We start from the raw sequence: 115,343 nt of genomic DNA on the forward strand, positions 1-115,343 counted from the left end.
TTTGATCGTATCCCTTGAACGAGCATTACTTGCCACTAAAACAAGACGTAACAAGGAAGCTCAAATCGTGGTGGGAATAATCAATATAGATGATTTCAGAAGAGTCGCAGATAATTTTCCCACTGAACATGAAGTACAGAAACTGAAACTTGACCTCCACCGATTATTGTTGGATTATGTAAAACTTTTAGACGGACATTTAACCAGTTTGGGAGGAGGAGAATACCTTTTCTTCACTACCAGAGGAATATTTGAAAGGGAGACAAGAGGATATAAATTTTTGCCGATTTTAAATGATGCTCATAAATCACTTGGTGTTTCATTAAGCTTGGGCATCGGTTTCGGAAGGACGGCAACGGACGCTGGAAATCATGCTCGAATCGCTTTGAGGCAATCAAAAGATTTCGGAGGCAAGACGTGTTTCATTGTAAGAGAAGATAGAAGTGTGATAGGCCCTGTCGAAATGGCTAACCCGATGATCTATGACCTTTCAATTACAGACCACAAGCTTCTTGAGGAATCTGAAAAGGCTGGAATGTCAGCTGCTTACATGAGTAAACTCATGGCGCAGGTGTCTCGTTATAAAAAAACGAACTATACTGCGCAGGAGCTGTCATCTATTCTTGGGATCACCATCAGAAGCACCCACCGAATTCTTGCCCAATGGATCGATGCGGGATTGGTGGACGTAGTCGGTGAAGAAAAAATCACTTCACGCGGGAGACCGAGACAAATCTATAAACTTACTTTCGTTGCTGCACAACTTGATAAAATACAAGAAAGAGTGGAATAATTATAATTCCACTCTGAATCTGTTTATTTTTTGAGTATCGATCGAACAGCCGATACCATGTAAATTATTATTCAACAAAACATTACCTTCATCAATGGTCGGTCCTTCACCGACAGGATCATCTTCCAAGAACATTGGACCATTCAAATCGACAGGTCGATCGATTCCTAGATAATTGAATAAATGTGCACTCGCAGTAAGACCCAGGGTAGACTCTGTCAAACCACCGCCAAGTAAATCCAAATTTGCTTCCCTGGCTATTTCACCACATAATTTGGCTCCTGAAAGGCCGCCCATTTTTGTTATCTTTATGACAGCCGTATCACAAGCTTCAAGGCGAATCGCCTGGATAAGGTCTCCAGCAGTCCAAATACTCTCGTCCAGGGCGATCGGTACATACGTCTTTCTTCTTAATTCTGCATGTCCCAAAAGATCATTTGCTTTTAAAGGCTGTTCGAAAACATCTACCCCTAGCTTTTCGAGGCCCTTAGAAACCTTTACTGCTTCAGAAAGGGTATAGCCCTGGTTTGCATCAACACGAAAGAATAGATCAGGTGCCGCTTCCTTCACCGCTTCAACCATTCCCAGATCCTCACCTGCACTGAATCCAATCTTCAAATCAATTCCTTGATAACCATTTTCAAAGGCATAATTGGCTTTTTGGACCGCTTCCTGTATATTTCTGGTACTTATTAAATAAGAAAGGCCTATAGACCGCTTCGGTTTCGAAAACCATAGTTCGGATATCGTTTTTTTCTGATGCTTCCCTATTAAATCATGAAGAGCTGTATCGATACCGGCTTTTGCAATAGGTTGGCCAATTGTTAACCCGTTTTTGATTTCACTATTCATCAACTTGTGTACGTTCTTTATATCTTCTGCGTTTTGTCCAAGCAAAATAGGTTTAAAGTAATGGTTGATTGTTGATACTACCGATTCAATTGTTTCATAACTCCACCGATTACTCGGTCGCGCCTCTCCCCAGCCCTGGCTCCTATCATCCGTTGTGATTTTTATATAAACATGCGGAGCACCTTTCTGTTGATCTCCAACCGACCCTCCCGATATCGTAAAGTTTTGTTTCATTGGTAGATTTAAAGGGAATGCTTCTATTTCTGTAATTTTCATTTAAAACTCCTTTCCAACTTATCTTAGGAAGGTGTTCTTTAAAAGTAATGAAGTTTTATTGTGTTAGCAGATCAGGATTGTACCGCAATAGATTTCCGATCAAAACCATTCCGTAGGTAGATCCAAATGTATCTCGTGGTCGGTTTAATAGCTGGACGGATATATCCCTGATCTCTTTATCGAACTGGCTAAGAGTTACCCACTCAGAAATTAACACAGAATAATTTTTGCTACCGCTTCCATCAACGAACATACTAACTCGTGGGTCGGAATAATCACCCTGCCAAATAAGCTCTTTAAAAGTTGAAGTGAATTTCATCATATCTTCTTCAGTAAAAACTGTCCCTATCTGATATAAATCTACTGCTAGACCAAGCTCAATATTTGCGTGACTAATATCTTCACTTTTGTATCTAAAGTATCCAAAATCCCATTGTTGCCCTGAATTATCCCAATAATTCCAAACAAAAGCATCACCGTTATCCGTTTCTTTTATGTGTAAACTACTTTTTAAGAAGTTTCCCATTCTTTGAATCTTATCTAAATAAGCTTCATTTTTAGTTATTCTATAAAGATTTACAAGTGTTCTGCCTGCTGCAGCATATTGATTGTGAGGAATTGTAATCCCTTTTGACGGTTCATTAAATGGGAAATACTCATTAATTTGGGTCATTCTCGCAGTATCATCAAAGGGAAACTTAAAAACTCCCATTTCAATTCCATTATGCTCCCATTCTGCCCAATGTTGTTCCCATTTCGGAACGAAATTTTTTTCCAATATTTTTAGATATTCTTTTGCTTTTTTGGTGTATTCTTTACTTAGGGTCTTATCTTGATAAACAATATCTATAAATTCGGAAATAGCAGTTAATGCCATCCCTTCATGAACGATATATTCACCATACTGCTTCAAGGAAAGATCGTCGTAATATGTTGCCGCATCCGGGTCATTAGTATCATCATTCGTTAAGTAAATACGTAATTGTAGTCCTGCTATATCAGGGGTTTTAAAGTCTACAGAGTAAGATTGCCACTCATTATTCGTAAAAGAAAATTCCTTAATAGGTTTACCTGTATCCTGGCGTACAATCATAATTTTCCCAAGATCATCAGAATGCTTATTTTTTGCTCTAAACTTAAAGTTATATTGTTTTCCTGGTGTATAGTTCGGAATGATTGTATAGGCTGATACAAAGTTTTCCCCTTCTGAATTTTGAACTAAAGTACTGTATGTTCCACTTGCTTTATCTTCATCCGTTCTATACACAGACCCTTTTCCGCCATACCAGGGATAAGGATACCAACCGTCAGTCATGTATGCACCATTGCTGTCTTTATAATAAATACTATCTTTTTCCATATTTCCATTCATAATTTGATCGATACTATAAACGGAAGTCCACCAACTCTCAAAACCATCGCCTTGGAAATCCTCTAATTGAGCAAACATACCATCAACGTCTTCCACAAATCTTTCTAAATACTCTTCATTTTTCGTTGCCCTATAAACACCCAGGTACCCTTTTAATACATATGATTCATCCCATCCATATACATTTGACGGAGTATATCCCAGCCTAGGTATGGGCCCGACATGCCCAGCTCCATCATATGCCTGACTTTGATCAGCGTCATAATCATTAAACCTTTTTAACCAATCGGTATCCGTTCCTTCTGCAGAATTTGAAAAAGTAGAAGTAAAAACAAGCATCAATATAATCATGGCTGCTACAGACCATTTTTTCATCTTTTTCCCTCCTAAGAACATATTATTTAAAGAACAGTATAAAAATTCTGACAATAAAAGACAAGGTCTTTAATAGGACCAAAAATTCAATCAAATCCCTTGGACTAAGACCTCGGACCTAAATTTTTTTAAATAAATTAAAGACGATTAAAAGACTTGTCTTTTATAAAACGAGTTAGGTATTATATTCCTGAATGATAAATTTTGGAATTTTCAGATAAATGAGGGTGGGTCTAGTAATTTTTAAAACGATCTCTGTTATTATTCATTGTTGATTTTTACGAAATTCACTACCATTCCAAGGGCGATCAGCAAACCTCCTCGCTCGTTCCTCGCTATGATCGCTTTTCCCGCAGGAGTGTCCCGAATTTTCGCTCATAAAATTTTCTATACGTAATCAACAACATAATTAAACAGTGCCAAACGATAAAAGGAGGATATCGATTTGAAAAAGATTGGATTATTATTGTTAATAAGTTCGTTGGCTTTGGGGATGTTTGCTTCAATACCATCCAAGCAAGTGGATGCCTCGACTGACTCTATTGAACCTGGGGAAATGCTTGCAGATTATGCAGGTACAATCCGGGAATCAGAACCAAGAGCCGATGGAATTCACCATGTTGATACGCCAGCAATGATTGAAAAATTAAAAGAACTTAATGTGAACACGTATTATTATTTGATCTGGCATGAAGAGACGGACTGGGATGATTTAAGGTTTGAATTTCTTCCGGCTGCAAAAGAAGCGGGAATCGATGTAGTCGTTTACCTAGTCCCCCCTTCTGAATCGACAGGAGAAAGGAAATCTTATCCCTATACGACCGATTATATCGCTTGGTCAGAAGCTATCGCGAACCTTTCTCTGGAATATTCGAATTTAATTGGTTGGGCCATTGATGATTTTAACCATAACCTCAATACATACACTCCGGAATATATGGCCCAAATGAAAGAAACCTCAGAAGCAATTAACCCCGAGTTGTTTTTCACACCTCAAATGTATACGCAATCTCTTTCAGAATCCTTTCTTGAAACACGGGGCGATTATATAGATGGGGTCATACTCGCCTTCAGGGATGGGATATATCGCAACACCCAGGTGTATGAGACTGCACAACAACAAATTGATGATGCATATGCAATGCTCAATGAATACGATCTGCCACTTTACTGGATGATCTATGCTTCCCAGCTATCAAGGACTCCAGCGAACCCATCAGCTCATTATGTAAGAGAAGTGGTTCAAATTGCTTTGGAGAACATGCAGCAGGGGAAGATAAATGGGATCATCACCTATGTACTGAAAAAGAATTTCGACCCGGAACCGACAGATGATAAGGCCTACAATGATGAAGGATATCTGAACTTCTTCATCGGTTTAGGGGTACCTAGTTCTGCTGGTTATTATACAGAGGCAACACAGGAAGTCAGGGTCGATAGAAAATCAGAGGATTATTCTTTGACCTTTCAAACGATGGACCATGGCCCGAATGTCCATGGCTACCACAAAAAACAAATCCTCATTGATGGAGAAGTAGTATGGGAGCAAGATACTGCTGAAATGGTCCCTGACTTGGTCTGGGATTCTATACATGTCGATCTTACTCCGTACATGTCTGGTAAATCTAAAGTTGATTTGACTTTCCGTTTTTATGAAAATAACGGAGTAAGTAACTACTGGACCTATGCTGGATTCGACGCGTTAGAGCCGACAGGTTTCACAATCGAGAATGGTAATTTTGCAGACAGTTCCAATTGGGAATTTTCATCAAACACAGGTGCCATCAAAGGAGAAATACTCCACTATGATGAACAAAGAAGCTTGGCGGCTTATCATCATACAAAAGTATCTTATACAACCTACAAACTCTTTGTATCTATTTATAATGCTGACTTTGATGAAGAAATCAAGCAGACGCTGCTTTCAAAAGCAGAAAAAATCATGACAGATTACTTCAGTGAACAAAATGAAAAAGCAAGGCAGGGACTGAATAGTTTAGAATTGCAAATAGAATCACAGAAAGGAAAGAAAATTCCTGTTGAGCTTGCAGACAAGTGGACAGCCATGATTCATGAACTTAAGCAACTTTATTAATAAAAAAGCTTAAAATCAATCCCCTCTGTTTATTCGAGGGGATTGTTATTACTTATAATTATTAAGGGAGAAGATAAAATGGCATTAAAAATTGTTATAGTCGGCGCTGGAAGTGCTATTTTTGGTTTAAATTGTATAAAAGATGCCTTTTTGACCAAGGAACTTTGGGGAAGCGAACTAGTTCTGGTGGATATTGATAAACCAGCTCTAAAAAGAATAGGAGAGGTTGCTGAAAAAATAAATAGAGAAATAAATGCCGGTTATAAAATTTCAACTGCAATTAAACTAAATGATGCCCTTCCTAATGCTGATTTTGTAATTACATCTATCGCAGTTAATCGTATAGAGTTATGGAAAAAGGATTTTGAAATCCCTAAAAAACATGGAATCAATCATGTATTGGGAGAGAACGCTGGTCCTGGGGCATTATTCCATTCAATGAGGAATATCCCAATAATGATCGATATTTGTAGAGAAATGGAAAAGTATTGTCCTGAAGCATACTTGTTGAATTATACAAATCCAGAAAGCAGACTTTGTTTGGCTATTAATAAATACACAAATATTAAAGTGATTGGACTCTGTCATCAGATCCATGCTGGTATAAAAATTGTAGCCAAAATATTTAGTAGAGATCCCAATACCATAAATGTAAAAGCATGGGGTCTAAATCATTTTAGTTGGATAGTTGAAATGACAGATAAATATACTGGTGAGAATTTATATCCCCTTTTTCGGCAAAAAGAAAGTGACTTCAATCCATCTTTTGAAAAACTCTCTCGTTACGTTTTTCATAAATTTGGTCTATTCCCAACTTCCGGTGATGGGCATCTTGGTGAATTTTTTCCATATGCACATGAATTTATGTCGACAAAAGGATATGATTTTTTGAAATATGAAAAAAGAAAACATCTTGGTTTAAACTATCTTGAAAATATTCTCAAAGGATCGGTACCAATTGACTCTGATCTATTATCTCCTTCTGGAGAAAAAGCTTTTGATATTATTAAAGGGATTACATTTAACACAAACGAAAACATTGTATCGGCAAATATTCTAAACGATGGGTATATTAGTAATCTTCCTAAGGATTCGGTAGTGGAGGTCCCTGTGGTTGTAAACAAAAAAGGCATACAAGGTATAAAATTGGGTGAATTACCTCAAGGGATCGCTGCTTTATGCCAGGCACAGATCAACGTTCAAAAGCTTGCTGTAGAAACAGGATATACAGGGGATGCCAATTTAGCTCTCCAAGCATTGTTAATTGATCCAAATGTTCCATCAGCTAACGCAGCGGAAGAAATTTTCAAGGAATTAATGCAAATTAACAAAGCTTATTTACCACAATTCAAACAATATTATCTTAATAATATTTGATTAATGAAAAGGGGTGTAGTTTTGTCTAGAATATTCTATTATGTGCCTCATCAAGATGACGAATTACTTTCATTTGGTGTAAGTGTGGTTCACAATCTCTTTCTTGGAAAAGAAGTTCATATTGTGTTATGTACAGATGGCGGCTCAAGCAAGATAAAAAATGAGTTGCAAATGGAAGACCAAGAGTTTATAACAGCAAGGAATTGTGAATTTAAATGGTCTGTAGGTTGCTTGGGAGTCCCTAGAGGTCAGATTCATTTTCGCCAACAGTATAAAGATGGAGATCTAGCAATTGAAGATGCAAAAATAATAATTAGTGAGTTTGCTACTTCATACCCTAATAGTTCACATTATACTTTTAACTATAACGACCTTCATCCTGACCATGCCAATCTAGGAAATGCATTAAGAATTTTACATCAAGAGAAGAAAATAAAAGATATTCGATATTACATAAAAACAAATTGTTTTCAGAAATCTGTAGGAATTGAAGAATATCCTCAAAAAGAATATCTACCTTTTTTACAAGCAGCTAATCACGCATATCGAGCATATATTCCAAAAAGAGGATTAAACGCAATTGGTTATCATTCAGTACCAGAAACATTTGAGCAGCAGTTGAAGAATCCACGGAATAAATACCATACTGTGTAAACATAATGTATTAAAATTCCTATTTAGAGATATGTGTTTATGTAAGATATTGTCTTTTCAATATGAGAAGGTGTTCCCGGGGCATCGTGTCCTGAAAAAGGATAAATTTCAAGGCTTTTTTCAGATGTAATATGATTATATACACCAAAAATCGGCTTTGGGGGACAAATAAGGTCTTTAAATGCAACTGAAACACGTATTTTACTCTTAATATTTGAGGCATGATTAAGAATATCGAAATAGCTCAGATTGGTAAGGACTTTCTCGATATGCTCTGGATGAAGTTTCATGAATTTTTCTACTTCAACAAGTGATCCTTCCATTTTTTGCTTTATCGTCAGTTCAATGTCACACATATTGGGCACATCTGCTACCACTAGAGCCGGTCGCGAATCCAATGCTGCTACCGCCATTGCTATACCACCTCCTAAACTTGAACCCATTAAGCAAACAGAGTTTGGATCGATTTCACCTTGGGTCATAATGAAATCAACTGCACGTTTACAATCCAGCCAAACTTTATAGTAATAGTATTCTTCTTTTTCCAACAAGCCTTGAGTAGCCCAGCTCCCCATATTACCATATGAATACGTACTATCATCACCTGTTTCTCCCATCCCGCGGCAATCGACTGCAAATATTGCATAACCCTGGATCAGCCAGGCCATATATTGAGAAATTGATCCCTTATTACCTCCATAACCATGGTAAAAAATTATACATTTTAATTTTTCCTTGGTATCAACTGGTTTAATATAATAAGCTTTTATAGGGGTTCCATATGCTCCTTGATAGGTCACACGCTCTGCCTTGACTTGCTTGATTGGATATATGATTTCTTCTATATGTGGTTTTAATGGAATCATGTTAGATTTGGATAGCGCATTATCCCAGAAGCTATTAAAGTCTTCCCTTTTTGTCAATTCAGGATGATAACTTTCATATTCTTTTATAAGTGCGGCTATTTCCCTCATTTTTCCACCCTTTTTCCTATCTACTTTGTGATTGTTTTAAAACTAGCAATCATATCTAAATTTGTCAAAAGATTATTGAAATTAATTTCGGTTATCTTTCATTTAAACCTATAAATTTGAACCTCTCGCCACTTAACGACCTTACGGTCTGTTTGAATTTGGAGATTCCTAAGAGCACCAGTGCAACCACCGGTTCTTAATTAGGCTATCCCCGCAGTTCCTGCGGTTAATCGTAATGCTTCATTACGAATATTGATACTTGCATTCATGTCTCGATCGTGATGTTCGCCGCAAGAAGGGCAATCCCATTTACGCAATCCGAGATTTTTAACATCTTTGTTTTTGTATCCGCATTTTGAACATAGTTGACTAGAGGGAAAATTTTTTGCGACAATGACTACTTGTTTGCCATACCACTTCGCTTTGTATTCAAGCATCATACGGAATTTCGACCAACTAACCTCACTGATAGATTTGGCTAAATGGTGGTTTTTCAATAGATTCCTTACTTGTAAATCTTCTATACCGATGATGTCGTGGTTTTTGACAATACCGGTCGAGATTTTATGCAAGTCATCCATTCTTGCATTGGTAATTTTCTCATGCAGTCGTGCAACCTTTATCCGTTGCTTATGCCAGTTGGAAGAACCCTTTTTACGCCTTGAAAGCGTACGTTGTGCTTTGGCTAATTTCTTTTCAAGTTTGCGAAAATAGTTGTGATTCTTATGTATTGTTCCATCAGACAAAATCGCAAAGTCCTTGAGGCCAACATCGATCCCTAAAGCTGAACCGGTTTTAGGTAACGCTTCAACCTCTGTTTCAACAAGGATGGATACAAAATATTTTCCGGTTGGATGACGTCGAACCGTGACATTCAGGATACGACCTTCAACCTCACGACTTTTGGCAAACCTGACTAAGCCAAGTTTAGGCAACTTGATTTTGTTGCCTACAATCGCAATATTGCCGTTCGTGTGCTTTGTTGTGTAGGATTGTACATTATTCTTTTTAGACTTAAATCGTGGTGCTTTGTTTTGTTTCTTGAAGAATCGAGTATACGAATCAGCAAGATTTTTAAGTGAGGATTGTATAGCAATGCTGTCAACTTCTTTTAACCAAACCAATTTTTTCTTAGAAAATAGACGGTCTTGATACAAGCGATGCCCCATCAGTTTTCCCTCCATTATAAATGGCTGATATGGTAATCGTTGCGTTTCAAAGCCCTTGTCCCACTTGGGTTTCTTCTTGGTGCCTGGCACCGCCAGTGACATCTTTCCTAACTTTCTTCTTCGTGTTTTGTGTTGATACTTTTTTGGCGAGGGCTTGCAGGATCAAGACGATGATGATAAGCAATACCGACATGGCTGCAGCGGTATAGTACTCTCCCCTGAGTATATTTTGGAAGATCGCTAGACTCATAGGTGCCCATTGAGCTGGTGCCATCAAGACCGATATACTCGTCTCCTTGATGACAGTTACAAACACGAGGATCGAACCGGCTGCGATTCCCGGCAGCATCAAAGGCCCAATGACAGTGATCGCTGCCGTCAAAGGCGTAGCACCCAGATTGACCGCTGCTTCCTCTATATCTTTCTTGATCGACCGCATCGTCCCCATCGTTGAACGGATCATATAAGGTAGCCTTCTTATACTGTACGCAATGATCAGGATCAGTGCTGTACCTGTGAGTTGTAATGGTGCGGTATTGAAGGTCTGGATCAAAGCAATGCCGAAAGCAATTCCTGGTACGACCAGTGGAAGTGATGTCAAGAAATCCAATTTCGCAGCATTTTGGCGGACGACAAAATAAGATACGAAAGTTGCAATCACGACACTCAGTATAAGTGCACCGGTGGCCAGAATGATACTGTTCGAAATGTTTTCGAAAGATGAGGTGAATACCGTTTGATAATGCCTCAATGTATAGCCTCTAGGTAATGGAGATGCGCCCCATGTTGTCGCAAAAGATTGCAGGACAACTGAAAGGACAGCAAATAATGGTACCAAAACGACCAATCCCGAATAAGCAGCTAGTAATCTTGTTACGAGCTTATTATCGTTCAGTTTTTGTTTCTTCGGTTTTCCTGAAACAGAGCCGTAGTCCTTCCCCTTGATCAACAAATTCTGAAGCCAGAAGAAAAACGCAGCAACTAATACCATGATGACGGTTAAAATAGCGGCACCTGCCCAGTTGAAAAATCCTGCGATTTCACGATAAGCTTCAACGACGATCAGGTTGAGATCCTTTGGAGCAAGGATGATCGGCGTCCCAAAATCGGAAAAACTGACTGTAAAAATCAAAAGTGCACTTGATATCATTCCTGGAAGAGCAAGCGGGAATGTAACGAAGAGTAACGTCACCCAGCTTTTGGCCCCCATATTTTGTGAAGCTTCTTCAAGCGTCACATCACTGATCTTGAATGCTGCTACCATTGGCCATAATGCATAAGGAAAGAAAAAGAACACCTGGACAAGGACGATCCCAGTCATCGTATAAGGATTGATGAAGCTGCCTTCGAATCCGATTGCCTGATACAATTGGGTAAACCATCCCGTCCGGCCGAACATGAGAATAAAAGCATAGGCTGAAATGAACGTAGGGATGATCAAAGGAATTGTACAGAGAGCAGAAATCGTCTTTTTAAAAGGCATGGTCGTTCTAGCAATCCCATAGGCAATAGGGATACACATTAAAATGACTAGCAACGACACAAGCAATGCTAAACCAAGACTGTTTTTCAATGCATCAAGGTAACCGGACCGGGCAATGATTTCCGAATAATATTCAAGGGAGCTCCCTTTGAATTTTTCTATGTTCGTATTCAATGTATCCAGGTTTGTCAAAGAACCGAGCAAGTTGATCGGCTGGCCCGTAAAACTGACGAGGAAGACCGATAATAACGGAATGATCAAAAACAATAAGAAGAAGGCTGAAATGATCCACTTTAATACGGATAGACCATTAAAGTTTCTCATATCAACAGCACCCTCTCCGGTTCGATTGTCAGATGGACCTTATGGCCAGGAGAAAGGATGCTGTCCCCGGATTTATAGGTCGTATCCACAATGATTTGATGAGTACCGACCTGGATATCATATCTGACCACCGCTCCTAAATATGTAGAAAACATGATATTGCCTTCAAGGATATTTTTTGAAGGATCGATTTCATGTTCCTGAATGATCGAGATATTTTCGGGGCGGATCACCACTTCGACCTCTTCTTTTTTCGGTTTTGAAATCGAACGTATTTGAGAACCATTGAACTGTACCGTACAATAGCCGTCTTCGCGGATCACTACCTTCCCTTTCAGGATATTCGAACTTCCAACGAAGTCAGCGATGAAACTGGTATCCGGATTGCTATACAAGTCAGTAGGCGTTCCTATCTGTTTCACTTTCCCATCGCTCATGACAGCAACACGATCAGCCATGCTCATCGCTTCTTCCTGATCATGGGTGACGAAGATAGTGGTGATACCTAAATCCTGTTGGATCCTTCGTATCGTATTCCTCATCGAATGACGAAGTTTCTGATCCAGGTTGGATAAGGGCTCATCCATCAACAATACAGCTGGTTCCATGATCAGCGCCCTTGCGAGAGCGACACGTTGCTGCTGACCGCCTGATAGTTCACTTGTCAGCCGGTCGGAAAGATGATCGAGTTCCACATATTCGAGTGTTTCCCATACTTTCTGTTCGATATCTTTCGGGTATTTGGAAAGCCTTCTGCTTAATAATCTCGCGTATGTAGAAAGCTTCCCGGTAAGTCCGCTTTCTTTCAGCTTTTTGATATTTAGACTGTATGCTACATTTTCAAAAACGTTATAGTGCGGGAACAGTGCGTAACTTTGAAACACCATTCCACAGTTCCTTTGGTTCGGCGGAGCATTGTTGACCATGTTATCTCCGATTTTGATCGTACCGGACGTCGGGTTTTCAAAACCCGCAATACACCTCATCGTAGTGGTCTTACCGCAACCTGATGGGCCCAGGAGGGCAAAGAATTCACCCTCCTTGATTTCCAAATTGACATCGCTTAGTGCTTCTACATCTTCAAATTTCTTGACCAAATTTTCAATCGTTACTGAGCCCAAGAAAACTCCTCCTTAAACCTACTTGATTTTACTTTTCCATTCATTACGTATCCGGTCATAATTTTCAACAACCCAATCTATATCGAGATCGATCGCGTTACTTTTGATATTTTCAACATTCAAAGGTGTTTTCGACTCTACATTCGGATTGATCGGGATATGGTACCAGTCCGCTAGAATTTGTTGTCCTTCCTCAGAAAGCAAGAAGTTGATGAAATCTTTCCCGCCTTCCGGGTTAGGGCCACCTTCTACTAAAGAAACCGGGTTGACGAGGATCGGTGTTTTTTCAGGAACAATGAAATCGACCGTTTCACCTTTAGCTTGTTGTTCATAAGCCATAAAATCAAACCCTACTCCGATAGCTGCTTCCCCTTTAGCTACACTTTGTGTCGGGCCTGATCCTGAGTCCGGAATGGAGTTTGCCTGGTCAGACAACTTTTGAAAAAACTCCCATCCTTTGTCTTCACCTTGCAGCATCATTTGCGAAAGAACCATCAAGGTAGCTGTACCGGAAGCTGCTGGATTGGAGAATTGGATTTTCCCTTCCCATTTAGGGTCCAATAGCTCTTCCCACGTTTTTGGAGCTTCTTCCTCAGAAACCAGATCAGTATTATAAACAAATCCTAAAACGAAAATTTCTGCTCCTGTATAATAATCATCCTGATGCTTTATTTTGATTCCGTTCTCAACCGTTTCCCATTCTTCAGCCAATTCTGGAGTGAAAGGCGCAATGATTCCCTTTTCAACCGCTGCTTCGAAAGGAAGGATTCCGCCTCCGCCATACCATACGTCAGCCTGAGGATTATCTTTTTCAGCCATCATGCGGTTTACAAGAACATTGGTCCCTGCATATTGCACGTTCACTGTTGCGCCATCTTTCGCCTTTTCATAGGCTTCCGCTATTTCTTTTGTCATATCTGGCGTTTCTGGAGAATAAAAGTTGATCGTACCTGGACCGTCTCCTCCGCTGCTGCTTGAGGAACAAGCTGTAGCAACCATCAAACTTGTAAGCGCAACCAAAATCATTAATAATGAAAAAGCTCTTTTCATTTATGATGCCTCCCTTTTAATAATCTAATAGAATGACAATGCACAAAAAAAGAAGAAGACCATCAAACAATACCCAGACCATCCTATGGTTCCAGGTTATACTTGATGAGCTTCTTCTCCTAATCTCTGCTCAAAGTGTATTCTATTATTTTACATTATACCAAAATAAAAGTATTTATCAATTCAATTGTCATAATTTTTTAAATAATATTTGGAGTCTGATAATAACAGGTCTTTAGTCTGATTTTTTGGTGGTTTGAAATTAAGTCGATCATCGATTGGTAAAGGGATTTTATATCAATAAAATATTTTTTCCGTTAATTAGGAAAATCTGTCGATTGAAAGAGTCAGAAAGTTTTGTATAATTTAGGATGAATTTAATAATATTGGGAAGAGACGTTGAGAAGACCCCCTAACAGAATCCTTTGGAATGAAGGGTTTTTGATAGTGGTGTCTTCTTTTTCTTTTGCCTGAAATCTCCTAATCAATCCACCCCTGCTTCCCCCACCTTACATGTTATGGAAAATTAAATATTTTGTAAAAATACGGTTTATTTTCCCGATTTTAACTACAAAACTGGTAGATTTCGAATGTGACTATATTTTAAGAAGGAGGTGAGAAAAGCACAGGTTGTCCATTGATTTTAATTTAAAAGGAGGCGTCATAATGAAAGGCAAGTTGAGAACGATCAGTAGTATTGTAGCTTCATCCACTCTCGCTTTTAGCTTATTCGTTTCTGGTCCACAGGGGAACATCAAGGCCGCGGAAGAGAATTTGGAATTGGTCAATGAATCCTTTGATGAGGTGTCTGATGGGTCACTTCCCGAGCATTGGAATTTGATCGAAGGGAATGCCGAAGTTCAGGATGGAAAACTCGTTTTACGTTCGCCTGCGACTTCAAGCCCATCTAGAGTGGGTGTTCCGATTGTAGAGGAACATGGGGACTACATGTTTGAAGCGGACATAACTTTCGTTTCTGCAGTGGAAAATACACGCTGGGCTTCTTTAATGTACCGTATACAGAATGATGATTATCCTTACTATCAGTTTGCCGTCAGAAGAGGGACAAGTGCTTTGAACGGCTTGGAGTTCGCAACGAGAAACGAAAACAATCGCTGGGCTGTTTCTGAAACGAATTTCTACCGTGAAAATTTTGAATACGATAAAAGCTATCACTTGAAAGTGATCGTAAGCGGAAATCGTGTGCAACAGTACGTGAATGGAGAGTTGGTCATAGAAAGTGCCGGCGCCACTCAATGGTCCAATGGAGATGTAGGTTTCCAGGCAAGCGGGTCTACGGTTCAATTCGATAACGTCCGAGTCACTACATATGATGAAGAATTGCCTCCGATTGAAAATTCGAATGCCTTTCTTCCAGAAGAAGCCGAAACCAATATCATCAATCCGCCAACCATTATTTCTGGACCAGACACTACCGGTGATGCAAGCAAAGCCGCTTCATCCCTGTTAGAAGTTGAGCGTGGTCAGGATGGCTTGCTTGAAGCGAATGGTGAGCCTTTGAGTGATCAGTTACGTTTGATCAGGAACGAAAAAATACCAGTTTTACATGTAGAAGAGGAAGATCTGGAAGCACAGATCGTACAAGGCCTTGATGAAACGCAGACGACAGATGTCCTCGTCGTCTCAAGCAACCCGGATATCGTTGAAGCTGTCAAAGAACTTAATCCGAAAATTCGCGGCGGACTTGTCTATGACGGCGAGTCATTGAACAAGAATGACCTGGAAGCGTTGCCGTTCCAAGTCCATTCAAGCAAAAGTAAAGTCGTTTTGATTCCACAAAAACTCCTCTCTCAGGAAATCGTCTATTACTTGCACAACCGGATGGTTTCGGTATGGGGGATCGGCGCGGATTCTTTAGCTTCAACCCATGAACTTATCCATATGGGAGTCGACGGGATTGTGACAAATAACCCAGAGCATTCAGCAGAAGCTTTCAGCCAATACCCAGAGAATACAATTGTCCAGCGTCCGATTGTCGCCGCACATCGAGGTGTTCCATCCTTGGCACCGGAAAACACGATGGCCGGGTACCGGTTAGCTTATGACCTCGAAGCAGATATGATCGAGACGGACCTTCACAGGACGAAAGACGGTCATCTCATCATCATGCACGATTATACGGTCGACCGAACCACTGACGGTACTGGAGCTGTGAAGGATATGACTCTGGAAGAAATCAAAAAGCTTGATGCAGGGATTAAATACGGTGAGGAATTTGCAGGAGAACCAGTTCCGACTTTCAAGGAGTTCCTTCAAGAGTTCAAAGGAAAAGATGTAGTCCTTTTGGTCGAGTTGAAAGCCTATGATCTCGAAGAACAGGTCATTGAAGAAATCAAGGAAGAGGGTATGATGAATCAGGTCGTCATCCAAAACTTTGATATGGAAAGCATGAAGACTTTTAACAAGCTTGAACCAACGTTAGCCACAGGTTACCTGTTCTCAGCAGGGACACCAACAAGCTATCAGGATAAGCTGGACAATGCCAAAAAAATGGTCGACTACGGGACCACCTGGAATGTGAACCTTAATGCAAGTTACCGTACGGTCTATGAAGAGTTCATCACGTATATGAGACAAAGAGGAATGTTGAGTATGCACTGGACATTCCGTGATGAGGATCCATTTGCAGATAAATTGAGAGAAGGCTTGATCGGACCGATCACTGATTATATGCAATGGCTGACCCATTCTCCAATCAATCTCGAAACACCGATCCAAAAAGTCAATCTTAAAGTTGGCAAATCAAGAAACATCCAGGCAAAAGGATTCTTAAGTTACAGAAGTGGTGAAACTGAAAATATCGAAACTGAACTTTATGCAATGAACAATGACGGTGTAGTTAAAATCGAAGGCAATAACGTAGAAGCATTATCACCAGGAACAGCACAAGTATTCGTAAAGCATACCTTCACCATGTTAGATCAAGAATGGAACCTCGTCTCAGAACCAATTGAAGTAAACGTCAAAGAATAAAAGCAAAGAAGTGCCAGGCTCCGAATCGGTGCCTGGCACTTTTTATGAACCTAGATGTACCAAGGGTTTTGAAAGTGTACCTGGCACCGGTTAAAAACCCTTGTGTAGCAACGCTTTGAATTTGGTGCCTGGCACCGATGAAAGTATTAGATCCTCAACTGGTAGACTTTGCGGGGGCGTCGCGGCCAACTTGTTCTTCGCCTTTGATGGTAGCCAGCTTCAGGCGTTCGAACTCGGACAGGATCCTTCTTGCGTTTCGGGCGGTGCTGTTAAGCCATTGTGCAATTTCATTTGCGGCTAAGGTTAAACATCTTATACATATTTATGCTGTTAATAAAGAGTTCTGGTAAGTCTTCTTTACTTCCTATCTTTTCTTGTTTCTTGCCGTATATCTCTAATTCAACTGTGTATAGCCTTTGACCCCCAACTGCCTCATTTTTGGACAGAGTTTGGGTGTAGTGAACTTGTCAATTCCTTAATGCTCACTTCGTTCCGCTTACCATTAACAAGCCCAAAAACTGCTAAAATCCATACGGTAGTGAAATATTAATGATTGAATAACTGGGTGATGAAAAAACAACTAATTAATTAATTGTAGGCGCTATATCCTGTTGTATTTTACGAATTAATACACCCTTTTACATGGAAACTAATTCTTTTTCCAATGCTTTCTCAACAGCTACATACTTGTAACCAAGATCTTTAGCGACGGCTTCATATGTGATTTTACCATTTGCTGTGTTTACTCCAAGTTTTAAAGACTCATTTTCAGAGATTGCCTTGTACACACCTTTATTTGCAAGTTGTAATGCATAAGGAATAGTTACATTTGTTAGTGCTATGGTAGAAGTTCTTGGAACCGCTCCAGGCATGTTTGCAACTGCGTAATGAACGACACCGAATTTTAAATATGTCGGGCTATCATGTGTCGTAAAATGATCGATAGTCTCAATGACTCCGCCTTGGTCTATCGCCACGTCAACGATGACAGAACCTGGTTTCATTGTTTTGACCATTTTTTCAGTTACAAGTTTTGGAGCTTTTGCACCGGGAATTAATACTGCACCGACTAAAAGATCTGCTTCTGCACTTGCTTCTGCAATGTTGAATGGGTTTGATACCAAGGTTTTAATTTGGTTGCCAAAAATATCGTCTAATTGACGTAGCCGTTCCGCACTTAAGTCGATAATCGTTACGTCAGCACCTAAACCGATCGCCATTTTAGCTGCGTTCGTTCCAACGATTCCACCGCCGATTATCGTAACTTTACCGCGTTCTACACCAGGAACGCCTGCCAAAAGGATCCCCTGTCCACCGTTTGTTTTTTGTAGGAATTGTGCACCAATTTGTGTTGCCATACGACCGGCAACTTCACTCATTGGTGTAAGAAGTGGTAGAGTACGGCCCGCTACAACAGTTTCATAGGCGATTGCTAGAACACCACTTTCTTTTAAAGCTTGTGCTAATGAGGGCTCTGCTGCCAAATGCAAATAAGTGAATAGAATAAGGCCTTTACGGAAATAGCCATACTCACTTGCAAGAGGCTCTTTTACCTTCATTATCATCTCAGATTGTGACCAAACATCTTCCGCACTTTCAACAACTTCTGCACCGGTACTTACGTATTCTTCATTTGTAAAACCACTCCCAACACCAGCATCCCTCTCTACGAATACTTTATGGCCGAGTTTTACAAATGAAACGACTCCAGCAGGTGTAAGAGCGACCCGGTTTTCATTATTTTTTATTTCTTTCGGTACTCCAATAATCATGACCCATTCTCCTATACATTTTAAATTATTCTAAATTCACCCAAACACTTTTCACTTCGGTATATCCTTCTAGTGCATAAGAACCCATGTCTCTACCAAATCCAGATTGCTTGTAACCGCCAAATGGAGAGGCAGGATTTAGCGCGTCATAACAATTGATCCAAACACTACCGGATTTTAATTTATTTGCAACGTTGTGAGCCGTTTTCACATTCTCCGTCCAGACCCCTGCACCTAATCCGTATACCGAGTTATTAGCGCGCTCAATTACCTCGTCTACCGTATCATAAGCCATAACGACAACAACTGGTCCAAATATTTCTTCTTTTGCAATCGTCATTTGTTCGTTGACATCGACAAATATGGTTGGCTCAATAAAGAAACCAATATCTGATTTTCCTCCACCGGTTACTACCTTTGCTCCCTCTTTTATGCCTGTGTTAATATATTCAAACACGCGATCTTGCTGTTTTTTAGACACAAGTGGTCCCATTCCTGTATCTATCTCCAACCCATTTCCGAGCTTTACATTTTGGGCAAGTGAAACCATGCCATTAACCACTTCATCAAAATGGTCTTTATGAACGTAAACTCTCGAACCGGCACTGCAGACTTCCCCTTGATTAAACATAATGCCGTTGAACACACCAGGAATCGCTTTTGAAAGGTCTGCATCTGGGAGGATAATATTAGGAGACTTTCCGCCAAGTTCAAGTGTCAAACGTTTCATAGTATCAGAGGCTTTTTTCATTATTTGTTTCCCAATAGCAGTGGAGCCGGTAAACGAAATTTTGTTTACATCTGGGTGTTCCACAATCGCATTACCAGCCGCTCTTCCATATCCTGGAACAATATTAACTACACCAGGAGGAAAACCTGCTTTTTCAACAAGTTCTGCAAAATAAAGAGCGGATAACGGAGTCTGTTCAGCTGGCTTTAAAACAACAGTGCATCCGGCAGCGATTGCTGGAGCAACTTTCCATGAAACCATATTAATAGGGAAGTTCCAAGGGATGATTTGTCCAACTACTCCAACTGGTTCGTGACGTGTATAGTTTAAGAAAGGTCCTGAAACAGGAATGGTTTGCCCCATATTCTTCGTTGCCCACCCAGCAAAATAACGAAACTGTTCGATTGTATCAGGTAAATCAACGACCCGTACCTCATTTATGGGCTTACCATTATTTAGAGTATCTAACTGGGCTAGCTCCTCTTTATGTTCTTCTATAAGATCGGCTAGTTTATAAATCAATCTTGCTCTTTCTGCAGTGCTCATTTTTGACCATGGTCCCTCTTCAAAAGCCTTTTTCGCCGCCTTTACTGCCAGATCAATATCTTGTTCTTCCGCTTCATAGACGCTGGCTAATACGTCTCCTGTTGCGGGATTATAAGTATCAAATGTTTTAGATGAAACGGATTCTACCAACTCTCCGTTTATATACAGTTTTTTGGTTCCCTTTAGAAACTTACTGACTTTACTGGTTATTTCAAGCAATTGGTTTGCCATTAAAATCCCTCCAAGTTTAAAAGCAAACATGTCAGAGCTCCAGCTAAAAATTTACGAAGTTCTCTGACATGTTGTTATTCCTGTATTTACTTCACTGTTTTTTCAAATGCAGTAACCGCATCGTCAATAATATTGATCATTTCTTGAATTTCTTCTTTATTGATGATAAGCGGTGGAGCAATAGCAACAATATCTTTGCCTTTTTCAAAGTCAGCCGCTCGTAAAATTAATTTACGTTTGAAGCACTCGTCTACGACAAACGATGCAGGCTTGACTAACTCTGCAAATGGTACATCTGCATCACGGTCTTGCTGAAGTTCAAATCCGGCGAGTAAGCCCACTGCTCTGGTTTTTGTAAAATAACGGTGTTTATCCGTTAAATACTCAAAGCCTTTTTTCAATTCTTTTTCCATGTTGTTAACGTTATCAAGAATATTGTCTCGTTCGAGAATTTCAATCGTCTTTAGTCCAACGGCACAAGCAGTCGGATGTCCGCTATATGTAAACCCGTGACCTAAAATTTGGTCATACTGAACGATTGTATCTCTGATTTGTTTATTTATTAGAACTCCACCTAGTTGGGCATACCCGCTTGTAATTCCTTTTGCAACACACATGATATCTGGTGTAATATCCCAGTTATCTACACCGAACATTTTTCCAGTACGTCCAAATCCACAAATGACTTCATCAGAAATCATAAGAATATCATTTTCTTCACAGAGAGCTTTTACTGCTTTTAAATAACCGTCTGGTGAAACATGAACTCCTCCTGCACCTTGGATTGGTTCAAGGATGATGGCGGCGATGGTTTCTGCCCCCTCTTTCTCGATTACATCCCGAATACATCCTTCATAGTTAGGGTCATCCTTATCGCCCAACTCACAATTTGTTAAATGAGACTTTGCTCTTACCATGTCTTGATCCCTTGAGCCTGCAAAGCTATGGAAAGCATCAATGCCTGTGGCTGTTCCGGCTGAAACTGTTGCACCGTGGTAGCTACGGCTAATCGAAACAATCTTTTTCTTTGTTGGACGCCCCTTTAAATTCCAATAGAAACGTGCCAATTTAAAGGCTGTATCATTTGATTCTGAGCCACCAGAAGTAAAGAAAATCGCACTTAAATTCCCAGGCGCGGTAGAAACTACTTTTTCTGCCAAGCGTACAGCTTTTTCATTGGAGTATCCGTAAAATGAAGAACTGTAAGCAAGGGTAGACATTTGGTCATAGGAAGCTTGGGCAAGTTCCTTGTTTCCATGTCCTAAATTGACGTTCCAAAGCATAGAAGCACCGTCAATATACGTATCACCCTTAATGTCTGTTACACGGATCCCATTTCCATTATTGAAAATAATTTTCGGACCGTTTTCTATGAACGCTTTAGGTACAGTTGTTGGATGCAAGTAATGCAACTTGTCCACTTCAATTAGATTTTCAATCCGTGATAATGTTTGAGCACGTACCATGTTTCCATACCTCCTAATTTAATTAATTGCAACAGACGAAACATTCTGCACAGTGGAACTTCTGATAAAAGGAATACTTAAAGAAATATTCCTTATATAGAAAGTACGAAATATTTTGACTTTTGTCAATAAAAATAATACTAGTTTTTTCATTCTTTTTAACAATTAGTTATTCAATACATAACATATTTCATAAAAAATCTTGTGCTTAGGGGACTTTTGATTAGCCTTAAGTAAATATTTTTCATGGAAAGTCAATAACACAACAAAGATTTTCCTTGACAAAAGTATTTAAAAGATAAGATTTAACCGCTAATTTTTTCTTTGGATTGAGGGGATTCATAGTCTGTTTCATCAAGGAGATTTTCTATTGGAGTTGTTTCAAATAATTTCTTTTTCATAATAAACTTTATCCAACATATAGAATAAACCACGGTTAATGCTAAAAATAAAAAAGTATATTTGTAAATTTCAGCTTTAATGACCGGATCCGGGAAAATGTTGACCATAACGTAAAGCATACCTAAAATTCCTATGATTTGAAATGTGTATCCAAAAGGTGATTTAAACCCTCTTTTTGCATTTGGGAATCTTAATCGTAATATAATAACATTTAAATGGGCTACAACATAAGCAAGCATCCAGCATATACATCCAGCTAAAATAAAGATTGTTAAGGTGGAACTGTTTGTGATACCGATTAGTAAGAAAGCTACGAAGAGCACACACAAGAATAGGATTGCTGCCCAAGGAGTTCCCCAACGATTAAGCTTCCCAAACACCTTGGGCATTTGCCCTTCAAGAGCCATTGCATAAAGCATCCGCGCTATTGAACTGATTAAGGTGTTTAACGTACTTGAGGTTGCAAGGATGGTAACGATCCCCATCCAAATCAGACCTTTTTCACCTAAAATTGCTTTTGCTGTATCGACGTGAGGTGAGGATGATCCTGCTAATTGATCTAATGGCGCGTGCTTGATAGAAGCATACCCGAACAACATATCTGCAACAAAAATGATTACCAAACCTAAAATCATGGACAACGGAATGTAGATTTTAGGCTTTTTTATTTCTTCTGCCAACGGCGTTACAAATTCAACTCCTACAAAAAGCCAAAATGCAAGTGCGGTTAAACTTAATACACCCCAGCCCATAGGGTTAAACTCTATTGGATTTGATACTGGTTCTCCTGCACCGACCCCTGTTAATCCGATAATTCCAAGAATTACTGTAGATGCAATTAGAAGAGTTGTGAGTACCATTTGTGTCCAGCTAAATATTTGTATTCCAAACAAGTTCGCAATACCAAGAAGAGTCACAACAATTATAGCTATGACAATGGGGTTTGCCCCGACAGAAAATACCTCATTAAATACAATTCCTGATATGGCGGCTTCTGCACTGCCCGCAAATAAAGTAACGAGCACATAACCAGTAATTACCGCCACCATCCCAACAAATGGTCCCATAGCAGGAAGTGTATAGTGGTTCAATCCCCCAGCCCGAGGAACCATTCCTGAGAGTTCTGCAAAAGAAAACGCGACACAAACATTCAGAAATAGTGCAAACACCATAGCAATAACAAACCCTTTACCACCATTACCAAATCCTTGTCCTAAAGACACCATTGCACTTGAGCTAACTACAATACCGACAGCCGTCGCAACCGCTCCCCATAGCCCTAAAGATCTTACTAATTGTTTAGCCAATGCATCAAGTCCTCCTCTTAAAAAAATTTATTTACAGTTAAAACTATGAAACTTTAAAACTCTTCACTTTCATTGAAACCACCCTCAATCAGTTGGTCTATCAGCTATATATACCTCTTATATTTCATGAAGCTTATTCATCCCCCGATGAACTTCAATGGATATTTACCCCATTAAACTGGCCTTACTTGCTCGTTCATAAACTACCTCTCCATCAACAATTGTTAGTTTTACCTCTGTGTTTAAAATCTCTTCCGGATCGATATTAAATAAATTTTGATTAAGAACAACGATATCTGCCAATTTTCCCACTTCAAGTGTTCCCAGTTCTGCTTCTCTAAAATTACCGTAAGCACCACCAAGTGTGTATGCCCTTAAGGTGTCTGCTAAGGATACCTTCTCTTCCGGAAACCATCCCCCTTTCGGCTCCCCATCATTATGTAATCTAGTAACGGCCCGATACACCCCATACATCGGATTTAAACTAACTACAGGATAATCACTCCCGAAAGCCAAATATGCACCATGGTCCATCAATGTTTTAATAGGCCAATAAGGAGCTCGTTCTGGTCCTAATCGGGAAGGATAAGTGTTTTCCGCAAATGTTTTAAATAAAGCGATATGGTCCGGTTGCATGGAGGCAATAACTCCAAGTTCGGAAAACCTGTCTAAATCATCCGTGGTTACGGTTTCGACATGTTCAATCGTGTGTCTTGAATCCCTTGATCCGTTTCTTTTCTTTGCTAGATCGTAACTATCTAAGGCTAGACGAATTGCTCCGTCCCCACAAGCATGAAGCCTAACCCTAAACCCTGCTTTATCTGCATCTGTGATCCACTTCTTTACAACATCCGGTGGAATTAATGTATCCCCATTTGTCTTAGGATTATCATAGTAAGTACCATGCAAATAAGCTGTGTATGTTGCAGGCACACCATCTAAAAATTGTTTCAAACCAGAAAACTTCAATTTTCCAGACTTGTATTTATCACGTAATTGTTTTACATAATCTAAATCCCCATTTAATGCAGATAAAAAGTCTATCCTCACAGTTAAAGTTCCCTGTTTTTCAAATTCCTCATAATTCTCTAAATACCCTATATCAAATCCAGGAAGATAAAGCATATCACCAACAGATGTTACTCCATATTTAGCTGCTTTTTCTAAAAATCCTTGGAACATACACGCATGTTGCTCCAACGGAATATTTAACGCTGATTTCGCTAATCTAATTGCCGTCTCATCTAGTACACCCGTTGGATTACCATCTTCATCCTTTATAATTTTTCCGTATGGTGGGTCTGGTGTCTCATGAGTAATTCCTAATACTTCAAGCCCCTTACTGTTCAACCAAACACCATGTAAGTCTGAATTCAATAAACAAACTGGTTGATTTGGGTACACTTCATCTAAGGAAGAACGATGGGGCAATTCCGGCCTTTCCCAAAACACATGATGCCAGTTAAATCCTAAGATCCATTGATTTTTATCACATTCACCATTGCCTTTTTCTTCGTAAAAGTTTTTTAGTAGCTCAACAGCTTCCTGTTCCGAGGTAGCATTGCTTAAGTTTGCAAAATGCTCAGTTAAACATCCCACTGTCAAATGGATGTGAAAGTCATTGAAACCAGCCATAATGAGTTCATCCTTAAAGTCATATCTTTTTGTCTCACTGTTTATAAATGATGCGACCTCTGCTTCGGAGCCAATAGCAACAATTTTATTTTCTTTAATTGCAATCATCGCTTTTTTTGGTTTATCTTCTACGCCGGTAAAGACAGTGTTACTTGAAAGTACAATATCAGCTATTATCTGCATTCAATCCCGCCTTCTAAATTAATTTAGTAATAATTACTAACATTGATTCTAAGCCATCATTATCGCTTACATTGATTTACTATCAAATTCTACCTGGATTTCCTCCTTCATTAAGTAATAATACAGGATACCTGGAACGACTAAGGCTACAATCCAAGCAAGGTCAATTCCATTAAGTCCCTTTGCAATTGGGCCTTGATAAATTGTAGTATTCAGGAACGGAATTTCACAGACGACTGCGATTAGGTATGAAATAAGTGCCTTCCAATTATACTTGCCATATTCTCCATTGCGATCGAATAAAGCATTAATATTGTAATTTCCATGACGTAAAAGGAAAAAGTCAACTAGGTTGATAGTTGTCCATGGGAACAGAGTATAGGAAAGCAACAATATTAAATTTAAGAAATTGGTCATGAAGTTCGCACTTCCAAATACGGCAAGAGCTGTCGATATTACTGAACAGATAAGGAGTAATACAAACCTTGTTTGAATTGTTGATTTTAATTTCACAAAAGTCTCCAAAACTGTAGTAATGGACATAAACGCACCGTAAAGATTTAGCACATTTGCACCCATAGATCCTAAAATGATCGCGGTGAAAATAATGATCGCCCAGCCAGAACCGACAAGGTTAGCGAGGCTAAGACTAGCATTATTTAAAAATTGTGGAAGTGTTACTGTAAGAATGGCACCTAAAGTCATCATCCAAGTTGTACTAAGTACCGAGCCACCATAAGTATAAATAAACGTTTTGCGCGAATCAGTATCTTGTGGAAGGTATCGTGAATAATCTGCTATATAGGGTGCGTAAGTCAATTGCCAGGTTGCACTAACCCCTACAACTAGTAGAAAGGCAGAAAGTTCAAATTGACTTGGTGACCAGCTACCTTCAGGAAAATCAAGCTGAAATGCTACAACAGTTACAAAAATGAATATGATTCCTAACAAAATCGTTAAATAACGTTGCACTTTGTGAATCAAATCATGTCCGTAAAAAGCAATTACAAGTGATATAACACTGAGGATTACAACCCCCCATTCAATAGAAATAGAAGTTTCAGAACTAAGAGCCTGCGCAGCGAGCACTGCATTACTTGCACCATACCCTACATACATAATTATCACGAGTACAAGAGGTAGTACGGCACCTATTACACCAAATTGTGCTCGGCTTTGAATCATTTGCGGTACTCCTAGTCTTGGGCCTTGGACAGAATGTGTAGCCATGAAAAATCCACCGACAAGATTACCTAGAAGAATTCCTATTAAACTCCAAAATAAATTTAGCCCGGCTTGAACACCCAATCCCCCAGTAACAACGGTTAAAAGTAACAAATTCACTGCAAACCACATTGGGAATAAACTACGTGGATTTCCATGCCTTTCATCTTCCGGAATAAACTCAATAAAACGTCTCTCAGCTCGCATAATTTCCTCCATTAATTAACAGATTTTAAACTTATCCTGCAACTAATACACTTTTAGACATACTTACTATTGGAAGCGGTTTCAATTTAGATTAATCACCTCGTAGACTTCGACAGTTGGGCTTAGACCATAGTTAGGTAGACCGGATTACTGAAGGAAACTATTGATTTGTTGGTCCTTCATTGGGTCTTTTTAAGCTTATTCTTGAAGAAACTCGACTAAATACTGCAAAACTACAGCCAAGTCGAGTTCTTTGATTTCATGTTGGTTATTATGTGTTTATGGCATTTAGCGTTTTTTACTCATCCCCTTTTACCCCATAGGAAGGAGCAAAGTCAGGAGTAACCGCCCTTACTTTATAATCATTAGCCTGGGGTGCATAGATTTCCCAAAGCTTCTTTAAATCCTCTAAAGGATGATCACTATAATCCACACGCAAATCAGCGTAGGCAAAAGGATCATCTGTATGTATCAGAAGTGCGATTGAATGCTCTTGATCCAACTCCCCACCCATTTCAAATCCTTTTTCCATTGCCCTAATTAATCTCTCAGTCAAAGGTTCTCCCTCCGTTTGTAAAAAAGTCCGCCCCATTGCTTCCGGGATAGAAGAATCACTAAGAAGATTACCGATACTCACAACATTTTTGTCATGAAATTCTCCATGTACACCTAAAGCCTGATTCCCAGTGAATGATGCAGAATTACCTTTACCATCTATAACAGCTATTTGCCTGTACTCTGGAAACGGAGAGGTTTCTTTCATTGAACGAATAGCTGATTGGGCATCATAACCGTTTTCCAATACAGAAAATCCAATATCCGCTAATCTAGGATCCGTTACATTTTGTGTTAATATAGCACCTACTCCTGTTTTAACCCATGGACACCTTGCCCCAACTGATGGACTGCTTGATGTAACGATTACTCCTAGTGCACCAGTTAAAGAACAACGGCCTGCTACTGAAAATGTACTTGTTATTTTCAACTTAAATCCCCCATCTGAAAAAATTTAATGAATATAGTCAATCCATTTAATGAAAATAGTATTTACTTTATCAAAATACCGCTTTATTCTTTACGAGCCTTCATTCACTAATTACTGCCTCTACATCAATCTCCATAAGCATCTCCGGCATCGCAAAGCCGTTAACAATCAATCCTGTACTGCAAGGATAGACATCCTTAAAATGTTTAGCTATAACCGGATATACTTTGCTTCGATCTTCCCGGTTTAATAAATAAACTGTTATTTTACAAATATCTTTGATTGTTCCCCCGGCCTCTTCAATTAGTTGCCTTACACAAGTACATGCCATTTCAGCCTGCTCCACTACATCTCCAATCCCATGGAAGTTCCCATCTAGATCAAAAAGGCATTTTGATCAACTAGAAGAATCGTTGTTCCCAGTTGATGCAATTCCGTTATTTTTTCATATACTTCGTACACTAGTTTAGGAGATAACCCCATAGATGGTTCATCAAGTAATAATCCTGGCCTTTATATCCACGATAGGTTTAAAGGAGGGATGCTCCGCTACATTCTTGACCTTTTCCCCATCTATGTAGACTTCTCTCCCATCATTCAGCGACTCGCGATATTGTTGACCCGTCATTAATGCAATTTGTTTTCCTCCCCTTTAAAATCGGCGTCCAGATTAAATATTTTCCCGTTTGCATTATCCTTTCGTCATGTAATATCCAGAAATTCAAATGCACTTCAATAAACGGAATTTGTCTCAATTTATTCCCTTAATAACAAAATAACAAATTGACAAATTGATGTCAATTAAATTTTCGAAAAATTCTATACATTTTAGGTTCCTAATATAGAAGATTTCTCTTTATGTATTTTGTAGGCTCCCTTGATACTTTATACTCAGGATTTATCACTTGAACCTTAGTCATAATCAGAGTACTCTACTGTTTTTACCATTTGGCGAAATAAAAACACAAAAATTTCCTTCATTCGTTTCTGATGATAGTACCTCTTCAACAATAAAGGATGTTTTTATAATTCTAGATGGATAACTTTGAATAAATCCAAATTCAAGGTTCTTTATCTATTTAGACTACGAATGTTGGGATTTTATTAATTAACTTATTTTATTGTATATAACACAAACATAAATGACTTAATCCCTATTTAAAAGTTCTGAACCAGCAATTCCTGGTTCAGTCATTTCATAAATATTCAAAATCGTGTCCAATTCCTCATCTGTCAAGACATTAAATTGAAGACATAATTCACGGACTGATTTCCCACTTGTCATTGCTTCCCTTGCAATCCTTGCCGCTACCTCGTAACCAATATGGGGATTTACCGCGGTAATGATTCCGACGCTCTTTTCTACATTTCTTCGAAGAGAAACTACATTTGCTTCGATACCAGACAGGCATTTGTCCGTAAAGACACGGAAACCATTGTTCATTATACTAATGGATTGTAGTAGATTATATACCAATACAGGTTCCATTACATTTAACTCCAGTTGACCCGCCTCAGAAGCAAGGCAAATGGTATGGTCATTACCAATAACTTGGAAGGCAATTTGATTAATCAGTTCAGCCATAACAGGATTTACCTTTCCAGGCATGATGGATGACCCTGGCTGTCGTGCAGGGAGTGTGATCTCTGATAGACCTGCCTTTGGACCAGAAGCCATCAACCGCAAATCATTCGCAATTTTTGACATATTTATCATACAAACTTTTAACGCGGAAGAAACTTCTGTATAAACATCCGTATTTTGAGTGGCATCTACAAGATGCTTTGCATGTACCAATGGAAATCCACTGATCTCAGCCAGATGTTTGACGACCCGATCCATATAGATTAAATCAGCATTCAATCCTGTTCCAACAGCCGTTGCACCCATATTGATTTCATTTAGGGTTAGACTTGATCGTCTGATTCGTCCCATATCCCGTTTTAGAACATGTGCATACGCCTCAAATTCTTGGCCTAATCGAATTGGGATTGCATCCTGAAGGTGCGTGCGCCCCATCTTAATTACTTTTTGAAACTGATTTGCTTTTTCCTTGAATATACCGTGCATATCCTTCATCGTATCTTGCAAATCTCTAATTAATTTGAGTGTGGCAATATGGATTGCCGTAGGGAATACATCATTGGTAGATTGGGACATATTCACATGGCTATTTGGGCTCAAATGAAAATAGCTACCTTTTTGGAAACCGAGTAATTCAAGGCTGCGGTTTGCAATTACTTCGTTTATATTCATATTGATAGAAGTACCTGCCCCACCTTGAATCGGATCCACAATGAACTGGTCATGCCACCTTCCAGCTATGATTTCATCAGCAACCTGACATATTACCTTGCCATGACCACTATATAATTGTTTTGTTTCCATATTGGCTAAAGCGGCTGCTTTTTTAACCATCGCCAAAGCTCTGATTAAATCACCATGGATTCGGTTTCCTGTAATAGGGAAATTTTCGACTGCACGTAATGTCTGGATACCGTAATATACATCCTTTTCTACTTTTTTCTCACCTAAAAAGTCTTTTTCCACACGAAACTTTTCTTTGATCAACCTGAACCCACCTTCTATTTTTAAATCTATATATACGATCCCATCCTATTCGGGAGATAGTTATGAAAAAAGAGACTGATTACTCATGAGCAACAGGCTTTTATCTGAAATTAAAGTAGTTTAAAAGATTATTATATTTTTCACGAAGAATATTTAGTCTAGAAAGTGTCGATCCAAATTGATAATCCCCTTTAAAATAAGGTTTCCCGCTTTTTCAATATCTATAGGATGGCTATACTCCTCCGGACAATGACTTTTACCACCAATACTTTTGACGAACACCATTGCTGCCCTCGTGATACTTGCCATATGGGCTGCATCATGTACGGCCATACTAGGTAATGTTAGACATGGTTCATTCATTTCAGAAGCAGTGCTTTGAAGAATGTTTACGATCCCTTTATCAAATACAACTGGCTTTTGATCGAGCAAAACCTCTTGTATGAATTCTATTTGTCTTCTATCGGCAATTTCTTGCCAAACTTCCTGAATCCTATTAACCGCATGTTCTAATTTTTCTTCTTTCTTTCCTCTTACTTCAAATATAAACTTAACCTGGCCAGGGATAATATTTGCTGCATTCGGAAAAACCTCTACTTTACCGACAGTACCTACGACATCGTCCTTAAATTGTTTACAATACCTTTCTACTTCAAGGACCATTTCAGCCGCAGCAGTAAAAGCATCTTTTCTATGATCCATCATCGTTGTACCGGAGTGATTCGATTCTCCAGTAACTTTAACAATACTTCGATAAGTGCCAACAACTGTATCAATGACCGCCATGGAGATATCACGGTCTTCTAATCGTTGTCCCTGCTCGATATGGAGTTCGATGAAAGCCTTCTTATCACGTCTCATATCTTCCATAATCGGAAATTGTGCAAGTCCGCCCCCGACTTTCTCCAATTCCTCACTAAGAAGGATTCCTTCTGAATTGCGGGCTTCTTTCAACATTTCTGCATTTAATCGACCAACAAAACTACGGCTTCCAAACGTGGATAAATTAAAATCGTTGGACTCCTCTGCCGTGAATGAAATAATCTCAAGATCATGGTCAAGTGTAACATTTGACTCCATTAACGTTTTTACAATCTCTTTTGCCATAAGGACGCCTAGTGGGCCATCGAATTTACCACCATTGGGTACGGAATCCAAATGAGATCCGATTACTATACTGCCTTCCTTATTTCCTTTTCTATAATGCCTTCCCCATATATTACCTGCTCCATCAATCGTTACTCTTAAACCCATTTCCTCTAATTCGTTAATGAATAATTTTCGAACCGAATGATCAGCCTCTGAAAAACTAGGTCTGGTCACACCGCCATGTTGATTTTTCCCATATTCAGCATACTTCTCTATATCAGTTAACAATCGATCAAGATTTATTTTCAATACTTACAACCTCACTTCCAACTATTCAATCCATTTTTCCTCTTCATCTCTTAAAATTAGGAGCAACAATCCAATATTGTTGCTCCTCCTGTTAGTGATTCGACCTTAAAAATACATAAATTTACCAATTAATTATCGGTGATAACGGCTTCTACATCTATCTCCACTAGCATTTCAGGGAGTGCGAGTCCGTTCACAACAAGACCCGTACTAACTGGGTAAACCCCTTTGAAATGTTTTGCGATTACACCATAGACTTCACTTCGGTAATTTCGGTCTGTGACATAGGTGGTGAGTTTGCAGACGTCTTTTAACTGGCCGCCTGCTTCTTCAAGGAGCTGCTTTATACAACGACATGCATTTTCTGTTTGCTCAATTACGTCATTTTCACCATGAAACTTCCCATCCAAATCGAATCCTGTTTGCCCCCTCATAAATATCCGGTTCCCAGCACGAACGACCATCGAAAATTCATTTGAGATATGATGCGACTCTTTTCCCATATTAGCCGGGTAAAATTTTTTCGTTTCAAATTTGCGATACCTTTTTATTCCCATTTTATTCTCCTTTTAAATCAATTTATATGATCACAGTTTTACAATGAAATAGAGTTCAGGTCCCCAAGTAAATTCTGTGCTAAAGAATGGTTTCCTTGCTTTTGTAATACACGTATACGGGTAGAAGATATCAATTCACCTTGCTCACATTTCAAAGGCTTTAAAATGCCCACTTTAAAATCCCTTCTTAATTCCTTGATGGACCCCTTTCTATCTTTACCAAATTGAAAATTAGGACCTTCCCAAATTTCAACCGGGTTTATTTTCTTCAGCTCTTGCATGAACACAGGCACTTCTTGTTTGGCATACAATTCGTTAAATGAAGCAACAATCACATGATCAGCACCAATCATCTTAAGACGGTTAAGCTTTTCTTCGAGAGAAGTGATCATTTGACATTTTTTATAAAAAACTTTCGGAGGTGGATCAAATGTATATACAACAAAAGGGACACCGAGTTTCTTTGCGCGTTCTTTAGTTTTTAAAAGTAAAGTTTGGTGACCTCTATGGACACCATCAAAGGCACCAATTGTTAGTACTGATGCCGGAAGCTTCAATGTACCGGGTGAATAAACTTGCAATGAAAAAAACTCCTTTCTTATTACCCTACAGGAACTGGTTTAGTTAATTTCAACCCAGCAGCCTTTCGTACCAAGTCACGCTGTGCCTCCAAATCAAAGTTATTGAACACCGCCATTTGTTGAGCGAACGGCGGGCTTTGTGCGAACAATTCAAACGTTGTCCGGTGGCCCGCATAAGAAGAATTCAGTAAGTCCCTTGCGAAATAAAGTAGTTTTCCACGGTCGTCTGGGGTCCACTCTCCCACTGAATAATACCGGTCGAAATATTCCTTTAATTCTGGATCGGCCATCGTTTTGGAGTCAGGCGTCACAGCCAATTGGCCGCCGACCAGTTCCCTTGTCAAATGAGCCATCGCTGGAAAATTCGATAAGGCAAACACACGTCCGGTATAAAGAAGGGATTGATTCGGCATCATCAATCCGCCAGGGCTTCTCTCAGCTTCGGCAACCGCTGCAGTTAAATGGGCATTGATTCCCTCACGGTAATTGATGAGTTGCGAGACTTTTTCCTTGACGGCTTGAAGCTGGGTTAAACCGGTTTGTTCGACATTTAATAAAGCGGTCCCCAGTAAATAATCTGCTCTGCGTAACATTCGAAGCGTGTAGTTAAAGGCTGAATAACGATGCAGGGTGGAACGGATGTAAGCTGCGGATTCTAAGGAGCGATGGAAAAGAACATTTTCCCATGGGATCAACACATGGTCAAAAACGAGTAAGGTATCAATCTCTTCGAATTTCGTCGCAATCGGGTAATCGTCTTCATCACGGTCCGTACCGAGGGAGGTACGGCAAATATGCTTCAGCCCAGGTAAGCCCATATCACAAATGAATCCGCAAGCGAAAGGAGCCATTTTTTCCGACCCGGCATTCCAGTCCAAAATCGTAGGTTTGACAAAGGCTTGGTGGGCATATGCAGCCGCTGTTTCAAATTTTGCTCCTTGGATGACAATCCCTTTATCGTTCTCTTCTACGACATGAAGCAATGTGCCACCGTCTTTTCCGCTGAATAATTTGCTTCTGTCTCCTTTTGGATCCGTATTCGCGGACACATGGAACAAATCTTCCCTTGCGACACGATCGATATGATACTTGATATTTTTTGCATAGGACGGATCTATTTCATTCAACTTATCCTGTGCGTCATAGAGGGACCACATTTCTCCGATGGTTTCATCGCCTACCCGATAGACGACGCCACCAAGTTCGTCGAGGACCGTTTCCACATGGTTGCGGATGGCAGCCAGATCCTCTTTTTCTTCTGGTATTTTATACGCTCTGGACACAATCTCTCCATCTGTTAATCTTGTAGTCAAAGTATCCTTGAACTCCGGTTCTTGGGCCATGTCATACATCCTGGCCTTTATATCCACGATAGGTTTAAAGGAGGGATGCTCTGCTACATTCTTGACCTTTTCCCCATCTATGTAGACTTCTCTCCCATCATTCAGCGACTCGCGATATTGTTGACCCGTCATTAATGCCATTTGTTTTCCTCCATTCTTTATTTACAATTTAATAAGATTGCATCATCAGCTTTTTCACATTTCCGTAAAATAGCCAAATTTCCCCCTATAGTAAACTAAAGGATCACCATCGCTAGCACGGGCATCTTGTACCTCTGCTAGAAAAACAGAATGGGTTCCACCAGTAACTTCTTCAACCACTCGGCATTCGATGGTGGCAAGTGCCTGATTCAGTTCGGGGTTCCCAAGCTCACCATAAGTAAAGTTAACACCACTGAACTTATCCGTATTTGCCCTTGCAAATTGTAATCCCAACTCTTTTTGTTGTTCACTTAGAATATTTACCGTAAATGTTTCAGTTTCCGAAATTGCATGGCATGTACCAGTACTTTTATTAACACACACTAGCAACATTGGCGGATCAAGTGAAACGGAACTAACCGCACTAGCCGTGATTCCGAAATTGACATCCTTATTTCTCACAGTAATGATGGATACACCACTAGCAAAATGACCGATAACATTCCGAAATACTTCGGAATCAACTAAGGAATTTTTCTCCTTTGACATATTCGTACTCATTCATGGTCCTCCTTTTAGAAAACATTTATGGAATAATTCTCAATGTATTCCTTAAATAAAATATACAAACAAACAAAAGTGATGTCAACATAAATTTCTAAAAATTTATAATATTTTTCTGTACGAATATGGAAAAACAACTTATACCTAGACTTTAAGAATTGTTATAATTAATATACAAATGGTAGCTATAACATAAATTGCCCCTTTTACCTTATAGAACATTGAATTCTGTAGAGGGATTTAGGGATTTAAAAATAATCATTTATTGGGGTGAAAATCTTGAAAACAAAAGCAGGTATCATCGGTCCAATTGACTCTGTCAATCTTATATCTGAAATAGCGCATGAATATATTGAAAAACTGCAAATCGTTCCATTTATATATGAAAATCCTGAGGAAGCAACTGGAATCATTCAAAAAAATCAAAATGGTGTAGATCTTTGGATCCTCGCAGGTCCAGCACTTTTCAATTCAGTAAAAGAGAGTGGCACGACCCAGCCCTATTTCTTACTCACAATGGATGGTGCAAGCCTAACAAAGACTATGGTAGAAATAGGCTGCACCGATAAAAAAAGCTTTGAACGTGTTAGTATCGATATGTTGAAAGAAAGAGATGTTTATGAGACCTATCGTGATTTAGGGATTTCCACCAAAGAAGTGCATGTACATGAATATACAAATGAAACTCCCCTGGAAGACCTTCTATCTTTTCATCAAAAACTTTTCAAAGAAGGGAAAGTGGAGATTTGTATTACTTGTCTACGGTCAATACATGATCGGCTCCGTGCACACAACATTCCAGCGTATTGGGTTACACCTACACGAAGTAACATACGGGAGACCTTGTCAACGGCTCTTCAACAATGGGAAACCATGCATTTTAAACAATCTCAGATAACCGCCATTATCCTAAAAGTCCAAGGGATGGAACTGAGGGATAATTACAACTCATATGATCTTCATCGATCAAATTTACAAATTCAATCTGCCATGTTGAATTTTTCCGAATCCATTTCTGGATCCTTTGTAAACATTGGAACTGGAATATTTGTTGTTTTTTCAACGAGAGGTTCTCTGAAGGAAACAGAGAACACAATAAATACCCTTTTAGAAAAAATTGCTGTAATTACTGATTTACCATCTAATATTGGAATTGGGTACGGAGATACTGCCCTCGCAGCAGAAGATAATGCACGTCTTGCATTAAACCATGCACAAAATTTTGATTCGTTTAGTGCTTTTCTTGTTGATGATCGTGGAATGATTGAGGGGCCTTTAAAAGATCAAGAGTCAATTTCTTTCGGTTATCGAACAGAAAATAAGGAAGTAAGCCAAAAACTTAAAAATAGTGGAATTACAATAACAACATTTAATAAAGTCCTGTCTATCCAAAAAAGAGTGGGAAATGGTTCAATTACAGCAGCCAATATTGCGGAATGGCTTAAAATGACACCGAGGAACGCACGGCGTATACTTAACGGTTTAGTTGAACAAGGTATCGCAGAAATTATAGGAGAAGAAGCACCCACAACTAAGGGAAGACCAAGGAAAATATATCGAGTAAAAAATGAACTAAAGTGAACTTGTTGGTTGTTACCCCGTATATCAGAAAATGAGAATCTAAAAGTATTATTCGTCTGAGTGGTTACAAGTGAAGGATAAAAACGAAATTTATAAAGCAGGCAGCAGCCTGCTTTTATATATTTATACACAAAAAGGAGAGTTAAAAAGATTATTCGCACTAAAATTAAGAGGTTTTTTCGCTAACTCGGGCACTTCATTAGTCAAGGTGTAATATCGGAAAGTCAATTCCAATTAATCAAGCGGAAGATCATATCTTCGGGCTATAAGTAAAGTGACAATAAAGTTCTTTAATTTTAAAGCCCCAAACACATATTAACCAATGTCTTGGATCCGGCATATGTATAAGGAACCTGACTAGAGAAAATCCATTGATCGACCGAACCCGGTTCTTATGAATGATCTCATCCACTTGCTCGATATTCGTATATGGGAACGGCAATAAAGTTATAGCCGCAAACAGTTCTGCCGAACTCAAAATATGTTTGACTGAATCTTCAGGTCCAATGACCCCTAAACGTATTTCCAATAAACTCACCTTTCCAATCCAACAACAATAATTAACCCAATTATATCAAACCCACGAACGCATGTTTAAGTTAGTAAACATTGTACCGAATGAGATCCTTTCGGGCACAAGGGAAGGGCTGAATTTAGATACCAGGTACAGTTAGCAACGATTTACCAACATCCCCATTCCCTTATTGGTACGACATTTTCTGCGGTTGTTCAATCAATCGTTTGATTAAGGGCTACTACATGAGGAGTTGTAAATTTAAGATGGACACAAGATTTAATAAATTAGCACATAGAATGGATCGGCTTGAAGAGGACAACAAGATATTCATGAACAATTAGAGTTATTAGTCGAAGAACATTGGAAAAACAAAACTGATATTCGGAAGCTCAAGAAAACAATACGATTTGCACAAGACTAATCTATCATTCTTAAAGCTACATCACTGCTAGGGTTATGCAGATTTATTTATCTGTTTTCTCCCCCAAATACAATTCTCCAACTCCATGCTTTAATCTCTTGAACCTCCTAAAAAACTTCAACCTTTCTTCAATTAGTTTATTTAAAAATTCATAGACGACAATTTTTTCGTTGATTCAATCAAATGTTTGTTTAACCATGAAAAAGAACTGGTATTAACGGATTTCTTCATTAAATTAAATGTTTGATTAAAACAGACAAGTACCAGGTACCATTTGAAACCCCTTGTGCCGCAACGCTCTGGAATCGGTGTCAGGCACTATTGAAATCCCTTGAGCCGGAACACTTTGGAATCGTACCTGGACCGAGGTTTTACTGAAATAGTACCGAGATAGTTAGGCTCCCCAAAAACGCTCTACGATTTTTAGTTGTTGGAGTTGGCGTTTATGTTGTGTGAGCAGGCTGACGAGTACATAGCCTACAAATGAAAACACCACTGGCAATACGACGGTATGCATACCAAACAGGTTCGGGGCTGTCAGATGGATGATCATGTAAGAGCAGACACCTATTAGCATCGAGGCGAATGCTCCGTAGGCATTGCCTTTCTTCCAATACAATCCGAGTATGATCGGCCAGATGAATGCTGCTTCCAACCCTCCGAAGGCGAATAGGTTCAACCAGATCAAGAAATCTGGCGGATTAATCGCCATTAGGAACACCAGGATCCCGATGACTGCCGTAATACTTATGCTCAGCGTTTTCACCTGGCGCTGTGACGCTGTCGGTTTTACATAGTTCACATAAACGTCCTTGATCACAGCTGAACTGACAAGCAACAGCAACGAATCCACCGTGGACATGACGGCTGCCATCGGTGCTGCAAGAACAATCCCGGCAAGCCAGCCAGGCAGGACTTCCAACGCTACGAGCGGCATGACTTTGTCCCCGACTTCAATGCCTGGCACGACGACCCGTGCAAAGACACCGATCAGGTGCATTCCGAGCATAATGAATCCGACCACGAGCGTCCCGATGATCATCGCTTTGTGCATTGCTTTCGAATCGCGGTAAGACATCGCCCGGACAGCGACTTGCGGTAATCCGATGACCCCTACCCCAACCAAAATCCAAAAAGATGAAACGAACAATGGAGTCAGAGATCCATCGGCTCCGAATGGTGACACGAGGGCTGGATTTTCAACGGCTAGTTCCGCCATGATGTTGGAGATTCCACCGCCCGCTACAATCGTTCCGACCAACAGAAGCAAGGTCCCGATGAACATGACGATTCCCTGGAGACTATCCGTAATCGCAACCGCCCGGAAACCACCGATCACGACGTAAACAAGCACCGAACTCGCAAAAATGAACAATGAAGCTGTGTAGGAAAGCCCTGTGAATGACTCGATCAGACGGCCTCCTCCTACCCACTGGGCTGCCATCGCGCTGAACAAGAAAACGACGATGCTGGCTGCGGAAAGCAGTACGACCCACTTACTCTGGTATCTTTCTTTTAAAAAGTCGATCAGTGTGACTGCGTTGATTTTTCGAGCGACAATCGCGAACTTTTTCCCTAATACCGCTAAAGTAAAATACCCGGTCACAAGCTGGGTCATCGCAAGCAGAACCCATCCGAGGCCGAGGTTATACGCAACCCCAGGCCCTCCGATAAAACTGCTTGCGCTTCCAAAGGTGGCAACCATCGTCAACGCTAAAATGAACCCATTCAATTGGCGGCTTCCTAAAAAGTACTCCTGCAGAAAATCAGGGGCTTTTCGTATGTATTTGGATGAGTAGGTCCCGATCAAGAAAACGATCGCAAGAAAACCAAAGAGAGGTATGATGACATCCCAGTTCATTCGACGTCCTCCTCTCTGTCCTCAAAAGGCACCTCGATGAAAAATAGTCTCACCATGACAAAAACGATCAGTGAAAAAAGTATGAAGCCGAGGATGCAGCTGTAAAAAAACCATGCTGGGAATCCAAATATATATGTATATTCTGCGACAGGCTTCTTCCCTAAACCATAAGCAAATGCGAACCACCAGATGAAGTTGAAAATCGCCAGGATGACTCCCATCAAGGCTTCACGGTTAGCGATTTTAAAACGTAAATCTTCTCGGTTACGAGTATGTTCATCCCCCATTATTATCCCTCAAATCTATCAGACTAAGCTTTTGCTCCCTATTTTACCAGAATGGTTTCTTTGACTCGACTATTTCTTATTCTCACTTCGCTAATTATGAATCCTTTCCTCCATTGTAAAAATTATGTTTTGATAGATTTGTGGTTGCTGTATAATCGAGATAGATTGGAAAATTTCCAGAGTTAAGAGGGGTCAAAATGTTGAAAAAAATCATCTGGGGCTTTGTCATTGTTTTGGGAATTGTTTTAGCCGGAATCGGTGGCTATGCTTATTATTTGTATGACTCGGTAAAGGATACGGCTGATGCAATTCATGAGCCGATTGATCCAGACCGTGAAAAGAACTTGCCTAAGCCTAAAGTAGCTAAAAATGATAGAGAACCGATTTCGATTCTGATGTTAGGTGTCGATGAACGGGAAAATGATAAGGGCAGATCGGATACGATGATCGTTATCACGGTGAATCCTCATGATGATTCCATGATCATGTTCAATATTCCACGTGACACAAGGACGGAAATCATCGGTAAAGGGTTTGACGATAAAATCAACCATGCCTATGCGTTTGGTGGTACAAAAATGGCCGTCGAAACAGTGGAGAACTTTTTGGATATACCGATTGATTACTATTTCAAAGTAAATATGGAATCGTTCCAGGATATCGTCAATGCTGTTGATGGTGTGACTGTACAGAATGATCTTGCTTTCAATTATAGTGGTTACGAGTTTCCAGAGGGTGAAATTGAGTTAGAAAACGGCAAGGAGGCCCTTGCATTTGTCCAAATGAGAAAGAAGGATCCTAGAGGGGACCGTGGACGTAATGATCGTCAACGCCAGATCATCCAGGGGGTCATAGATAAGGGAGCTCGCGTTTCTTCCATCACGAAGTTTGATAATGTTCTTGATGTGATCGGTGGCAGTGTAAAAACGAACATGACGTTTGATGAGATGAAAGATATTCAAGCGAATTATAAAGATGCCAGGAAGAAACTTCAAACCTTTGAGGTCAAAGCTACTGAAACGTATATCAATGACATTTTCTACTACCTTGTCTCTGAACAAGAACGCAATGAAATCAGCAAAAAGCTGAAAGAACACCTCGAAATCGAAACCCAATCTGCTTCTGAAGATGAAGACGGAAACGCGGCATAACAGCTCGATATATTCGGGGAAGATCATTAGACAAGTAAAACATATATAAACTGAAAGTGCACCGAAACCACTGGATTCACACCCAGTGGTTTTTTATTTGCCTGGTACATTTTCAAACCCTTTGGGGCTCAAGGGATTGAGATGGGTGCCAGGCACCGTCCGGAGACCCTTGGTACCGTTGACTTCTTAATCGGTGCTTGGCACCCGAGCTTTTATTCAAGGTTAATCTCTACTGAATTGAGGGTATTAGGGTTGTATATTGCTTACAGTTCGGTTTCGATTTTATGGGGGAATCTATGGTGAAGAAAGCGATGATCATTGTGAATCCTTCGTCCGGGAAGGAAGAGGCTGGGAAGAATGTGTCCAAGGTTGAGGATGTTTTGCGCAAGAAGGATTATGATGTCATCATCAAGCTTACGGAAAAAGAGCTGGATGCGATGGAATTTGCACGTACATCTTGTGTAGAAGCATTCGATGTCGTGGTGTCCATGGGAGGCGACGGGACCCTGAACGAAACGGTGAACGGTCTCGCCGATCAGGAGCATTGTCCGAACTTCGGCATCATTCCGATGGGGACAGTGAACGATTTTGCCCGTGCGCTTCATATCCCGCTCGATTTTGATGAAGCAATCACTTTAATTGAAAAAGGAGAAACCCGCCCTGTCGATATCGGAAAAGTGAACGATCGGTATTTTATGAATATCATTGCTGCCGGTGCTATTGCAGAAGCCACTTATGAAGTGTCGCCCAAACAAAAAACGATGCTCGGCCCCCTTGCCTACATGATTGAAGGCCTGAAAACACTTACTGCGAAAAGAGCTTACGACATTGAGTTGAAGCATGATCAGGGCACTTGGAAAGGGAATGCCCTCCTTGTCCTGGCAGCGTTGACGAACTCCGTCGGCGGTTTTGAAAAAATTGCGCCCGATGCTGAAGTCGACGATGGAAAGCTGAAATGTCTGGTCATCCATGATGTCTCCTTGCCAAGATTCATCAAGCTAGGGACTGAACTTTTACAAGGCGAACATATCCATGATGACAAAGTTGAATACATCACTACTTCAACGCTTAAAATTTCATCTTCTGAAAAACTGCATTCTAATATCGACGGAGAAGAAGGCGATCTACTCCCCCTTAAAATCGAAATGCTGCCGAAGCATCTTGATATATACGTCCCTTGAAAAACAGACCCCATCAGCTTGAACTGGTGAGGTCTGTTTTTTGGTTTTTAATAGGTTGTCATTCTCAAAAATTTCTGGATTGTATAAACGCCACGCTGTAACGGGGTCAGCTTGGTTTTATTTTTTTCATAATCAACAGTATAGGTTCCACCTTTGTTGTTCCAAATCCGATGAAAGTACTGCTCGACTTCCCTCATAAGTTCTGAATCAGGTCGTCCTTTGATTTGTAGATCAGACTCTAGATTGAATGCTTCCAGGTTTCTTTTTGTGTAGTTGGCAGAGCCTGCGATGATCGTTGCTTCTTCTTCATCTTTAATATACATCATTTTCGTATGATACTGTTCCATTCCCGTATTGTACCATCGGACTTCAATTTTAACCTTTGAATCCTCTAATAGTTCCTCTGCGACAGGGATGTTCGGTAGACCCGCTTTCTTATTCCCGAAGGCATTTTTATTCGGGTCGAGCACCATTTTGACATCGACGCCGCGTTCAGCAGCTTTTATAAGCGGATTGATGACAGAGCGATCAGCAATATAAAACATCCCCAGGAGGATCTCGTCTCCTTCATTCGTTTCATTGATCGCTTCGACGATTTGTTTATGGGTTTTTCCTTCGGTATAGTATTGAATTTGATATTGCCCCGAATTTTTACCTTTTTCACGATCATAATCAGGCAGGTCAATACCTGGTTCTGACATGTTGACTACTGCTTGCTCTGCGTTGATGATCTCTTGAATGATCGGACCACCAAATTCAAAAGCAACATTCCCATGATAAGCGGATGCATCGTGCGGATTGCCCGATGTGATGAGTGCCGTTTTATCCGTCGCGACCACTTTACGGTGATTCGCCTTTACATTTAAAAGTTTCAAGTAGGATCTTGCAGTCATGTCCGGGGCTGTGCTGGCGAAAGGATTCCGGATCCAGCCTTCTCCTTTTTGCCCGAACCATTGGAAAAACATCCGCCAAACTCCAGAGTACAAAGGTGTAGAGTCCCGAAGCCTTTCCAAATCTGTGTAGACCACTTCCACTCCGTTTCCCTCGAGTTCAGAGAGGAGTTTAGATTGATAAGACCGGTATCCTGTATTGACCTCATCAGATATAAAAACTACTTTGATGGCAGGGTTCTCCTGTTTCTTTTTGATGATTGTGTTCGCCAGGTTTTCACTTATCGGCGGGAAAGATTGTTCAGGCTCGTAGTAACCGTTGAATAAAAACATATCGAGGACGATGAACTTATCCGCATCCATGATAATTTCATTGATCCGGTCAAAAATCTTCAGTTCATGCACGGTTTTATCCCCTTTTTTGTAAGTCAAATCGTGATAGAACTTGATTTCATGAACCTTATATACATCACTCTGATAAGCAATCCCTTCAGGAAGCGATTTATATGTGTGATAAATCATCGTAGCTATGTAAATCAAAAGAAGGACACTAATCAGGGTCCAAAACATCGCCTTCCTCCCCAAATGCAACTTTTTCAATGACTCTTCCTCCGTATCCTACTGCAATTTATTCTAGGCTTTTAAAACCATTCCGCACCTATACATTCCCCAAACAAGTGTCGATGAATCGCGGTGCTAGGCACTGATTGGGAGTCCTTGGTACTATTAGCTTCTTAATCGGTGCCTGGTACAGACAAAGTAAAGTAAGCAGAAAAACGCCAGGACTTTGTTGTCCTGGCGTTTTTCTTTTAATTTAAAATGTTTCTAAAATCCCATCAATTGCGTCGATTAGCTCTTCTACAAATGTTTTGTCAATGTGTTTTCCGCTTTTGCGTTCGACATGATCTTGAAGTGATTCCAGTTTTTCAGCTTGTACATTTTCATTTTTCGTGTGTTGTGCGCTGTTGATTTTTGCTTGTACAGAACGGTAAATGCCGTAGTTACTGAAGTGCCCTTCCTCATATCCTTCATCGACCATTTCATCCAATTCATCAAGCGTGATCGCTTCCTCACCAATCACAACCGTAAAGACCTGTGCTTCTTCCCTATTGAAGTTTTTATCGACTGAACGGATTTCCACTACATGAGTACCTTCTTCAGACAAGGTGAAGCTTCCATCTTCAACGGTTACCCATTCCCCCTCATTTACACGGTACTCTGTCCTCAATACTCCGATTCCATCGTTATCAGTCGCTTCAACCGTAAATATTACGTCTTCCTCGTTCGTTGTATCTTCTCCAACATTTCCATCTACTGTTACTGTCGTTGTCGGTGCGAAGTAGTCGTTGCTGATCCTTGCATCCGGATACATTTCGATCGGTTCTTCAAAGCTTTGGATATAGTTGATTGTTGCATCCAAATCGTTCGGTCCTTGATTTGGATTCTCACCAAGCTCGTCCAATCGATAGTCATCCGTTCCATGCGGATACATGTAATTATTCACGACCACGGTATAGGTCGCATCTGGGTCGATTGGTGTTCCATCCGGTAAATACAGTCCCATGACTTCCCAGGTCTCCTCATTCCAGGTATACCTGAAGCCTGCAATGCTGACATCTGGCCCATAGTTCGAGAATTGTGCGTTTAGGACTTGGCGGAGATCATCACCTGTCAGATCAATCTGGACAAGTGTGTTCCCGAACGGCTGGATGTTGTAAAGCTCGCCCCAGGTGATTTCCCCTGCATCGAGGTCATCACGGATTCCACCGCCATTCATCAAGGCAAAATCAGAGCCCATGTCAGCACGCATGCCTTCTGCGATCAAGTTGCCGAGCGCATTATCACCGACGAGTCCTTTGCTCGCATATCCGCCTTCCAGATCGATCGCCGCTTCACCCACGACTTCGCGAAGCTTCGGTCCGACCAGCTCATCATAGTAATCTAGCAGTTCTGTGATGACTGGGTCTGGTTCCATACCATTTTGTACGACGTCTACGATTTCAGCGGATTTCCGTACAATGTCGTTTGTCACTGGATCGATTTCCAAATCGACGTCAGCAAATGCTTTACCGTAGTCCCAAGCTTGAACGATCAGCTTGTTATCGACAACCGCATTCAATTTTACATGGTTATGAGCCGCAAAAATGACGTCAACTGCATCATTGATGTTTTGTGCCAGTTCAGAAACTTCGCCTGTTGCAGTGTCTCCGCTCTGGTTGCCCGGTTCATGTGCAAGAACGACAATCGCCTCGACACCCTGCTCCTGAAGTTCAGGAACAAAACGGTTCACCGCTTCTGCTTCATCTGTAAAATTGACATTCTGTATGCCATCAGGGATAACCATACTCGGTGTTTCTGTTGTAACGATTCCAATGAAACCGATTTTCGTCCCACCGATGTCAAGGACGGTATATGGATCTAATACCAGATCCCCGGAATCTTTATACTCAACGTTCGCTGCCACCATCGGAAAATCAATGCCATCATAGTTTTCCGTGCCATCAGGATGGTTACCACCATCAATCAGACGGAGCATTTCATCGACACCTTCGTCGAATTCATGGTTTCCTACTGTTCCGACGTCAAAGCCCATTTCTTCCATCATGTGGACGGTCGGCTCATCTTGAAGCAGCGCAGAGACTGGAGAACTTGCCCCGACCATATCTCCTGAATGGACGATCAATGTGTTCGGATTCGTTGTTTCCCTTTCTTTCAAATAAGCAGAAAGGTAATCCATTCGCCCATATTGAAGGCCATCGTACGTCCCTGTCACATCGATTTTACCGTGCAAATCGTTGACACCAAGTAACTGGACCTGTATGTTATCTTCAGAACCTCCATCATCTGCCGCCGTATAACCTGCATCGATCGCATCTTGCTCTTCAAAGAAAAAGACGCGGTTTTGAACAGGGTTATCTTCCCATTTTTCGGGTACTACATATTCTTTTGTAAAATAATCCCCGACAAATTTATCTGGACCGCCGCGAAGGTTAAAGCGGAACTCATACGGCAGCTCTTCGATCGGGTTATCCGGATCCCACATGCCGCGGCCGTTTTCAATCGCTTCTTCAGCAGCACTGCTGTAAGCCTCGAAATGCTCCATGTTTGGATAGATGAAATATGGCACGGCCCGTCCTAAGCGGACCATTTCCTTATTGATGTCCATATCTCCTTTGTGGACATGGGCGAGTAAACGCCCGTAATTATCAAGCGGCTCTTCGCCTACTTCGAGTGTGATTTCGGTTCCAACTGGCAGCAAGCGTTGAAGTTCTGCAGTCGCTGCTTCTGCATGCTCACCTTGCGACTGACCCTCATAGTTCGTTTCCGGCGTATCAATTGAAAGCATACGAACATTGGACGCCCCAAGCACTGGGTCATTTATGCGTACCGTGTCACCATCCACTACTCGCTCAACTGTCGCTTCATACGTTTCTTCCGGTTGTGGTGCCGGAGGTTGGTCTTCTAGTAATCTAAGATCTTCTGATTTTGTCGGTAAAAGTTGGTAGTCATCATATTGGCCTACAACAGCCGTAACGTTATACCATTTGCCTTCTTCAAGCTCGGTGACCTCGATGTCTGTTGCTCCTTCGATACGGAGGAACACACCTTGCATCGTGTCATCGATGAATGAAATGTTATAGCCGCCGCCAGCTGGACTAGAAGGAATCGATTGTATGTATCCTGTGACGTTGACAAGGGATCCTTCCAGCGGTTCAGCTTCGTTATTATATAGAGTGGAGAGCTCAGTCGGCTGAGGCTCGGGTAGATCGTTATCTTCTGATAGAATCTCAATGGATTGAGGCTCAATTTCAGTCAACCCTCGATAAGAAGTGATTTCTCCTGTAACTTGAATCTCTTGACCTATGTTCAAGTCTGCTAGATTTTCATTGAAAGAAAAAACGTTGATGCCTGCGGTGTCATCTTGTATGTAAGCTGATAGATTACTAGCTGTAAAATCCGCAGTCACAACACCTTCTACTGTCACTGTCTGGCCATTCTGGGTCTTGGCTTCTGAAATCGGAATGGTCGTTTCTGCTTGGACAACGCCCATAGGCAGCAATGTGACAAGCATAGCAATCAAAGCTATTAAGGTCGTCCATTTCCGAGTAACCTGGTGATACATGTAAAGACCTCCTAAAATTGAATTTTCTTCCCTTTATTTCTAACTCTACTAGATTTTGTTTAATGTTTAATGGATTTATTGTAAAATATAAATAAATCGTTCCAGTTTACCATGATGCAGTCTGACAACCGCAATTATTGCCCTATTTTTACAAGAATAGCTGAATAGGCCTATTAAACTATTTTTCTATTTACAATGATTCGACATTAATGTAAAATTATTACTTCACTCACGATTGAATAATGTCTGACCTTGGAGGATTTTGATGAAAACTACTAAAACAATGCAGACTAAAGATAATGAAGAAGTCTATTCTATGCAGAAGTTAATGTACGAGTATAGTAGAAGGCTAAAAAACTACTCAGATCCAACCATCGTTAAGATAAGCCAGGAGCTTGACGAAAAACTCAATATCATACAAAAGGCAAAAGTACAGAACTGATTTTTGGTTTTTGTAGGATAATACATAACTTTTAGTAACCACCGTCTTAAAAAGCGGTGGTTTTCTTTATGTAGGGGTGGGCTGTACCGGTTAATGGTGCCTGGTACACTTTCAAACCCCTTGTGGGAGAAGGCTTTCAGATCGGTGCCAGGCACCATTTCAAATCTCTACGGTCCCAAGGGGTTTGTTTTGGTACCTGGCACCGGGATGTTTAATAAAATTGGGCAAGTTCTCCTAGTTACTTTCATAGACTGAGAGTAGACAAGGGGGAATGCAGCTTGGAAAACATAACGATCATTGTCATTGGGATTATTGGGTTCATCACCCTTTTTGGAATCATCGGCAACATCCAAGCACGTATAAAATTGGCCGATTGGCTGAAGGAGCTCAGGCAGATTGATGTAGCTACTGTTCAGGCTGGCCGGGGGTCGAGGTGGATGAATGATGCGATTGAGGACTACCGGAACTTTCATCTCTCCGGGGTTTCAAATGTAAACAGTCCAGTCCTCGTTGAAAAGCATTTGATGCAGCAGCCAATCCGGGTTCTCGGCATTTTCCGTGTCCCGACAGGCAACATCATCCGCTTGTTGCATGGTTTGCCCTCCCTCGCGATCATCGTCGGGGTTCTCGGAACATTCGTAGGTCTGACGATTGCTATCATGGCGATGCAGGATACACTTGTCAGCATCGGGAACCAACCTGGTGAAGGCAATCTGTCCGTTTCAGCGATCGTCGCTGCGATTTCAGAACCGTTCAGAGGGATGAGCATCGCTTTCGTCACCAGTATCGCCGGAATCGGCAGCTCACTTCTTCTCTCTTTCGTGCAATCCGGTTTCCTGACTGGCGGCACGTCCCTCAGCTACTTGCAGGACCGGGTTTTAGCAGAGGCAGAAGGTGTCCTCGACCACGTCGTACAAGAACAGCTGCAAAATGAAAAACCAAAAGATTCCCTTGAGCGTCTGCTGGATCGCCTCGTATCGAAGGTCCAGGAAAGCTTCCAGGAAAGTATCGGCGATTTTAGTGAAAAAATGGTCGGTTTCACGTCCGGTCTTGAGGATGCGATGGAGGATGTCAAAGGAATTTTAACCGCACAAAGGGATCATACGGAGCAGTTCAAACAAAGCACCGATGTCCTCGTCATGTTCGGAGACCGTTTTTCAGAAACGATCACGAAGCTTGAATCTGTCCAGCATTCAGTTGATAAAAGTCTTGCAAAGCTCAACGATCATGTCTCTGGCTTTGAAAAGCAATACAAACGGACGAGTGAACAGCTTGAGCAAGGACAAAAGCGTATGGAACATGTGATGAAACACTCCGATCGCATGATTGAAGAATCTCAAAAGAAAGCCGAAGAACTCGGACGTTCCCTCGTCGCTGGCGTGGAATCCGTCCTTTCCCGATATGAAACGAAGCAGGAAGACTTCGAACGGAAAATGGCACAGCAAAACGACGAATGGTTTTACAGGTATCAGGATAAAACCGAGCAATACGGCAGGGCTTCAGAGTCCTTCGCCGGCTCAGTTCAACACCTTGAAAAAGCCTGGTATGGCACGATCGAAACATTCAAGCGTGATTTCATCGACCAGCTCGGCTATATGTTTGACCGTGAACGACAAGCGAGACAAGAACCTGGACGGGATCAGGAGATGCGCGAACTCATCAGGGCACTTGACTCCGTTTATCAAAACTTGTCGCGGGAATTCAAACAGACACATCAATATTTCGGCGATGTCTACCATGTGTTACAGCGCTTGCTGGATGCGACCGTCCAAACACAAAACACACGCTATGAACGGGATTATGAGCCACGTCGGATTACTGTGCATGACACAACCCACCGGTGATGCCGATGCGAAAAAGAAGATGGCGTAACGAAGAGGAAGGAACGAAGAGCTATTTCTGGCCGTCCTTCACAGACATGATGGCGATGATGGTCCTTGTCATGCTGTTCATCGCGATCATCGCTTACATCCAGAGTATCTATAACGCTTATGAGCAGACTGAAGTAAGGCATGAGCTCGCAAAGGTGGCCGATGTTAAAAAACATATTTCTGATCTGATTGAAAAACGGCTTGAGGAGAACGTCGGGAAGGATAAGATCGTCCGCGGTCCGAACAACACGATCGCGGTTGAAGGTAACATTTTATTTGATACCGGTAGTGCTGAAATCAGTCCGCAAGGGAAAAAGGTGTTGGCACAGCTTTCCGACGCCCTGGTCCAAATCATTGATGAGCAGGAGTTGAGCCGCTACCTCTACATCATTCTGATCGAGGGGCATACCGATTCAGTTCCTTATGACAACTGGACTCTTTCTACTGAACGTGCCGTTGCGGTCGTCAAGTACATGGCCGAAGTCAATCCGAAGTTCAAAGAGCAAAAATACGCCCAATACATTGCGGCGACTGGCTATTCGGAATATAAGCCGATAGCAGAAGGAAGTTCAGACAAATCCCTTCAGAAGAACCGGCGGATTTCGTTCCAGATCATTTTAGACGATGAAAAATGGCAGAATAAACTTAAAGGGATCATCAACGAATATTAGCTGAGGACTGTACTAAAAAATCAGCTTGATTTCTGGAATTATGAGCCGATTTCGGAATTTATAAGCCGATCCCTTTAATAAATGCGTATTTTGTATTTTAAAAGGAGTCCTGCAAGATAACTGGCAGAACTCCTTCTTTTTCTTAAATATACAACAAAAAAATGCAAATCATCCCAGCCACTAAAACACATCATTCGGGCGGAGGCATACTATAGTCCGCTTTCAATTTCCGACAACCGTACGTGTTTTATTCGGTTACGAGGATATCCTCGAAGACTTTCTCCACTTTCGGCGTGACGTAATGACTGCCATTGCGTTTTTTAACGTCTTCGATCATCATCGAGATGAGAAGAGAAGGGTTTTCGGTGTTCCAGGCGACGAACCAGCCGTTTTCTGTCCCTTCTTTATCATCCTTCGATTTTTTCAATTCAGCCGTACCTGTTTTGCCTGCAATTTTTACGTTGGCAAGCTTCACATCATTTGCTGTACCATTCGGACTTTCAACCACTTGCACGAGATCATTCACAATCGTGTTCGCTGTTTCCTCACTGATCACATTCTCTTTCCAGGTTTGCGATTTTTCTTCATCCGTAAAAAGAATCGGCTTGACCATCGTCCCTTTTGTAACAAACGGCGTGTATGTCAGCCCTAAATGAAGAGTGCTCATTTCTACCTGTCCCTGGCCGTATCCACTATCAGCAAGCTGACCTTCACTCGAGAACCCTCCATTAATGATTTGTGAGGACTCGATACCAAGCGGGAATGGTATTTTTTCATCAAAACCGAACTTCTTGGACTCTTGTAAAAACGCATCCCCACCAATATCTAACATCGCCATCGCAAAATAGATATTATCCGATCGGACAAGTGCATCCTGTAAATTGACTTGCGTGTCCGGACTTGGGACACGAGTGATGTAATGATTCCCGCCCCAAGAATCCTTTTGCCAACGGTTGTTTGCCGGGATCTTCTTTTCCGAAGCAGGATCGATTGCATCTGTTTCAAGTCCAATTGCAGCAGTGATCGGCTTGAAAGTGGATCCTGGTGCGTACGTATTGCTGAAACGATTCCTCAACGGTACAGAAGGGTCATTTGCAAGCCTATTGTACTTTTCACCAGTTACCCCTAAATTCGGGTCATAAGAAGGTGTACTGACAAGTGCTAAGACTTCCCCGGTGGTCGGGTTAAGCGCAGCTGCTGAACCTTCGTCCTTCCGCATTTGATGGAAAAGCGATGACTGGACAACTGAATCAATCGTCAGTGTATAATCTTTCCCGTCAACGGGTTCGTTTTTAGCAAGGATATCCTTTGTTGTTCCATCTGTATCCTTGTTGACGATTTCACCACCGAGCTGACCTCTCAATTCTTTTTCAAGTGCTCGTTCGAGGCCTGTTTTACCGATGATGTCTTGAGCCGTGTATCCCTCGTCTTTCTTTTTCTCCAACTCATCAGCATTAACAGCGCCGACATAGCCTGTCAAATGTGCCGCGGCCGCTTTCAATGGGTAGACCCGTGCTTTTTTCTCTTGTAATTTAGTCCCATTAAGCGGTCGGATCGCTTCAATCTTCTCTCGGTCATCGTTCGCCAACACCTCTAGAGGGACAAAGGAATCTGGTTGGACCCAGGATTGGTTTAAAGCTTTCTCAATTTCCTCAACCGGAACATCGATCAATTTCGATAGCTTTTCTTTTACCTCTTCTTCATCTTCTTTCAGCCAAGATGGTACAAGACCGACCTCTTGAACTACACCATTGATCGCAAGTCCCTCACCATTTACATCAAAAATTTCACCGCGTTCAGGCTTGATCGTTGTGGCTGAAATGGTATCCCCTTCTTCCATGCCAGCGAAGATCATCGATGGACTCCAGTTGATTGCCCATTTCTCACTGTCTTCACCTTTTTCATAGACGAGTTCTGCTTGATAGGAAGTCTCAAGCGGACCAGCGAGCGTATCCATTTTTACCGTATAATCGAACGTCGGCTTATCCTCTTCATCGTATTTCTGCTCTTCCCCCGGTAATTTATATGTAGCTTTCAAATTACTCATATTGATACCTTCATAAATGTTCGTATACCGTTCAACAAATTTCTCTTCTGTAATCTGCTTTTTCGATTCTTCTGATAAAAGGCTGTACATTTTGGCATAGTCCTGTTTTTCCCATGCCTTCATGTAGCTTTCAAACGTCGTTTCAGGCTTCGGTTTGTCAGAGCAACCGACGAGGCTGAAAACGAGACAAATTAGAATGAATATTGATTTCCGCAAGTCTGATCCCCCCTAAACTTTGACTCACTTCTTCTATATTACCATTATCTTCTTTATTTTTCTTATTTAATGATTCTCTTTGAAAAAACAAAAAAGACCCCTGAAAGAGAGTCCTGCAAAACGAATACAGTAACTGGAAAAAGCGCCCTTCGGGGCGTTTTTTGATATGATGAAAGAAAAATGCAAAGGAATTGGATAAATGTTAAAAGATCAATATCAAGAAACTCTTTCCTTTCATGCCGAGTTGTACAATTTAATACCAGAAGATCACCTATTAAAGAAAATCGATAAGGTGGTTGATTTTTCATTTATATATGACCTTACGAAGGAATCATATTGTATGTATTACGGACGACCAGCGACTGAACCAGAGTTACTACTTCGAATTCTTCTCATCCAGACCTTATATGATTTATCCGATGATCAAGTCATTCAAGATGCCAATTTACATTTAGCTTATAAGTGGTTTTTACGATTGAATCCCGAAAGTTCTTTACCCCATCCTACACAATTAAGTCGATTTCGAAACCATCGATTAGGAGCTAATCGTGTAGAGGAAGTATTGGAAGAACTCGTCAAGCAGTGCCAGGAAAAAGGGATCATCCAATCGAAAGCACTCATTTTAGATTCTACACATGCCCAAGCAAACGCAAGTAAGCGTTCGCCTCTACAAGTGCTAACAAAAGCAGCTTCAAGGCTCTCCAGAGCCGTTAAAAAACAACATACCAAACTACATAAAAAATTACCTAAAGCTCCAAAGCTTAATGATATTCCAGAGGAAGAACAAGCTAAAGAAATGCTTCGGTATTTAGCCCATTTAGGTGAACAAATCGAACAGGCTCTTCCAGATGCGGAAGGCGCGATAAAGGATAAGCTGGAGACCGCAAAGAGAATTGTCGAAGACGAAAGGCTTCTTTCGAAGAAAGGGATTCTGTCAGCAGTAGACCCGGATGCGCGTTTTGGATGGAAGTCTACTACAAAATCCTTTTATGGTTATAAGAATCATCTTGCGATGACCGAAGAAGAAATTATTACGGGTGTTCAGGTCACTCCAGGAAATGTAGATGACGGTAAGCAATTAAAAGAATTAGTGAACCAATCTAAAGCTGGTGGAATGGAAGTTAACGAAATTCTCGCTGATACGGCTTACTCATCTAAGCATAATTTATCCTACTTACAACAAAATTTAATCACAGCATCCATCCCACTCAATCCATCTGTTTATGGAGCACGAGAAGAGGACAACTTTCAATATGATAAAGAAAGAGATCAAGTGATTTGTCCAGCAGGACACCATAGTATTCGAAAAGCTCGAACGGGTAAAAAAGATACTGGAACAAACCAAATGAACACTTTTTATTTTGACGTTGATATATGTAAAGAATGTCCGTTAAAAGAAGGGTGTTATAAAGAGGGGAAAAAATCAAAAACATACTCCATTCGGATCATTTCTGAAGAACATCAACAACAAATGAAGTACTTAGACTCGGAAGAGTATCAAGAACGGAAAAAGGTACGTCCATCTATAGAGCATAAGAATGCGGAATTAAAAAGATTCCATGGGTTAACCAGGGCGAAATACCGTGGTTTATTAGGTATGAAAATACAAACCTATCTCTCGGTGTTCGCTGTAAACATTAAAAGAATGACAAAATTATTACCACAAAATGAGCTGGGAAATGTGTAATATCAGCCCATACTTCTTGAAACATGTAAAAATCCACCAGAAAGTTAAGATCAACTTTTCTAACTGGTGGATTTTTCTCTATTAAAGATTTTTTCGCCCTATTTTGCAGGACTCTCTGAAAAAGAGTCTTTTTGTTGATGTTATTTATTTGTTCTGCATGCGCGGTACCGGAATGATATACTGTACAAATGATAATTTTCGGATTGCCTGGACGATTCCAATTGAGAGCAGCATCACGAGTATATACATAATCGGTAATCCTCTGGTCGCCCATGCGGTGTGTGGTAAAACTTGATTCAAAAACAACAATACTAAGGGATGGACGAGATAGATCCCCATCGATAGTGTTCCGATCAATTTTAAAGGACCATAAAGGATTCGTCTGCTCTGGATGACCGGGAACAGTCCGATGACAGCTATACTTAATAAAGGAATATTAATCAAATTCGTCATCCGATTTGAAGGAATCGAACCCATTATTTGATATTCATAAATGGCTAATACATATACCATTGCTATTAAAATTAGTAATTTAGCCTGGCTGGTCACAAGCTTTGTTATTGAACGCCAATAATATGCTAAGAACCCACCGAATATGAAATAAAAAATCCATGTAAAAATGAAAACACGGTTATTCAAAAGAGCTCCTAAGCCTTCTTGAACGGATATGAAATTCGATAGATTTATAAAAAATGCACTTACTATAAATGAGACAATCAAAGCTATCATCCATGATAACTTTGTTCTAATTGCTTGTAACATTGGAAAGACGAAATAAAATTGGATAACGATAACCATGAAATACAAATGGTAAAAAGAAGCTCCCATTAAGAAAGATTCTATAAAATCTTGTCCAGATGGCAAGGTTGCATTCAACACGATTACTTTGATCAGAAGATAAAAAACACTCCAAACCACAAATGGCATTATGATTTTTGTGAATCGGGATTTTAAAAACCTTTGAAAATCAAATCCTTTTGCTTTTACTTGATGGAATAATAAAAACCCACTGATCAAGGCAAATGTTGGTGTGCCAAAGCGCCCTAGCTGATTCAATGCAAAAGTCAGCCAATTGAAGGTCTGGCCATGTTGATTATAATAGCTTGCACTAAGGTGTACAAGAACCACACCAATACAAGCAAATGCCCGTAAAAAATGAATCTCTTCAAAAAATTTTCCTTTAGGTTTCTCAAGTGTTTTCTCCACTAGTAAAACCTCCCCCCTAACGTCATTACATTTATCAGTTCGCCGATAATGGGGGGAAAGTGACTATAGTTTCATTTACAATTTATGTAAAAAGTTAGGTTGACACTAATCTTCCTCATTTGTAAAGATTAAGTTGCAGGATTTTTACGTCATGGGACGAAATGGCTTTTATTAGAGAGAAAAGAGGCTTAAAACACCAATGGATCAATTGTGGAAATATGTGCCCGGGGTAATGTGGGATTACGAAAGTATCCCGGACAATGTTGAGTATGTGGAACGGCCGGAGCTAATGATGTATAGGACGAAAGGCTCTTCAAGTATTTTATCCAACAAAGTTGTAAAAGTAAAAGTAGAATCTGTGGAAGAATTCTTGGCATTATCCAGGGAAATCGAGCACTTTTATGATGAGAATCCTTTCTCCTGGTGGGTTGGACCTGATTCAGCACCTGAGGATCTGGTTTTGAAAGTTCAGTCGTTGGGGCTTGAATATGAGGACACTTATTATGGGCTCGTCAAAGTAGTTGACCGATGGGAAAAAGTTGAGATGCCGTATGCGGTGGGAAGTGTAGTTGATGAACAGGATGTCAGGCATTTTGTAGATGTAGCCGCAAAAATCTGGGGATATGATGACGCGACAAAAGAAACGTTGGTCCGGCAAAGGCTTGAATACTTGAGGGATCCTAAATGCAGGGGCGGTTTTTTGATTGTCATGGATGGCACACGTGCAGTGGGATATGCCGGATATCGGTTCAGCACGGATGGCGAGGCTATGTATCTTGCAGGGACCGGAGTTTTAGCTGAGTACCGGAAGCAAGGCATTTACCATGCTCTTTTATCAAAACGAATGGAGCTTGCGAGTTCATACGGAAGTAACTGGCTCGTCACTCAAGCTCGGAAAGGCACTTCAGAACCGATTTTACGAAAGTTGGGGTTTGAAGATTCAGGGAAATATGAAGTGTTTAAAAGAAGCTGAAATTTGGGTCGTATGCTCCAGTTTCTCTTGGCTGGTTTCAGGGTATTAAAAAGTAGATTTAGGAATCGAAAGGAGATCATTATGGGATCTAAACTCGAAGGGATCGCTGGATGGTTGATTTTGATTGTCGCAGGTCTTTTATTAGTCCCGATCATTCGCCTCTATGCTCTTTATCAGAGTTACGTAACCGTTTATGATACGCCGGCATGGAGTTTGTTGACTGAACCAGGTAACGGGATGTATCACGCATGGTTTGCCCCCACTTTTTTTATCGGCGCAGCTGTTGATTATGTAATCATAATCTTATCATTGATCGCATTGTGGCTATTGTTCCAAAGAAGCCCGTCGTTTCCGAAGTTTATGATTTACTTTCTGGTCGGTGTGACCATTTATTCACTCGCCGATGGTTTCGTGACGAACTGGATTTTCAGCTCACTCCCTATCTCGGAAGAAATGCTTGCTTACATTAAAAATCAATCCTACAGACAACAAATCGGTTCGTTGATTTCATGCTTGATCTGGGTCCCATACTTATTAAAATCCAAACGAGTCAAAGTAACATTCCTAAAACAGACAAGCATACGCCCACCCCTATCCGGCAATGGAATATCAGTATAAAAAATATTTGTACCAGGTACTTTTTAGAGCCCTTGGCACTGTTGAGGTTGTAATTAGTGCCTGCCACCGTAACAAAGAAAGAGACCTCCGCTGAGTGCGTGGAGGTCTCCTTAGGGTAGCCGATGTTAGTTTCTGCCGTTTCCGTTCCCATTTCCATTACCGTTACCTTTGCCATTGCCTTTTCCATTTTCTTTACCGTTGCCTTTGTTTCCGCGTTCATTGCCTTGCTTATCGTTTTTACGATTTTTATCACCGTCACGATCTTGCATGGCTTTTCCTCGGTCTTCGTTGGCTTTTTCACGCTTTTCTTGAGCTTTTCCGGCCTTTTCTTCCGCTTTTGCAAGTCGTTTTTCTGCTTTTTCTTCAGCTTTTTCTGCTTTTTTATGTTGTTCCTCAATTTCAGTGTTAGTTTCTTCAGTTCCTTCAGTTTCTTCTCCTTCAGGAGCCTCGGTTTCTTCTTTAGCTTCTTCTTCTTGAACGAGGTCTTCACTATTTTTTTCTTCTAGCTTGGCAATCTTATCATCTAGTTTTACAAAGGCTCTCTGAACATTTCTCATTAAGGCATCTTGAGCATTAGGGTTTGGTACATTTATGAGCGCTCCGAGTAATGCATCGATGTTTTGTGATAATTTTACCTGAAGCTCGTCTTCTTCAGAACTGTCTTCATCCCCAGTTCCTTCTTCAGTAGTTCCCTCGTTTTCTGTACCTTCTTCATCTTCAGTAGATTCTTCACCAGTTTCTTCTGAAGACTCTACTTCTTCAGATTTCTCCATTGCAGCTTCTTGAGCTTTCAAGGCTTCCTCAAGCGTCTCTTGAGCCAATTCATCTTCACCTGCAGCAAAAAGTGCATTTGCCTCAGCGATACGAGTAGCTGCGATATCCGCTAAAATTTTTGCCTCTTCATACTCAGCAAAAGTAACAGCTAGACGAACATTCTCGACCATCTTTTTAACAAAATAGAAAAAGTACCCTGGTAATAAGGATGGTTCCTCTACTTCTTCAGTAGGTTCCTCTTCTAATATTTCTTCATTAGTAGACTCTTCTTCAGTACCATCTTCTGAAGATTCCTCTTCGGTACTTTCTTCAGTATTTTCTTTAGTTGTATTCTCTTCTTCGTTTGTAGTTTCTTGCTCTGTAGATGTTTCATCGGACACATCTACCGTTGGTGTAGCTTCATCCGTGTTTGCAAACGCACCAGGTGAAGCTCCAAATAGTAAAAGTGAAGCTGCGCTGATCGTTGCGATCCATTTTTTTAGCATGTCTTTCATTCCCCTCTGTCCTTTATTCATAAAAAAAAAGCAGATTGCCAAGGCTGTAAGAAGCTTTCAACCCAGGAATATGCCATAGGACCCTCTTGGGGTACCAATATATGTATGTGTTACTGGTCCTAGGCAACTGGCTGACATAGGTAAAACCGTTAGTCCCTTTAGCTTTGCGTCACTACCTTTCGATAGCTTTGCCTTTATCCACTTTTCATTACTTGTAGGATACAAGAATTCGACAAGATTTTCCAAGTAAAATATACCCGTTTTTCCAGATGATTTATAGTACTTTTATATCACATAACACAGTTAATCGGTGATTCTTTTATGTTTAGGATTTATAGACTAGTCTTAAAGGCCTGAATCATTATGTTAACGCTTTCATTACTGAAAGATTCAGGAATTAATTTGAGTAGTCGAATCTTACTTTGTAATCCTATGCGAAGCCTATACTGGAGATAAAAAGGACGAGTAAGGACTCGTCCAACACCATATTACCGGCTCAGCAATTTTTGAACGTCTTCTTCCATATTTTCGGGGTTGGTTTTAGGGGCGTACCTATTGATTACTCTACCCTCTTGATCGACGAGAAACTTGGTGAAGTTCCATTTTACCTGATTAGAAAGCAAACCAGGTGCTTCCTTTACCAGGTGTTTGAATAGAGGATGGGCATCTTTGCCTTTGACATCCACTTTACTGAACATGGGAAAGCTTACCCCATAATTGACTTGACAGAACTCTTGAATGTCTTGTTCTGATCCGGGTTCCTGATTCATGAATTGGTTGCTGGGAAAGCCCAGTACTTCGAAACCCTGGTCCTTATAAGTATCGTACAGTTTCTGCAACCCCTCATACTGGGGGGTGAAACCGCATTTGCTTGCCGTATTGACAATCATCAGCACTTTCCCTTTATAATCCGCTAATTTCTTATCTTCTCCTGTAATCGTCTTGGCCGAAAAATCATGAACACTACTCATAGAACCGCCTCCTTTTAATTTAAAAATTAGCAATCCCCAACATATAAGTCAAAAGTATCTTTTAAAATATAAAAAGCCAGCCTTATGGATATTGATTTATCCTCTTTATAATGCTCGGTGCCAGGTACCGATTCAGACCCCTTGGGAATACTGACTTCCTGATCGGTGCCTGGTACTTCTCACAAACCCAGTTGCAGCAAGGGGTAAACTGTCGTGCCTGGTACAGCATCCATTGTACAGCATTCAAAAACAAAAAAATAGAGCTGCATTGGGCAGCTCATAAATGAGGGTAGGGAGGTAGGACAGTGTGCCTACGGTTTCAGTTTAAAATCAAGAACCGTTTTCAGAAGATTCGCCTTCACCACTTTCTTCAGTGTTCGTTTCTTCTTCGGTTGGTTCTCCATTAGTTGGTTCTTCATTAGTTGGTTCCCCATTAGTTGGTTCCGTTGGTTCTTCTTCCGTTCCGTTACATGCTGTTATTAACATAATTGCGAATAATGCAGAGCCAAGTTTAGCGAGAAAGCTTTTTTTCACGGTAACCACTCCTTGTATCGCAAGTTTTTTTGCTGGCTGTGTACCAGCTACTTACAATATAGAGCATTTTCCGTTAAAATTGGGTAATTTTACTGAATGCATAAACATTCCTAACGATTTTAACACCGCACTAACATTCACTTAACAATCATCTTCGTAAAATGGCTCTGACCGGGCTGGCATCGGATTCAGTTAGCGGCAATGGCAATGCGATCAGTTCATAGACGCCTTCCTCGACATCATCCAGAATGACACTTTCAAGGATATGAATGTCGTTGTTTAGTAAACCATGATGTGCAGCCAAATCCTTTGAATCTACCTGGTCGACGGAAGGAACATCCACTCCAATCAGACGGATGCCTTTTTCTTTTAAAAATGGCGCAAGTTCTTCTGAAAGGTAGGTGATCGATTCCGGAAACTTACTTCGGTCTGTCCAGGATCCGGTTTTTATAAGCAATCGCTCTACTTTACTTAAATCATAACATTCCAGATCCTCAGGTTTTATCGAATCACGGTCTTCTAGATGGACGACGAGTGTATCGCCAACGTAAAGCTCCGGCTGGAGATCCAGCATCTTTTTACCATCATTGTCAAAATGAAACGGTGCATCTACATGTGTTCCTGTATGGGTACTCAACGTCAGACTTCCGACGTTCACGGATCCAGTCTCTTCTTTCGTCCAGTTCAATTTAAAAGAAAAGGGAGTATCGCCAGGCCATGTTGGCACTCCCTCCTTCAGCGGTTGAGAAATGTCCCAAATTTTCATCAGCAAATCTCCCCTTATAATAGCTATCTATTCTTTCTTTTCACCTAACGCGAACATGATTTCAGCTTCACAAGCGACCTCACCATCGACGGTTGCAACAGCCTGTCCTTTCCCCATCGAACCACGGACTCGCGTCAATTCCACTTCAAGGCGTAATTGATCTCCCGGGCGTACTTGTCTTTTAAAACGGCATTTGTCGATACCTGCAAAAAAGGCCAGACGTCCACGATTTTCTTCTTTTTTTAGAAGGGCAACCGCTCCCACCTGAGCAAGTGCCTCTACGATCAAAACACCCGGCATGACAGGATATTCAGGGAAATGTCCATTGAAAAAGTCTTCATTTGCGGTCACATTTTTAATCCCGGTTGCATGTTTACCTTCTTCAACTTCAAGAATTTTGTCCACTAGTAAAACCGGGTGACGGTGTGGAATGATTTCCTTGATTTCATCGATGTTCAACATATGTAAATCCTCCTATGTATTGCTTTCTTTTTTCCTATCATAGCACAAAACAGCTTTGAAAAATAAATCCTGGCTAAAGGAAGGATTCCAGGGATTTTTCCAGCTCATCGCCTGTTATGGATGCAGTTGGATCGTTTTCTACGAATTTCTGGTACTCGATATTTTGGGGATAGGGAAAATAAGAGAGCACGGGATAAGGATTTACGTTGGGGAGTCTGTGGAAATCAACATATGTCCGGTAGCTGCTCCATTCATACGCGCTTGGTGTTGTTGCTAGATCGGCATTCACTGGGTTGAAGTGGATGTATTTGCTGACGTCCATTTGATAGTTCGGCGAATCGATCAGTTTAGCACCATAACGTCCTTGGAAAACATGGCCGACGAATTCATATTTCTTATTGAAATAGAGCGCATAACGATGATGGATCTTTCTTATGATTTGATCGGGTGCTGAAAAGTGGGTTTTTAATTGAAGGTGGATGTGATTGGTCATCAGGCAGTAGGAGTAGAGGTCGAAGGTGAATTCTGATCGGGCTTCGCCGAGAATTTTCATGTACTTCAGGCGGTCTTGATTGTCGTAAAAGAGAGGGGTCTTGCGATTTCCACGCGAGGTGATATGATACTCCGCTCCGGGATACCATACCCTTAGCTTTCGAGGCATAACGTCACTCCTTAAAAGAATTTGTTCAGTTTGATTTATCAGCTAGTGAATGGGGATTATTTCTTATAGGTGTCGAAAATAGAGGAAACTTACCATCATTATACCGCTAAATAGATAAATTTGGTAAATGATATTTATCAGTTTCCGACTGATCGTTTGCGAATCACACTCTGAGGTTGTTTATGAGCCGATTTCAGAATTTATGAGCCGATTTCAGAATTTATTGCGTATTTTGAGTACTGAGTTATTCCACAAATTTTACATGAAATTCAAAAGCCCTTTGGAGGGTAAACCTCCTAAAGGGCTTCCATGCAAGGTTCTTATTCAGATTTCATTCATGCGTCTTTTTTGACAATATCGACGATGTGCTGCCATGTGTCTTTTTTGAAGACGTCCATCATTTCTCCGTCTCCGACTACTCCATACCCTACAGCTAGTCCTCCCGCAAGGCAAAGCGCGAACAAGAGAACAACAATGATCAACCGTAGCCAGATCGGCACAATGCGTTCCTGAAGCTTATCTGACCGTACTCTCTGTTGTTTACGCTCTTCCTGTGAAGAAGGCGAGCTTTCCTCGTTCTTCTTCAAGTATTTTCTTATTAATTTATTTTTACTCGTCTTAAATGCTTCTCTTAAAGAAGATCGTTCATTTTTGGCTTCTGTATTTTTTTGAATCATGTTAACTCCCCATTAATCCTGCTTAACGAATGGTATTCACTAGTCCCATCATCTGATCAGCCATCGTTACGGCTCTGGCATTCACCTGGTAGGAACGTTGTGTAGTTAAAAGTTCTGTCATTTCCTGAGCGACATTGACATTGGATTGCTCCAACGCACCTTGCTGGATCAAGTCTTTCATTTGCTCCACTAGTGCAACAGCTTGTCCAACCGGCGTATCAGGACCAAGTCTAAAACGGTTTTCTCCATACGCCTCTAATAGCTGAGGCCGTACAATTTCGGCCAAAGCCAATCGGCAAGCATTTACAACCGTCCGATCCGGCATCGTGACTCCAATCGTCCCATTTCCATTGATCGAAATCGATTCAAATCCTGCCGGTATCTCAATCGGACCGTTTTCACCCATCACACGATCCCCATTCGCAGCAGTAAGTTGTAATTGATCAGGGTTTCCTTCTACTGGATTCAAGTAAAAAGACCCTTCCCTTGTATATTCAATGATTTCGACATTATTTTCAAGTGTTTTCGAAATTTGAAACATAACGTTCGGATTTAATAAGGCAACATCCAGGGTTCTACCCGTTTCGAGAACACTGCCTTGCTCTAATCGAAGGACGGTCCCAGAAACTCGTGATCCACTTCCAAGACGAATTCCATCCGGTGTCAAACGGCCCATCTCAGCTCTCTGGTTCGGCTGGTTGTTTATCTCTTGGACTAGTAAATCAGAAAATTGTACATTGCGTCTCTTAAATCCATATGTATTACTATTCGAAAGGTTATTTGAAATCGTGTCTAACTGCCGTTGCAGCTGTCCTATCGATACAGAAGCCGTAATCATCGATCGATTCATCATTCTACCTCCTGAAATCCATCCTATTGAAGCGAGTCTTTTAAAATTCAGATCAACCTAGTCTACCAATTTCATTCGATGCTTTTTCCATCGTCCGGTCGTAAGCTTGTAAAACCTTCTGATTGGCTTCGAATGTTCGATAAGCATTCATCATTTCTACCATCGTCTGTTCAACATCCACGTTGGAGCGTTCGACAAATCCTTGTTTCAACTGATAGGAAACTTCAGGATTCCCTTCTGCAGGGATGATTGTATCTTCATTCCCAACTACAAAAAGTCCGTTCCCCGCTTTTTCAAGTAGGTTCGGATTTTCTACAAGCGCGACATTCACTTGTACGCCGAGCTCTGGAATCATCCCATTGGAATCCATCGTAAAATCAGATCCTTCTACTTGAATCCGGTTCCCATTCGTATCTAGTACGAAGCCACCGGTACTCGTTACGAGATTTCCATTCGTGTCTAGTGAAAAATTCCCGTTACGTGTTAATTGTGTGGCGCCCTCTTCATTTTCAACTGTAAAAAACAAAGCGCTCTCGGTGCCGGTTTCTTCATCAATCGGAACAGCCCCTTGAAGAAGAGCAACATCGAGATTGTGTCCAGTCTCTTGGAGGTAAAGTTCGGCATCGTCTCTTGCATATATACTGCTGTCGCAAGCGTACCGACCTGCTTGCTGGCAGGAATAGAATTCCCTGCGAGATTCGTTTCTCCAAGACGACTCAACAGCAATTGCGGAAATGCTCGAACGATGCCTGATCCGCTTTAAAGCCGGGCGTATTCGCATTTGATAGATTATTCGTCAACAGATCTTGACGTCTTTGCTGAGAAATCATTCCGGAAGCCGCTGTGTAAAAACCTCGAAACATGATGCTCTCCTCCTTTATTTTTATGTAAAAATAACTTGGCCAAGTGTCTGTATGAAGCTTGTCCTTTTAAAAACTAGTAAAAGACGATTGCTAGTTGTGTTTAATAGATTCAGTCGCTCTTTCAAGACGTTTTTTGCTTCGGTAACTTGTCGATATGTTCAAGCATCAAACCAGTTCCACGTGCTACGCATGTCATCGGATCATCTGCTATGTGGACCGGAACCTTCAATTCTTCGGCAAAAAGTTGATCGATTCCGTGTAACAGAGCTCCCCCGCCAGTAAGGATGATACCGCGGTCGATGATATCAGCTGAAAGTTCAGGAGGTGTTTTTTCCAAAACGCTTTTCGCAGCCATCAAAATAGAATGGACAGATTCGTTCAATGCTTCCTCAATTTCTGAAGATCGGATCGTGATGTTACGTGGCAAACCGCTTACCATGTCACGACCACGAATCTCCATTTCTTCATCACGAGCTCCTGGAAAGACCGTCGCTACCTGTATCTTGATACTTTCGGATGTTCGTTCACCGATCAAAAGCTTGTACTTCTGTTTTATGTATTGAAGAATGTCCTGGTCGAGCTTGTCCCCCGCCATTTTAATCGAAGAGGCGGTGACGATATCGCCCATGGATAGAACGGCAACATCTGTTGTTCCACCGCCTATGTCAACGACCATGTTCCCGTATGGTTGAAAAATATCCATACCAGCACCAATTGCGGCAACCTTCGGCTCTTCTTCAAGGAATACGTGTTTCGCTCCACTCTTTTGAGCTGCTTCACGGATTGCTTTTTGTTCAACGGTCGTAATATTCGTTGGAGTACAGATTAAGATCCTTGGCTTGCCTATCAGCCCCCTCACGTTAATCTTATCCAAGAAATATTTCAGCATCGCTTCAGTCATTTCGAAATCCGCGATCACCCCATCTTTTAACGGTCTAGTCGCAACGATATTTCCAGGAGTTCGCCCAACCATTCTGCGAGCTGCTTCACCCACCTCTAACACACGATCGTGGTGGATATCAATAGCAACGACTGATGGCTCGTCGAGGACAATCCCCCGTCCCTTGACATAAATGAGCACGTTAGCGGTACCCAAATCAATGCCTACATCTCTAGAAAACATGCGGTAAATCCTCCCTAATCCAGAATGGTTCTATTGGTTGTATGATTTGTTAAATTTATGTAGTTCATCCATTTTATAAGTTTACCATAGTTTTGTGTAGAATAGGGACAAAATTTGTCAAAAAATAGTACATAATCACTACCCAAAAATTAATTGACTACCTTTTCAGTCGATTTTTTGTATTTTTCCCGAGTAGCTTCTCCACCACGGAGATGTCGTACTGATTTATGGTACTCCAATATCTCTTTGACACTGTTGGCCAGCTCCGGGTTGATTTCAGGTAATCGTTCAGTTAAATCTTTGTGGACAGTACTTTTCGAAACACCGAATTCCTTCGCTATCATTCGAACGGTTTTTCTTGTCTCCACGATATACCTGCCTATCTTGATGGTTCGTTCTTTGATGTAATCGTGCACACCACTCGCCTCCCTAAATTGGATGTAAGAGGTGCGAAATGAGACTTCAATATCTAGGCTGCGAAATGTTAAATTGTCATCTTCCCCCTATGAACAAAATGACTGCTAAGCTCGCACGCAGCTTTACTTAGACTTCTCATCGCGGTCCCCTAAAGTTCGTTTTGTAATATTTTATTATTAGTCATGTGGTTATATACCTAAAAGTCAAGTGGGACAAGGGAATTTGTTTACTTTTTCTTGAAATGGCCTTTCGAAACGCTTGCTGTGCAATGTCCACCGCTCACAGACAAGCCCACAAAATGTACAAAAAGTTTGAAAATTTTCTTCAATATTATTTTTTATGGTGTCTTCGTTGGTGCCTTCTCTGGTGCCTGGCACGAAAATTCAACCCTTGTCGCCCAACGGTTTTGAGACGGTGCCAGGTACCATTTCATTCCCGCTCTGGGCAAGGCTTTCGAGAGTGTACCTGACACCGATCTGGATCCCTTCTCCGACAAGGCTTCGTGATCGGTGCCTGGTACACAAAACATCCATTTTTTGAGGTTTTCATACATGGTTTTTGCTCTCGTGTTAAAAGTTTCAATAATTCATCATCTTTCGACAGTATTAGTGCTTTTACTGCCTTGATAATGGGTTTTCTATAGTGTATTCTTTAAATGTTAGAATTTTCGAATAAATATTTATACCTAAATAAAAAGAATAATGGGAGGGGACATTGAATGTTCAAAACATACGAAACCGAGTCATTCTTCGATGAAATGCTCCAGGAAAGAGGAAAGCCGCGTGCTCATTACCAAACCCTCTATAATCGTTTATCCACCCTTCCCGAGGATGAACTGCAAGCCCGGCATGAAGCTGCTCAGCAGAATTTCCTCAGACAGGGCATCACCTTCACCGTCTATAACGACGATCAAGGAGCCGAGCGAACAATCCCTTTTGATTTCGTTCCGAACATCATACCGAAGGACGAATGGCAACAACTTGAAAAAGGTCTCATTCAGCGTGTCAAAGCGCTCAACCTATTCTTGGACGACGTATACAATAGCCAGCAGATTTTAAAAGATGGTCTTATTCCTCGAGAACTCGTCGTCAACTGTAAAAACTTTTATCCCCAAGTTACAAATATCAAAGTTCCAAGAAGAAACCATATTTTTATGGCCGGTATAGATTTGATCAAAGATGAAAACGGAGAGTTCCGCGTGCTTGAGGACAATCTCAGGAATCCATCCGGACTATCCTATGTATTCCAGAATCGTTATGTCATGCGACACGTTTTCCCTGACTTTTTCCAAGACTATAATGTCGTTTCACTCGAAAACCAATTCACTCACATACACGACGCCTTATCTTCCATCGCACCGAACAATGTCTCAAACCCGAACATCGTACTCCTGACACCTGGAGTTTACAACTCTGCTTATTTTGACCATAGTTTCATAGCCCAACAGCTCGGTATAGAGCTTGTCGAAGGACGTGATCTGCTCGTCCGTGACCGTATTGTATACATGAAAACAACCAGAGGATTGAAACGTGTAGATGTGATCTATCGCCGTATTGATGATGATTTCCTCGACCCGCTCGAGTTCCGCCCTGATTCCATGCTCGGTGTCGCAGGCCTCCTCGATGCTTATCGTGCAGGGAATGTGACGATCAGCAATGGTATCGGCAACGGTGTGGCGGATGACAAAGCAATCTATCACTATGTTCCGAACATGATCCGCTACTACCTTGGTGAAGCCCCGATCATCAGGAATGTCGAGACCTACTTTTTACGTGATGAGGAACAACGCAAATACGTTTTGGAGAATCTCGATCAGCTTGTCGTTAAACAGACAGACGGATCCGGCGGCTATAACCTCTTGATCGGGCCCCATGCTACAGAACAAGAGCGTGAGGACTACAGGGTTCAGATCGAAAAAAATCCATCGAACTACATTGCACAACCGATGGTCAACCTTTCAAGGCTGCCTGTTTTTAAAGGAGAAAAATTTTCCGGCTGCCACATTGACGTCCGTGCATTCGTTTTAAACGGGGAGCATCCGCATGTATTCCCTGGCGGCCTGACAAGGGTTGCGATGAAAGAAGGTTCGCTTGTCGTCAATTCTTCACAGGGCGGCGGAGGAAAAGATACGTGGGTCATGACCGATTAAGGAGGGACAAGCATGCTAAGCAGAGTTTCAAATTCACTATATTGGATGTCACGCAATATTGAGCGCGCAGAGAACACTGCCCGCCTTATTTCTGTGCGGTTGATCGGAAGTATTGAACATAAAGAAAACCACTGGGATGAACTGATTTCCATCATCGGGGCGAACGAGGGTTTTGAAAAACGCTACGATCTATATGATGCCCGGTCCGTCATGGATTTCATGTCGTTTTCAAGCGACAACTCGAACTCCATTTTAAATTGTGTAAAACTAGCCCGAGAGGATGCACGCGCAATCCGCGAAATCATTCCGCAAGAATTATGGGAAATGGTGAATTCCTTTTATTGGGAAGTCAAACAATACAAGTATGAAAATTGGACCGTGGACACGATCGATGATTTTTACCAGATGATCATCCGCCAGTCTGCTCTTTTCCAGGGAATGGTTGAAGCGACATTGTCATTTGATGAAGCCTATTTGTTCATTAAAATGGCCAAGTTCATTGAACGAGCTGAAAAAACATCACGAATCCTGAACATCTATTATTACCGTTCTGAGGATCCCGAGCATAATGATCCGTCGCTGTACCGCCACTGGTTTGCCGTTCTGCAATCGGTGAGCGGGCATGAGGCTTATTTGAAAAAGCACCATCCATTCATCACTGGTGAGCGCGTAATCGAATTCCTGCTGTTTGATGAGGCTTTTCCACGTTCGATCAATTACTGCCTTGAGCAGGTCTACAACGTATTCCAAGAGCTTGAGAACGGCAAAATCGAGCATTATTCAGAGGACCTGCATCAATTGATCGCCCAGATGCGACAGGACTTTAAAACGATGTCGGTCATCGACGTCATTACAGAGGATATCCATCAATTTTTACAGCGATTCCAATCCGATTGTTTTCAACTCGGCCGTTTGATCAATAAAACATACTACCTAGGAGAAGTCGGCGTATGAAATATAGGGTCACCCAGCATACACACTACACATACGAACTACCAGTGAGCCAGAGCATCAATCAGTTCCGTTTGAAGCCGATGGATGACGTAAAACAGGAATGCATCTCCTTTAAAAAGGAAATCACCCCGAACGTTCCGTCGTATGTTCATTACGACTATTGGGGGAACCACGTGGAGACATTTTATGCATGGGAGGACCATGATGAACTACTGCTTGTGACGACATCGGAAGTGATGATCGATCCATATGCTTTCAAGGAAGCCTATTCGTTCAGTCCCCAAATGAAGGATGCTCTTTTTTCTCAAGGGTTCAAAGAGCAATATGCCGAGTTTTTAATGAAAACGGATTATACGACTCTTCCTGATGAGGTTTGTAAGGAGATAACAGAGCCTTTGTGGAAGCAATGCAATGATCCTTTCGAATTTGTAAAACTGGTGAACAAGCACATTTACGACACCTTCACTTATACGCCTGGGTCGACGACTGTCAATACGACTGCTTTCGAAGCTTGGGAAAACAAGGTCGGGGTATGCCAGGACTATACGCATCTGATGCTGGCGTTATGCCGGTCCCGTGGAATTCCAGCACGGTATGTAAGCGGGTATTTGTATATCGGTGAAAATTCAGCAATGCGCGGGGATGCCGCTACGCACGCCTGGGTTGAGGTGAAGCTGCCGACTGCTGGATGGATCGGATTCGACCCTACGAATAACGTACTCGTAAAAGACCAGCATATCCGTATCGCGGTTGGACGTGATTATGCAGATATCGTTCCATTGAAAGGGGTCTATCACGGAGGGGTGCAGAAGCTTGACGTGAAGGTCAGCGTCTATGCGCTAGAGGAAAATGTAACAGCTTGATATAGTAAAAGAGCGGAAGGTGTGGAAGCCCTCCGCTTTTTCTTGTTCTATTGTATCTTTTTCATGAATTCCAGAATTTCAAGATCGATGTAGCCCCGTTTCTGCTCCCTCTCTTCAAAATTCTCCTGATGGATAAGCACCCGCAGGGCATCTAATACCGCATCGTCTGAATGTTCGTCGCTTCTTTCAAGATAGCCGAGGCGTTCAAGCTCAAACGTTAACTTATGGAAAACGTCTCCTTTTACTTCAACGATGTTCTCTTCTTTCGATCGTGAAAAATAAAGCTTATGCAGATCATGGATCCGGATCAATTCTTTGATCGGTTCCTTGTGGTCATCAACACGAAGGTCGATCGCCTTGTCATTGAAGCCTCCATATCCCCCTTTGTCTTTTACGATCAAAAGAGCGGCTGACTGTTTGCCACGACTGTCTCCGCCTGCATGCTGACCTGCGTTCAAGGCGGTAAGAAGACGATGTGCCAGAGTGCCTTCCGTACGCTCGAACGTCTCTCCCATTTGGTCGACTGTTTGTTTATTGACGAGAATGTTCCCTTGAGCAGCATAATGTTTACCGGTCCGGCCGCCTGCCCAATCATAGCAGTCCGTTCCAGTGAACGTAGCTGCATTCCCTTTTGCATCCACTATTCCTACCTGGCGGAGCTCCCGGTCCTCATCATCTTCCGTCAGTAGCCTGATTGTTTCTTCTGCAGACTTTCCTGACTGCATATATTCGAGACCTTTCGGACCGTAAGAGGTATTGGCGAACGACTGTGTTGCAACTGCCCCGACACCCGCTTTCGCCCATGGAACAACAGATCCAACACCAATGAACTTCGACTGTACTGCGATACCTAGTTCTTCTGTTTCCGGATCAAAACCGACAATTGAAAATGTTGCTACCAAATCCTTTGGAATCTTACCTGTATACATGAACGAACACTCTCCCTTCTTAACCTCTAAACAGTAATTCTCGATGTCCATTCCATTCCCCTTTTCCCCCTAGAAAAAACTCCGTACCAGGCACCGATCACGAAGTCTTGACGGAGAAGTAATCCAGATCGGTGCCTGGTACACTTTCAGATCCCTTACGGCGCTTAGGTTCTATTTTGGTACCTGGTACACTATCTCAGATACACTTCCAAAAGAAAAAAGCTCTGGAGTTTCTCCAGAGCTTGTCTAGTATTGTATTTGTTTTTGACGCTTCAAGTGGTTTAAGCGTCAGGATTGATCTTCATCCTCAACAGAGTTTTCTTGTGGCTGAGCGTCATCAGTTTGGGTTTCGCTTGATGGGTTTGCGTTCTCTTCTTCTGCTTCAACATCTGTTTCATCAGCTGCGTCTTCATCAGTAAGAGTTTCGTCGACTTCTTGCTTTTGAGCAGGAATGTCAGTGACTGTTTTATTGAAGTAATCTTCAGGGTTAACAGCTACTCCATCCTTACGTACTTCAAAGTGCGCGTGAACTTGTGCTTCTTTGTCAAGAAGGCTCATACCTGCTGTACCTAGAACATCACCTTGCTTAACAGTGTCACCTTTTTCGACTTGTAAGTTTTCAAGGCTAGAGTAGTGTGTCACAACACCGTTATCGTGTTCGATATGGACGAAGTATCCTACTAGTGGATCTTGACCAGCATCTACAACTTTACCACTCAAGCTTGCCATTACATCAAAAGGTTCACCGCTCTCAGTCGCATAGTTGAGTCCTTTATTCTGGAAGTAGGTATTATTATAGAATACGAGAGCTGCTTCTTGATCTGCTTCAGATGCTTCACTGTCATAGAATTTTCTTTGAACAGTAACTTCATCTGAAACTGGTGACTTAAGAACTTCGGAGTCTGACATTACTGGTACTGAATCTTGGTCTTCAAAACCGATTGGATCTGATTCTTCATTAAGTTTTTCACCAATGCTATTTTGATACCAAAGAACAGATGCCAAAATTACTGCTGCAAACCCAAGATATACTGCCGGATAAACCCAACGCTTCTTTTTGTACCACTTTGCCTTAAGAGGATTTTTTTGTTTTTCTTCTTCTCTCATTTTGCATCACCTCAGCAACATTGTTGGCACATTTTTCAAAATATATACATTCCGGTGAATTTTTTCTGAATATTATTTCGACAAATAGGGGAAAGTAACAAGTTGCTGTAAGTGAGAGGAGTAAAAAACCATACAAAAATGCCACTGTCGTAATTGACAGCAGCATCCTAGTTTAATGTACCAGGCACCGAAGCTCGCATCGAAGCGGGCACAGAACTTAGTTGGTGGCGGTGAGTTTGCTTGTGTAGGCTTGGGTGTCGGTTATTTCAACACCGTTGTAATAGTGTTTGACGATTTCGTTATAGTTGTTGCCTTCCTGGGCCATCCCGTTCGCGCCATATTGGCTCATCCCGACGCCATGCCCGTATCCACGAGTTTGGAAGATTACTTCATCATTTTTCCTTAGAATCGTAAAATCAGAGGATTTCAGATTCAGGCCTACTCGAATATCTTTTCCGCTCATCTTCTTCCCATTGATTTCGATCTGGTCAATGTAGTTTCCTTTGGTCCTGCTCAATACTTTCCCGACTTCCCCATCTTCCTCACTCAATTTCACATTCAGCTTCGTTTCAACGACATCGACTGGGAAGGCTTGTTGATGAAAGTACTTCGGTGAATCTTTATCCCAGGGACTTTCGACGCTTCGTAAATACGGAAACGAACTGGACCAATAATCTTCAGAGTTTTGCGTAAAACCATTGCTGGTTGAAAAGAATAATGCATCGATCGGTTTTCCGTCATACGTGATGATTTTACCTTCTGTTTCTTTGACTGCTTGCGTGATTTTCTTAATTTTCCAATCGTAATCCTTCCCCCACACCTTCTTCAAGTCCTGGTCATTTCTATACACTTGATGAATGACAGCGTCTGTAACATCTGCCCCCTCAGGAAGGTTCATATCTGCTGGGTTCAGTAGCATTTTGATAATATAGGTTCTCGCTGTCAACGCTTGCGCTTTCAATGCTTCAATTTCAAAATCTGCTGGCATTTCAGCAGCGACGACCCCTTTTACATATTCCTCAAGAGGTAATGTTTCAATTTTTTTTGCATTCGTCTTATAAACAGAAACATCTACTTCCGAATTTAAAACGATCGGCGTATCGCTTTCCACCTTTTCCAACTTCCCTTGTGTCACGCTTTGTTCCAAATGACTTTTAAAAGGGATGACGATCAGACTCGGGAGTAATAGTATGAATGTAAGTAGTCCAATAATAAAAAGATAAAATGGTGTTCCAAATCGGATTTGATTCATTGGCAGCCCCCCTGAATTTCAACAGTCATAGTATAGCTTATGGGCTTGGACAACCTTTTAGAACCGAAGAACACAACCACTAAATATGTAAAAAACCCTTCTGAAGCAATAATGTAGTAATTATTTTTTATAAAGTCCAGTGCCCAAGTTCCGAAGCCTATCACTTTGGAATAAAAATAATTGCACAACTCGACTTGGCTTGCTTCGCTCGCCAAATATACACGAGCACATCTGAATCCAATACATATTCACGAGACCAAAAAAGCCGCCTCCGCTTGGAAGACGACTTTCCTATAAGTAAATAAATTATGCCTTTGCTTTTAAGTTCTGAGCAGTATTTTTGGTAGTAATCGTTTCTGTTTCTTCTTTCACGCGCTCAACGTCAGCACCAAGTGATGCTAATTTTCCAGCAAAATTAACATATCCGCGATCTAAATGTTGAAGTTCTGTAACTCTTGTGTATCCGTCCGCAATCAGTCCTGCTAAGATCAGAGCTGCACCAGCACGTAGATCTGTCGCTGCTACTTCAGCACCTTGCAGCTTGACTGGGCCATTGATTACAGCAGAACGTCCTTCGATTTTGATATTACCATTCATGCGGCGGAACTCTTCCACGTGCATAAAGCGATTTTCAAAAACGGTTTCTGTAATAACACTAGTACCATTGGCTGCTAATAAAAGAGCCATCATTTGCGACTGAAGATCCGTTGGGAATCCTGGGTGCGGCATCGTTTTGATATCTACAGGCTTCAACGTCTCAGGTCCGATGATCCGAACGCCTTTATCTGTTTCGGAAATAGTAACGCCCATTTCTTGGAGCTTTGCAACAAGTGGTGTCAAGTGCTCATTTTGAGCGTTTTCGATCGTTACATCACCGCCTGTGATTGCAGCAGCCACCATGAATGTACCTGCTTCAATACGGTCTGCAATGACTTGATGTTCAGCACCATGCATTTCATCTACACCTTCGATTCGAAGTGTGCCTGTACCAGCCCCGTAAACTTTCGCTCCCATTGCATTCAAATAATTCGCAAGACAAACGATTTCAGGTTCTTTTGCTACATTTTCGATGATGCTTGTGCCTTCTGCTAAAGCTGCAGCCATCATGATGTTTTCAGTTGCACCTACACTTGGGAAATCCAGATAGATTTTAGCCCCTTGTAGACGCCCTTCTTTTTTCGCTTCGATAAAACCGTTACCAATTTTAACTTCGGCTCCCATGGCTTCAAAGCCTTTTAGATGCTGGTCAATCGGGCGTGATCCGATTGCACAACCTCCTGGGAGAGCAATTCTTGCGATTCCAACTCTTGCAAGTAATGGGCCCATCACTAAGAATGATGCTCTCATCTTACGAACATATTCAAAAGGTGCTTCTGTCTTCAATGGGCGTGTAGCATCTATTTTTATCTGATTATTTGAGTATTCTGCGCCAATATTCAAGTGGCGAAGAACTTCATTTATCGTATAAACATCGGCAAGTGCCGGCACTTCCGAAATAGTGCTTGTTCCTTTACTAGCTAGGATGGATGCTGCGATGACAGGCAGTACGGCATTTTTTGCCCCTTCTACTCTGACGGAGCCTTCTAACCGCCTACCACCACGGACGATGATTTTTTCCAAAATAATTCCCCTCCGCGTCCAATTTATATATTAATATTCAGTCGTTATTATCGGTGTTCCAATTGTTATGGTTGTCTTTCCGCCTATTCCGCTGTTCCGGAGTCCAATTTGCAAGTTCATCCGTTGTTGATTTGTCAGGATTGAAGGCTTCCATTCGTCAGTATATGCTGATAAGGACAGAAATGTCTCTTCGTTTAATGTCTCAATTGTGGTTGCGTCAAATGACTGAACGAGTTGTTTCGCCAATTTTTGCAAAACAATATCCATTTTATCAAACTTCACACCTTCAACACAAGTATATATTTGCACATTCTCCCCTAGAAACAGTTGGACTTTATTCCTATATTCAGGCTTGAAAGCTTTCCATTTTTCGGGATCCCAGGCCTCCCCCTTAACGTCATAAATAATGTACGCCATATACTGATTTTTGTGGGGGTAAGCAAACACTGAAACCTTCTCTTCAATACCGTATGGATTTGTATAATGCCCCGTTACGGTCCAATGTTCTTTTTTTTCGACAATCTTTTCCCACCGGAAGTTTGGCGATTTTGCCTGCAGGCTTTCTACTAACAATACATACCCACTAAAATCTGATACAAAACCAAATTTATTTTTACCATAAAAAGACCAGCCATCGATCGCTATGTCAGACTGCTCCATAACGCGGGTTATATCCATCAGTTCTTGATCAGACCATGTGGATTGTTTTGCCTCAGCCCCTGAAAAACATGCAAGCAAAATCGTCAACGACATTCCGAATAGTATGAATTTTTTTCTCATAACTTCCCACTCCTCTCCTTATTACAATTGTTGCCACGAGAGAGAGGTTCATACATGGAAGATGTAGTCAAGATGCGACAAAGCCTGTACCATTTTAATCGACATTCTTCATATGTAAGGATTTTTAATATCTCTTAAAATAGATATTTGAGCTGAGTAGACCACGAAAGGTAACTCATAAAAAACGAAGTAAGGAGTGAAGCAAGTGCGATTGTCAGCAAGATCATCAACAATTGAGCTTGAACGACTCGTCCGCTTTTGATGAACCTTTCAAAATTCAATGCCTGTAACGCCCACCAGGATACAGCAAGGAAAACGATATTCACGATGATATTCAACAATGCTTGTGTTCCGAATGGATGCATAGATGTTAGACCTCCAATAAATACATACCTTATATATTTTTCGACAGGATTTTCTCTTTTCCTTCAGTCGTCCTCTTTTATTTACAAAATAAACCTTTAGTCCTAGTTATTCATCTATTTCCCGCGCAATATTCGACACTTCCGCGCCTAAAACTGCCCTTTCAAGATCATGACCTCAGTTTTAAAGATAATCGTTTTTTTAAAGATAATCCTCTATTTTTAAAGATATTTTATAATTTTTCATGATAAGAGTCCCATTTTTAAAGATGAGTTAACCCCCGCCTATAAAAAAAGAGCAAAACCCACGTGGGTTTTGCCCTTCTTGATATTTTATTTGATAAACAACTCGTTCATATCAAAACCTTGGAAAAATTCGTAGGCTGCTCCTGGATAAACACCGAAAAGGATGGTGCCTGCCGCACAGATGATCATGACGACTAAAAGTCCGACAGATGGACGGAGACGATCGCCTGTATCTTTACGGAAAAAGATTTGGACCAGGACATTGAAGTAATAAACGTATGAAATGACGGTCGTTGCAATCATGACTGAGGCCAGGACATAATGCCCGGTACCAAGGGAACTCATGAAAATCCCGAACTTTCCAATGAATCCTGCCGTGAAAGGCAGTCCAGCAAGCGACAGGATGAAGACAGCCATCATGACCGAGACCCATGGTGCACGTTTATACAGTCCAGCGAACGCTGTAAAGTCTTCTGACCTTTCCCTTTCCGTCACGAATTGAATGACAGCGAACGCGCCAATATTCATCAATAAGTAAGCGAGTAGATAGAACCAAGTCATTTTAAAAACAAGCAATGACAATGAGACGAATGGCACAAGCACATAGCCGGCGTGTGCGATACTCGAGTAAGCAAACATGCGCTTGATGTTCCTTTGTCTCAAGGCAACAACGTTTCCGATCACCATCGTAACCCCAGCAATGACTGCAATGTATGGCTGAAGCTCCAGGATAATAGCGTTATGCCAGCCCTGAACTGACAAGAACGTGATCAGAAATAATTTTAAAATCAAGGCAAATCCAGCTGACTTCGATACGACGCTTAAGAAGGTTGTAACCGGTGTTGCCGAACCTTGATACACATCAGGTGCCCACATGTGGAATGGAGCAGCTGCGATTTTAAAAGCAAGACCGACAAGCAGCATGACGAATGCCATCACTACAAGGAAAGCATTCTGCTCAACAACCGGATTTGTCAAAGCTTCACTGATCTCATACAGGTTGGTGGATCCTGTCAGCCCGTAGATATAGCTCATTCCAAATAGCGTAATAGCAGTGGCAATCCCACCGTTGACGACATATTTGAATGCAGCTTCGTTCGAATGAAGATTGGTTTTACGGATCCCCGCTAAAATATAGGAAGAAATCGACAACAATTCAAGTCCTACGAATAACGTGATGAGGTCCGCACTTGAAGCCATCATCATCGCGCCGAGTAATGCAGTCAGTAAAAGGTAGAAGAATTCTCCTCTGAATTCCCATTTATTTCCACCCTCATAGTCAAGGGCCAGTAACAAAATCAAGCCTGTGGCAACAAGGAAAAGCAGCTTGAATGCGAGTGCGAATGAATCAAAGCGATACGTATCAAACAGGATGCTTGTCGGTTCGGTACCGACCTGCATAACTGCGAAGACAATCGCAATGACTACACCGGCAAAACCTAAAAGGGCAAGCGGCTTACGGCTCGATTTATTCGGCATGAACAAGTCCATTAACGATAGCAATGTCGCAACGATCAAAATCGTAAACTCTGGGGCCATGATCCCCCAGTCATAGCTCAACAACTTTTCTAGTGTCATACAACAGCCCCCCTGCCTGCCATCATGGCGTTGATCGTAAGTTGCAGCATATCAGATAGGACTGCTGGATAAACTCCAATCAGAACAATCAAAAAGGTTAATACTAAAGCCGGAATCCATTCAACAAAACGGGCTTCTTTTATCGTTACGAGTGGCTCTTTCGTTTCACCGAACGTAATGGTCAAAACGGCACGAAGCATATAGACCGCTGTCAGGATGATCCCTAATGTCCCGATTGCTGCCAGGACCGGCATGACCTCGAACAATCCGAGGAATGCCATGAATTCACTGACGAAACCGGACATCCCCGGCAAGCCGAGTGAGGCAAGACCACCTGCCAACAAGAATCCAGCGGTGACCGGCATCACTCTCGACATCCCGCCTAAATGTGTAATCAGGGACGTTCCTGTCCGTTGATACATCAAACCGACAAGGAAGAATAACAGTGCAGAAATCAGTCCGTGGGAGATGACTTGGAACATCGCCCCTTGAATACCTGCATCGGTCAAGCTACCGAGACCGATCAAAACGATCCCCATATGGGACACACTTGAGTAAGCCAGAACTCTTTTAAAATCAATCTGGACGAAGGCGATGAACGCGCCGTACAGGAGATTGATGACACCGAGTAACGCGATCCAGAATGCAATCTTCTCAAATTCACCTGGGAAGAAACCGACTCCAAACTGATAAAGGCCATAAGCACCGATCTTCAACAGTATTCCTGAGTGGATCATGACGATCGACGGCGGTGCTTGGACGTGGACCTGCAACATCCAGGAGTGCAGCGGTACGATCGGTAATTTTACGCCTAACGCCACTAACAAAGCAATCAACAATCCGAGCCTGAAGTTGTCTCCGATATACATGCGCTCAAGCATCTCAGGTGATTGGCTCAAGAATGCAGATAGACCAGTATAGTTCATCGTTCCTGCCTTCATATAAAGGATGATGAACACGATCAATAAAATCGCTGACCCTAAACCGTTGTAGATCAAAAAGCTATAAGCTGCTTTCTCTTTATCAAGATAACCCCACTTTCCGATCAGGAAGAATGTCGGGATCAACGTAATCTCGAAAAAGATGAAGAAAAGCAGTAAGTTTTGCGAAGCGAAAACACCGAGCATTCCGATTTCCAAAAGCAAGAACAGCATGAAGTAGCCCTTCGCCTGTTCCTTGATCCATACGGAAGCAGCTGCTGCCAAGGTCGAGACGATTGCTGTCAATAATAGAAGCAACACGGTCAACCCATTGACGCCAAGTTCATAGCTGACAGTGAAATCTCCACCGTTTTGCAAGGCTTGTAGATTGAAATTGATCCAGTTGTATTGCTCGATGAATTGCAATGTTTCTTTCGTGTTATCAAATCCGAAATAGACGATGAAAGCCAAAGCGAGTGGCAAGAGTGTCGCTAAGAATCCAACCCACTTGATTGCTGCCTCTTCTGATTTCGGAACGAACAGCAGTACCAAAATACCTACGATCGGGGAGAAAATAAGTGCAGAAAGCAGAATCGAATCCATTACGTCAAGTACCCCCCTAACCAAGCAACGATAAGAAGCAAGACAGCCATTCCAGCGAATGCGACCGATCCATAAAGCTGCACCTGTCCGTTATGGGCTTTTGAGCTGGTTTTACTTATCCAGCCGACAGCACCCGTTACGAGCTGGACGACACCTTCGACTACGAAGCGATCGATATAATACCAGAAATAACTGAATCCTCTCGTTCCTTTTACAAAGCTATAATCATACGTTTCATCTATAAAGTATTTGTTCAATAAAATGTAGTGGAAATCTGGTGAAGCTTCTGAAAGCCTCTTTACCTTTTTCTTTGCGTAAACCAGCCACGCCATGAAGATTCCGAATAAGGAAACTCCTGTCGCGACAATCGGAATCCACCAGTATGATTCATGGTGATGGATCTCTAAATAAGGGTTCTGCGCCAAATATTCATCGAGTATTAGTGTAAAAGGGGTGTTGATGTACCCAGCCACAACCGCTAAAATCCCGAGGACCACCATAGGGAATACCATGACCCCTGGCGATTCGTGAACCTTCTTCACTTTTTCCTGGGACTCTCCCGTAAAGACGAGGAAAAACAGTCTGAACATATAAAAGGCTGTGAGGAATGCTGCGATAACCGCAATCCAGAATAACCCGTAGCGGCCATCCGCATAGGTTGCAGCTAAAATTTCATCTTTACTGAAAAACCCTGATAACAAAGGCACGCCCGAAATCGCCATCGCACCGATCAAGAACAATGGTGCCGTCCACTTCATCTTTTTCCAAAGTCCGCCCATTTCATGGATGTTTTGTGTATGTACTGCGTGTATCACGCTACCGGCGGCAAGGAACAATAGCGCTTTGAAAAATGCATGGGTCGTCAAATGGAAGATTCCAGCGACATAACCGGAAGAACCTAAGGCGAGCATCATGTATCCGAGCTGACTGACTGTCGAATAGGCGAGTACCCGTTTGATATCAGCCTGCGCCAGTCCGATTGTAGCAGCAAAGATTGCTGTGAAACCGCCAACGACTGCAACCGTCGTCAACGCTGTTTCAGATGCTTCAAATAACGGGAACATAGCAGCGACGAGGTACACACCAGCCGCAACCATTGTTGCTGCGTGGATCAAAGCCGATACCGGTGTCGGGCCTTCCATGGCATCTGGTAACCACGTATGTAATGGGAATTGACCCGATTTACCGATTGCCCCGACAAATATCAAAATTGCGGTCAGTGTAATCCAGCCTTGTGAAATATCTCCTGCTGCCACTGCCTCAAAGATGGCATCCATTTCAAAACTTCCAACCTGCCAGAAAAGCAAGATCATCCCGATGAAGAGGCCGACATCCCCGATACGGGTCATGATAAACGCCTTCTTCGCTGCTTCACGTGCTTCATTTTTATAAAAGTAATATCCGATCAACAGGAATGAGCCGACACCGACTAGTTCCCAAAAGATATAGAGCTGTAATAGGTTCGGGCTGATGACCAGGCCAAGCATGGCAAACGTGAATAAGCCAAGGTAGGCAAAAAAGACAGGAAAACGATTGTCGTCATGCATGTAGCCCTTTGAATATACTTGGATGAGAAAACTGACGAAAGAGACGATGACCAGCATGAGTGCGTTCAACGGATTGATCTCATAGCCGACCGTCAGTACAGTGTCTCCAATCGCAAGCCATTCAAGCGTTTGTTTTACAGGTTCTCCACCCCACTGCCCCATGAAAATGACGACAGATAGGATGAGGGAGCCTAATGTCAATAATGAGCCGACGAGTGCTGATGCTTCTTTCAACCTACGACCAAACAATAAGAGAAGGACGAAGGATAGAAGTGGTAAAACAGGTATGAGCCAGATGATTGGGTTCATTGTCGATCCTCCTCCTTATCGTTTCATAATATCCATCTCATCTACGTTTACAGTCTTGCGGTTACGGTAAAGGGCGATCAGGATCGCAAGCCCTACAGCAGCTTCAGCAGCGGCGACGGTAATCGTAAATAAGGAGAAAATTTGTCCTGTAATACTCGGATTGATGCCATACTTCGCAAAAGCGACGAGGTTGATATTCACCGCGTTCAACATCAATTCGATGGAAATCAAGACGATGACAGCGTTTCGTTTTGTCAAAGCTCCGAATAATCCGATGCAAAAGAGGATCAGAGCAAGAACGAGATAGACGGATAATGGCACACTACTCATTGTCCTCTGCCTCCTTGTTCTCATCATCCCGTTTTGCCAATATGATCGCCCCGACAAGTGCGACAAGCAGCAAGACAGAGGTTAGCTCGAAAGGAATGACATATTTGGAATAAAGGGCGATTCCGATTTTTTCAGTATTATCAACATGTAAATCTGCCGCCTGCTCCCCAAAACTTAAATCATTGATCTGGAAGAACATGACGACGAAGAAAGCTACAATCCCTGTCAAAACCAAAATCATTCTCGGTGCACCGATTTTCGTTTCAGTTTTATCATCGTGACGAGTAAGCATGATTCCAAAGAGCATGATGATCGTGATTGCTCCCGAATAGATGAGAATCTGTACAAACGCCACGAATTCAGCTGACAGCATCACGTATAATCCCGCGATCGACAGGAACGTAAAGACGAGGGCGATCACCATATGGACGACCTTCGTCAGGTTCAGCATGAGGATGCCGCTTCCGATTGCAACGAGTGCAAGAACAAAGAATAAGATCAACTCACCATTCATGCCTTATTCTCCTTTCTTACGTTCGTGTCGTTTTCATCGAGCCATTCAAGGTTTTTGAACAGCTCATCACGGCTGTATTCTGCCAGTTCGAAGTTGTTCGTCATGATGATTGCTTCGGTCGGGCAGACTTCTGTACATAGATCACACAGAATACAGATTTCAAAATTGATATCATACGTATCGATGATTTTACCTTTTTTATTCGGATCAGGGTGCTTCTTGCCTGTCAGTTCGATACAGTCTGTCGGGCAGATGTTGGCACATTGGTTACAGACGATGCACTTTTCCGGGTAGAATTTCTGGATTCCGCGAAAACGATCGGGCATCTCAAGCGGTTCATCCGGATACGAGTACGTCACATTCTGTTTCGTCATGTTTTTCAGTGTGTATTTTAACCCTTTTACGAGTCCTTTCATTGTAATCCCTCCGTTAGAACCAGATTTCCTTGATCACCGCGCTGATAAAAATGTTAAGCAGTGCTAACGGCAATAGTACTTTCCATCCAAATGACATGAGCTGATCGGCACGTAACCGTGGTAATGTTGCACGTAACCATATCAGGAAGAAAACGACCAAGCTGAATTTCAACGCGAACCAGATGACTCCAGGGATGAATTCAAGATACGGGATCGGATTCCATCCACCGAGGAAAACGATCGTCGTGATCGATGCCATCGCAAACAGATAAACATATTCAGAAAGCATGAAGAACGCCCATCTGAAACCCGAATATTCTACGTGATAACCCGCAACAAGCTCGGATTCCGCTTCCGGCAGGTCAAACGGTGTCCGGTTTAACTCTGCGACTGAAGCAATCATGAAGATGACGAACGCGAGCGGCTGTACGAATAAAAAGGCGAGCTTTTCTTGTGCCTCGACAATCTGGATCAAGTTCAAACTTCCAGTTAGAAGGATGACTCCGATCACTGACATGACGAGCGGCACTTCATAGGAAATCATTTGGGCTGCAGAACGCATCCCGCCTAACAGGGCGTATTTATTATTGGAAGCCCATCCGCCCATCAAAACACCGATCGTTGAGATACCGGATATCGCAATGTAATAAAGCAATCCGATTCCGATGTCGGAAAATCGGAGTGATTCTGAAAACGGTATGACGGCAAGCACCATGAACGCTGGTGCAAAGGCAATGACCGGTGCCAGAATGAACAACGGTCTGTCCGCCGCTTTCGGAATCGTATCTTCTTTCAATAAAAGCTTCAGGACATCGGCTACCGTCTGGAGCAATCCGAACGGGCCGCCGACACGGTTCGGTCCGATACGAAGCTGCATGAACCCCATGACTTTTCGTTCGGCTAAGATGGCATACGTAACAAATCCTAGTACCATCATGAGCAGACTTGCACCGAGTCCAAAAAAGATCAGTGTATTCGTCAGTGAAGGCTGTGAATAAAGCAATCCTTCGATCATCAGCCATCCACCTCCCCGAGTACGATGTCTATTCCGCCAAGGATGGTAATCAAATTAGCGATGTTTTCGCCCTCCAAAAGCTTCGATAAGATCTGCAGGTTGTAGAAGGACGGCCTTCTGAACTTCAGACGATACGGTTCCTTCTTCCCATACGAGGCGATATAACAGCCGATTTCCCCTCTTGGAGATTCGATGCGGACATAGGTTTCGCCTGCAGGCGGCTTGATGATCCTCGGAACCTTGGCCATGATCTCCCCTTCTTTCGGGAACTGCTGGACAGCCTGTTCGACGATCTTGATCGACTCTTCGATTTCAGCCATGCGGCACTTGTATCGGGACCAGGCATCTCCACCGTCAAATACAGGGACATCGAAATCGAAACGGTCATAGAGCGAATACGGTTCCTTTTTACGAAGGTCCCAATCTACACCAGTACAGCGCAGGTTCGCACCACTTAGGGAATAAGCCAGCGCTTCTTGTTTCGAGTACTTCCCTACGCCACGGACACGGTTGAGGAAGATTTCGTTTCCACTTACAAGGTCGTGGTAACCGGCAAGCTCTTTACGCATATGCGGGATGAATTCTTCGACTTTCTCGATCCATCCTTCCGGCGCGTCCCATTTCACCCCGCCGACACGCATATAGTTGAATGTCAGCCGAGCTCCGGAAATTTCGTTAAGTAAGTTGATGATCATCTCCCGCTCCCGGAACGCATATAAGAACGGACTCAATGCACCAATATCAAGTAAATATGTACCGAACCAAACGAGATGACTCGCAATCCGACCTAACTCCATCACGAGGACACGCAGATATTCCGCACGCTCGGGGATTTCCATTTCCATCATCGTCTCGACCGCGTGACAGAGGATGTAGTTGTTCGTCATCGCTGAAAGATAGTCCATCCGGTCCGTATACGGGATGATTTGAGTATATTGCAGATCTTCAGCGAGTTTTTCAGTTCCACGGTGGAGGTAACCGATTACAGGTGTCGCTTCCTTGATGATTTCTCCATCGATTTTCAAAACGATCCGGAAGACGCCGTGGGTACTGGGATGCTGAGGTCCAACATTAAGCAGCATTTCTTCTGTACGAATCATAGGTTACACCTCCACATCGTATGGTTCATAATCTTTTCGCATCGGGTAGCCGACCCAATCATCCGGCATCAAGATGCGCGTCAAGTTCGGGTGTCCGGTAAAACGGATTCCAAGTAAATCATAGGCTTCGCGTTCAGGCCAATTCGCTCCAGGCCAGATTGGTGTTACCGAAGCAACCTCCGGATTGTCACGGTCCAGTTTCACTTTCACCGCAACTGGCTGGTTGTTTTTAAAGGAATAAAGATGGATATAGACTTCCATATACGTTTCAAAATCGGTTCCATGCAATTCGCTTACATATTCAAAATTAAGCTGTTCATTATGCTTTAGGAATTCTGCTAGTTTATAAAATTTCTCCCGTTTGATGACAAGGGTAGGGACATCCTTTGCAAGTCTGTTAATATAGGATTCTTCCAGGATTCCTTCACCAAGATTATCCTTGATCGTCTTCACGTATTTATCCAGGAGATATTGGTTTGGGGATGGCGTTTCCTCGGCTGGTTCAGCAGGCTTTGCTCCTGCTCCGCCGGCTGCAGATTTCGCTTTCGCAGCTGCAGCAGCTTTTGCTTTTGCGGCTGCAATCGCCTTCGCCTTTTCATCGTCACCAGCTTCTCCGCCAGATTTAGCTGCCTTTGCTTTAGCGGCAGCGGCTGCTTTGGCCTTGGCAGCAGCAATAGCCTTAGCTTTTTCATCGTCTGATGCACCCGCTCCACCCGCGGCTTTCGCCTTGGCAGCGGCGGCAGCTTTAGTTTTATCATCATCAGATGAAGGTTTTTTGGGTTCTGCAGATTCTGCTTCCTTTGCCGCTTTCTTTTCTGCAGCCTTGCGCTTCGCTTCTTCGACCGCTTTACGCTTCGCTTCCGCCTTCTCTTCTTCGGTCATTTCGGAGAACGGTTTTTCAGCTGGCTTGTCGGCAGCTCCTGCTTCTTTCGCTGCTTTCTTCTCAGCGGCCTTGCGTTTCGCCTCTTCCACGGCCTTACGTTTCGCTTCCGCCTTCTCTTCTTCGGTCATTTCGGAGAACGGTTTTTCAGCAGGTTTTTCGGCAGTTCCTGCTTCTGCTGCTTCCTTCGCCGTTTTCTTCTCAGCGGCCTTGCGTTTCGCCTCTTCCACAGCCTTACGTTTCGCTTCCGCCTTCTCTTCTTCGGTCATTTCGGAGAACGGTTTTTCAGCTGGCTTGTCGGCAGCTCCTGCTTCTTTCGCTGCTTTCTTCTCAGCAGCCTTGCGCTTCGCTTCTTCGACCGCTTTCCGTTTCGCTTCTGCCTTCTCTTCTTCGGTCATTTCAGAGAACGGTTTTTCAGCAGGTTTTTCGGCAGTTCCTGCTTCTGCTGCTTCCTTCGCCGCTTTCTTCTCAGCAGCCTTGCGCTTCGCTTCTTCGACCGCTTTCCGTTTCGCTTCTGCCTTCTCTTCTTCGGTCATTTCAGAGAACGGTTTTTCAGTAGGTTTTTCGGCAGTTCCTGCTTCTGCTGCTTCCTTCGCCGCTTTCTTCTCAGCAGCCTTGCGCTTCGCTTCTTCGACCGCTTTCCGTTTCGCTTCTGCCTTCTCTTCTTCGGTCATTTCGGAGAATGGTTTCTCTTGATCACTCATTTATCTGTCACCCGCTTCCCTGTCTTAGCTTCATAGCGGATTTTATCTTGTAGTTTATTAATTCCATAGATTAATGCCGCAGGGTTCGGTGGGCATCCTGGAATATAGACATCAACAGGGACAACTTGGTCGACACCTTTTACCACCGCATACGATTTTATGTATGGGCCGCCCGCTGTTGCACAAGATCCCATCGCAATGACCCATTTTGGCTCAGGCATCTGGTCATACAACCGCTTTAAAACAGGAGCCATCTTTTTCGTTACTGTACCAGATACGATCATGACGTCAGATTGTCTTGGGGATGTACGGAAAAAGGATCCGAAACGATCCAAGTCGTAATGGGAGGCACCGGTTCCCATCATCTCAATTGCACAACAAGCCAACCCGAACGTGAGCGGCCAGAGGGAATTGCTTCTTGCCCATGCCTTTACCTGTTCGAGTGTGACAAAGAATACATTTTTCGAGAGCTCTTGTCGTTCTTCTGGGGTGATCTGCTCCAATTTTACATCCATTTTAACACCTTCTTCTTCCACGCATAGAGGAGTCCAATCAACAACATGACAATGAAGATCGCCATTTCGATCAGCGCGAAAATCCCTAGTTTGTCATATGCGACAGCCCATGGGTATAAGAACACTGTTTCCACGTCGAAAATAACGAAAAGCAGGGCGAATATGTAGTAGCGTACGTTGTATTGAACCCAGCTTTGATGAAAGGGCTCTATACCACTTTCATAGGTTGTTTGTTTTTCTTTCGTCGGTTTTTTCGGTCGCAGAATCTTACCGGCAGTCAAAGCGACAACTGGTAAAAGGATGCCTAAAAGCAGGAACATCAAAACGACCAGGTAGTTGTTTTGATACAAGTGATAGAGCTCCATATGTACCTCCCCATCTGTCTATTTAAGGTTGATGTTAGAAATTTTTCAAAATTGTAATCGTTATCAATTATACCAAATACCAATTTTTGTGTCGACACGATGACGCATAGTTGATAACCTGAATTTTCGGTGCAAAATACAAGCTCCTCTTATAGTAAGAGAAGCTTTCTTCATCTTATGCTCAACTGATTACTTTTAGCTTATTTATCTTAAAATACTCTATAGGAGTATCTCGCTATCTTTTTTCTATTAAGCTCTGTTATTCTTCATTGTTAATTTCTGCGAAATTTTACTTCTATAAATAATCCACCATAAATTAACAGCACCTTTTTTCACCTATTGTTGTTGCGAAAATGCGCATTCAGCTGCCCACGGATCATTTCTTCCTTCAATAAATGGTTTCTCAGTTTTTTCTCGGCTTTCATTTCCTTTTTGATTTCGTTCGTTTGGACACCATCTTCTCGTTTGTTGGCAATCTCCATCAGTGTTTCTACGTCTGAAAATGAGTATTTACGAGTCCCTTTCGCTGTTCTTTCTGGAAAAATAAGTTTTCGTTCTTCATAATAACGGATCTGACGTTCGCTCAATCCCGTTAGCTCCTTAACCACACCAATAACAATCACTTTTTTATCCCTATAAGAACCTTCATCAACAGACATTTAGCAACGCCTCCCTTCCACCTTTACTATACCTTTCCACACAGCCTATTCAAGCCTTATGTCACATTTTCTTACAATACTTCGTAAATTCATTGTTATATTTTCTTACAGATATGATGCAATCTTATTTTACCCCCTATAAAATTGTCATAAAGATGTAAGGTGGTGTCCATGATTCTTCAATTCCTTTGGCAGTTCACGCTAATTTCATCCGCCTTATTACTAGGGTCTCTCATTGTTTCAATATTTCACCTGCCTATACCGGGCAGCATCGCTGGAATGTTCTTGCTTCTCATTCTCTTATTAACAGGGCTTATCAAGCTCCACTGGGTGGAAAAAGCGGCGAATTTCCAAATACGGCATATGACGCTTCTGTTCATTCCACCTGTAATCAGTGCAGTCGTCTACATCCATTTACTCGAAAAAGAACTATGGAAGCTGTTATTGATTCTCGGTATAAGCAGTCTCTCCATCATTCTAGTGACGGGTTTAGCCGTTGAATGGTATGAAAAATTCAGAAGGAGGCAAAAAGAATGACTTTTGTTTTCGGAAAAGTTTTGTTTACGACTTTGATCACCTATATTGCCTATCTGCTTGGTTTGAAAATCTTTGAAAAATACAATCGTAAAAGCTGGCTCAATCCTTTATATACGGTTTCACTTTTTCTCGTTTGTTTTCTTCCATTGTTACATGTGGATTATCAAAGCTATCAAGAGGGGGTGGATCTCTTTTCGTTCTTGATGCAAACAGCAATCGTATCCCTCGCGATCCCTTTGTTCAAACAGTGGCCGGTGTTGAAAAGGAACATCAAGAAGATCGGAGTAGCAATCGTGTTTGGAAGTTTGGCTGGTCTGACAACAACTCTTGCACTTGCCGGACTTTTTAAAATCAAAGCCGAAATGATTGCCTCCCTTACACCGAAGGCCGCTACGTTACCAATCGCTTTGTCGGTTTCAGATAAAATCGGCGGTGAAGCTTCGTTAACAGTCTTGTTCGTACTATCCTCTGCGGTATTTTCGTTCATCTTCGGACCGAAAGTGCTGGAGCTTTTCAACATTACGAGTAAAGCAGCAAGAGGTTTAGCTATGGGTGCCTCTGCACAAGCACTCGGTGCGAGTAAATGCCTGCAGTGGGGAGAGGAAGAAGGCGCAATGGGGAGCGTCGGTATGACAACGACCGCAATTTTCATATCGATTTTAATTCCGGTATCTATTTTATTTGTATAAAGGAGAGTGATTTTAATGGCTGGTTATATCAGGAAAAGTTTAGATCGCGTAAAAGAATATTATATAAGCCAGCTTTTGAATGCCGGTCAGTACAAAACGAGCGATCGACAGCTGTATGAACTAACCCTGAATGAGCTGGAAAGAGAATTTAAGATGATGCAATTGAGAGAAATGCAAAAAAGAAAGTATGGGCAGTGATCATTATATAATAAAAGTGCTCCTATCTTCAGGAGCACTTACTTATTTTGTAGCAAAAAAGAGAAACATACGATCATTCTATAAAAATATTCCGCCATACACGAGGGCTCCTGCAATGACGAACGCAGGATGGATTCGGAGGCGTTCCAGAAACAGATAGCTCGCTGCAATCAGAAGGGTCGTTTGCAATATACCTGCACCTTGATAGGAACTTACAAAGAACTGGTACGCCATTACACCTAGAAGGACAGCGATCGCCGGTCTAACCGTAATCGTCATCCGCTTTACTTTATCTGAATCTTTATATTTCATTAATATTTTTAAAAGAATGATCATCAAAAGAAGTGACGGAGCGACAGTTGCGAAAATCCCGACGAAAGCTCCAATCCACCCAGCCTGAGCATAACCGATGTAACCGGCCATTTTCGTGGCGATCGGGCCAGGCAGGGCATTCCCTAGTGCTAAAACCTCACTGAATTCCTGTGTCGACATCCATTCATACCGGTCGACGACTTCATTTTCGACCAATGGAATCGAGGCGGGACCTCCGCCATATCCTAGGATTCCTGGTATGAAAAATGCTAAAAAGATTTGCCAGTATAATATCATGATTCACCACTCGCCTTCACATACTCATCTTGTTTCTTTTTAGATGAGCCCCATGTTCCGAACCATGCATATAATAGAAGAAGTCCGATAATGATCCCTGGATGCACTTTAAGGAATTCCATCAATACCAAGGACAGGACTATGATCACGATCGCTTGCGTCCACCCCATGCCAGCCTTCGATTTTTTCGTGAACTGCCAGGTCAGTTGGGCTAGCATGAAACCGACGACAGGTACAACCGCCTTTGTCATTCCTTGCACCCACGCTTTATCTTTATACATACTGAGTGTCGTTAATAGAGCAATCATGGCGAGGATCGAAGGTAGAATCGTCGCCAAAATCGCATTGATCATTCCGAACGGGCCAGCGATCCGATAGCCGATGTAGCCCGCAAGTTTCGTCGCAATCGGTCCTGGAAGCGTATTACCGAGGGCAAGCAAATCCCCGAATTCATCATCCGTAAACCATCCGTAATGGTCAACAACCTCCTTATGGACGAGAGGTATGGAGGAAGGACCCCCTCCATAGCCGAAAATGCCGACTCGGAAAAAAGCCATGAACAAAGCAAGATGGATGGTTTTCTTTTTTACCGTCTTAGTCTTAGTGGTACTCACAACCTCAGTTTCGTTTCTCCCTACCAAGCAGCAACACTGCCATCTGTCCGTGATTCGGTTCCGCCTGATAACACCCCTGTTTCTGGGTCACGCCATATGATTTGTCCTCGCCCGAATGGTCCTCCATCAAGAGCAACCTGGATCTGATGCCCTTTTCTCGCGAGCGCTTGTGCAATATGGTTCGGAAAGTTGGGTTCCACCAGTACTTTTCGGCCCTCCATCCACTGCCATCTTGGTGCATCAAGGGCTGCTTGTGGATTCAAACGGAAATCGAGCGTGTTCATGATCACCTGCAAATGTCCTTGAGGCTGCATGAAACCTCCCATTACACCGAACGGACCGACCGGCTGATCGCCCTTGGTCAAAAAGCCCGGGATAATCGTATGGTAGGTTTTCTTTCCGCCTTCAAGACGATTATCATGATCTGGATCCATCGAAAAGTTATGACCACGGTTTTGTAAAGCGATTCCTGTCCCTGGTACGACGAGGCCGGATCCGAATCCCATGTAATTACTTTGGATGAATGAGACCATGTTTCCTTCTGAATCAGCCGTCGCAAGATAAACGGTCCCGCCCTTGGGAGGAGTACCAGGTGTCGGGTCGATTGCATTTTCTCCAATCAATTTCCGACGTTCTTCAGCATAGGAATCTGATAAAAGATCTTCAGCTCTTGTCGTCATCGATTTGGATTCCGTTACATACTTGAGGCCGTCCGTGAATGCCAGTTTGATCGCTTCAATTTGTTTATGATACGTGTAAACCTCTTCCTTACTCATATACTCGGAGTCTTTCAGAAGGTTCAATGCCATCAAAGCAATGATCCCCTGGCCGTTCGGAGGAATTTCCCAAACCTTGTGTCCTCGGTACTCAACGCCTATCGGATCCACCCATTCAGGTTGATAGGCTGCTAGATCCTCCTTACTTAAAAACCCATCGTATTTTTTCGAGAAAGCATCGATTTCATCAGCAATTTTTCCACGATAAAATGATTCAGCATTGGTTTCAGCAATTTCTCGTAAAGTTGCCGCATGGCCTTCTGAGCGCCATACTTCCCCAACTTCTGGCGCTTTCCCTTCCGGAGCGAATGTATCAAACCAGTGCTTGAATTCATCATCTGTAAGCACTTTTTTAAAATGATCAGCTGCAGCTTTCCAGAACTTACCCAAAGTAGGAGATATCGGATAACCGTTTGCAGCATACTCGATGGCTGGTTCCAATACTTCCTTAAACGACAATTTCCCAAAACGTTCCGATAAGGCAACCCATGCACTTGGTGCACCTGGAACAGTGACAGGCGTCCAACCATGTTTCGGAATTTCATCGATCCCTTTTTCCTTAAGCGCATCTATAGAAATGGATTGTGGTGATGGGCCGCTTGCATTCAGGCCGTGCAGCTTCCCTTTTGTCCAGACGAGCGCAAATGCATCCCCGCCGATTCCGTTTGAAGTCGGTTCGACAACGGTCAAACAAGCTGCTGTTGCAATCGCAGCATCGACTGCATTGCCCCCCTTTTTCAAAATATCAAGCCCGGCTTGTGCAGCAAGCGGCTGCGAGGTCGCCACCATTCCATTTTTAGCGAACGTCGTCATTCTTTGTGATGAATACGGATTATACAAAGCATCAAAACTCATAAAAATCTCCCCCTTTTATACTTCATGGCAGGCTACAAAATGATTTTCCTCTATTTCCCTCCACACCGGTTTTTCTTCTTTACATTGTCCAGTTGCCAGTGGACATCGTGTATGAAAAGGACATCCTTTAGGTGGATTCGCCGGATTCGGTAAATCTCCTTCTAACTTGACACGTTTACGTTTCCTTCCTGGAATTGGACGTGGAATCGCGGATAATAAAGCTTTCGTATAGGGATGCAGAGGATTCTCATAAATTCGATCTGCCGGTGCGAGCTCTGCTGTATTCCCAAGATACATGACAAGGACGCGGTCGCTGATATGGCGGACTACACCTAAGTCATGTGAAATGAACATATAGGTTAACTGATGTTTCGCCTGAAGGTCCTTTAAAAGTTTAATGACTTGAGCTTGCACCGATACATCAAGTGCAGAAACAGCCTCATCACAAACGATGAAAGAAGGATTCAATGCGATTGCTCTGGCAATCCCTATTCGCTGCCGTTGCCCACCGCTGAATTCATGGGGATAACGTTCATAATGCTCTGGCTTCAATCCAACTTCTTCAAGCAATCTTCTAACCTCTTCTTTCCGTTCTTTCTTAGACATTGACGTATGGATGATAAAGGCTTCTTCAAGAGCATCACCGATTCGCTGTCTAGGATTCAATGAGGCATACGGATCCTGGAAAATCATCTGCATTTGTCTTTTATATTTTTTGAGCTTAGATTCCGGGAGTGCCCCAATCTCTTTGCCTTTAAAGAGGATTGATCCTTCTGTCAGAGGTTCAAGCCTGAGCACAGCACGACCGAATGTTGATTTTCCACACCCGGATTCTCCTACAACTCCTAGTGTTTCTCCTTCATAGACATCAATGGTCACATCTTCAACCGCCTTTACATGACCTTGCACTCTTTGAAGAATACCGCCTTTTATCGGATAATATTTTTTCATGCTGCTGATTTTAAGAAGAGGTTGCTGCTGATTCTGCATCTTGCTCCACCTCCTGTAACCAACATCTCACTGTATGCTGTCCATTGACCGTGAAGGTTTTCGGGGATTGTTCCCGGCATTTTTCGGTTGCGAATTCACAACGGCTGTGGAAACGGCACCCGTTGATTTTTTCGTTCAAATTCGGAAGCGTACCCGGAATCGGTTCTAGCTCATGATCACGGTCATCTACATTTGGGACAGATTTTAACAAGCCTTTTGTATAGGGATGTTGTGGATTCATGAATAAGCTTTCGACATCGGCTTCTTCGATTTTTTCACCAGCGTACATAACCATTACCTTGTCAGCTACTTCTGCAACAACCCCCATATCGTGTGTAACCATGATCACACCCATACCTAGCTCTTCTTTCAAATCATCAATCAGATCAAGTATTTGTGCCTGTATCGTAACATCAAGTGCTGTCGTTGGTTCATCAGCGATCAAAAGGGATGGGCGGCAAGCTAAAGCCATTGCAATCATGATCCGCTGTCGCATCCCTCCGCTTAGTTCATGCGGATACTGGGACATTCTTTTCTCAGGATAAGGAATTCCAACTTGATTCAATAATTCAATCCCTTTACGATGAGCTTCACGTTGGGATAATTTCTTATGGATCATCAACGGTTCCCGGATTTGAAACCCTACAGTGAACACTGGATTTAAAGCGGTCATCGGCTCTTGAAAAATCATCGACATCTTGTTGCCGCGAAGTTTACGCAACTCCTCAGGTGATAGTTCTGTCAATTCCTGACCAGCAAAACGAACAGAACCTTCACTGATCTCTCCATTGTTGGGAAGGAGTCCCATAATGGATAAAGACGTAATACTTTTACCGCAGCCCGACTCCCCTACTATACATACCGTTTCTCCTTTATTGACTGAAAATGAAACCCCGCGAACGGCCGAAAGCTTTCCTTCAGCCGTTTTGAATTTTGTAACGAGGTTTTCAACCTTTAGCAACTGTTCTGGCATGATTAACCCTACTCTCTGTGTACGTTATATAATGACCATTGGCCCGTAGGATCCATCTCCAAGCCTTTAACCGATTTATCGTAAGCTGCAGTAACGATACCATGGTTCATGACGACCCAAGGGATATCCTTTACAACCATTTCATTCGCTTCCATCAGTTTCTGTTTACGTTCCTCTTGATCGACAATATTCCGGGATTCATCTACCAGTTTATCAAACTCAGGATTGGAATATTGCACGCGGTTGGAGGAACCAATGTTATCACTATGAAGGTTAGGATAAAGAAGTTCACTTCCATCCGCAGTGCTGTTGGTCCAACCTAGGAAGGTGATGTCGAATTCACCTTTTTTACTCACATCCAGGAATGTACCCCATTCCAATGTTTCAATTTGCGGTTTTAAACCTGCTTCTTTCAATTGGGCCTGGACGATTTCCGCCATGTTCATATAGACAGGCGTATTGGCAACGAGCATTTTGACTTCTTTTCCATCATATCCATTTTCTTCAAGGAGTTGTTTTGCCTTCTCTGGATCATACTCGTAACCTGATTGTTCGGCTGATTTGTCATAACCGAAAACTTTAGGTCCAATGATGCTGTTGGATTGGACTCCTAACCCTTTTAATTTTTCAACGTAAGCCTCCCGGTTTAATGCATGGGCAACCGCTTGTCTGAAAGGAAGCTCACTTGACGGATCCTTTTGCATGTTGAAACCGAGGTAGGATATTGGTGTCCCTTCTTTTTTCATGATCTCGACATTTTTGAGCGACTCGAGGCGCGGCAGATGCTCGGCCGTCAGACCATCAATAAATTGAACTTCTCCGGTTTGAAGCATTGAAACAGCAGTATTGACTTCAGGAACGACTTTAAACGTAACTTTTTCAAGTTGTGGCGGATCTTGCCAGTACTCTTCATTCGCTTCTAATGAAATATGGTCACCTGATACCCATTCGACAAATTTGAAAGGACCGGTCCCGACAGGTTCCTTGTTTAAATTCCCCTCTTCATCAGCAGTCGGACTCACGATCGAGGCATTCGTATGGGATAATGCTGCAAGCATCGGACCATATGGTTCTTTCGTTTTTATGATTACGGTATATTCATCTTTTACTTCAATCGATTCAATCGGTTCTAACAAGGATGCTCGAGGTGCAGCTGTTTCTGGGTCTCTAAATTTATCAAACGTGTATTTGACTGCTTCTGCATTAAAGTCAGTCCCATCATGGAACTTGACTCCCTCTTTCAGCTTTATCACCCACGTTTTCGGGTCTGGGTTTTCATATGATTCTGCAAGTTTCGGCACGATTTCCATCGTTTCTGGATCGCGGACGAATAAAGTTTCATAGATTTGCTCGATAACACGGGAAGAAACAGAGTCGTTTGTTTCGATTGGTGATAAACCGACCGCTTTCGTAGTAGATGCGTACGTCAGCTCCTGAGGAACGTCTCCTTCACCTGCAGACCCTTTCCCTGAATCACCGCTGCTGCAACCTACTAATGCAGTAGATACTAGTAAAATTAATGTCAATAAGCAAGTGATCAATCGTTTCATTTTCATTTCAATTTACCCTCCAGTTTAGTTTTAAGCTGTCAATTATTGAAATCCATATTAGGGTCAAGCGCATCACGCAATCCATCACCAACAACATTGAAGGCAAATACAACAAGCATGATTGCGATACCAGGCACAATGGTCATATGAGGTGATGTCCACATAAAATCCTGTCCAGCTGCAATCATAGCTCCCCATTCAGGTGTTGGAGGCTGTGCGCCAAGCCCTAAAAAGCTAAGTGCCGACGTTGAAAGAATAGCTGTTGCCATCCTCATCGTTGCAAATACGATGATCGGAGCCATGCAATTCGGCAAAATATGTTTGAGGAGGATCCTAGAATTGCTTGCACCAAGGGATTTCATCGCCACAATGTATTCTTGTTTTTTTACCGATAAAACACTACCTCTTACAATTCGGGCGCATGTCGGGATGGACCATATACTGATTGCAATCATTACGTTCACTAAACTTGTTCCTAGCATTGCAATGATCAACATCGCCAATAGAATTCCTGGAAATGCGAACAGCAGATCGACAAATCTCATGATGATCCCATCAAGTTTTTTATAATAACCAGATATGAGTCCTAAAGCTATTCCTCCGATCAAACCGAGTATGACCGAGGCAAAACCGACAACCAGCGATATCCTTGCTCCAAATACGATTCGGCTCCACATATCCCTACCGTAATTATCAGTACCAAGCCAATGACCTTCTGAAAAAGCCGGCAACTCGCTATCAGTTAGGGATTGGTCGACCGGATCATACACCGTAATCCAATCTGCAAAAATGGCCATCAAAATTTGAATGCAAATGACGATCAAACCGAACATAGCTAAACGATTTTTCAGCAGTCGTTTCGTGATCACTACAACCATTTTCTCTTTCTTTTGATTCCGGTTTTCAAGTTTTGAATTCGCAGCCACTGCTTCACTTGACATTTTGTGACCTCCTTTCCATCAATTAATCGTAGCTTATACGCGGGTCAATAAACGCATATATAATGTCAACAATCAAATTCACAAGGACAAACAAGGTTGCTACAAGCAGTACAGATCCTTGAACCATAGGAAAGTCTCTTGCTGCTATCGCTTCAATCATCAAACGGCCTACTCCATTGATCGCAAAGACTTGTTCAGTGATGATCGTTCCGCCCAAAAGGAAACCAAAATTCAAACCAATAACTGTAATGACCGGAATCATTGCATTTCTTAACGCATGCACCCATACGACTGACTTTTCTTTTACTCCCTTAGCCCTTGCTGTACGGACAAAATCAGCCCGGATCACCTCTAACATGGTTGAACGGCTCATACGGGCGATCATAGCTGCTGACCCTGTCCCCAATGTAATGGCAGGTAGGATAAGCTGTTTCACGCCCTCAATCGTCCAGAACGGTGCACTTAATCCTCCGACCGGAAGCCATTGCAAATTAACAGCAAAAATAAGAATCAACACAGTCCCGAGCCAGAAGTTCGGAATGGATATCCCAGCAAGTGCAACTGTCGTACTTGAAATATCAAGCCATGAGTTCTGCTTCAAAGCGGAAATTATTCCAGCTGTAACACCGATGACAACAGCTATAATCATGCTGGCAATAGCAAGATTCAATGTATTTGGAAACCTTGTTATGATTGCTTCACTCACTGATTGTTTCGATTGATAGGAGAAACCTAAATCTCCTTGTACTACCCCAGCCATATAATTCCCGTATTGAACCAGGACGGGATCATTCAAACCAAGATCATCCCTGATCGCTTCAATATCAGATTCCGTCGCTGTTGGTCCACCGATGATGCTTGCAGGATCTCCTGGAGAAAAATGCATACTCATAAACACGATGAAGGAAATTCCAACCAGCAATAACACTAATTGCAGTATTCGTCTAACGATAAGGCTAATCACGTCAACTTCACCTCCAATAGCTACGTCATGAATTTAAAAATAAAAAATAATTACTATTCCGAATATTCAATATGTGAAATTGTAGTTACCATTCGAAATATAATTATTTATTTTTTATACATTTGTTAATTGATAACTAATATTACATTAACAAATGTATGGTCAATTAAATTATTTATGATTATATAGATACTCGCGACAAAAATCCACATAATATACAAAAAAATTGAAGTATTTTGAAAAATACTTCTTTTTGTAAAATAAAAAAGCCGGGAAAGCGTTTACTCCTCCGGCATGTTTAAATAATCCTATTAAATTTCCGTTTTGTAAGGTCTACCTTTGATAACTATAACTTCAGTCCTGCTCTACTCTTGAATCTTCTTAAAAGTATGTGACTTTCAACCCGTGTAATCCCTTCAAGGGCATACAATTCATTGTTTATAAAGGATTCCAGTGCGATAAAATCATTTACTAACACATGCATATGCAACGTACTTGGTCCTGTCATTTGATAACAGCTTGCAACATTTGGGTTACTTGCTAGTGCTTCCGCCACTTTTACTAAAGCATTTGGTTCACAATCCACTTCAAAAAAGGCGGATACATTCTTTCCTACTTTTTCCGAATTGATCATCACACTGAATTTTTCAATCACGCCATTTTTTAATAATTGGTTTATTCTTTCTCTCACGGAGACTCTAGATAAATTCAGTTCTTTTCCTATATCCACGTAGGACATTCTTCCGTTTTGGGTCAGCAATTCTAAAATTTTCTTATCAATCTGATCAATTTTCATCTCATCACCACACAAATGTAAAGTCTACTATGATGACTATTATATCGATAATGTATTTACTAAACAATTCATCGGATTTACAAAATAATACTATTATCCTATTTTTTTGAACAAATGTATTTTCTTTTTTACAAAATAGAGGTTCAATAAAGTTTTATATAAAAATAATTTAGAAAATTTAATCAACTGATGGACTTGTCGAAATATTTTTTATATACTTATTTGCAACAAAAGGGAATTCAAACGCCGAATTATATTTCTAAATGTACAATTATTGGCGATATTCCTTTCAATTTAATAACTAGGGGGAGTAATTATGAAACAAGTGAAGAAGAGATTGCTTTTAGCATTTATGCTCATCTTTTCGGTCGCCACAGCTTTAGCGGGGTGTTCAGCCTCTGGTGGCTCATCGGAATATCCAGAAAAGAATATCAAGTTGATCGTTCCCTGGTCTGCGGGTGGGGATACTGATGTTATCAACCGAATCGCTATTAAGTATTTAGAAGAAGAATTAGATACTAAAATCACCATTCAAAATATCAATGGAGGCAGCGGATCCATTGGCGCAGAGGAAGCAATGAAGGCGGAGCCAGATGGATATACAATACTAGCTGGACATGATTCAATCGGAATTTCAAAATTGATGGGTAAAACAGACTTTGACTACTCTGCATTCGAGCCCGTCTCCTTGCTAACATCTGCACCACAGTTGATTGCAACTCATGTGGACAACCCTTGGGATAGCATGGAGGATGTCGTTGAACAACTGAAGGAAGATCCAGAATCAATCAGCTTCGGTGCATCCATCGGTTCTACCTCACACATTGTACCCCTCGGAATCCAGGACGAAGCAGATGTCAAATTCAAAATTGTTGGCTATGATGGGACTGCGAAACGTACTCAAGCTTTACTAGGACAGCATCTTGACTTTGGAGCAACTACCATTCCGGCAGCAAAGGAATATATGAAAGCCAACCAACTCAAGATGTTAGGGATTGCTACTGACGAAAGAACCCCTGCTCTCCCTGATGTTCCAACACTGAAAGAGCAAGGCATTGACTTTACAAATGCAACAAATCGAGGATTTTTCGCACCAGAAGGGACGCCGGAAGAGATTGTCAAAACGTTAAGTGATGCAATCCAAAAGGTTGCTGAAAACCCTAAGTTCGTTGAGGAAATGGAAAAAATGGGTGTAGAGGTCAGATATATGGATAACGAAAAATACGCAAAGCATCTACAAGATGACGTCGATTATATGAGTGGTATGTTGAAACGTCAAGGTGTCATCGATTAATACACCAAGATAGGCATAACAACGAAATGGGGGCTGCGTATGACTAAAGAACGTATTGCTGGAGCAGTACTGCTTATTTTCTGTGTAATCTTCTACTATCAATCAACATTCATCGATATAAAGGACCTTACTGAGATCTCAGCAGCATTTTTCCCGCGTCTTCTTTTAGGGCTGATTGCCATATTGACGATTGTAATGCTCATTCAATCTTTTCTGAAAACAGAAAAGAAAACAGAAAAGAAGAAAGACAAAAATAAGAAAGAGGGCATCGTTTGGATCATCTTCGCCCTCTTTGCTCTCTATATCTTAAGTTTGGATTTTCTAGGGTTCATCATTTCTTCTTTTATCTTCATTACAGTTGTTTATCTACTAATTTTGCCTGAGAAGAGACCGGTTAAAAGCCATGTGATCCCATTAGTCAGTTTACTGGTAATCACTGTTACCCTTTCAGTCATCTTTCAAAACGTCTTGAACGTTTATCTGCCAAAGGGAATCTTTTTCTAAGGAGGGTTGTCGATTGGAAAACTTACTATTGGGCATTCAAGCAATTATGCAGTGGGATACCCTGCTATTAATGATAATAGGAGTAATTGCTGGGATTGTTTTCGGTTGTATCCCGGGCTTTACAATTACTATGGCTGTAGCGCTAACCCTGCCATTTAGTTTCGGTTTAGAACCGCTTGCAGGAATTTCCCTAATGATGGGGGTTTGGCTTGGCGGAGCATCCGGCGGGTTAATATCCGCTTGCCTATTGGGTATCCCCGGAACCCCCTCTGCAATGGCTACAACCTTTGATGGTTATCCTATGGTAAAAAACGGGGAACCGGGAAAAGCTCTAGCCATCGGATTATGGTCCTCCTTCATCGGGTCGATTATCGGCGGAGTGATTCTTGTCTTGGCTGCCCCCATGTTATCAACATGGGCGATTAAGTTCGGAGCCTGGGAATTTTTCAGTTTGATGGTCTTTGGTTTGAGCGCTATTGCGAGTTTAGGAGAAGGAAATTTATTAAAAGGATTGATTGCTGGGCTGGTCGGCATGTTTGTCGGGACAATTGGGACCGATCCTATAATGGGGGTTGAGCGCTTCACTTTTGGCTCTGTGGAAATGCTAAGTGGGTTTGCGTTTTTACCTGTCCTGATTGGAATCTTTGCCTTCTCTCAACTCCTGTCTGAAGCCAAAAAAGAAAAAAAGGAAAAGTTGGAATTCAATCAGAATATCAGCTTATCGTATCCAATTAGCAAAACCTTAAAAAATATGTTTTCCTCTTGGGTAAATGTTATCCGATCGTCCTTTGTAGGAACTTTTATCGGGGCATTACCAGGAGCCGGTTCAAGTATCGCCAATATTTTAAGCTATGATATTGCAAAAAAAATGTCAAAAAACCCAGGGAAATTCGGAAAAGGGACTCAAGATGGCATAATTGCGGCTGAATCTGCCAATAACTCTTCAGAAGGAGGAGCCTTGATACCTACCCTTGCCTTAGGGATTCCGGGAAGCGCTGTTACAGTTATGATGATGGGGGCGCTTTTAGTTCATGGGATTCAACCTGGACCATACTTTTTTGTCTCTGAACCAGTGCTAGCCTATGGAATTTTTCTCTCATTCTTTATCTCGGCTATATTCATGCTCATTATTCAATCCTTTGGTATCAAATTTTTCTTGAAGATTAATGATGTCCCGATGCATTATCTCATCCCGGTTGTCATCATTTTATGCGCTTTAGGCAGCTTCGCAATCAACAATCGGGTCTTTGATATTTGGGTATTATTCCTGTTTGGGATTGTTGGTTACTTGATGAAGCTAGGCAACTTCTCACTACCAGCTTTTATACTCGGTGTCATCCTAGGACCCTTGACAGAGGAAAATCTGCGGATCGCGATCACAACAAACAGTGACCTTACCCTTTTCATTACGCGTCCAATTTCGGGAGTTTTATTACTCTTAACTGTTCTCTCGATATTATATGCGATCATAACAGATATCCGGCACAACAAGCGTATACACACTACCGACTCAACAGGTATTCCAAAAATCTAATACTAGAGCTTTCGATAAGTACCTTACATCGGATTTTCCGGCTCCTTAGGTATTCAGAAGGCTTCCCATATCATGATATTTGTAGCAGATCATTTTTATAGAAATGATCTGCTTTTTTGTGGAACCATAAAACAAAAAACCCTCCCTCCCCCGTAACGGAGGGCTGGGAAGGTTGATACACAGTTTTATCTGCTTGTAATATTGATTCGATTGATTGCTCGATTTAATGCTAGTTCAGCACGTTTAAAATCGATGTCTTCTTGTTTCGTACCTTGCAGGCGTTTTTCCGCACGTTCTTTAGCAGCTTTAGCACGTTCGACATCAATGTCGGATGCCATTTCCGCTGCTTGTGCAAGGATAGTCACCTGTTCTGGTCTTACTTCTATAAAGCCACCACTAACAGCCAAGATCTGTGTATTGTTGTCTTTCTTTATGCGCACAGCATTGATGGTCAACGGTGCTACAAGCGGAACGTGGCCTGGCAGGATTCCAAGCTCACCGCTGGTGGCTTTCGCGCTGACCATTTCTGCGCCTGTTTCTTCATACACAGGGCCATCAGGGGTGACGACACTTACCGTGAATGTCTTCATGAAACCCCTCCTCGGGCCTTTGTACAAAAATCCGGTAAAAACAATCTTTCACCTTTATTTTGCACAGATCATTTATGCCATTTGTTTCGCTTTTTCAATAACTTCTTCAATTCTTCCTACAAGACGGAATGCGTCCTCAGGAATATCATCATGCTTACCTTCGAGGATTTGTTTGAATCCTTCAATCGTCTCCTTGACCGGAACATAAGATCCTTTTTGCCCAGTGAACTGTTCCGCAACGTGGAAGTTCTGAGATAAGAAGAACTGGATACGACGAGCACGTGATACTGTCAATTTGTCGTCGTCACTCAACTCATCCATACCAAGGATTGCGATGATGTCTTGTAGTTCCTTATAGCGTTGAAGCGTCTGCTGTACTTGACGAGCAACATTGTAGTGCTCTTCTCCAACGATTTCAGGTGCAAGTGCACGAGAAGTTGAAGCAAGCGGGTCCACCGCAGGGTAGATACCCATTTCAGAAAGCTTACGCTCAAGGTTCGTCGTAGCATCCAAGTGAGCGAATGTTGTCGCTGGTGCTGGGTCAGTGTAGTCATCGGCAGGTACGTAGATCGCCTGGATAGACGTTACAGAACCTTTCTTCGTCGATGTGATACGTTCTTGCAATTGACCCATTTCAGTAGCAAGTGTCGGCTGATAACCAACCGCTGAAGGCATACGTCCTAATAGGGCAGATACCTCAGAACCTGCTTGTGTGAAACGGAAGATGTTATCGATGAAGAACAATACGTCTTGTCCTTGCTCATCACGGAAATATTCCGCCATAGTCAATCCAGTAAGTGCAACACGTTGACGAGCTCCTGGTGGTTCGTTCATCTGACCGAATACCATCGCTGTCTTGTTGATAACACCGGAGTCTTTCATTTCGTAGTAAAGGTCATTTCCTTCACGAGTACGCTCACCCACACCGGCGAAAACGGAAATACCACCGTGTTCTTGTGCGATGTTGTTGATAAGCTCCTGGATCAATACGGTCTTCCCTACTCCTGCTCCTCCGAACAACCCGATCTTTCCACCTTTTACGTATGGTGCAAGAAGGTCAACAACCTTGATTCCTGTTTCAAGAATCTCAGTTTTCGTTGTAAGTTGATCGAATTTAGGTGCTTCACGGTGAATCGGGTCACGTTGGATGCCTGGTTGAAGCTCCTCATCCAGGTCGATCTTTTCACCTAGTACGTTGAAAACACGACCTAATGTTACGTCACCGACTGGTACCGCGATCGGTGAACCAGTATCTACCGCTTCCGTTCCTCTAACGAGTCCGTCGGTGGAAGCCATCGCGACGGTACGAACAGTATCATCACCAAGGTGAAGTGAAACTTCGAGAGTCAAATCGATTGACTTTTCTCCCTCAGTGCTTTGAACTTTAAGTGCATTGTAAATCTCAGGCAGGTTCCCGCTCTCGAACTGTACGTCGACGACCGGACCCATGACTTGAGTGATACGTCCTTTGTTCATGTTTTTCCCTCCTAACGTCCTTTTGAGGATGCTATGTGTTTCTGACCTTAAGGTCGATTCGTCTATTCAAGTGCTGCTGCTCCACCAACGATCTCAGTGATTTCTTGAGTGATTGCGGCCTGACGAGCTCGGTTGTATGAAAGTGAAAGGCTACCGATAATTTCATCTGCATTATCAGTTGCACTCTTCATTGCAGTCATACGAGAAGCATGTTCACTAGCTTTTGCATCTAGTAAAGCACCATAAATCAAGCTTTCTGCATACTGAGGAAGAAGGTCTTCAAGAATTTCTTCTTCAGATGGCTCATATTCATAGGAGCTTTTCGCTTTCTCTTCTCCACCGATATCCGTAAGTGGCAACAACTTCTTTTCTGTGAGATCCTGCTGGATCGCACTCACAAAGTGGTTGTAATACATATACAATTCATCGTACACTCCGTCAGCGAATTTCTGTACAGCTTGACTCGCGATCTCTTTGATATCAGCAAATTCTGGTTGATCCGCAAGACCTACGATGCTGTCTTCCACTGGCATGTTCCGGTTCTTGAAGAAGCTCAAACCGACTTTTCCGACAACGATGACTGTATATTCGTCCTTTGAATTATGTCGTTCCTGAATCGTACGGTAGACATGACGTAGGACGCTGCTGTTATATGGACCTGCGAGCCCTTTATCAGCAGTGATTACAAGGTAACCAGTCTTTTTGACAGGTCGACTTTGGAGCATTGGATGACGTGCATTCGAACTGCCACTCGCAATACTTGAGACGACCTCCTGGATCTTATCCATATAAGTTACGAAGGATTTTGCATTGTTTTCAGCACGGTTCAATTTCGCTGCTGAAACCATCTCCATTGCCTTCGTGATTTGTTTGGTCTTTTTCGTAGAGTTGATTCTTGTTTGAATATCACGTAACGATGCCACTCGTTTCACCACCTTTATTAAAGGAACGAAGACTTGGGTTCCGTCCCATTATGATCCGAAAGAAAACGGGATGTCGCTAAGATTACTCAGATACAACAAATGTTTTCTTGAATTCGTTGATCGCGCCGGTCATATCTTCATCTTTAGGAAGATTTGCAGTTTCGCGGATTCCAGCAAGTAATTCCTTACGGTTATGATCCAACCAAGTATGGTATTCTTCCTCGAAGCGTTGGACATCTTCCACTGGAATATCATCCAAGAAACCTTTTGTAAGCGCATAAAGGCTGGCAACCTGCTTTTCAACAGCAAGCGGCTTGTGTAAACCTTGCTTCAATACTTCAACAGTACGAGCACCACGGTTTAACTTCGCCTGAGTTGCTTTATCAAGATCAGATCCGAATTGAGCGAATGCTTCAAGCTCACGGTAAGACGCTAAGTCAAGACGAAGCGTACCGGAAACCTTCTTCATCGCTTTTATTTGTGCGGATCCCCCAACACGGGATACAGAAAGACCTGCGTTAACCGCTGGACGCACTCCAGAGAAGAATAGATCTGATTGTAAGAAGATCTGTCCGTCAGTGATGGAGATAACGTTAGTCGGGATATAAGCCGAAACATCACCTGCTTGCGTTTCAATGAATGGAAGTGCAGTCAATGAACCGCCGCCTTTAGCATCACTCAACTTCGCTGCACGCTCTAGTAAACGAGAGTGGAGGTAGAATACATCCCCTGGGAATGCTTCACGACCTGGAGGACGACGAAGTAGTAGTGACAGTTCACGGTATGCAGCAGCTTGCTTCGAAAGGTCATCATAAATGACAAGTACGTGCTTACCGTTGTACATGAATTCTTCACCCATTGTTACCCCAGCATATGGAGCAAGGTAAAGAAGTGGAGCTGGTTGTGATGCACTCGCTGTTACGACGATCGTGTAATCAAGTGCTCCGTGCTCACGTAATGTTTCAACTACACCTGCAACTGTTGATTCTTTTTGTCCAATAGCAACGTAAATACAAATCATATCTTCGTCTTTTTGGTTGATGATCGTATCGATTGCGATCGCCGTTTTACCTGTTTGACGGTCACCGATGATCAATTCACGTTGACCACGTCCGATTGGAATCAGAGAGTCGATCGCTTTGATTCCCGTTTGAAGTGGTTCGTGTACCGATTTACGATCCATAACCCCTGGTGCCGGACTTTCGATTGGACGGGTTTTTGATGTTTCGATCGCACCTTTTCCATCAACTGGTTGTCCAAGAGAGTTTACGACACGTCCGAGAAGCTCTTCACCTACAGGAACTTCCATGATACGTCCTGTACGCTTGACTTCGTCTCCTTCACGGATATCGACATATGGTCCAAGGATGATGATACCGACGTTGTTTTCCTCAAGGTTTTGGGCCATACCCATTACACCATTAGAGAATTCAACGAGCTCACCAGCCATGACATTGTCTAATCCATGCACACGTGCGATACCGTCCCCAACTTGAATAACGGTACCTACATCACTTACTTCTATTTCAGAAGAATAGTTTTCAATTTGTTGTTTGATCAGCGAACTAATTTCTTCCGCTTTTATGCTCATGAATTTCACCCCTATCGTACTCGTCTCACTCGGAGACTAATTGACGTTGAATTCGGTTCAACTTACCACTGACGCTTCCGTCGAAAATACGGTTGCCGATCTTGACTTTGATTCCACCGACAAGATCTTGGTCGATTACATTTTCAACACGAAGCTCTTTTACGTTAAGACGCTCAGCGAACGTTTTGGAAATCGCTTGTTGTTCATCTTCAGTCAAAATGCGAACGGAGTAGACAGTAGCATCTGCCACACCACGTTCTTCATTTGCTAATCGGATATATTGTTCGACCATACTCGGAATCATAGCCTCGCGTTTACGGTCGACCATCAATAAAAGTGTATTGTGGACAGCTTCAGAAACTTGATTACCAAATAGTTTTGATAATAATGCTTTCTTGTCATCAATCGAAATCTTAGGATGGTTCAAAATCGTAAGTAATTGATCATTCTCCTGGATGACGCTTTTTACGCTGACAAGCTCTTTTTCGACCTGGTCGAGTGCATTACGTTCTCGTACTACCTCGAATAGAGCAGCGGCGTACCGTTTCGCTACGACTTCTTTGTCCTTACTCATCGACCTTCGCCTACCTCTTTAAGATAATCGTCTACAAGTTTTTCCTGAGACTTCTCATCCAGTTCCTTGGCGATCACCTTAGACGCGATTTGAACAGACAATGTTGCCACTTCATCACGCAACGTTTGTACAGCTTGTTCTTTCTCACGTTCGATTTCAGATAGAGCTGATTCCTTCATGCGAACAGCTTCTTCACGTGCTGCTTGAAGAATGCCCTCACCTTGCTGCTCACCTTGCTTTTTAGCTGATTCAATCAATTGTTGTGCTTCTTTACGTGCTTCTTTCAATGCTTCCGTTTGTTCCTTCAGGTAAGCTTGAGCTTCCTTACGGCTTGTTTCAGCTTCATTTATTTCACTTGCGATATGCTGCTCACGTTTTTTCATGATGCCCATCAATGGACCCCAAGCATATTTACGCAGTAAGAATAATAGAACGATAAACGCTAGTAACTGAAATAATATATCGCCGGCAAAAAAACCACCCGCACCCACAATAAGACTGTCTGGATTCAAGAATTGCACAGCGGTTCCTCCCTTCATAGGTCATACATAAGGAATGGCGAGGTCCACATAGAACTTCGCCATTATGAAAACTCCATGGTAACGTTACAAATAGTTATGACTATTAACCACCAAGTACGATGAACGCGATAACGACACCGATGATTGGAAGTGCCTCAACTAATGCTATACCGATAAACATTGTTGTTTGAAGAGTTCCGCGTAATTCTGGTTGACGAGCGATCCCTTCTACTGTACGTCCTACGATAAGACCGTTACCTACACCGGCACCAATTGCCGCTAGACCTACTGCAATTGCAGCTGCGATTAAATTCATTTAAATTTCCTCCTTGAGAAATATATTAGTTTATAATTTCTTCCCATAAATGGGCTTATTCCTAGAGTCACAGACTTAAAACTTTGTTCAACAAATCACTTATAATGACATGAGTTGTTACATTTTAAACTTTTGTCAACTTCCTATTAGTGTTCGTCGCTGACTTTGTGAGCCATATAAACCATAGTCAACATCGTAAAGATGAATGCCTGGATTGTACCGACGAAGACACTGAATCCTTGCCATACGAGCATTGGTGCAAAGGACAGGATTCCTGAGAAAATCGAGGCAGTACCTGCTGCTGCAAGTAGTCCTAGCAATACTTCACCTGCATAGATGTTACCGTAAAGTCGAAGACCAAGCGTCAACGTATTTGCGAATTCTTCGATGATTTTTAGCGGGAACATGAATTTCATCGGCTTAAAGAAATCACTGCCGTATGATTTTGCTCCTTTTACTTTGATAGCGTAGAAGTGTGTCAGTACTACAACCATGATTGCGAGTGTCAATGTGATCGTTGGATCAGCTGTTGGTGATTTCCACCAGAGTTCATCGCCGATTGCGATTGCAAATGGAAGTCCGAGCATGTTGGAGACGAATATGTACATGATAATCGTCAATCCCAGCGTCAGGAAGCGTCCACCTGTTTTCCAGTCCATCGTGCTGTTGATGATTCCTTTTACGAAATCGATGAGCCATTCCATGAAGTTCTGCATTCCGGTAGGCCGCATCTGTAAGCTTCGTGAACCGAGTACTGCAATTATGAACACAATTACGGATGCAATTGTTATCATCATAACGTTGGAACTGTTAAAGGTTAGTCCGAATAAGTGAAACGTTGGTGCTTCATGATTCAATTCTTTCACCTCTCTTCCCCAAAATTCATTTAGAAGCAAAATAAAAATCTATCAACATGATAAGGTATATCATGAGTAAACCTATTACTACTGCGATCAAGTTGAAGTGTTCAGGAAAACGAGTGGCGATCAGAACAGCTAGTCCAGCTGTCATCAACCTTGAAAGCGACCCCATCGTCCTTACCTTTGTTCCTTCGGTCACAGCTTGTCCAACACGATCGATTTTGCGGTGCATAGACCATACATTGAACATACTCACAACGATCCCGAGCACTAAACCGAGGAATACTTGCTTGTAGGTTGTAAAGCCCCAGCCTAATACACAGATTGAGAGCAGGTACAGGCAATATTTTATGTACCGTCGAAACGCGTTGTCATACGTTGAGAGGTTCTCTGTCATTGTTCCTCTTCTCCAAAATAGCGCTGAATTAACTTGATCATCCCGTATACTCCGGCTGCTAAACCAATGAACAGTCCAACGATCATCAAAAACGGAGCTGTACCCAAACTACGATCCAACCACATTCCACCGAAAATGCCGATAAGTATCGACCCTACTAATTGAGAGAGAATACCGGACATCAATGCCATCGAGTGGAGAGGTGAACGTTTTCCAGTGCGCATTTTATCGCACTCCTTTGTAAATGGCTTGGTTTTGAGGTTTAAGATAAAAACTTATACTAATATAGTTTAAGTATAAGCTGGAGTAATAGACGAGATTTAAAAGTTGCCATAATGTAGATATATTAGGTATGAAAACCTTATCATACATCCTTTGTAAGAATACTATAGCCACTAGTACATGTCAATTACGTTACAGGCGAAAATCATGGTAAGATTTGAAAACTTTTTGAACCTTTTTTCACCGGGTGAAATGCCTGCTATTTTGTTCCGAACAGACGGTCTCCTGCATCTCCTAATCCTGGTACGATATATCCTTTTTTATTCAAATACTCATCCATAGCCCCAAGATATATATCGACATCTGGATGAGCTTCTTGAACCATTTTCACTCCTTCAGGAGCTGCAATCAGACACATCAGCTTGATGTTTTGTGCACCGCGGTTTTTTAATGAAGTGATTGCGGCAACAGCAGAACCACCTGTAGCAAGCATCGGATCGATTACAATGAGTTCACGTTCTTCTATATCGCTTGGAAGCTTTACATAATACTCGACTGGCTGCAACGTATCAGGATCACGGTATAATCCGACGTGCCCTACTTTTGCTGCAGGAATCAATTTCAGAATTCCATCAACCATTCCTAACCCAGCACGAAGGATCGGAACCAGCCCAAGCTTTTTGCCTGCAATCGTATAAGCTTTCGCTTCAGAAACAGGTGTTTTCACAGTTACCTCTTGTAACGGGAGTTCTCTGGTGATTTCGAAGGCCATAAGTGCTGCGACTTCATCGACCAGCTCACGGAATTCTTTCGTTCCAGTCGATTCATCACGGATATAGGTGATCTTGTGTTGGATCAACGGGTGTTCAAGAACGTGTACTTTACTCATTCGTCATCTCTCCTTATTAGTTTATGTAAAATCAGAGTTGTCTCAATACTTGGTCGGCACAACTCTCGTAAAGGTTTTTTGCCTCTCGCAAATTGTACAGAAAAAAGGGTGCGAGTTCAACACGATTCATCAGGAAAATCATCCCTAAGACAAAAACAGTACCAATTGAGTAGAAATTCGGGATTTTCGCTCTAGATAAGCATTTGACTGGAGAACCCTTTGGAACGGTTTTTAATGAAGGCTCTTTTAGTAAAGATTGTTGTTTTACACTATTCCATTGTAATCGCGTAGAAATATACTCGCTTTCCGCGGGCGATCCGCAAGCCTCCTCGCTCGCTTGCACAGGATCTCAACACAAAAATGAAATCATTTTCGTGTCTGCGATGAGAATTCTTAGAAGCTTTCCTTATGCTGGCTTCGACGTTCACCATAAGACCACAGAATTAAGTTACATCCTTGTAGTTTTGCGCCGAGTAACCGCAGGCGCAGGATGTGGTGGTATTTAGTCGAAGTTCATTATTATACTCGAAGATCCTTAAATCGCTGCGGGGTCTCGCCTGACACGCTTTTCCCGCAGGAGTCTCGTATATTTTAGCGTTTACAGGTCTTCATCGAATCTATATCAAAGTGAATGACCCCTCCTTAACACCCTTTCGGGATGTTTGAAGAAGGGGCTTCCTGTTTCGCAGACCGTTGCGTAGAGGGGTTTCCCACTACGTCTTACATAATCTCCACAGGCGTAGATTATACTGTTCGGACACAACCTTGCCCTACAGTTCGTATGATTCAGTTTGTCACAAGTAATTCTTCTAATGCTTTTTGTAGGATGTTTAATGCTGCGTTTTGGTCTCTATCCAACACTGTTCCGCATTTTGTACAAATATGAGTACGAATAGAAAGTGACTTCTTTACACGATTCCCACAATAGGAACAGTCTTGAGAAGTGTATTTTGGTTCTACTTTTTTCAGTAGTCCTCCATGCTTTTCGCATTTATACAAAAGCATGTTTCGGAACATTCCCCAACCTGCATCCGAAATGGATTTCGATAACTTTCTATTTCTGACCATGCCGCAGATATTTAGATTTTCTACAGCGACAACAGAATAATCTTTTGACAGGTTGTAACTTAGCTTGTGAAGAAAATCTCTGCGCTGGTTTGCGACTTTCTCGTGTAAAGAACGAACCTTTTGTACTTGTTTGATGTAGTTGAGAGAGCCTTTTTTCTTCTTAGAAAGAGTACGCTGTGCCTTCTTTAGTTGTTTCTCTTTCTTACGAAGAAATCTTGGGTTTTTAATCTCTAACCCATTAGAAAGGACCGCATACTTATTAAGTCCAACGTCAATTCCTATTGCACGATTCGTATCAATAGAAGGTGGTAATGCTTGTCTTTCGACACAAAAAATCGCATACCATTTCTTTCCTTGACGTTTGATAATAAGTTGTTTAATTGTTCCTTCTAATGGTCTATGAAGCAAGATATCTATTTCACCTAGCTTTTTATTGTATAACTTACCATTATCAGAAAAGGACATAGCATAACGATGTATTCCATTTGGTTTGAAACCGAATTGAGGGAAAGTCATACTATTATAATCTTTATACTTTTTCTGTTTTGGATATTTTGCATCTTTACGAAAGAAGCTTTCAAACGCTTTTTGTAGACGCACAAAGACTTCCTGTAAAGGCTGGGAAGGTACTTCTTTTAGAAAAGGATATATCTTTTTATCTAGTGTTTGTTGGTTTTGCATATCATAACGACTGTAATTTTCTTTGTTTTGTTTATATATCCGTTCTTTATCTAAAAGAGCAGAATTATAGGTTTGACGACAATATTGTAACCAACGTTCTAGTATTTCTTTTTGTTTTTCTGTTGGATAGACTTTATATTTTTGATTTAGCAACATTGTCACCACCTCCAATGGTTTATGTGGATAATTATACCAAGAAGAGGCGATGGGAACAAGTGTTTTGGTTTGAACCAACCGAAATTCATCCCCTCCCTATCCTTGGGCTACGCCCTTCACAGGCTTGAGGAAGGGGAATTCTTTCGGAATTTGTTAAATCGTAGTCAAGAGGCCGTTTATCCAACGGATTCCGGCTGAATTGGTAGGTTATGGTATGTTTTGAAAGGACAAGAAATGGATTATCTACAAAATCAGGGGGAAACTTACAAAAAGTAAAATTTATCTACAAAAATGAGAAATTATCTATAAAAGCGATTTACCTAACCAAAATCAAAATGATGGCGACCAGCAAGCAACTGGTCGCCTCACATTATGCTTTATTCGTATAACGCGTATTTGGAAGAAAGTCGGCTTACACGTTCTTTAGTCGCTATTTTCGTTTCTTCATCTTCTGGATTGCTAAGTACAAGTGAAATGATGGAAGCGATCTCTCTCATATCATCTGCTTCAAAGCCTCTCGACGTTACTGCCGCTGTTCCGATACGAAGACCGCTAGTTACAAACGGACTTTCAGGATCGAACGGAATTGTATTTTTGTTCGTTGTAATTCCGATATCATCAAGAGCCCTTTCTGCAACCTTCCCTGTCACGTTCATGTTACGGACATCGACGAGCAACAAGTGATTGTCCGTACCGTCGGAAACAAGTGATAGTCCTTCTTCTTTCAAAGCCTCACCTAATACCCGTGCATTATCAATAACCTTTTGAGAATAAGTCTTGAAGTCGTCATTCAATGCTTCACCTAAGGCAACTGCTTTTGCAGCAATTACATGCATGAGCGGCCCACCTTGGATTCCAGGGAAAATCGATTTATCGATTTTCTTTGCGAATTCCTCTTTACATAAAATCATTCCACCTCGAGGTCCACGCAACGTTTTATGGGTCGTTGTCGTCACAAAGTGTGCATGTGGAACAGGGTTCGGGTGATGACCTGTCGCGACAAGACCAGCGATATGCGCCATATCAACCATCAAGTATGCATCGACCTCATCTGCGATCTCTCTAAATCTTTTAAAGTCGATTTCACGCGGGTAAGCACTCGCACCTGCCACAATCAGTTTCGGCTTATGCTTTTTCGCCAACTCCAGTACCTTATCATACTGTATCGTATGCGTTTCTTCATCGACACCATACTCGACGAAATTATATTGGATACCACTGAAGTTTACTGGACTACCATGTGTCAGATGTCCACCATGAGATAGGTTCATCCCTAGTACTGTGTCACCTTGCTCTAAGATTGTGAAATAAACTGCCATGTTCGCTTGAGCACCAGAATGTGGCTGGACATTGACATGTTCAGCACCAAATAGCTGCATCGCGCGTTCTCGCGCCAGGTTCTCCACGACATCGACATGCTCACAACCACCGTAATAACGACGGCCAGGATAACCCTCTGCATATTTGTTAGTAAGAACAGATCCTTGAGCTTCCATTACTGCTTTGCTGACAAAGTTTTCAGATGCAATCAACTCGATTTTATTACGTTGCCGACCTAATTCATCTTGGATCGCATCAAATACGACCGTATCTTGATTCTTAAGTTGATCCATAGTTTCACTCCTTTACTGACCTCTATACTTTTTTCAAAACAATGATTTCATTTTATCATTATTACTATTGTCTCGTAACGATAAACGGTTTTTTTCTCTGAAATTTCATAGGATTGTAAAATGAAAGGGCTTACTTATGTTGTTTTGGGCTGGAAACCTGCCCAGTTTTTGAGGTAATTCCCTATAGAGATATTTCCTTCCCTCCTAAAATCAAAAAAGTTGACCACAGCAACCGCTGCAGTCAACCATAATACTATTTATATGATATTTCTTCTTTTGCCGGATAGACTGCCCGCTCTCCGCCAATCAATTTAGGGCGGGTTCTGGCTAGTGTCACATGAGCATGCCCGATTGATTTTACGGAAGATCTAACTGGAACTGCTACATGCTTTAGGTGCATTCCGATAAATGTGTCACCGATGTCAATCCCAGCGTCAGCTTTAATATGCTCGACGATAACAGGATTTTTCAAGTGATGATATGCATAGGTCGGCAACGCACCGCCCGCGGATCGGACTGGAACAACTGTCACAGGCTCATACCCTCGATCTAACGCTGTATTACGTTCCATCACTAATGCTCGATTCAAATGTTCACAGCATTGGAAAGCAATATTCACATTGGTGCTTTTCTGAAACTCGATGATTCCTTCAAAAAGTTGATGTGCAACATCCATCGTGCCTGAGGTTCCAATTGCTTCTCCAACCACTTCGCTCGTACTAGCCCCGACGACCAGTAAATGACTTGAAGAAAGTGGAATTGATTTATCAAGTTCATTCAGGGCTTCTACGACTTGGGGTTGAATCTGATACAGTGATTCGTCCATTCCAATCTTCCTTTCTTTTTCCCCTTTATGGTTAAAAACGTTAAGCCTTTGTTTCGACTTCCATCATTTTATTGATACGGCGTTCGTGGCGGCCACCTTCGAATCCTGTTTCAAGCCAAACTTTTGCGATTTCCTTTGCTAAGCCAGGTCCAATGATTCTTTCTCCCATTGCCAATACGTTCGAGTCATTATGAAGTCGCGTAACCTTCGCACTGAACAAATCATGGACAAGCGCACAACGTACACCATCAACTTTATTGGCTGTAATCGACATTCCGATTCCCGTGCCACAGATCAAGATGCCTCTGTCGACTTCCCCTTTCGCCACCTTTTCGGCTACCGGTACTGCGTAATCCGGGTAATCGACCGAATCTTCACAATTGCATCCTACATCTTCGTATTGGATGTTCAATTCATCCATGACTTCCTTTATATCATCCTTAATTTTGTAACCAGCATGGTCACTACCAATTGCTACTTTCATGGTATTTGAATCCTCCAGTATAAGAATGTTTGTGTTCATTGTAAGGGGATGTCCAGCAGGTTTCAACTTCTGTGTTTCCCCTATCTTGTTTATCGCAGGTTTCCACTGCTTTTTCAACTATATTTTTCAGTCAATTTTTGTACAAGTTCGTCCAATTCCTTAAACGTTTGACAATAAGTTTCTTTCGGACCACCGAATGGATCGGATATATCCATGGCAGGTATGGATTGTTCCAGTTTTTCAGCTTCCTCGATCAATTCATTCATTTTAGCAGAAAGGGCTTGCTTCTCGGCTTTATCACCTTTGTCCAGATCATAGATTTCTACTCTCAGCTGTTCGATTTTGTCGTATATCTGCTCCAATTTGTCGAGTATTTCTTTATGATCGGAGACGTGTTCCTTTATCGTATGCACTTTTCCCAATATGGCAGGAAATTGAGAAATGATTGCATATTTATGTTGAGAGGTCATCGTCAGAATCAGGTCTGCCCATTCAACCAATTCTTCAGTAAGAGGCTGTGACTGATGATTACAAGGAATGCCTTCATCTTTTAAAACTTCGATTGATTGTGCACTTGCGGGGCTTCCGTAAGATGCATATATCCCAGCGGATTGAACGTCGATCTTCCCATTTGAGTAATGGCGTAACAGCGCTTCTGCCATCGGACTTCGACAGGTGTTTCCAGTACATACGAATAATATATTCATTTCCATGCCTCCTATTGCTAGCTTGGCAGTTCTTCACCACGTTTATAACTAGTATTTATTTTATAGAATGCAGAAAGTCGATTCAATGTTTTGGGCACCGAGAAAGTAGAGATTTTTCAGATAGGCTTTGTAATTCTTCATATTGCGAAATTTACTCCCTTTCCGCGGGCGATCCGCAAGCCTCCTCGCTCATTCCTCGCTGCGGGGTCTCGCCTGGCTCGCTTTTCCCGTAGGAGTGTCGCGAATTTCACTCAAAGAAAGTTCGCTTTTGAAAATCAACAACAGTTAACAGCGCCTTCACATAAAAAACGAGCCCTGGAAAGGAACTCGATCTTGGATCAAAAAATTAATTTCAGCCCGAAGGACAACAGGATGCACCCTCCTAGGGCCTCGCTGTATGAACCGAACCATTTTTGGGTTTTCGTTCCGATCAGAAGCCCTATCCAGGTCAATCCCATACTGATTATGCCGAACAAAAGAATCGTAATGATCACTTTGGCTCCGAAAATACCGAGGCTGAGGCCGACCGAAAAACTGTCCAAGCTTACACTTAGTGAAAAAAGCCATATGCCAAATCCTTTAGGAGTAATAAAGGGCTCATCCGTTGAACGTAAAGATGAGAGGATCATCTGTACACCAAGAGCGACCAACAGCCCCCCACCGATCCAGGTTGCAAGGTTGCCGAAATGCAGGCTGAGCTGTTTGCCGATTGACATTCCCAAAAGAGGCATGATCATATGGAAAATTCCGATCAAGAGGCCGATCTTATAGATCTGACGAAGCCGAAGTTGGATCATCCCCATCCCTAACCCCATCGAAA

At 42.0% G+C, this 115,343-nt stretch carries 105 protein-coding genes, 3 pseudogenes and 1 riboswitch (2 of these 109 running past the window's edge); of the genes and pseudogenes, 23 read left to right on the forward strand and 85 right to left on the reverse strand.

What is annotated here, in order from left to right; all coding sequences use genetic code 11:
* Positions 1-793 carry the 3' portion of a GTP cyclohydrolase IIa gene (locus tag ACJROX_RS28525; protein WP_408008545.1) on the forward strand. It extends 578 nt beyond the left edge of the window, so the window shows 793 of its 1,371 coding nt (coding positions 579-1,371); its start codon lies beyond the left edge, outside the window; it ends in the stop codon at positions 791-793.
* Here the strand turns inward: ACJROX_RS28525 and ACJROX_RS28530 are convergent, their stop codons facing one another.
* Together ACJROX_RS28530 and ACJROX_RS28535 are read right to left on the reverse strand one after the other, a co-directional pair.
* Complete coding sequence (locus ACJROX_RS28530; protein WP_408008546.1) at positions 794-1,921, reverse strand: mandelate racemase/muconate lactonizing enzyme family protein; 1,128 nt, start codon at positions 1,919-1,921, stop codon at positions 794-796.
* A gap of 55 nt (positions 1,922-1,976) precedes the next feature.
* Positions 1,977-3,668 (reverse strand): carbohydrate binding domain-containing protein, encoded by a 1,692-nt coding sequence (locus ACJROX_RS28535; protein ID WP_408008547.1) that lies wholly within the window; start codon positions 3,666-3,668, stop codon positions 1,977-1,979.
* A 445-nt stretch (positions 3,669-4,113) separates the two neighbouring features.
* On the opposite strand from ACJROX_RS28535, the gene ACJROX_RS28540 reads away from it, so the two are divergent.
* From ACJROX_RS28540 to ACJROX_RS28550, 3 genes are all read left to right on the forward strand, one after another.
* Positions 4,114-5,763 (forward strand): hypothetical protein, encoded by a 1,650-nt coding sequence (locus ACJROX_RS28540; protein WP_408008548.1) that lies wholly within the window; start codon positions 4,114-4,116, stop codon positions 5,761-5,763.
* 78 nt (positions 5,764-5,841) lie between these two features.
* Positions 5,842-7,140 carry a hypothetical protein gene (locus ACJROX_RS28545; RefSeq protein ID WP_408008549.1) on the forward strand — a complete coding sequence of 433 codons (1,299 nt, stop codon included), beginning with the start codon at positions 5,842-5,844 and terminating at the stop codon, positions 7,138-7,140.
* A 21-nt stretch (positions 7,141-7,161) separates the two neighbouring features.
* Positions 7,162-7,794: a PIG-L deacetylase family protein gene (locus ACJROX_RS28550; protein ID WP_408008550.1), complete on the forward strand. Its 633-nt coding sequence runs from the start codon at positions 7,162-7,164 to the stop codon at positions 7,792-7,794.
* Between the two features lie 23 nt (positions 7,795-7,817).
* On the opposite strand, the gene ACJROX_RS28555 is transcribed toward ACJROX_RS28550, so the two are convergent.
* The 5 genes and pseudogenes from ACJROX_RS28555 to ACJROX_RS28575 all read right to left on the reverse strand — a co-directional run bounded on the left by ACJROX_RS28555 (position 7,818) and on the right by ACJROX_RS28575 (position 13,915).
* The gene (locus tag ACJROX_RS28555; protein WP_408008551.1) at positions 7,818-8,768 is read right to left on the reverse strand and encodes an acetylxylan esterase; all 951 of its coding nucleotides are present in this window, start codon (positions 8,766-8,768) and stop codon (positions 7,818-7,820) included.
* 200 nt (positions 8,769-8,968) lie between these two features.
* Positions 8,969-9,901: pseudogene (gene tnpB, locus ACJROX_RS28560) on the reverse strand (IS200/IS605 family element RNA-guided endonuclease TnpB); the annotation flags it as partial.
* 82 nt (positions 9,902-9,983) lie between these two features.
* Entirely contained in the window at positions 9,984-11,744 is a 1,761-nt protein-coding gene (locus ACJROX_RS28565; protein WP_408008552.1) for an ABC transporter permease, read from the reverse strand.
* Positions 11,741-12,865 carry an ABC transporter ATP-binding protein gene (locus ACJROX_RS28570; protein WP_408008553.1) on the reverse strand — a complete coding sequence of 375 codons (1,125 nt, stop codon included), beginning with the start codon at positions 12,863-12,865 and terminating at the stop codon, positions 11,741-11,743. Before ACJROX_RS28570 ends, ACJROX_RS28565 begins: the two co-directional genes overlap by 4 nt.
* A gap of 18 nt (positions 12,866-12,883) precedes the next feature.
* A complete protein-coding gene (locus tag ACJROX_RS28575) occupies positions 12,884-13,915 on the reverse strand; it encodes an ABC transporter substrate-binding protein (RefSeq protein ID WP_408008554.1) in 1,032 nt (343 codons plus the stop codon).
* Between the two features lie 666 nt (positions 13,916-14,581).
* Here ACJROX_RS28575 and ACJROX_RS28580 point away from each other — a divergent pair.
* Complete coding sequence (locus ACJROX_RS28580; protein ID WP_408008555.1) at positions 14,582-16,909, forward strand: glycerophosphodiester phosphodiesterase family protein; 2,328 nt, start codon at positions 14,582-14,584, stop codon at positions 16,907-16,909.
* Between the two features lie 638 nt (positions 16,910-17,547).
* Here the strand turns inward: ACJROX_RS28580 and ald are convergent.
* The 16 genes and pseudogenes from ald to ACJROX_RS28660 all read right to left on the reverse strand — a co-directional run bounded on the left by ald (position 17,548) and on the right by ACJROX_RS28660 (position 34,750).
* Positions 17,548-18,681, reverse strand: coding sequence for an alanine dehydrogenase (gene ald, locus ACJROX_RS28585; protein ID WP_408008556.1), 1,134 nt, complete (start codon positions 18,679-18,681; stop codon positions 17,548-17,550).
* Between the two features lie 25 nt (positions 18,682-18,706).
* The gene (locus tag ACJROX_RS28590; protein ID WP_408008557.1) at positions 18,707-20,188 is read right to left on the reverse strand and encodes an aldehyde dehydrogenase family protein; all 1,482 of its coding nucleotides are present in this window, start codon (positions 20,186-20,188) and stop codon (positions 18,707-18,709) included.
* 86 nt (positions 20,189-20,274) lie between these two features.
* Positions 20,275-21,654, reverse strand: a complete 1,380-nt coding sequence (locus ACJROX_RS28595; protein WP_408008558.1) for an aspartate aminotransferase family protein — start codon at positions 21,652-21,654, stop codon at positions 20,275-20,277.
* Between the two features lie 305 nt (positions 21,655-21,959).
* Positions 21,960-23,363, reverse strand: coding sequence for an APC family permease (locus ACJROX_RS28600; protein WP_408008559.1), 1,404 nt, complete (start codon positions 23,361-23,363; stop codon positions 21,960-21,962).
* Between the two features lie 165 nt (positions 23,364-23,528).
* Positions 23,529-25,181, reverse strand: coding sequence for an amidohydrolase (locus tag ACJROX_RS28605; protein WP_408008560.1), 1,653 nt, complete (start codon positions 25,179-25,181; stop codon positions 23,529-23,531).
* Positions 25,182-25,247: 66 nt separating this feature from the next.
* A complete protein-coding gene (locus ACJROX_RS28610; protein WP_408008561.1) occupies positions 25,248-26,612 on the reverse strand; it encodes a purine-cytosine permease family protein in 1,365 nt (454 codons plus the stop codon).
* A 298-nt stretch (positions 26,613-26,910) separates the two neighbouring features.
* Positions 26,911-27,597: a DUF1028 domain-containing protein gene (locus tag ACJROX_RS28615; RefSeq protein WP_408008562.1), complete on the reverse strand. Its 687-nt coding sequence runs from the start codon at positions 27,595-27,597 to the stop codon at positions 26,911-26,913.
* 100 nt (positions 27,598-27,697) lie between these two features.
* Entirely contained in the window at positions 27,698-27,955 is a 258-nt protein-coding gene (locus tag ACJROX_RS28620; protein ID WP_408011820.1) for a RidA family protein, read from the reverse strand.
* 29 nt (positions 27,956-27,984) lie between these two features.
* A pseudogene (locus ACJROX_RS28625) lies at positions 27,985-28,101 on the reverse strand (branched-chain amino acid ABC transporter ATP-binding protein); the annotation flags it as partial.
* Positions 28,091-28,225 (reverse strand): 4-hydroxyphenylacetate 3-hydroxylase N-terminal domain-containing protein, encoded by a 135-nt coding sequence (locus ACJROX_RS28630; protein WP_408008563.1) that lies wholly within the window; start codon positions 28,223-28,225, stop codon positions 28,091-28,093. The pseudogene ACJROX_RS28625 and the gene ACJROX_RS28630, both read right to left, overlap by 11 nt.
* A gap of 519 nt (positions 28,226-28,744) precedes the next feature.
* Entirely contained in the window at positions 28,745-30,169 is a 1,425-nt protein-coding gene (gene aspA / locus ACJROX_RS28635; protein WP_408008564.1) for an aspartate ammonia-lyase, read from the reverse strand.
* A 153-nt stretch (positions 30,170-30,322) separates the two neighbouring features.
* Entirely contained in the window at positions 30,323-31,567 is a 1,245-nt protein-coding gene (locus tag ACJROX_RS28640) for a Zn-dependent hydrolase (RefSeq protein ID WP_408008565.1), read from the reverse strand.
* 128 nt (positions 31,568-31,695) lie between these two features.
* Complete coding sequence (locus tag ACJROX_RS28645) at positions 31,696-32,124, reverse strand: RidA family protein (protein ID WP_408008566.1); 429 nt, start codon at positions 32,122-32,124, stop codon at positions 31,696-31,698.
* Between the two features lie 38 nt (positions 32,125-32,162).
* Entirely contained in the window at positions 32,163-32,705 is a 543-nt protein-coding gene (locus tag ACJROX_RS28650; RefSeq protein ID WP_408008567.1) for an FAD synthetase, read from the reverse strand.
* Between the two features lie 20 nt (positions 32,706-32,725).
* Entirely contained in the window at positions 32,726-34,189 is a 1,464-nt protein-coding gene (locus ACJROX_RS28655; RefSeq protein WP_408008569.1) for a 4-hydroxyphenylacetate 3-hydroxylase family protein, read from the reverse strand.
* A gap of 54 nt (positions 34,190-34,243) precedes the next feature.
* Positions 34,244-34,750, reverse strand: a complete 507-nt coding sequence (locus ACJROX_RS28660; protein WP_408008570.1) for a flavin reductase family protein — start codon at positions 34,748-34,750, stop codon at positions 34,244-34,246.
* 282 nt (positions 34,751-35,032) lie between these two features.
* On the opposite strand from ACJROX_RS28660, the gene ACJROX_RS28665 reads away from it, so the two are divergent.
* Complete coding sequence (locus ACJROX_RS28665) at positions 35,033-36,334, forward strand: hypothetical protein (RefSeq protein WP_408008571.1); 1,302 nt, start codon at positions 35,033-35,035, stop codon at positions 36,332-36,334.
* A gap of 250 nt (positions 36,335-36,584) precedes the next feature.
* Here the strand turns inward: ACJROX_RS28665 and ACJROX_RS28670 are convergent, their stop codons facing one another.
* The 3 genes from ACJROX_RS28670 to ACJROX_RS28680 form a co-directional block, all read right to left on the reverse strand.
* Entirely contained in the window at positions 36,585-36,863 is a 279-nt protein-coding gene (locus ACJROX_RS28670) for a hypothetical protein (protein ID WP_408008572.1), read from the reverse strand.
* Positions 36,864-37,666: 803 nt separating this feature from the next.
* Complete coding sequence (panF, locus tag ACJROX_RS28675) at positions 37,667-39,133, reverse strand: sodium/pantothenate symporter (RefSeq protein WP_408008573.1); 1,467 nt, start codon at positions 39,131-39,133, stop codon at positions 37,667-37,669.
* Positions 39,130-39,420: a YhdT family protein gene (locus ACJROX_RS28680; RefSeq protein WP_408008574.1), complete on the reverse strand. Its 291-nt coding sequence runs from the start codon at positions 39,418-39,420 to the stop codon at positions 39,130-39,132. Before ACJROX_RS28680 ends, panF begins: the two co-directional genes overlap by 4 nt.
* A gap of 197 nt (positions 39,421-39,617) precedes the next feature.
* Between ACJROX_RS28680 and ACJROX_RS28685 the strand changes: the two genes are divergently transcribed.
* Positions 39,618-40,571: an LCP family protein gene (locus ACJROX_RS28685; protein ID WP_408008575.1), complete on the forward strand. Its 954-nt coding sequence runs from the start codon at positions 39,618-39,620 to the stop codon at positions 40,569-40,571.
* A 296-nt stretch (positions 40,572-40,867) separates the two neighbouring features.
* Positions 40,868-41,752 (forward strand): YegS/Rv2252/BmrU family lipid kinase, encoded by an 885-nt coding sequence (locus ACJROX_RS28690; RefSeq protein WP_408008576.1) that lies wholly within the window; start codon positions 40,868-40,870, stop codon positions 41,750-41,752.
* Positions 41,753-41,799: 47 nt separating this feature from the next.
* Here the strand turns inward: ACJROX_RS28690 and ACJROX_RS28695 are convergent, their stop codons facing one another.
* Complete coding sequence (locus ACJROX_RS28695; protein ID WP_408008577.1) at positions 41,800-43,212, reverse strand: phospholipase D family protein; 1,413 nt, start codon at positions 43,210-43,212, stop codon at positions 41,800-41,802.
* A gap of 244 nt (positions 43,213-43,456) precedes the next feature.
* The gene (locus ACJROX_RS28700; protein WP_408008578.1) at positions 43,457-46,765 is read right to left on the reverse strand and encodes a 5'-nucleotidase C-terminal domain-containing protein; all 3,309 of its coding nucleotides are present in this window, start codon (positions 46,763-46,765) and stop codon (positions 43,457-43,459) included.
* 265 nt (positions 46,766-47,030) lie between these two features.
* Here ACJROX_RS28700 and ACJROX_RS28705 point away from each other — a divergent pair, with 265 nt between their 5' ends.
* The 3 genes from ACJROX_RS28705 to ACJROX_RS28715 all read left to right on the forward strand — a co-directional run bounded on the left by ACJROX_RS28705 (position 47,031) and on the right by ACJROX_RS28715 (position 49,749).
* Positions 47,031-47,207 (forward strand): aspartyl-phosphate phosphatase Spo0E family protein, encoded by a 177-nt coding sequence (locus tag ACJROX_RS28705; protein WP_408008579.1) that lies wholly within the window; start codon positions 47,031-47,033, stop codon positions 47,205-47,207.
* 278 nt (positions 47,208-47,485) lie between these two features.
* Positions 47,486-49,051: a hypothetical protein gene (locus ACJROX_RS28710; RefSeq protein WP_408008580.1), complete on the forward strand. Its 1,566-nt coding sequence runs from the start codon at positions 47,486-47,488 to the stop codon at positions 49,049-49,051.
* Between the two features lie 5 nt (positions 49,052-49,056).
* Entirely contained in the window at positions 49,057-49,749 is a 693-nt protein-coding gene (locus ACJROX_RS28715) for a flagellar motor protein MotB (RefSeq protein ID WP_408008581.1), read from the forward strand.
* Positions 49,750-49,996: 247 nt separating this feature from the next.
* Here ACJROX_RS28715 and ACJROX_RS28720 read toward each other — a convergent pair whose 3' ends face one another.
* On the reverse strand, positions 49,997-52,012 hold the full coding sequence (locus tag ACJROX_RS28720; protein ID WP_408008582.1) for a penicillin-binding transpeptidase domain-containing protein: 2,016 nt from the start codon (positions 52,010-52,012) through the stop codon (positions 49,997-49,999).
* Positions 52,013-52,211: 199 nt separating this feature from the next.
* Between ACJROX_RS28720 and ACJROX_RS28725 the strand changes: the two genes are divergently transcribed.
* Positions 52,212-53,699 carry an IS1182 family transposase gene (locus ACJROX_RS28725; protein WP_408006191.1) on the forward strand — a complete coding sequence of 496 codons (1,488 nt, stop codon included), beginning with the start codon at positions 52,212-52,214 and terminating at the stop codon, positions 53,697-53,699.
* Positions 53,700-53,843: 144 nt separating this feature from the next.
* Here the strand turns inward: ACJROX_RS28725 and ACJROX_RS28730 are convergent, their stop codons facing one another.
* Positions 53,844-54,905, reverse strand: coding sequence for an acyltransferase (locus tag ACJROX_RS28730; RefSeq protein WP_408008583.1), 1,062 nt, complete (start codon positions 54,903-54,905; stop codon positions 53,844-53,846).
* A gap of 199 nt (positions 54,906-55,104) precedes the next feature.
* Between ACJROX_RS28730 and ACJROX_RS28735 the strand changes: the two genes are divergently transcribed.
* On the forward strand, positions 55,105-55,878 hold the full coding sequence (locus ACJROX_RS28735; RefSeq protein ID WP_408008584.1) for a GNAT family N-acetyltransferase: 774 nt from the start codon (positions 55,105-55,107) through the stop codon (positions 55,876-55,878).
* Positions 55,879-55,959: 81 nt separating this feature from the next.
* A complete protein-coding gene (locus ACJROX_RS28740) occupies positions 55,960-56,496 on the forward strand; it encodes a DUF2569 domain-containing protein (RefSeq protein ID WP_408008585.1) in 537 nt (178 codons plus the stop codon).
* 125 nt (positions 56,497-56,621) lie between these two features.
* On the opposite strand, the gene ACJROX_RS28745 is transcribed toward ACJROX_RS28740, so the two are convergent.
* The 11 genes and pseudogenes from ACJROX_RS28745 to spoIIID form a co-directional block, all read right to left on the reverse strand.
* Positions 56,622-57,755, reverse strand: a complete 1,134-nt coding sequence (locus ACJROX_RS28745; protein ID WP_408008586.1) for a DUF5667 domain-containing protein — start codon at positions 57,753-57,755, stop codon at positions 56,622-56,624.
* 128 nt (positions 57,756-57,883) lie between these two features.
* Positions 57,884-57,967: riboswitch (cyclic di-GMP riboswitch) on the reverse strand.
* Positions 57,968-58,252: 285 nt separating this feature from the next.
* On the reverse strand, positions 58,253-58,735 hold the full coding sequence (locus ACJROX_RS28750; RefSeq protein ID WP_408008587.1) for a glutathione peroxidase: 483 nt from the start codon (positions 58,733-58,735) through the stop codon (positions 58,253-58,255).
* Positions 58,736-59,065: 330 nt separating this feature from the next.
* Positions 59,066-59,269, reverse strand: a complete 204-nt coding sequence (locus ACJROX_RS28755; protein ID WP_408008588.1) for a hypothetical protein — start codon at positions 59,267-59,269, stop codon at positions 59,066-59,068.
* Between the two features lie 148 nt (positions 59,270-59,417).
* Positions 59,418-60,035 (reverse strand): arylformamidase, encoded by a 618-nt coding sequence (gene kynB, locus ACJROX_RS28760; protein WP_408008589.1) that lies wholly within the window; start codon positions 60,033-60,035, stop codon positions 59,418-59,420.
* A 27-nt stretch (positions 60,036-60,062) separates the two neighbouring features.
* The gene (fabZ, locus tag ACJROX_RS28765) at positions 60,063-60,497 is read right to left on the reverse strand and encodes a 3-hydroxyacyl-ACP dehydratase FabZ (protein WP_225064807.1); all 435 of its coding nucleotides are present in this window, start codon (positions 60,495-60,497) and stop codon (positions 60,063-60,065) included.
* Between the two features lie 73 nt (positions 60,498-60,570).
* A complete protein-coding gene (locus ACJROX_RS28770; protein ID WP_408008591.1) occupies positions 60,571-61,158 on the reverse strand; it encodes a transposase in 588 nt (195 codons plus the stop codon).
* Positions 61,159-61,493: 335 nt separating this feature from the next.
* Positions 61,494-61,835, reverse strand: coding sequence for a DNA-directed RNA polymerase subunit beta (locus ACJROX_RS28775; RefSeq protein ID WP_408008592.1), 342 nt, complete (start codon positions 61,833-61,835; stop codon positions 61,494-61,496).
* Between the two features lie 22 nt (positions 61,836-61,857).
* Positions 61,858-62,685, reverse strand: coding sequence for a flagellar hook-basal body protein (locus ACJROX_RS28780; RefSeq protein ID WP_408008593.1), 828 nt, complete (start codon positions 62,683-62,685; stop codon positions 61,858-61,860).
* 52 nt (positions 62,686-62,737) lie between these two features.
* A pseudogene (locus ACJROX_RS28785) lies at positions 62,738-63,548 on the reverse strand (flagellar hook-basal body protein).
* 121 nt (positions 63,549-63,669) lie between these two features.
* Positions 63,670-64,671 (reverse strand): rod shape-determining protein, encoded by a 1,002-nt coding sequence (locus ACJROX_RS28790; protein ID WP_408008594.1) that lies wholly within the window; start codon positions 64,669-64,671, stop codon positions 63,670-63,672.
* A gap of 149 nt (positions 64,672-64,820) precedes the next feature.
* Positions 64,821-65,087, reverse strand: coding sequence for a sporulation transcriptional regulator SpoIIID (gene spoIIID, locus ACJROX_RS28795; RefSeq protein WP_221567262.1), 267 nt, complete (start codon positions 65,085-65,087; stop codon positions 64,821-64,823).
* A gap of 719 nt (positions 65,088-65,806) precedes the next feature.
* On the opposite strand from spoIIID, the gene ACJROX_RS28800 reads away from it, so the two are divergent.
* From ACJROX_RS28800 to ACJROX_RS28810, 3 genes are read left to right on the forward strand one after another with little or no spacing between them, the layout of a single operon-like run.
* Positions 65,807-67,237 carry a circularly permuted type 2 ATP-grasp protein gene (locus ACJROX_RS28800; RefSeq protein ID WP_408008595.1) on the forward strand — a complete coding sequence of 477 codons (1,431 nt, stop codon included), beginning with the start codon at positions 65,807-65,809 and terminating at the stop codon, positions 67,235-67,237.
* A gap of 12 nt (positions 67,238-67,249) precedes the next feature.
* Positions 67,250-68,191, forward strand: a complete 942-nt coding sequence (locus ACJROX_RS28805; RefSeq protein WP_408008596.1) for an alpha-E domain-containing protein — start codon at positions 67,250-67,252, stop codon at positions 68,189-68,191.
* Positions 68,188-69,054 (forward strand): transglutaminase domain-containing protein, encoded by an 867-nt coding sequence (locus ACJROX_RS28810; RefSeq protein WP_408008597.1) that lies wholly within the window; start codon positions 68,188-68,190, stop codon positions 69,052-69,054. The genes ACJROX_RS28805 and ACJROX_RS28810 overlap by 4 nt, the downstream gene beginning before the upstream one ends.
* Positions 69,055-69,101: 47 nt before the next feature.
* Here ACJROX_RS28810 and ACJROX_RS28815 read toward each other — a convergent pair whose 3' ends face one another.
* From ACJROX_RS28815 to ACJROX_RS28900, 18 genes are all read right to left on the reverse strand, one after another.
* Positions 69,102-69,983 (reverse strand): DUF1028 domain-containing protein, encoded by an 882-nt coding sequence (locus tag ACJROX_RS28815; RefSeq protein ID WP_408011821.1) that lies wholly within the window; start codon positions 69,981-69,983, stop codon positions 69,102-69,104.
* 288 nt (positions 69,984-70,271) lie between these two features.
* Positions 70,272-71,090, reverse strand: a complete 819-nt coding sequence (locus ACJROX_RS28820) for a peptidoglycan DD-metalloendopeptidase family protein (RefSeq protein WP_408008598.1) — start codon at positions 71,088-71,090, stop codon at positions 70,272-70,274.
* Positions 71,091-71,307: 217 nt separating this feature from the next.
* Positions 71,308-72,342: a stage II sporulation protein D gene (spoIID, locus tag ACJROX_RS28825; RefSeq protein ID WP_408008599.1), complete on the reverse strand. Its 1,035-nt coding sequence runs from the start codon at positions 72,340-72,342 to the stop codon at positions 71,308-71,310.
* 306 nt (positions 72,343-72,648) lie between these two features.
* A complete protein-coding gene (gene murA, locus ACJROX_RS28830) occupies positions 72,649-73,962 on the reverse strand; it encodes a UDP-N-acetylglucosamine 1-carboxyvinyltransferase (RefSeq protein ID WP_408008600.1) in 1,314 nt (437 codons plus the stop codon).
* Between the two features lie 30 nt (positions 73,963-73,992).
* Positions 73,993-74,742, reverse strand: coding sequence for a YwmB family TATA-box binding protein (locus ACJROX_RS28835; protein ID WP_408008601.1), 750 nt, complete (start codon positions 74,740-74,742; stop codon positions 73,993-73,995).
* Between the two features lie 134 nt (positions 74,743-74,876).
* Positions 74,877-75,107: a DUF1146 family protein gene (locus tag ACJROX_RS28840; RefSeq protein ID WP_225064822.1), complete on the reverse strand. Its 231-nt coding sequence runs from the start codon at positions 75,105-75,107 to the stop codon at positions 74,877-74,879.
* 330 nt (positions 75,108-75,437) lie between these two features.
* Positions 75,438-76,928, reverse strand: a complete 1,491-nt coding sequence (nuoN, locus tag ACJROX_RS28845; protein WP_408008602.1) for an NADH-quinone oxidoreductase subunit NuoN — start codon at positions 76,926-76,928, stop codon at positions 75,438-75,440.
* A complete protein-coding gene (locus ACJROX_RS28850) occupies positions 76,925-78,451 on the reverse strand; it encodes a NuoM family protein (protein WP_408008603.1) in 1,527 nt (508 codons plus the stop codon). Before ACJROX_RS28850 ends, nuoN begins: the two co-directional genes overlap by 4 nt.
* Positions 78,451-80,307, reverse strand: a complete 1,857-nt coding sequence (nuoL, locus tag ACJROX_RS28855) for an NADH-quinone oxidoreductase subunit L (protein ID WP_408008604.1) — start codon at positions 80,305-80,307, stop codon at positions 78,451-78,453. Before nuoL ends, ACJROX_RS28850 begins: the two co-directional genes overlap by 1 nt.
* Positions 80,308-80,322: 15 nt before the next feature.
* Positions 80,323-80,637 (reverse strand): NADH-quinone oxidoreductase subunit NuoK, encoded by a 315-nt coding sequence (gene nuoK / locus ACJROX_RS28860; protein ID WP_221567275.1) that lies wholly within the window; start codon positions 80,635-80,637, stop codon positions 80,323-80,325.
* On the reverse strand, positions 80,630-81,151 hold the full coding sequence (locus tag ACJROX_RS28865) for an NADH-quinone oxidoreductase subunit J (RefSeq protein ID WP_408008605.1): 522 nt from the start codon (positions 81,149-81,151) through the stop codon (positions 80,630-80,632). Before ACJROX_RS28865 ends, nuoK begins: the two co-directional genes overlap by 8 nt.
* Positions 81,148-81,567 (reverse strand): NADH-quinone oxidoreductase subunit NuoI, encoded by a 420-nt coding sequence (nuoI, locus tag ACJROX_RS28870; protein WP_408008606.1) that lies wholly within the window; start codon positions 81,565-81,567, stop codon positions 81,148-81,150. The genes ACJROX_RS28865 and nuoI overlap by 4 nt, the downstream gene beginning before the upstream one ends.
* A gap of 13 nt (positions 81,568-81,580) precedes the next feature.
* Entirely contained in the window at positions 81,581-82,582 is a 1,002-nt protein-coding gene (gene nuoH, locus ACJROX_RS28875; RefSeq protein ID WP_408008607.1) for an NADH-quinone oxidoreductase subunit NuoH, read from the reverse strand.
* Positions 82,582-83,682 (reverse strand): NADH-quinone oxidoreductase subunit D, encoded by a 1,101-nt coding sequence (locus ACJROX_RS28880; protein ID WP_408008608.1) that lies wholly within the window; start codon positions 83,680-83,682, stop codon positions 82,582-82,584. Before ACJROX_RS28880 ends, nuoH begins: the two co-directional genes overlap by 1 nt.
* A 3-nt stretch (positions 83,683-83,685) precedes the next feature.
* Positions 83,686-85,266 carry an NADH-quinone oxidoreductase subunit C gene (locus ACJROX_RS28885; RefSeq protein WP_408008609.1) on the reverse strand — a complete coding sequence of 527 codons (1,581 nt, stop codon included), beginning with the start codon at positions 85,264-85,266 and terminating at the stop codon, positions 83,686-83,688.
* Positions 85,263-85,781 (reverse strand): NuoB/complex I 20 kDa subunit family protein, encoded by a 519-nt coding sequence (locus ACJROX_RS28890; RefSeq protein WP_408008610.1) that lies wholly within the window; start codon positions 85,779-85,781, stop codon positions 85,263-85,265. The genes ACJROX_RS28885 and ACJROX_RS28890 overlap by 4 nt, the downstream gene beginning before the upstream one ends.
* Complete coding sequence (locus tag ACJROX_RS28895; protein WP_408008611.1) at positions 85,772-86,146, reverse strand: NADH-quinone oxidoreductase subunit A; 375 nt, start codon at positions 86,144-86,146, stop codon at positions 85,772-85,774. The genes ACJROX_RS28890 and ACJROX_RS28895 overlap by 10 nt, the downstream gene beginning before the upstream one ends.
* 332 nt (positions 86,147-86,478) lie before the next feature.
* Positions 86,479-86,805: a MerR family transcriptional regulator gene (locus tag ACJROX_RS28900; protein WP_408008612.1), complete on the reverse strand. Its 327-nt coding sequence runs from the start codon at positions 86,803-86,805 to the stop codon at positions 86,479-86,481.
* A 171-nt stretch (positions 86,806-86,976) separates the two neighbouring features.
* On the opposite strand from ACJROX_RS28900, the gene ACJROX_RS28905 reads away from it, so the two are divergent.
* The 3 genes from ACJROX_RS28905 to ACJROX_RS28915 are packed head-to-tail and all read left to right on the forward strand — an operon-like array spanning position 86,977 to position 88,229.
* Positions 86,977-87,342 (forward strand): CidA/LrgA family protein, encoded by a 366-nt coding sequence (locus tag ACJROX_RS28905; protein WP_408008613.1) that lies wholly within the window; start codon positions 86,977-86,979, stop codon positions 87,340-87,342.
* Positions 87,339-88,031, forward strand: coding sequence for an LrgB family protein (locus ACJROX_RS28910; RefSeq protein WP_408008614.1), 693 nt, complete (start codon positions 87,339-87,341; stop codon positions 88,029-88,031). Before ACJROX_RS28905 ends, ACJROX_RS28910 begins: the two co-directional genes overlap by 4 nt.
* A 15-nt stretch (positions 88,032-88,046) precedes the next feature.
* Positions 88,047-88,229 carry a Fur-regulated basic protein FbpA gene (locus ACJROX_RS28915; RefSeq protein WP_408008615.1) on the forward strand — a complete coding sequence of 61 codons (183 nt, stop codon included), beginning with the start codon at positions 88,047-88,049 and terminating at the stop codon, positions 88,227-88,229.
* A gap of 78 nt (positions 88,230-88,307) precedes the next feature.
* On the opposite strand, the gene ACJROX_RS28920 is transcribed toward ACJROX_RS28915, so the two are convergent.
* The 9 genes from ACJROX_RS28920 to ACJROX_RS28960 form a co-directional block, all read right to left on the reverse strand.
* On the reverse strand, positions 88,308-88,835 hold the full coding sequence (locus tag ACJROX_RS28920; RefSeq protein ID WP_408011823.1) for a chromate transporter: 528 nt from the start codon (positions 88,833-88,835) through the stop codon (positions 88,308-88,310).
* On the reverse strand, positions 88,835-89,395 hold the full coding sequence (locus ACJROX_RS28925; protein ID WP_408011824.1) for a chromate transporter: 561 nt from the start codon (positions 89,393-89,395) through the stop codon (positions 88,835-88,837). Before ACJROX_RS28925 ends, ACJROX_RS28920 begins: the two co-directional genes overlap by 1 nt.
* Before the next feature lie 77 nt (positions 89,396-89,472).
* Positions 89,473-91,083, reverse strand: a complete 1,611-nt coding sequence (locus ACJROX_RS28930) for a gamma-glutamyltransferase family protein (protein ID WP_408008616.1) — start codon at positions 91,081-91,083, stop codon at positions 89,473-89,475.
* Between the two features lie 15 nt (positions 91,084-91,098).
* Positions 91,099-92,073 (reverse strand): ABC transporter ATP-binding protein, encoded by a 975-nt coding sequence (locus tag ACJROX_RS28935; RefSeq protein WP_408008617.1) that lies wholly within the window; start codon positions 92,071-92,073, stop codon positions 91,099-91,101.
* Positions 92,045-93,046, reverse strand: coding sequence for an ABC transporter ATP-binding protein (locus ACJROX_RS28940; RefSeq protein WP_408008618.1), 1,002 nt, complete (start codon positions 93,044-93,046; stop codon positions 92,045-92,047). Before ACJROX_RS28940 ends, ACJROX_RS28935 begins: the two co-directional genes overlap by 29 nt.
* 8 nt (positions 93,047-93,054) lie before the next feature.
* A complete protein-coding gene (locus tag ACJROX_RS28945) occupies positions 93,055-94,602 on the reverse strand; it encodes a glutathione ABC transporter substrate-binding protein (protein ID WP_408008619.1) in 1,548 nt (515 codons plus the stop codon).
* 32 nt (positions 94,603-94,634) lie between these two features.
* Complete coding sequence (locus ACJROX_RS28950; protein WP_408008620.1) at positions 94,635-95,537, reverse strand: ABC transporter permease; 903 nt, start codon at positions 95,535-95,537, stop codon at positions 94,635-94,637.
* Between the two features lie 22 nt (positions 95,538-95,559).
* Complete coding sequence (gene nikB, locus ACJROX_RS28955; protein ID WP_408008621.1) at positions 95,560-96,501, reverse strand: nickel ABC transporter permease; 942 nt, start codon at positions 96,499-96,501, stop codon at positions 95,560-95,562.
* Positions 96,502-96,847: 346 nt separating this feature from the next.
* Positions 96,848-97,297, reverse strand: a complete 450-nt coding sequence (locus ACJROX_RS28960; protein ID WP_221567293.1) for an Lrp/AsnC family transcriptional regulator — start codon at positions 97,295-97,297, stop codon at positions 96,848-96,850.
* Positions 97,298-97,613: 316 nt separating this feature from the next.
* Between ACJROX_RS28960 and ACJROX_RS28965 the strand changes: the two genes are divergently transcribed.
* Genes ACJROX_RS28965 through ACJROX_RS28975 form a run of 3 tightly spaced genes read left to right on the forward strand, consistent with a single transcriptional unit; the run spans position 97,614 to position 100,629 of the window.
* Entirely contained in the window at positions 97,614-98,591 is a 978-nt protein-coding gene (locus ACJROX_RS28965; RefSeq protein ID WP_408008622.1) for a tripartite tricarboxylate transporter substrate binding protein, read from the forward strand.
* Between the two features lie 39 nt (positions 98,592-98,630).
* Positions 98,631-99,095 carry a tripartite tricarboxylate transporter TctB family protein gene (locus ACJROX_RS28970; RefSeq protein ID WP_408008623.1) on the forward strand — a complete coding sequence of 155 codons (465 nt, stop codon included), beginning with the start codon at positions 98,631-98,633 and terminating at the stop codon, positions 99,093-99,095.
* A 13-nt stretch (positions 99,096-99,108) separates the two neighbouring features.
* Positions 99,109-100,629 carry a tripartite tricarboxylate transporter permease gene (locus ACJROX_RS28975; protein WP_408008624.1) on the forward strand — a complete coding sequence of 507 codons (1,521 nt, stop codon included), beginning with the start codon at positions 99,109-99,111 and terminating at the stop codon, positions 100,627-100,629.
* Between the two features lie 185 nt (positions 100,630-100,814).
* Here ACJROX_RS28975 and ACJROX_RS28980 read toward each other — a convergent pair whose 3' ends face one another.
* The 17 genes from ACJROX_RS28980 to ACJROX_RS29060 all read right to left on the reverse strand — a co-directional run.
* Complete coding sequence (locus ACJROX_RS28980; protein WP_408008625.1) at positions 100,815-101,219, reverse strand: F0F1 ATP synthase subunit epsilon; 405 nt, start codon at positions 101,217-101,219, stop codon at positions 100,815-100,817.
* A gap of 72 nt (positions 101,220-101,291) precedes the next feature.
* Positions 101,292-102,695 (reverse strand): F0F1 ATP synthase subunit beta, encoded by a 1,404-nt coding sequence (gene atpD / locus ACJROX_RS28985; protein WP_408008626.1) that lies wholly within the window; start codon positions 102,693-102,695, stop codon positions 101,292-101,294.
* A gap of 62 nt (positions 102,696-102,757) precedes the next feature.
* Positions 102,758-103,618: an ATP synthase F1 subunit gamma gene (gene atpG, locus ACJROX_RS28990; RefSeq protein WP_408008627.1), complete on the reverse strand. Its 861-nt coding sequence runs from the start codon at positions 103,616-103,618 to the stop codon at positions 102,758-102,760.
* Positions 103,619-103,700: 82 nt separating this feature from the next.
* On the reverse strand, positions 103,701-105,209 hold the full coding sequence (atpA, locus tag ACJROX_RS28995; RefSeq protein WP_408008628.1) for a F0F1 ATP synthase subunit alpha: 1,509 nt from the start codon (positions 105,207-105,209) through the stop codon (positions 103,701-103,703).
* Positions 105,210-105,234: 25 nt separating this feature from the next.
* On the reverse strand, positions 105,235-105,783 hold the full coding sequence (locus ACJROX_RS29000; protein WP_408008629.1) for a F0F1 ATP synthase subunit delta: 549 nt from the start codon (positions 105,781-105,783) through the stop codon (positions 105,235-105,237).
* On the reverse strand, positions 105,780-106,322 hold the full coding sequence (atpF, locus tag ACJROX_RS29005) for a F0F1 ATP synthase subunit B (protein ID WP_408008630.1): 543 nt from the start codon (positions 106,320-106,322) through the stop codon (positions 105,780-105,782). Before atpF ends, ACJROX_RS29000 begins: the two co-directional genes overlap by 4 nt.
* An 85-nt stretch (positions 106,323-106,407) precedes the next feature.
* Positions 106,408-106,620, reverse strand: coding sequence for a F0F1 ATP synthase subunit C (gene atpE, locus ACJROX_RS29010; RefSeq protein ID WP_226547468.1), 213 nt, complete (start codon positions 106,618-106,620; stop codon positions 106,408-106,410).
* 146 nt (positions 106,621-106,766) lie between these two features.
* On the reverse strand, positions 106,767-107,477 hold the full coding sequence (gene atpB, locus ACJROX_RS29015) for a F0F1 ATP synthase subunit A (protein ID WP_408011825.1): 711 nt from the start codon (positions 107,475-107,477) through the stop codon (positions 106,767-106,769).
* Positions 107,478-107,502: 25 nt separating this feature from the next.
* On the reverse strand, positions 107,503-107,877 hold the full coding sequence (locus ACJROX_RS29020) for an ATP synthase subunit I (protein WP_408008631.1): 375 nt from the start codon (positions 107,875-107,877) through the stop codon (positions 107,503-107,505).
* On the reverse strand, positions 107,874-108,101 hold the full coding sequence (locus ACJROX_RS29025; RefSeq protein ID WP_408008632.1) for an AtpZ/AtpI family protein: 228 nt from the start codon (positions 108,099-108,101) through the stop codon (positions 107,874-107,876). The genes ACJROX_RS29020 and ACJROX_RS29025 overlap by 4 nt, the downstream gene beginning before the upstream one ends.
* A 257-nt stretch (positions 108,102-108,358) precedes the next feature.
* Positions 108,359-108,988, reverse strand: coding sequence for a uracil phosphoribosyltransferase (upp, locus tag ACJROX_RS29030; protein ID WP_408008633.1), 630 nt, complete (start codon positions 108,986-108,988; stop codon positions 108,359-108,361).
* Between the two features lie 786 nt (positions 108,989-109,774).
* Positions 109,775-110,893: an RNA-guided endonuclease InsQ/TnpB family protein gene (locus tag ACJROX_RS29035; protein ID WP_408008634.1), complete on the reverse strand. Its 1,119-nt coding sequence runs from the start codon at positions 110,891-110,893 to the stop codon at positions 109,775-109,777.
* A 377-nt stretch (positions 110,894-111,270) separates the two neighbouring features.
* On the reverse strand, positions 111,271-112,506 hold the full coding sequence (glyA, locus tag ACJROX_RS29040) for a serine hydroxymethyltransferase (protein ID WP_408008635.1): 1,236 nt from the start codon (positions 112,504-112,506) through the stop codon (positions 111,271-111,273).
* 253 nt (positions 112,507-112,759) lie between these two features.
* Entirely contained in the window at positions 112,760-113,332 is a 573-nt protein-coding gene (locus ACJROX_RS29045) for a TIGR01440 family protein (RefSeq protein ID WP_408008636.1), read from the reverse strand.
* Positions 113,333-113,372: 40 nt separating this feature from the next.
* Positions 113,373-113,816 carry a ribose 5-phosphate isomerase B gene (gene rpiB / locus ACJROX_RS29050; protein ID WP_408008637.1) on the reverse strand — a complete coding sequence of 148 codons (444 nt, stop codon included), beginning with the start codon at positions 113,814-113,816 and terminating at the stop codon, positions 113,373-113,375.
* Between the two features lie 113 nt (positions 113,817-113,929).
* Complete coding sequence (locus tag ACJROX_RS29055; RefSeq protein ID WP_408008638.1) at positions 113,930-114,523, reverse strand: low molecular weight protein arginine phosphatase; 594 nt, start codon at positions 114,521-114,523, stop codon at positions 113,930-113,932.
* A gap of 338 nt (positions 114,524-114,861) precedes the next feature.
* On the reverse strand, positions 114,862-115,343 hold the 3' portion of the coding sequence (locus ACJROX_RS29060) for a manganese efflux pump MntP family protein (protein ID WP_408008639.1). It continues 109 nt past the right edge of the window; only the last 482 of its 591 coding nucleotides appear in the window; its start codon lies beyond the right edge, outside the window — the gene reads right to left on this strand; its stop codon occupies positions 114,862-114,864.

The sequence above is a fragment of the Pseudalkalibacillus sp. A8 genome, from assembly GCF_045920555.1.
Taxonomy (GTDB): Bacteria; Bacillota; Bacilli; order Bacillales; family Fictibacillaceae; genus Pseudalkalibacillus.

What these genes read in the sequence shown, in the direction of transcription:
- ACJROX_RS28530 (WP_408008546.1), bottom strand. Translation starts at nt 1,921, where the DNA reads ATGAAAATTACAGAAATAGAAGCATTCCCTTTAAATCTACCAATGAAA.
- ACJROX_RS28535 (WP_408008547.1), bottom strand. Translation starts at nt 3,668, where the DNA reads ATGAAAAAATGGTCTGTAGCAGCCATGATTATATTGATGCTTGTTTTT.
- ACJROX_RS28545 (WP_408008549.1), top strand. Translation starts at nt 5,842, where the DNA reads ATGGCATTAAAAATTGTTATAGTCGGCGCTGGAAGTGCTATTTTTGGT.
- ACJROX_RS28555 (WP_408008551.1), bottom strand. Translation starts at nt 8,768, where the DNA reads ATGAGGGAAATAGCCGCACTTATAAAAGAATATGAAAGTTATCATCCT.
- ACJROX_RS28565 (WP_408008552.1), bottom strand. Translation starts at nt 11,744, where the DNA reads ATGAGAAACTTTAATGGTCTATCCGTATTAAAGTGGATCATTTCAGCC.
- ACJROX_RS28575 (WP_408008554.1), bottom strand. Translation starts at nt 13,915, where the DNA reads ATGAAAAGAGCTTTTTCATTATTAATGATTTTGGTTGCGCTTACAAGT.
- ACJROX_RS28580 (WP_408008555.1), top strand. Translation starts at nt 14,582, where the DNA reads ATGAAAGGCAAGTTGAGAACGATCAGTAGTATTGTAGCTTCATCCACT.
- ald (WP_408008556.1), bottom strand. Translation starts at nt 18,681, where the DNA reads ATGATTATTGGAGTACCGAAAGAAATAAAAAATAATGAAAACCGGGTC.
- ACJROX_RS28590 (WP_408008557.1), bottom strand. Translation starts at nt 20,188, where the DNA reads ATGGCAAACCAATTGCTTGAAATAACCAGTAAAGTCAGTAAGTTTCTA.
- ACJROX_RS28595 (WP_408008558.1), bottom strand. Translation starts at nt 21,654, where the DNA reads ATGGTACGTGCTCAAACATTATCACGGATTGAAAATCTAATTGAAGTG.
- ACJROX_RS28605 (WP_408008560.1), bottom strand. Translation starts at nt 25,181, where the DNA reads ATGCAGATAATAGCTGATATTGTACTTTCAAGTAACACTGTCTTTACC.
- ACJROX_RS28610 (WP_408008561.1), bottom strand. Translation starts at nt 26,612, where the DNA reads ATGCGAGCTGAGAGACGTTTTATTGAGTTTATTCCGGAAGATGAAAGG.
- ACJROX_RS28630 (WP_408008563.1), bottom strand. Translation starts at nt 28,225, where the DNA reads ATGACGGGTCAACAATATCGCGAGTCGCTGAATGATGGGAGAGAAGTC.
- ACJROX_RS28645 (WP_408008566.1), bottom strand. Translation starts at nt 32,124, where the DNA reads ATGGGAATAAAAAGGTATCGCAAATTTGAAACGAAAAAATTTTACCCG.
- ACJROX_RS28655 (WP_408008569.1), bottom strand. Translation starts at nt 34,189, where the DNA reads ATGGCATTAATGACGGGTCAACAATATCGCGAGTCGCTGAATGATGGG.
- ACJROX_RS28660 (WP_408008570.1), bottom strand. Translation starts at nt 34,750, where the DNA reads ATGAGTACGAATATGTCAAAGGAGAAAAATTCCTTAGTTGATTCCGAA.
- panF (WP_408008573.1), bottom strand. Translation starts at nt 39,133, where the DNA reads ATGAACTGGGATGTCATCATACCTCTCTTTGGTTTTCTTGCGATCGTT.
- ACJROX_RS28680 (WP_408008574.1), bottom strand. Translation starts at nt 39,420, where the DNA reads ATGGGGGATGAACATACTCGTAACCGAGAAGATTTACGTTTTAAAATC.
- ACJROX_RS28685 (WP_408008575.1), top strand. Translation starts at nt 39,618, where the DNA reads ATGTTGAAAAAAATCATCTGGGGCTTTGTCATTGTTTTGGGAATTGTT.
- ACJROX_RS28690 (WP_408008576.1), top strand. Translation starts at nt 40,868, where the DNA reads ATGGTGAAGAAAGCGATGATCATTGTGAATCCTTCGTCCGGGAAGGAA.
- ACJROX_RS28695 (WP_408008577.1), bottom strand. Translation starts at nt 43,212, where the DNA reads ATGTTTTGGACCCTGATTAGTGTCCTTCTTTTGATTTACATAGCTACG.
- ACJROX_RS28700 (WP_408008578.1), bottom strand. Translation starts at nt 46,765, where the DNA reads ATGTATCACCAGGTTACTCGGAAATGGACGACCTTAATAGCTTTGATT.
- ACJROX_RS28705 (WP_408008579.1), top strand. Translation starts at nt 47,031, where the DNA reads ATGAAAACTACTAAAACAATGCAGACTAAAGATAATGAAGAAGTCTAT.
- ACJROX_RS28715 (WP_408008581.1), top strand. Translation starts at nt 49,057, where the DNA reads ATGCGAAAAAGAAGATGGCGTAACGAAGAGGAAGGAACGAAGAGCTAT.
- ACJROX_RS28725 (WP_408006191.1), top strand. Translation starts at nt 52,212, where the DNA reads ATGTTAAAAGATCAATATCAAGAAACTCTTTCCTTTCATGCCGAGTTG.
- ACJROX_RS28735 (WP_408008584.1), top strand. Translation starts at nt 55,105, where the DNA reads ATGGATCAATTGTGGAAATATGTGCCCGGGGTAATGTGGGATTACGAA.
- ACJROX_RS28740 (WP_408008585.1), top strand. Translation starts at nt 55,960, where the DNA reads ATGGGATCTAAACTCGAAGGGATCGCTGGATGGTTGATTTTGATTGTC.
- ACJROX_RS28745 (WP_408008586.1), bottom strand. Translation starts at nt 57,755, where the DNA reads ATGCTAAAAAAATGGATCGCAACGATCAGCGCAGCTTCACTTTTACTA.
- ACJROX_RS28750 (WP_408008587.1), bottom strand. Translation starts at nt 58,735, where the DNA reads ATGAGTAGTGTTCATGATTTTTCGGCCAAGACGATTACAGGAGAAGAT.
- kynB (WP_408008589.1), bottom strand. Translation starts at nt 60,035, where the DNA reads ATGAAAATTTGGGACATTTCTCAACCGCTGAAGGAGGGAGTGCCAACA.
- fabZ (WP_225064807.1), bottom strand. Translation starts at nt 60,497, where the DNA reads ATGTTGAACATCGATGAAATCAAGGAAATCATTCCACACCGTCACCCG.
- ACJROX_RS28770 (WP_408008591.1), bottom strand. Translation starts at nt 61,158, where the DNA reads ATGCCTCGAAAGCTAAGGGTATGGTATCCCGGAGCGGAGTATCATATC.
- ACJROX_RS28775 (WP_408008592.1), bottom strand. Translation starts at nt 61,835, where the DNA reads ATGATTCAAAAAAATACAGAAGCCAAAAATGAACGATCTTCTTTAAGA.
- ACJROX_RS28780 (WP_408008593.1), bottom strand. Translation starts at nt 62,685, where the DNA reads ATGAATCGATCGATGATTACGGCTTCTGTATCGATAGGACAGCTGCAA.
- ACJROX_RS28790 (WP_408008594.1), bottom strand. Translation starts at nt 64,671, where the DNA reads ATGTTTTCTAGAGATGTAGGCATTGATTTGGGTACCGCTAACGTGCTC.
- ACJROX_RS28800 (WP_408008595.1), top strand. Translation starts at nt 65,807, where the DNA reads ATGTTCAAAACATACGAAACCGAGTCATTCTTCGATGAAATGCTCCAG.
- ACJROX_RS28805 (WP_408008596.1), top strand. Translation starts at nt 67,250, where the DNA reads ATGCTAAGCAGAGTTTCAAATTCACTATATTGGATGTCACGCAATATT.
- ACJROX_RS28810 (WP_408008597.1), top strand. Translation starts at nt 68,188, where the DNA reads ATGAAATATAGGGTCACCCAGCATACACACTACACATACGAACTACCA.
- ACJROX_RS28815 (WP_408011821.1), bottom strand. Translation starts at nt 69,983, where the DNA reads ATGTATACAGGTAAGATTCCAAAGGATTTGGTAGCAACATTTTCAATT.
- ACJROX_RS28820 (WP_408008598.1), bottom strand. Translation starts at nt 71,090, where the DNA reads ATGAGAGAAGAAGAAAAACAAAAAAATCCTCTTAAGGCAAAGTGGTAC.
- spoIID (WP_408008599.1), bottom strand. Translation starts at nt 72,342, where the DNA reads ATGAATCAAATCCGATTTGGAACACCATTTTATCTTTTTATTATTGGA.
- ACJROX_RS28835 (WP_408008601.1), bottom strand. Translation starts at nt 74,742, where the DNA reads ATGAGAAAAAAATTCATACTATTCGGAATGTCGTTGACGATTTTGCTT.
- ACJROX_RS28840 (WP_225064822.1), bottom strand. Translation starts at nt 75,107, where the DNA reads ATGCATCCATTCGGAACACAAGCATTGTTGAATATCATCGTGAATATC.
- nuoN (WP_408008602.1), bottom strand. Translation starts at nt 76,928, where the DNA reads ATGACACTAGAAAAGTTGTTGAGCTATGACTGGGGGATCATGGCCCCA.
- ACJROX_RS28850 (WP_408008603.1), bottom strand. Translation starts at nt 78,451, where the DNA reads ATGGATTCGATTCTGCTTTCTGCACTTATTTTCTCCCCGATCGTAGGT.
- nuoL (WP_408008604.1), bottom strand. Translation starts at nt 80,307, where the DNA reads ATGAACCCAATCATCTGGCTCATACCTGTTTTACCACTTCTATCCTTC.
- nuoK (WP_221567275.1), bottom strand. Translation starts at nt 80,637, where the DNA reads ATGAGTAGTGTGCCATTATCCGTCTATCTCGTTCTTGCTCTGATCCTC.
- ACJROX_RS28865 (WP_408008605.1), bottom strand. Translation starts at nt 81,151, where the DNA reads ATGAATGGTGAGTTGATCTTATTCTTTGTTCTTGCACTCGTTGCAATC.
- nuoI (WP_408008606.1), bottom strand. Translation starts at nt 81,567, where the DNA reads ATGAAAGGACTCGTAAAAGGGTTAAAATACACACTGAAAAACATGACG.
- nuoH (WP_408008607.1), bottom strand. Translation starts at nt 82,582, where the DNA reads ATGATCGAAGGATTGCTTTATTCACAGCCTTCACTGACGAATACACTG.
- ACJROX_RS28880 (WP_408008608.1), bottom strand. Translation starts at nt 83,682, where the DNA reads ATGATTCGTACAGAAGAAATGCTGCTTAATGTTGGACCTCAGCATCCC.
- ACJROX_RS28885 (WP_408008609.1), bottom strand. Translation starts at nt 85,266, where the DNA reads ATGAGTGATCAAGAGAAACCATTCTCCGAAATGACCGAAGAAGAGAAG.
- ACJROX_RS28890 (WP_408008610.1), bottom strand. Translation starts at nt 85,781, where the DNA reads ATGGATGTAAAATTGGAGCAGATCACCCCAGAAGAACGACAAGAGCTC.
- ACJROX_RS28895 (WP_408008611.1), bottom strand. Translation starts at nt 86,146, where the DNA reads ATGGAGCTCTATCACTTGTATCAAAACAACTACCTGGTCGTTTTGATG.
- ACJROX_RS28900 (WP_408008612.1), bottom strand. Translation starts at nt 86,805, where the DNA reads ATGTCTGTTGATGAAGGTTCTTATAGGGATAAAAAAGTGATTGTTATT.
- ACJROX_RS28905 (WP_408008613.1), top strand. Translation starts at nt 86,977, where the DNA reads ATGATTCTTCAATTCCTTTGGCAGTTCACGCTAATTTCATCCGCCTTA.
- ACJROX_RS28910 (WP_408008614.1), top strand. Translation starts at nt 87,339, where the DNA reads ATGACTTTTGTTTTCGGAAAAGTTTTGTTTACGACTTTGATCACCTAT.
- ACJROX_RS28915 (WP_408008615.1), top strand. Translation starts at nt 88,047, where the DNA reads ATGGCTGGTTATATCAGGAAAAGTTTAGATCGCGTAAAAGAATATTAT.
- ACJROX_RS28925 (WP_408011824.1), bottom strand. Translation starts at nt 89,395, where the DNA reads ATGGCTTTTTTCCGAGTCGGCATTTTCGGCTATGGAGGGGGTCCTTCC.
- ACJROX_RS28930 (WP_408008616.1), bottom strand. Translation starts at nt 91,083, where the DNA reads ATGAGTTTTGATGCTTTGTATAATCCGTATTCATCACAAAGAATGACG.
- ACJROX_RS28935 (WP_408008617.1), bottom strand. Translation starts at nt 92,073, where the DNA reads ATGCAGAATCAGCAGCAACCTCTTCTTAAAATCAGCAGCATGAAAAAA.
- ACJROX_RS28940 (WP_408008618.1), bottom strand. Translation starts at nt 93,046, where the DNA reads ATGCCAGAACAGTTGCTAAAGGTTGAAAACCTCGTTACAAAATTCAAA.
- ACJROX_RS28945 (WP_408008619.1), bottom strand. Translation starts at nt 94,602, where the DNA reads ATGAAAATGAAACGATTGATCACTTGCTTATTGACATTAATTTTACTA.
- ACJROX_RS28950 (WP_408008620.1), bottom strand. Translation starts at nt 95,537, where the DNA reads ATGTCAAGTGAAGCAGTGGCTGCGAATTCAAAACTTGAAAACCGGAAT.
- ACJROX_RS28960 (WP_221567293.1), bottom strand. Translation starts at nt 97,297, where the DNA reads ATGAAAATTGATCAGATTGATAAGAAAATTTTAGAATTGCTGACCCAA.
- ACJROX_RS28965 (WP_408008622.1), top strand. Translation starts at nt 97,614, where the DNA reads ATGAAACAAGTGAAGAAGAGATTGCTTTTAGCATTTATGCTCATCTTT.
- ACJROX_RS28970 (WP_408008623.1), top strand. Translation starts at nt 98,631, where the DNA reads ATGACTAAAGAACGTATTGCTGGAGCAGTACTGCTTATTTTCTGTGTA.
- ACJROX_RS28980 (WP_408008625.1), bottom strand. Translation starts at nt 101,219, where the DNA reads ATGAAGACATTCACGGTAAGTGTCGTCACCCCTGATGGCCCTGTGTAT.
- atpD (WP_408008626.1), bottom strand. Translation starts at nt 102,695, where the DNA reads ATGAACAAAGGACGTATCACTCAAGTCATGGGTCCGGTCGTCGACGTA.
- atpA (WP_408008628.1), bottom strand. Translation starts at nt 105,209, where the DNA reads ATGAGCATAAAAGCGGAAGAAATTAGTTCGCTGATCAAACAACAAATT.
- ACJROX_RS29000 (WP_408008629.1), bottom strand. Translation starts at nt 105,783, where the DNA reads ATGAGTAAGGACAAAGAAGTCGTAGCGAAACGGTACGCCGCTGCTCTA.
- atpF (WP_408008630.1), bottom strand. Translation starts at nt 106,322, where the DNA reads ATGAAGGGAGGAACCGCTGTGCAATTCTTGAATCCAGACAGTCTTATT.
- atpE (WP_226547468.1), bottom strand. Translation starts at nt 106,620, where the DNA reads ATGAATTTAATCGCAGCTGCAATTGCAGTAGGTCTAGCGGCAATTGGT.
- ACJROX_RS29020 (WP_408008631.1), bottom strand. Translation starts at nt 107,877, where the DNA reads ATGACAGAGAACCTCTCAACGTATGACAACGCGTTTCGACGGTACATA.
- ACJROX_RS29025 (WP_408008632.1), bottom strand. Translation starts at nt 108,101, where the DNA reads ATGCGCACTGGAAAACGTTCACCTCTCCACTCGATGGCATTGATGTCC.
- upp (WP_408008633.1), bottom strand. Translation starts at nt 108,988, where the DNA reads ATGAGTAAAGTACACGTTCTTGAACACCCGTTGATCCAACACAAGATC.
- ACJROX_RS29035 (WP_408008634.1), bottom strand. Translation starts at nt 110,893, where the DNA reads ATGTTGCTAAATCAAAAATATAAAGTCTATCCAACAGAAAAACAAAAA.
- glyA (WP_408008635.1), bottom strand. Translation starts at nt 112,506, where the DNA reads ATGGATCAACTTAAGAATCAAGATACGGTCGTATTTGATGCGATCCAA.
- ACJROX_RS29045 (WP_408008636.1), bottom strand. Translation starts at nt 113,332, where the DNA reads ATGGACGAATCACTGTATCAGATTCAACCCCAAGTCGTAGAAGCCCTG.
- rpiB (WP_408008637.1), bottom strand. Translation starts at nt 113,816, where the DNA reads ATGAAAGTAGCAATTGGTAGTGACCATGCTGGTTACAAAATTAAGGAT.
- ACJROX_RS29055 (WP_408008638.1), bottom strand. Translation starts at nt 114,523, where the DNA reads ATGAATATATTATTCGTATGTACTGGAAACACCTGTCGAAGTCCGATG.